The sequence below is a fragment of the Hydrogenophaga sp. IBVHS2 genome, from assembly GCF_002127215.1.
Lineage (GTDB): Bacteria > Pseudomonadota > Gammaproteobacteria > Burkholderiales > Burkholderiaceae_C > Hydrogenophaga.
Genome location: NZ_NFUT01000001.1, coordinates 110,074 through 222,796 on the forward strand (window position 1 = coordinate 110,074; position 112,723 = coordinate 222,796).

At 66.2% G+C, this 112,723-nt stretch carries 104 protein-coding genes and 3 pseudogenes (2 of these 107 running past the window's edge); 63 read left to right on the forward strand and 44 right to left on the reverse strand.

Annotation, left to right across the window (positions count from 1 at the left end; all coding sequences use genetic code 11):
• On the reverse strand, positions 1–796 hold the 5' portion of the coding sequence (locus tag CAP38_RS00565) for an enoyl-CoA hydratase/isomerase family protein (protein ID WP_086119691.1). 35 nt of this gene lie to the left of the window's left edge; 796 of the gene's 831 nt are visible here — the first part of the coding sequence; the start codon lies at positions 794–796; the stop codon falls past the left edge of the window.
• A gap of 116 nt (positions 797–912) precedes the next feature.
• Between CAP38_RS00565 and CAP38_RS00570 the strand changes: the two genes are divergently transcribed.
• Together CAP38_RS00570 and CAP38_RS00575 are read left to right on the forward strand one after the other, a co-directional pair.
• Positions 913–1,278: a TraR/DksA family transcriptional regulator gene (locus CAP38_RS00570; protein ID WP_086118955.1), complete on the forward strand. Its 366-nt coding sequence runs from the start codon at positions 913–915 to the stop codon at positions 1,276–1,278.
• Positions 1,279–1,310: 32 nt separating this feature from the next.
• On the forward strand, positions 1,311–1,781 hold the full coding sequence (locus tag CAP38_RS00575; protein WP_086118956.1) for a VOC family protein: 471 nt from the start codon (positions 1,311–1,313) through the stop codon (positions 1,779–1,781).
• Positions 1,782–1,787: 6 nt separating this feature from the next.
• Here the strand turns inward: CAP38_RS00575 and CAP38_RS00580 are convergent, their stop codons facing one another.
• Entirely contained in the window at positions 1,788–2,795 is a 1,008-nt protein-coding gene (locus CAP38_RS00580; RefSeq protein ID WP_086118957.1) for a fumarylacetoacetate hydrolase family protein, read from the reverse strand.
• Between the two features lie 61 nt (positions 2,796–2,856).
• Between CAP38_RS00580 and CAP38_RS00585 the strand changes: the two genes are divergently transcribed.
• The 4 genes from CAP38_RS00585 (at position 2,857) to CAP38_RS00600 (ending at position 6,180) form a co-directional block, all read left to right on the forward strand.
• Positions 2,857–3,762, forward strand: coding sequence for an IclR family transcriptional regulator (locus tag CAP38_RS00585; RefSeq protein ID WP_086118958.1), 906 nt, complete (start codon positions 2,857–2,859; stop codon positions 3,760–3,762).
• Entirely contained in the window at positions 3,759–4,838 is a 1,080-nt protein-coding gene (locus tag CAP38_RS00590; RefSeq protein WP_086118959.1) for a DUF3108 domain-containing protein, read from the forward strand. Before CAP38_RS00585 ends, CAP38_RS00590 begins: the two co-directional genes overlap by 4 nt.
• A gap of 153 nt (positions 4,839–4,991) precedes the next feature.
• The gene (locus tag CAP38_RS00595) at positions 4,992–5,276 is read left to right on the forward strand and encodes a DUF3567 domain-containing protein (protein ID WP_086118960.1); all 285 of its coding nucleotides are present in this window, start codon (positions 4,992–4,994) and stop codon (positions 5,274–5,276) included.
• Between the two features lie 94 nt (positions 5,277–5,370).
• Positions 5,371–6,180, forward strand: coding sequence for a ChaN family lipoprotein (locus CAP38_RS00600; protein WP_086118961.1), 810 nt, complete (start codon positions 5,371–5,373; stop codon positions 6,178–6,180).
• A 12-nt stretch (positions 6,181–6,192) separates the two neighbouring features.
• Here CAP38_RS00600 and CAP38_RS00605 read toward each other — a convergent pair whose 3' ends face one another.
• Complete coding sequence (locus CAP38_RS00605; RefSeq protein WP_086118962.1) at positions 6,193–7,536, reverse strand: aminotransferase class III-fold pyridoxal phosphate-dependent enzyme; 1,344 nt, start codon at positions 7,534–7,536, stop codon at positions 6,193–6,195.
• Between the two features lie 133 nt (positions 7,537–7,669).
• Between CAP38_RS00605 and purU the strand changes: the two genes are divergently transcribed.
• The 5 genes from purU (at position 7,670) to CAP38_RS00630 (ending at position 14,621) form a co-directional block, all read left to right on the forward strand.
• Positions 7,670–8,518 carry a formyltetrahydrofolate deformylase gene (gene purU, locus CAP38_RS00610; RefSeq protein WP_086118963.1) on the forward strand — a complete coding sequence of 283 codons (849 nt, stop codon included), beginning with the start codon at positions 7,670–7,672 and terminating at the stop codon, positions 8,516–8,518.
• A 1-nt stretch (position 8,519) separates the two neighbouring features.
• Entirely contained in the window at positions 8,520–9,389 is an 870-nt protein-coding gene (locus tag CAP38_RS00615) for a LysR substrate-binding domain-containing protein (protein WP_086118964.1), read from the forward strand.
• 110 nt (positions 9,390–9,499) lie between these two features.
• Positions 9,500–11,002 carry an FAD-linked oxidase C-terminal domain-containing protein gene (locus CAP38_RS00620; protein ID WP_086118965.1) on the forward strand — a complete coding sequence of 501 codons (1,503 nt, stop codon included), beginning with the start codon at positions 9,500–9,502 and terminating at the stop codon, positions 11,000–11,002.
• Between the two features lie 47 nt (positions 11,003–11,049).
• Positions 11,050–14,139: a PAS domain S-box protein gene (locus tag CAP38_RS00625; RefSeq protein ID WP_086118966.1), complete on the forward strand. Its 3,090-nt coding sequence runs from the start codon at positions 11,050–11,052 to the stop codon at positions 14,137–14,139.
• Complete coding sequence (locus tag CAP38_RS00630; protein WP_086118967.1) at positions 14,136–14,621, forward strand: response regulator; 486 nt, start codon at positions 14,136–14,138, stop codon at positions 14,619–14,621. Before CAP38_RS00625 ends, CAP38_RS00630 begins: the two co-directional genes overlap by 4 nt.
• Positions 14,622–14,624: 3 nt before the next feature.
• On the opposite strand, the gene CAP38_RS00635 is transcribed toward CAP38_RS00630, so the two are convergent.
• Entirely contained in the window at positions 14,625–14,936 is a 312-nt protein-coding gene (locus tag CAP38_RS00635) for a hypothetical protein (protein WP_086118968.1), read from the reverse strand.
• Between the two features lie 94 nt (positions 14,937–15,030).
• Positions 15,031–18,033 (reverse strand): L-glutamate gamma-semialdehyde dehydrogenase, encoded by a 3,003-nt coding sequence (locus tag CAP38_RS00640; protein ID WP_086118969.1) that lies wholly within the window; start codon positions 18,031–18,033, stop codon positions 15,031–15,033.
• Positions 18,034–18,119: 86 nt separating this feature from the next.
• On the opposite strand from CAP38_RS00640, the gene CAP38_RS00645 reads away from it, so the two are divergent.
• Complete coding sequence (locus CAP38_RS00645) at positions 18,120–18,587, forward strand: Lrp/AsnC ligand binding domain-containing protein (RefSeq protein ID WP_086118970.1); 468 nt, start codon at positions 18,120–18,122, stop codon at positions 18,585–18,587.
• Here the strand turns inward: CAP38_RS00645 and CAP38_RS00650 are convergent.
• Entirely contained in the window at positions 18,568–19,305 is a 738-nt protein-coding gene (locus tag CAP38_RS00650) for a YggS family pyridoxal phosphate-dependent enzyme (protein ID WP_086118971.1), read from the reverse strand. The genes CAP38_RS00645 and CAP38_RS00650 overlap by 20 nt on opposite strands.
• A 37-nt stretch (positions 19,306–19,342) precedes the next feature.
• Here CAP38_RS00650 and CAP38_RS00655 point away from each other — a divergent pair, with 37 nt between their 5' ends.
• From CAP38_RS00655 to CAP38_RS00665, 3 genes are read left to right on the forward strand one after another with little or no spacing between them, the layout of a single operon-like run.
• Positions 19,343–20,386, forward strand: a complete 1,044-nt coding sequence (locus CAP38_RS00655; RefSeq protein WP_086118972.1) for a type IV pilus twitching motility protein PilT — start codon at positions 19,343–19,345, stop codon at positions 20,384–20,386.
• 5 nt (positions 20,387–20,391) lie between these two features.
• Positions 20,392–21,528, forward strand: coding sequence for a PilT/PilU family type 4a pilus ATPase (locus tag CAP38_RS00660; protein ID WP_086118973.1), 1,137 nt, complete (start codon positions 20,392–20,394; stop codon positions 21,526–21,528).
• Positions 21,529–21,583: 55 nt separating this feature from the next.
• The gene (locus tag CAP38_RS00665) at positions 21,584–22,483 is read left to right on the forward strand and encodes an NAD(P)-dependent oxidoreductase (RefSeq protein ID WP_086118974.1); all 900 of its coding nucleotides are present in this window, start codon (positions 21,584–21,586) and stop codon (positions 22,481–22,483) included.
• Between the two features lie 59 nt (positions 22,484–22,542).
• Here CAP38_RS00665 and CAP38_RS00670 read toward each other — a convergent pair whose 3' ends face one another.
• The 3 genes from CAP38_RS00670 to CAP38_RS00680 are packed head-to-tail and all read right to left on the reverse strand — an operon-like array spanning position 22,543 to position 24,269.
• Positions 22,543–23,214 (reverse strand): BON domain-containing protein, encoded by a 672-nt coding sequence (locus CAP38_RS00670; RefSeq protein WP_086118975.1) that lies wholly within the window; start codon positions 23,212–23,214, stop codon positions 22,543–22,545.
• Entirely contained in the window at positions 23,211–23,831 is a 621-nt protein-coding gene (locus tag CAP38_RS00675; protein ID WP_086118976.1) for an SIS domain-containing protein, read from the reverse strand. Before CAP38_RS00675 ends, CAP38_RS00670 begins: the two co-directional genes overlap by 4 nt.
• A gap of 39 nt (positions 23,832–23,870) precedes the next feature.
• Positions 23,871–24,269, reverse strand: coding sequence for a YraN family protein (locus tag CAP38_RS00680; RefSeq protein WP_086118977.1), 399 nt, complete (start codon positions 24,267–24,269; stop codon positions 23,871–23,873).
• Between CAP38_RS00680 and rsmI the strand changes: the two genes are divergently transcribed.
• Complete coding sequence (gene rsmI, locus CAP38_RS00685) at positions 24,270–25,205, forward strand: 16S rRNA (cytidine(1402)-2'-O)-methyltransferase (protein ID WP_256924161.1); 936 nt, start codon at positions 24,270–24,272, stop codon at positions 25,203–25,205. It abuts the gene before it with no gap.
• Here the strand turns inward: rsmI and CAP38_RS00690 are convergent.
• Positions 25,195–25,530, reverse strand: a complete 336-nt coding sequence (locus CAP38_RS00690; RefSeq protein WP_086118978.1) for a hypothetical protein — start codon at positions 25,528–25,530, stop codon at positions 25,195–25,197. The two genes, rsmI and CAP38_RS00690, sit on opposite strands and share 11 nt — an antisense overlap.
• Positions 25,531–25,655: 125 nt before the next feature.
• On the opposite strand from CAP38_RS00690, the gene CAP38_RS00695 reads away from it, so the two are divergent.
• The 3 genes from CAP38_RS00695 (at position 25,656) to CAP38_RS00705 (ending at position 28,009) form a co-directional block, all read left to right on the forward strand.
• A complete protein-coding gene (locus CAP38_RS00695) occupies positions 25,656–26,246 on the forward strand; it encodes a DUF502 domain-containing protein (RefSeq protein ID WP_086119693.1) in 591 nt (196 codons plus the stop codon).
• Positions 26,247–26,313: 67 nt separating this feature from the next.
• The gene (locus CAP38_RS00700; RefSeq protein WP_086118979.1) at positions 26,314–26,958 is read left to right on the forward strand and encodes a protocatechuate 3,4-dioxygenase; all 645 of its coding nucleotides are present in this window, start codon (positions 26,314–26,316) and stop codon (positions 26,956–26,958) included.
• 7 nt (positions 26,959–26,965) lie between these two features.
• Positions 26,966–28,009, forward strand: coding sequence for a metal-dependent hydrolase (locus CAP38_RS00705; RefSeq protein WP_086118980.1), 1,044 nt, complete (start codon positions 26,966–26,968; stop codon positions 28,007–28,009).
• Here the strand turns inward: CAP38_RS00705 and gloA are convergent.
• From gloA to CAP38_RS00740, 7 genes are all read right to left on the reverse strand, one after another.
• Positions 27,990–28,523, reverse strand: coding sequence for a lactoylglutathione lyase (gloA, locus tag CAP38_RS00710; RefSeq protein ID WP_086118981.1), 534 nt, complete (start codon positions 28,521–28,523; stop codon positions 27,990–27,992). The two genes, CAP38_RS00705 and gloA, sit on opposite strands and share 20 nt — an antisense overlap.
• 34 nt (positions 28,524–28,557) lie before the next feature.
• Positions 28,558–28,935, reverse strand: coding sequence for a ribbon-helix-helix domain-containing protein (locus tag CAP38_RS00715; RefSeq protein ID WP_086118982.1), 378 nt, complete (start codon positions 28,933–28,935; stop codon positions 28,558–28,560).
• Between the two features lie 26 nt (positions 28,936–28,961).
• Positions 28,962–30,530, reverse strand: a complete 1,569-nt coding sequence (locus CAP38_RS00720; RefSeq protein ID WP_086118983.1) for a GMC family oxidoreductase — start codon at positions 30,528–30,530, stop codon at positions 28,962–28,964.
• A 35-nt stretch (positions 30,531–30,565) separates the two neighbouring features.
• Positions 30,566–31,198, reverse strand: coding sequence for a twin-arginine translocation signal domain-containing protein (locus CAP38_RS00725; RefSeq protein ID WP_143435723.1), 633 nt, complete (start codon positions 31,196–31,198; stop codon positions 30,566–30,568).
• Between the two features lie 156 nt (positions 31,199–31,354).
• Positions 31,355–31,825, reverse strand: a complete 471-nt coding sequence (locus tag CAP38_RS00730) for a CopD family protein (protein WP_086118984.1) — start codon at positions 31,823–31,825, stop codon at positions 31,355–31,357.
• Positions 31,826–31,906: 81 nt separating this feature from the next.
• Positions 31,907–34,141, reverse strand: coding sequence for an ATP-dependent DNA helicase DinG (gene dinG, locus CAP38_RS00735; protein WP_086118985.1), 2,235 nt, complete (start codon positions 34,139–34,141; stop codon positions 31,907–31,909).
• 25 nt (positions 34,142–34,166) lie between these two features.
• Positions 34,167–35,693 (reverse strand): BCCT family transporter, encoded by a 1,527-nt coding sequence (locus CAP38_RS00740; RefSeq protein WP_086118986.1) that lies wholly within the window; start codon positions 35,691–35,693, stop codon positions 34,167–34,169.
• Between the two features lie 384 nt (positions 35,694–36,077).
• Here CAP38_RS00740 and CAP38_RS00745 point away from each other — a divergent pair, with 384 nt between their 5' ends.
• A complete protein-coding gene (locus CAP38_RS00745) occupies positions 36,078–37,151 on the forward strand; it encodes a calcium/sodium antiporter (protein WP_086118987.1) in 1,074 nt (357 codons plus the stop codon).
• On the forward strand, positions 37,148–38,830 hold the full coding sequence (locus CAP38_RS00750; RefSeq protein ID WP_086118988.1) for a SulP family inorganic anion transporter: 1,683 nt from the start codon (positions 37,148–37,150) through the stop codon (positions 38,828–38,830). The genes CAP38_RS00745 and CAP38_RS00750 overlap by 4 nt, the downstream gene beginning before the upstream one ends.
• Before the next feature lie 8 nt (positions 38,831–38,838).
• On the opposite strand, the gene CAP38_RS00755 is transcribed toward CAP38_RS00750, so the two are convergent.
• Together CAP38_RS00755 and CAP38_RS00760 are read right to left on the reverse strand one after the other, a co-directional pair.
• Positions 38,839–39,657 carry a CmcJ/NvfI family oxidoreductase gene (locus tag CAP38_RS00755; RefSeq protein ID WP_218776541.1) on the reverse strand — a complete coding sequence of 273 codons (819 nt, stop codon included), beginning with the start codon at positions 39,655–39,657 and terminating at the stop codon, positions 38,839–38,841.
• Positions 39,658–39,692: 35 nt separating this feature from the next.
• Positions 39,693–40,349, reverse strand: coding sequence for a glutathione S-transferase family protein (locus CAP38_RS00760; RefSeq protein ID WP_086118989.1), 657 nt, complete (start codon positions 40,347–40,349; stop codon positions 39,693–39,695).
• A 139-nt stretch (positions 40,350–40,488) separates the two neighbouring features.
• On the opposite strand from CAP38_RS00760, the gene CAP38_RS00765 reads away from it, so the two are divergent.
• A complete protein-coding gene (locus CAP38_RS00765; protein ID WP_179188411.1) occupies positions 40,489–41,436 on the forward strand; it encodes a LysR family transcriptional regulator in 948 nt (315 codons plus the stop codon).
• Here the strand turns inward: CAP38_RS00765 and CAP38_RS00770 are convergent.
• The 3 genes and pseudogenes from CAP38_RS00770 to CAP38_RS00780 all read right to left on the reverse strand — a co-directional run bounded on the left by CAP38_RS00770 (position 41,400) and on the right by CAP38_RS00780 (position 44,609).
• Positions 41,400–43,352 (reverse strand): alkaline phosphatase D family protein, encoded by a 1,953-nt coding sequence (locus CAP38_RS00770; protein ID WP_086119696.1) that lies wholly within the window; start codon positions 43,350–43,352, stop codon positions 41,400–41,402. The two genes, CAP38_RS00765 and CAP38_RS00770, sit on opposite strands and share 37 nt — an antisense overlap.
• A gap of 81 nt (positions 43,353–43,433) precedes the next feature.
• Positions 43,434–43,835, reverse strand: a pseudogene (locus tag CAP38_RS00775) (EscN/YscN/HrcN family type III secretion system ATPase); the annotation flags it as partial.
• Positions 43,836–43,910: 75 nt separating this feature from the next.
• Complete coding sequence (locus CAP38_RS00780; protein ID WP_179188412.1) at positions 43,911–44,609, reverse strand: response regulator transcription factor; 699 nt, start codon at positions 44,607–44,609, stop codon at positions 43,911–43,913.
• A 224-nt stretch (positions 44,610–44,833) separates the two neighbouring features.
• Here CAP38_RS00780 and CAP38_RS00785 point away from each other — a divergent pair, with 224 nt between their 5' ends.
• Positions 44,834–46,747 carry a HAMP domain-containing sensor histidine kinase gene (locus tag CAP38_RS00785; protein ID WP_179188413.1) on the forward strand — a complete coding sequence of 638 codons (1,914 nt, stop codon included), beginning with the start codon at positions 44,834–44,836 and terminating at the stop codon, positions 46,745–46,747.
• Here the strand turns inward: CAP38_RS00785 and CAP38_RS00790 are convergent.
• The 4 genes from CAP38_RS00790 to CAP38_RS00805 all read right to left on the reverse strand — a co-directional run bounded on the left by CAP38_RS00790 (position 46,729) and on the right by CAP38_RS00805 (position 50,177).
• On the reverse strand, positions 46,729–47,430 hold the full coding sequence (locus CAP38_RS00790) for a response regulator (RefSeq protein WP_086118993.1): 702 nt from the start codon (positions 47,428–47,430) through the stop codon (positions 46,729–46,731). The genes CAP38_RS00785 and CAP38_RS00790 overlap by 19 nt on opposite strands.
• A gap of 138 nt (positions 47,431–47,568) precedes the next feature.
• On the reverse strand, positions 47,569–48,771 hold the full coding sequence (gene pcaF / locus CAP38_RS00795; RefSeq protein ID WP_086118994.1) for a 3-oxoadipyl-CoA thiolase: 1,203 nt from the start codon (positions 48,769–48,771) through the stop codon (positions 47,569–47,571).
• Positions 48,772–48,813: 42 nt separating this feature from the next.
• Complete coding sequence (locus tag CAP38_RS00800) at positions 48,814–49,464, reverse strand: 3-oxoacid CoA-transferase subunit B (protein ID WP_086118995.1); 651 nt, start codon at positions 49,462–49,464, stop codon at positions 48,814–48,816.
• Positions 49,461–50,177, reverse strand: coding sequence for a 3-oxoacid CoA-transferase subunit A (locus tag CAP38_RS00805; protein WP_086118996.1), 717 nt, complete (start codon positions 50,175–50,177; stop codon positions 49,461–49,463). Before CAP38_RS00805 ends, CAP38_RS00800 begins: the two co-directional genes overlap by 4 nt.
• A gap of 68 nt (positions 50,178–50,245) precedes the next feature.
• Between CAP38_RS00805 and CAP38_RS00810 the strand changes: the two genes are divergently transcribed.
• From CAP38_RS00810 to CAP38_RS00825, 4 genes are all read left to right on the forward strand, one after another.
• The gene (locus CAP38_RS00810) at positions 50,246–51,064 is read left to right on the forward strand and encodes an IclR family transcriptional regulator C-terminal domain-containing protein (RefSeq protein WP_086118997.1); all 819 of its coding nucleotides are present in this window, start codon (positions 50,246–50,248) and stop codon (positions 51,062–51,064) included.
• Between the two features lie 39 nt (positions 51,065–51,103).
• On the forward strand, positions 51,104–51,304 hold the full coding sequence (locus tag CAP38_RS00815; protein WP_086118998.1) for a hypothetical protein: 201 nt from the start codon (positions 51,104–51,106) through the stop codon (positions 51,302–51,304).
• Between the two features lie 136 nt (positions 51,305–51,440).
• Entirely contained in the window at positions 51,441–52,715 is a 1,275-nt protein-coding gene (locus CAP38_RS00820) for a glycerophosphodiester phosphodiesterase family protein (RefSeq protein WP_086118999.1), read from the forward strand.
• A gap of 61 nt (positions 52,716–52,776) precedes the next feature.
• Positions 52,777–53,598 carry an alpha/beta fold hydrolase gene (locus tag CAP38_RS00825; RefSeq protein ID WP_256924166.1) on the forward strand — a complete coding sequence of 274 codons (822 nt, stop codon included), beginning with the start codon at positions 52,777–52,779 and terminating at the stop codon, positions 53,596–53,598.
• On the opposite strand, the gene CAP38_RS00830 is transcribed toward CAP38_RS00825, so the two are convergent.
• Positions 53,599–54,450: an AraC family transcriptional regulator gene (locus CAP38_RS00830; protein WP_218776542.1), complete on the reverse strand. Its 852-nt coding sequence runs from the start codon at positions 54,448–54,450 to the stop codon at positions 53,599–53,601. It abuts the gene before it with no gap.
• Positions 54,451–54,683: 233 nt separating this feature from the next.
• Between CAP38_RS00830 and CAP38_RS00835 the strand changes: the two genes are divergently transcribed.
• The 6 genes from CAP38_RS00835 to CAP38_RS00860 all read left to right on the forward strand — a co-directional run bounded on the left by CAP38_RS00835 (position 54,684) and on the right by CAP38_RS00860 (position 60,614).
• Positions 54,684–55,154, forward strand: coding sequence for a (2Fe-2S)-binding protein (locus tag CAP38_RS00835; protein ID WP_086119002.1), 471 nt, complete (start codon positions 54,684–54,686; stop codon positions 55,152–55,154).
• Between the two features lie 13 nt (positions 55,155–55,167).
• On the forward strand, positions 55,168–57,414 hold the full coding sequence (locus tag CAP38_RS00840; RefSeq protein ID WP_086119003.1) for a xanthine dehydrogenase family protein molybdopterin-binding subunit: 2,247 nt from the start codon (positions 55,168–55,170) through the stop codon (positions 57,412–57,414).
• 26 nt (positions 57,415–57,440) lie between these two features.
• Positions 57,441–58,781 (forward strand): NAD(P)H-dependent oxidoreductase, encoded by a 1,341-nt coding sequence (locus tag CAP38_RS00845; RefSeq protein WP_086119004.1) that lies wholly within the window; start codon positions 57,441–57,443, stop codon positions 58,779–58,781.
• 73 nt (positions 58,782–58,854) lie between these two features.
• On the forward strand, positions 58,855–59,385 hold the full coding sequence (locus tag CAP38_RS00850; protein ID WP_086119005.1) for a YqhA family protein: 531 nt from the start codon (positions 58,855–58,857) through the stop codon (positions 59,383–59,385).
• Between the two features lie 89 nt (positions 59,386–59,474).
• Positions 59,475–60,029, forward strand: a complete 555-nt coding sequence (locus CAP38_RS00855; RefSeq protein WP_086119006.1) for a phosphatase PAP2 family protein — start codon at positions 59,475–59,477, stop codon at positions 60,027–60,029.
• Positions 60,030–60,614 (forward strand): NUDIX hydrolase, encoded by a 585-nt coding sequence (locus CAP38_RS00860; RefSeq protein ID WP_086119007.1) that lies wholly within the window; start codon positions 60,030–60,032, stop codon positions 60,612–60,614. It begins immediately after the preceding gene.
• Between the two features lie 72 nt (positions 60,615–60,686).
• On the opposite strand, the gene CAP38_RS00865 is transcribed toward CAP38_RS00860, so the two are convergent.
• Positions 60,687–60,944: a DUF4148 domain-containing protein gene (locus CAP38_RS00865; RefSeq protein WP_179188414.1), complete on the reverse strand. Its 258-nt coding sequence runs from the start codon at positions 60,942–60,944 to the stop codon at positions 60,687–60,689.
• Positions 60,945–61,115: 171 nt separating this feature from the next.
• Here CAP38_RS00865 and CAP38_RS00870 point away from each other — a divergent pair, with 171 nt between their 5' ends.
• From CAP38_RS00870 to CAP38_RS15110, 5 genes are all read left to right on the forward strand, one after another.
• The gene (locus CAP38_RS00870) at positions 61,116–61,796 is read left to right on the forward strand and encodes a heavy metal response regulator transcription factor (protein WP_086119009.1); all 681 of its coding nucleotides are present in this window, start codon (positions 61,116–61,118) and stop codon (positions 61,794–61,796) included.
• Positions 61,793–63,160 carry a heavy metal sensor histidine kinase gene (locus CAP38_RS00875; RefSeq protein ID WP_086119010.1) on the forward strand — a complete coding sequence of 456 codons (1,368 nt, stop codon included), beginning with the start codon at positions 61,793–61,795 and terminating at the stop codon, positions 63,158–63,160. The genes CAP38_RS00870 and CAP38_RS00875 overlap by 4 nt, the downstream gene beginning before the upstream one ends.
• Positions 63,160–64,254: an MBL fold metallo-hydrolase gene (locus CAP38_RS00880; protein WP_086119011.1), complete on the forward strand. Its 1,095-nt coding sequence runs from the start codon at positions 63,160–63,162 to the stop codon at positions 64,252–64,254. Before CAP38_RS00875 ends, CAP38_RS00880 begins: the two co-directional genes overlap by 1 nt.
• Entirely contained in the window at positions 64,251–64,622 is a 372-nt protein-coding gene (locus tag CAP38_RS00885; RefSeq protein ID WP_086119012.1) for a DUF5329 family protein, read from the forward strand. Before CAP38_RS00880 ends, CAP38_RS00885 begins: the two co-directional genes overlap by 4 nt.
• A gap of 247 nt (positions 64,623–64,869) precedes the next feature.
• A complete protein-coding gene (locus tag CAP38_RS15110; protein ID WP_143435725.1) occupies positions 64,870–70,380 on the forward strand; it encodes a site-specific integrase in 5,511 nt (1,836 codons plus the stop codon).
• 13 nt (positions 70,381–70,393) lie between these two features.
• Here CAP38_RS15110 and CAP38_RS00895 read toward each other — a convergent pair whose 3' ends face one another.
• Positions 70,394–71,701 (reverse strand): hypothetical protein, encoded by a 1,308-nt coding sequence (locus CAP38_RS00895; RefSeq protein WP_179188415.1) that lies wholly within the window; start codon positions 71,699–71,701, stop codon positions 70,394–70,396.
• A gap of 435 nt (positions 71,702–72,136) precedes the next feature.
• On the opposite strand from CAP38_RS00895, the pseudogene CAP38_RS00900 reads away from it, so the two are divergent.
• Positions 72,137–73,056: pseudogene (locus tag CAP38_RS00900) on the forward strand (IS3 family transposase); the annotation flags it as partial.
• Positions 73,057–73,181: 125 nt separating this feature from the next.
• On the opposite strand, the gene CAP38_RS00905 reads toward CAP38_RS00900, so the two are convergent.
• Both CAP38_RS00905 and CAP38_RS00910 read right to left on the reverse strand, forming a co-directional pair.
• Positions 73,182–76,103 carry a PAS domain-containing protein gene (locus CAP38_RS00905; protein WP_179188416.1) on the reverse strand — a complete coding sequence of 974 codons (2,922 nt, stop codon included), beginning with the start codon at positions 76,101–76,103 and terminating at the stop codon, positions 73,182–73,184.
• A 57-nt stretch (positions 76,104–76,160) separates the two neighbouring features.
• Positions 76,161–77,315: an ABC transporter substrate-binding protein gene (locus CAP38_RS00910; RefSeq protein ID WP_218776543.1), complete on the reverse strand. Its 1,155-nt coding sequence runs from the start codon at positions 77,313–77,315 to the stop codon at positions 76,161–76,163.
• Positions 77,316–77,899: 584 nt separating this feature from the next.
• On the opposite strand from CAP38_RS00910, the gene CAP38_RS00915 reads away from it, so the two are divergent.
• The 11 genes from CAP38_RS00915 (at position 77,900) to CAP38_RS00945 (ending at position 84,997) form a co-directional block, all read left to right on the forward strand.
• Positions 77,900–79,648: a methyl-accepting chemotaxis protein gene (locus CAP38_RS00915; protein ID WP_086119016.1), complete on the forward strand. Its 1,749-nt coding sequence runs from the start codon at positions 77,900–77,902 to the stop codon at positions 79,646–79,648.
• Between the two features lie 15 nt (positions 79,649–79,663).
• Positions 79,664–80,194, forward strand: a complete 531-nt coding sequence (locus tag CAP38_RS00920; protein ID WP_086119017.1) for a chemotaxis protein CheW — start codon at positions 79,664–79,666, stop codon at positions 80,192–80,194.
• Positions 80,195–80,376: 182 nt separating this feature from the next.
• Positions 80,377–80,919: a GAF domain-containing protein gene (locus CAP38_RS00925; RefSeq protein ID WP_179188417.1), complete on the forward strand. Its 543-nt coding sequence runs from the start codon at positions 80,377–80,379 to the stop codon at positions 80,917–80,919.
• Positions 80,920–81,768: 849 nt separating this feature from the next.
• On the forward strand, positions 81,769–82,440 hold the full coding sequence (locus CAP38_RS00930) for a hypothetical protein (RefSeq protein ID WP_086119019.1): 672 nt from the start codon (positions 81,769–81,771) through the stop codon (positions 82,438–82,440).
• A gap of 472 nt (positions 82,441–82,912) precedes the next feature.
• Positions 82,913–83,206: a transposase gene (locus CAP38_RS15590; RefSeq protein ID WP_373271376.1), complete on the forward strand. Its 294-nt coding sequence runs from the start codon at positions 82,913–82,915 to the stop codon at positions 83,204–83,206.
• 80 nt (positions 83,207–83,286) lie between these two features.
• A complete protein-coding gene (locus CAP38_RS15595) occupies positions 83,287–83,430 on the forward strand; it encodes a hypothetical protein (protein ID WP_373271377.1) in 144 nt (47 codons plus the stop codon).
• A 101-nt stretch (positions 83,431–83,531) separates the two neighbouring features.
• Positions 83,532–83,657: a hypothetical protein gene (locus CAP38_RS15600; RefSeq protein WP_373271378.1), complete on the forward strand. Its 126-nt coding sequence runs from the start codon at positions 83,532–83,534 to the stop codon at positions 83,655–83,657.
• A 36-nt stretch (positions 83,658–83,693) separates the two neighbouring features.
• On the forward strand, positions 83,694–83,906 hold the full coding sequence (locus tag CAP38_RS15605; protein WP_373271379.1) for a hypothetical protein: 213 nt from the start codon (positions 83,694–83,696) through the stop codon (positions 83,904–83,906).
• A 54-nt stretch (positions 83,907–83,960) separates the two neighbouring features.
• A complete protein-coding gene (locus CAP38_RS15610) occupies positions 83,961–84,059 on the forward strand; it encodes an IS3 family transposase (protein WP_373271380.1) in 99 nt (32 codons plus the stop codon).
• Positions 84,060–84,150: 91 nt separating this feature from the next.
• Positions 84,151–84,381 (forward strand): hypothetical protein, encoded by a 231-nt coding sequence (locus CAP38_RS15295; protein ID WP_179188418.1) that lies wholly within the window; start codon positions 84,151–84,153, stop codon positions 84,379–84,381.
• A 124-nt stretch (positions 84,382–84,505) separates the two neighbouring features.
• The gene (locus CAP38_RS00945; protein ID WP_086119021.1) at positions 84,506–84,997 is read left to right on the forward strand and encodes a GAF domain-containing protein; all 492 of its coding nucleotides are present in this window, start codon (positions 84,506–84,508) and stop codon (positions 84,995–84,997) included.
• Between the two features lie 741 nt (positions 84,998–85,738).
• Here the strand turns inward: CAP38_RS00945 and CAP38_RS00950 are convergent.
• The 5 genes from CAP38_RS00950 to CAP38_RS00970 all read right to left on the reverse strand — a co-directional run bounded on the left by CAP38_RS00950 (position 85,739) and on the right by CAP38_RS00970 (position 92,146).
• Positions 85,739–86,239, reverse strand: coding sequence for an integrase core domain-containing protein (locus CAP38_RS00950; RefSeq protein ID WP_086119022.1), 501 nt, complete (start codon positions 86,237–86,239; stop codon positions 85,739–85,741).
• A 175-nt stretch (positions 86,240–86,414) separates the two neighbouring features.
• Positions 86,415–87,965: an AAA family ATPase gene (locus CAP38_RS00955; RefSeq protein ID WP_179188419.1), complete on the reverse strand. Its 1,551-nt coding sequence runs from the start codon at positions 87,963–87,965 to the stop codon at positions 86,415–86,417.
• A gap of 16 nt (positions 87,966–87,981) precedes the next feature.
• Positions 87,982–90,153 (reverse strand): hypothetical protein, encoded by a 2,172-nt coding sequence (locus CAP38_RS00960; protein ID WP_143435728.1) that lies wholly within the window; start codon positions 90,151–90,153, stop codon positions 87,982–87,984.
• 222 nt (positions 90,154–90,375) lie between these two features.
• Positions 90,376–91,914, reverse strand: coding sequence for an Arm DNA-binding domain-containing protein (locus CAP38_RS00965; RefSeq protein WP_086119025.1), 1,539 nt, complete (start codon positions 91,912–91,914; stop codon positions 90,376–90,378).
• The gene (locus tag CAP38_RS00970; protein WP_035624045.1) at positions 91,907–92,146 is read right to left on the reverse strand and encodes a hypothetical protein; all 240 of its coding nucleotides are present in this window, start codon (positions 92,144–92,146) and stop codon (positions 91,907–91,909) included. The genes CAP38_RS00965 and CAP38_RS00970 overlap by 8 nt, the downstream gene beginning before the upstream one ends.
• A 150-nt stretch (positions 92,147–92,296) precedes the next feature.
• Between CAP38_RS00970 and CAP38_RS00975 the strand changes: the two genes are divergently transcribed.
• Complete coding sequence (locus CAP38_RS00975) at positions 92,297–92,506, forward strand: helix-turn-helix transcriptional regulator (RefSeq protein WP_086119026.1); 210 nt, start codon at positions 92,297–92,299, stop codon at positions 92,504–92,506.
• Positions 92,507–92,924: 418 nt separating this feature from the next.
• Positions 92,925–94,016, forward strand: coding sequence for an IS630 family transposase (locus tag CAP38_RS00980; RefSeq protein WP_086119027.1), 1,092 nt, complete (start codon positions 92,925–92,927; stop codon positions 94,014–94,016).
• Here CAP38_RS00980 and CAP38_RS15120 read toward each other — a convergent pair.
• Positions 93,990–96,344 (reverse strand): NACHT domain-containing NTPase, encoded by a 2,355-nt coding sequence (locus tag CAP38_RS15120; RefSeq protein ID WP_143435729.1) that lies wholly within the window; start codon positions 96,342–96,344, stop codon positions 93,990–93,992. The two genes, CAP38_RS00980 and CAP38_RS15120, sit on opposite strands and share 27 nt — an antisense overlap.
• Before the next feature lie 325 nt (positions 96,345–96,669).
• The gene (locus CAP38_RS00990) at positions 96,670–97,983 is read right to left on the reverse strand and encodes a replication-associated recombination protein A (RefSeq protein WP_086119029.1); all 1,314 of its coding nucleotides are present in this window, start codon (positions 97,981–97,983) and stop codon (positions 96,670–96,672) included.
• Between the two features lie 141 nt (positions 97,984–98,124).
• Between CAP38_RS00990 and CAP38_RS00995 the strand changes: the two are divergent.
• The 6 genes and pseudogenes from CAP38_RS00995 to lysS all read left to right on the forward strand — a co-directional run.
• Positions 98,125–98,688 (forward strand): annotated as a pseudogene (locus CAP38_RS00995) (recombination factor protein RarA); the annotation flags it as partial.
• Positions 98,689–98,908: 220 nt separating this feature from the next.
• Positions 98,909–99,838: a branched-chain amino acid ABC transporter permease gene (locus CAP38_RS01000; RefSeq protein WP_086119030.1), complete on the forward strand. Its 930-nt coding sequence runs from the start codon at positions 98,909–98,911 to the stop codon at positions 99,836–99,838.
• A gap of 16 nt (positions 99,839–99,854) precedes the next feature.
• Positions 99,855–100,952, forward strand: coding sequence for an ABC transporter ATP-binding protein (locus CAP38_RS01005; protein ID WP_373271381.1), 1,098 nt, complete (start codon positions 99,855–99,857; stop codon positions 100,950–100,952).
• Positions 100,953–100,965: 13 nt separating this feature from the next.
• Positions 100,966–101,736 carry an ABC transporter ATP-binding protein gene (locus CAP38_RS01010; protein ID WP_086119031.1) on the forward strand — a complete coding sequence of 257 codons (771 nt, stop codon included), beginning with the start codon at positions 100,966–100,968 and terminating at the stop codon, positions 101,734–101,736.
• Positions 101,737–101,753: 17 nt separating this feature from the next.
• Positions 101,754–102,470, forward strand: a complete 717-nt coding sequence (locus CAP38_RS01015) for an ABC transporter ATP-binding protein (RefSeq protein ID WP_086119700.1) — start codon at positions 101,754–101,756, stop codon at positions 102,468–102,470.
• A gap of 144 nt (positions 102,471–102,614) precedes the next feature.
• A complete protein-coding gene (lysS, locus tag CAP38_RS01020; RefSeq protein WP_086119032.1) occupies positions 102,615–104,180 on the forward strand; it encodes a lysine--tRNA ligase in 1,566 nt (521 codons plus the stop codon).
• A 99-nt stretch (positions 104,181–104,279) separates the two neighbouring features.
• On the opposite strand, the gene rpoH is transcribed toward lysS, so the two are convergent.
• The gene (gene rpoH / locus CAP38_RS01025) at positions 104,280–105,230 is read right to left on the reverse strand and encodes an RNA polymerase sigma factor RpoH (RefSeq protein ID WP_086119033.1); all 951 of its coding nucleotides are present in this window, start codon (positions 105,228–105,230) and stop codon (positions 104,280–104,282) included.
• Positions 105,231–105,302: 72 nt separating this feature from the next.
• Complete coding sequence (locus tag CAP38_RS01030; RefSeq protein ID WP_086119034.1) at positions 105,303–105,845, reverse strand: dihydrofolate reductase family protein; 543 nt, start codon at positions 105,843–105,845, stop codon at positions 105,303–105,305.
• 40 nt (positions 105,846–105,885) lie between these two features.
• On the opposite strand from CAP38_RS01030, the gene CAP38_RS01035 reads away from it, so the two are divergent.
• A complete protein-coding gene (locus CAP38_RS01035; RefSeq protein ID WP_179188420.1) occupies positions 105,886–106,500 on the forward strand; it encodes a TetR/AcrR family transcriptional regulator in 615 nt (204 codons plus the stop codon).
• A 4-nt stretch (positions 106,501–106,504) separates the two neighbouring features.
• Positions 106,505–107,305 (forward strand): SDR family oxidoreductase, encoded by an 801-nt coding sequence (locus CAP38_RS01040; protein WP_086119036.1) that lies wholly within the window; start codon positions 106,505–106,507, stop codon positions 107,303–107,305.
• Here CAP38_RS01040 and CAP38_RS01045 read toward each other — a convergent pair.
• Positions 107,238–107,936, reverse strand: coding sequence for a cation transporter (locus CAP38_RS01045; protein ID WP_086119037.1), 699 nt, complete (start codon positions 107,934–107,936; stop codon positions 107,238–107,240). The genes CAP38_RS01040 and CAP38_RS01045 overlap by 68 nt on opposite strands.
• 79 nt (positions 107,937–108,015) lie before the next feature.
• On the opposite strand from CAP38_RS01045, the gene cadR reads away from it, so the two are divergent.
• The 3 genes from cadR to egtD all read left to right on the forward strand — a co-directional run bounded on the left by cadR (position 108,016) and on the right by egtD (position 110,536).
• Positions 108,016–108,456, forward strand: coding sequence for a Cd(II)/Pb(II)-responsive transcriptional regulator (gene cadR, locus CAP38_RS01050; RefSeq protein WP_086119038.1), 441 nt, complete (start codon positions 108,016–108,018; stop codon positions 108,454–108,456).
• Between the two features lie 82 nt (positions 108,457–108,538).
• Entirely contained in the window at positions 108,539–109,516 is a 978-nt protein-coding gene (locus CAP38_RS01055; RefSeq protein WP_086119039.1) for an MBL fold metallo-hydrolase, read from the forward strand.
• Positions 109,517–109,522: 6 nt separating this feature from the next.
• On the forward strand, positions 109,523–110,536 hold the full coding sequence (gene egtD, locus CAP38_RS01060) for an L-histidine N(alpha)-methyltransferase (protein WP_086119040.1): 1,014 nt from the start codon (positions 109,523–109,525) through the stop codon (positions 110,534–110,536).
• A 9-nt stretch (positions 110,537–110,545) separates the two neighbouring features.
• Here the strand turns inward: egtD and senA are convergent, their stop codons facing one another.
• The 3 genes in view from senA to CAP38_RS01075 are tightly spaced (at most 24 nt apart) and all read right to left on the reverse strand, a layout consistent with a single transcriptional unit that may run on beyond the window.
• The gene (gene senA, locus CAP38_RS01065; RefSeq protein WP_086119041.1) at positions 110,546–111,766 is read right to left on the reverse strand and encodes a selenoneine synthase SenA; all 1,221 of its coding nucleotides are present in this window, start codon (positions 111,764–111,766) and stop codon (positions 110,546–110,548) included.
• A 16-nt stretch (positions 111,767–111,782) separates the two neighbouring features.
• Complete coding sequence (locus CAP38_RS01070) at positions 111,783–112,361, reverse strand: molybdopterin-dependent oxidoreductase (protein ID WP_086119042.1); 579 nt, start codon at positions 112,359–112,361, stop codon at positions 111,783–111,785.
• Between the two features lie 24 nt (positions 112,362–112,385).
• A protein-coding gene (locus CAP38_RS01075) for a Dps family protein (protein WP_086119043.1) crosses the window boundary here: on the reverse strand, positions 112,386–112,723 show its 3' portion. The gene runs 157 nt beyond the window's last position; the window shows 338 of its 495 coding nt (coding positions 158–495); its start codon lies off the right edge, out of view — the gene reads right to left on this strand; its stop codon occupies positions 112,386–112,388.

Genomic DNA, 112,723 nt, shown 5'->3' on the forward strand with positions numbered 1-112,723 from the left:
CGCGCAAGGATGCCACACCTTCCCGCACGTCGGGACCGGCAAAGCCCATGAATTCCAGGGCCAGGGAGGTGTCGAAGCTCGGCCCGGCCTGGCGCAGCCAGTTGTTGAGCGAATACTTGGTCCAGCGGATGGCGCTGGTGCTGCCGCTGGCCAGCCGGTCCGCCACCTCGTAGGCCTTGGGCAGCAGCTGGTCGTCATCCACCGCCAGCGACACCAGGCCGATGCGTTCGGCCTCCTCGCCGCTCACCGGCTCGCACAGCATGAGGTAGTACTTGGCCTTGGCCATGCCGCACAGCAGCGGCCAGACGATGGCCGCGTGGTCGCCCGCGGCCACGCCCAGCCGGGTGTGGCCATCGACGATCTTTGCGCTGCGGGCCGCGATCGAGATGTCGGCCAGCAGGCCGGCCACCAGACCGGCGCCCACGGCCGGGCCGTGCATGGCGCTCACGATGGGCTTGTCGCAGTTGATCACGTTGTAGACCAGGTCGCGGGCTTCCTTCCACACCCGGGAGCGCACCTCGAAGTCGCTGGCCATGTCCTGTACCAGGGCCAGATCGCCACCGCCCGAGAACCCCAGGCCGTCGCCGCGCAGCACCGCGGCGCGCACCGAGTCGTCCCGGCCGACGTCGCGCCAGATCTCGCTGAGTTCCCAGTGGCCTTCATGCCCGGCGGTGGGCAGCTTGCCGTTGCCCCCTGGGCCGTCGGCCCGCATGCGGATGTCCAGCACGCTGGGCACGCCGTTGACCGGCGGGCCGCGGCGGGTGATGTGCAGGGTCTGGTAACGGCTGTAGTCGATGGCTTGCATGGGTTGTCTCCGGGGGCAGGTGTCGGCAGGAATGCGGGGGATTGTGCTTGACCTGCATCAAGCCCTGCCCGCCTCCGACGCTACATCATGCGGTCTCAGGAGGACCCATGAACACACCGATTTCCGACACCTTTGCCCGCCAGCTCAAGGACCAGCGCGGCGCCCTGCTCGCCCGCGTTCGGGCCCGGCGAGGCGGCGCCATCGGGCGCGCCGATGCAGCCGCTCAAGCCCGCGAACAGGCCAGCGACGACGGGGCCAAGGCCAGCGAGGAGCGGGATCTGCTGATCGGGCTGGAGGAACGCGAGTCGGCCGAACTGGTGGCCATCGACGCCGCCCTGCAGCGCATCGCGGATGGCAGCTACGGCCTGTGCCTGCAATGCGGGGCATCGATACCGGCAGCCCGACTGCATGCCCGGCCCACGGCGGATCACTGCGTGGGCTGCCAGGAAGCGGCGGAAAGGCACAGTCGCTGAGTCGGCCGGATGCGGCCCGCTATGCTGCCAGGATGAGCACGACCGAAGCCCGCACGACCGAAGCCCTCACCACCGACGCCCCGCTGCAGACCCGCAGCCTGTTCCACTTTGCCTTCAACGTCACCGACCTGAACGAAGCCCGGCGGTTCTACGGCGGCGTGCTGGGCTGCCGCGAGGGCCGCAGCACCGACACCTGGGTCGACTTCGATTTCTTCAGCCACCAGATCTCGCTGCACCTGGGCCAGCCTCTGGTCACCAGCCGCACCGGCCGCGTGGGTGACCATCTGGTGCCCATGCCGCATTTCGGCCTGGTGATGCTGCTGCCGCAGTGGCGCAATCTGGCCGACCGGCTGACCGCGGCCGGCATCGACTTCGTGATGCCGCCGCAGGTGCGGTTCGCCGGTCAGCCCGGCGAGCAATGGACGATGTTCTTCTGCGACCCGTTCGGCAACCCGATCGAGGTCAAGGGCTTCGCCTCGCTCGATCAGGTGTACGCCGTCTGAGCCCGCTCAGTCCGGCGCGGCGATCTTCTGGTCGATGGCGCCGAAGATGCTCTGGCCGTCACGGCCCTTCATCTCGATGCGGATGGTGTCGCCGAACTGCATGAAGGCGGTGGACGGCTGGCCGTCGAGGATGGTCTCGATGGCGCGCTTCTCGGCAATGCAGCTGTAGCCCTTGGGCCATTCCTTGCGGCCGTCCACCTCGATGGCCTTGTTGCTCACCGTGCCGCTGCCCACGATGGAGCCGGCCCGCACGTTGCGGGTCTTGCAGATGTGGGCAATCAGCTGGCCGAAGTGGAAGGTCATCTCGGGGCCCGCCTCGCACATGCCGACCTTGCGGCCGTTCCAGGTGCTCTGCAGCGTCAGGTGCACCCGACCACCCTGCCAGGCATCGCCCAGCTCGTCGGGGGTGACGGCGACCGGGCTGAACGCGGTGGCCGGCTTGCTCTGGAAGAAGCCGAAGCCTTTGGCCAACTCGGCCGGGATCAGGTTGCGCAGCGACACATCGTTGGCCAGCATCAGCAGACGGATGCCGTCCAGGGCCTGATCGGGCGTGGCCTGCATCGGCACGTCGCCGGTGATGACCGCGATCTCGGCCTCGAAATCGATGCCGAAGTCCTCGCTGGGCACCACCACGTCGTCGGTCGGGCCGATGAAGTCGTCGCTGCCACCCTGGTACATGAGCGGGTCGGTGTAGAACGAGGCCGGCACCTCGCTGTTGCGCGCCGCCCGCACCAGCTCGACGTGGTTGATGTAGGCCGAGCCGTCGGCCCACTGGTAGGCCCGGGGCAGCGGCGCCATGCACATGGCCGGATCGAACGGAAAGGCGTGGCGGGCCTTGCCCTGGTTGAGGGTCACATACAGATCGTGCAGCTGGGGACTGATGAAGTTCCAGTCGTCCAGGGCCTGCTGCAGGCGGTGCGCGATGCCGGTCGCATAATGGGCCGTCGACAGGTCCCGCGAGACCACCACGAGCTGTCCGTCGCGCGATCCGTCCTTGTACGTGGCGAGTTTCATGCCGTCCTCCAGTTGCGTGCGTGCCGAGCAGGCGATTACGGATAGTAAAATCCATTCACCCATGCGTAAGCGCGAGATTCTAGACCAAAGCGGCGAGCCGCACACGCCCGATCCCGTGGAGACCGGACCCGACGGGGCGGACGACAGCCCCCAGCGCGCCGGCATCCAGTCGGTCGAAGTCGGCTTCGAACTGCTCGATGCCCTGTCGCAGACCGATGGCGCCCTCATGCTGCGCGACCTGGCCGCCGCTGCCGGCATGAGTGCCGCCAAGGCCCACCGCTACCTGGTGAGTTTCCAGCGCCTGGGCCTGGTGGTGCAGGACCCGGTCAGCACGCGGTACGACCTGGGTCCGGCTGCCCTGCGGCTGGGCCTGGCCAGCCTGGCCCGGCTGGACGGGGTGAAGCTGGCGCGCCAGCGCATCGACGCCCTCCTGACGACAACCGGTCACACCCTGGCGATCGCGGTCTGGGGCAACCAGGGCCCGACCATGGTGCACTGGACCGAGGCCCCCCAGACCGTGCCGGTGACGCTGCGCCTGGGCGATGTGATGCCGCTGCTGACCTCGGCCACCGGCCGCTGCTTTGCCGCCTTCATGGGCGAGTCCACGCAGGACGCGCGGCAGCTGGAGCCGATGCTGCGGGCCGAGCTGGCGCGGCTGAAGAAGCTGCCGGACAACGGCCTTCCCCTGTCCGATGTGCCGCGCACATGGGCCGACGTCCAGACCCTGCTGGCCGAAACGCGCCGCCGCGGCATGGCCCGGGTGGTGCACAGCCTGCTGCCGGGCGTGGGCGGCTTCTGCGCGCCGGTGTTCGACGCCCAGGGCCGGCTGGTCCTCGGGCTGGTGGTGCTGGGCTCGGTGGTGACGCTGGACACCGACTGGTCGTCGCCCGCGGCGCAGGCCCTGCTGCGCACCGCCCGCCAGCTCAGCACCGACCTCGGGCACCGGGTGGCCGGCCATCCGGCATGAAACCGGCGAACGGCAGGGGCCGCTTGGGCCTGCTGGCCGTCGTGGCGCTGGTGGCCCTGGCGCACGGTCTGGCACTGGACCGGCTGGCCGCCGCCCTGTCCTCCGGCGCTGAGCCCGCCGCCGCGCTGCCGCCCGAGCCCAGCCAGGTCCGGCTGGTGCAGCTGGTGCCACCGCCCCCGGCGGCACCGGTACCCGCGCAGGCCCGCCCCTCGCCCCCGTCACCACCCCCCGCACCCTCCCCGCGCCCGGCCCCGCCACCCCGGGCTGCCACCGCGCCTGCGCCGGTGACGGACCCGCCGGCGGCGGCGGACCCGCAGCCGCCAGAGCCGGTGATCGCACCGACCCCGCAGGACGACGACAGCCTGGCTTCCTCGTCGCGCCTGCAGCTGCAGCCCGACCCGCCATCCGCCGCCGGGATGCCGCTCCACCCGACCGACACGCTGCCGCCCGTGGCGCTGCCGCCCGACGCCGACCTGGCCTACCAGGTGCAGGGACAGGCGCGGGGCCTGCGCTACACCGCCAGTGGCGAGCTGCGCTGGCGACAGGCCGGGGGCCAGTACGAGCTGTCGATGCGGCTCTCGGCCTTTCTGATGGGCAGTCGCAGCCAGTCCAGCGTGGGCCAGGTCGACGCGATCGGCCTGCTGCCCGACCGCTTCAGCGACCGGACCCGATCCGAGCGGGCGGCCCACTTCGACCGCAGCACCGGCCGCATCCGCTTCAGCAACAACGCCCCGGACGCTCCCCTGTTGCCAGGCGCACAGGACCGGCTGAGCATCTTCATCCAGCTGGCCGGCCTGCTGCAGGCCGGCGCCTTCCAGACGGGCGACACCATCGAGCTGCCGGTGGCCGGCGTGGGCGGTTCACAGGCCTGGCGCTTCACGGTGGGCGACCCGGAAACGCTGCTCCTGCCGGCGGGCAGCATCGCCGCCCGCAAGCTGGTGCGGGAGCCTGCCGACACCCACGACAGCCGGGTCGAGGTGTGGCTGGCGCCCGAACTCGGCCACCTGCCGGTGCGGCTGCGCATCACCCAGACCCAGGGTGACGTGGCCGACCAGCAGCTCAGCCGGCGGCCCTGAGGGGTCGAAAGTGCCCATCCGCGTGCGAAGAAAGTGTTCGCCTATTGAAAAAATCCACCTTCCGACCCAGATAAAGGTCCGTTGTTGAAGTCCGGGCCGCGTTTGCCGATATAAAGGACGCAGGCCCTCTGGTTGATCACAAGGACATAGCCCATGAACATGCTGTACGACTCGGAAGCCTTTGCGGTGGTGCACATCCTGGCCGACGCCCCGGCCGAGGGCGAGCTGCAGGTGGCCGATGGCCCGCAGATCGCCCGCCACGGGTTCGAGATCGTGGACAAACGCTCCGGCAAGGAGGTCTACCTCGACGGCTCCTGGGCCGAGATGTTCCAGCAGCAGATCTCGGCCTGGCAGCGCACCATGCCCTCGCAGGAAGAGGTGGAGACCACGCTGGAAGGCTACGCCGGCCTGGCCCAGATGCCGGTGGTCATGCACTGACAGCCCTGCCCGCCCGCCGACGAAACCAGCCCGGCCCGTCCGGGCTTTTTCATGCCCGGACGGGCGGAAACCCGACGCTGCGTAGCATCTGCCCATGACCTACATGCCCGCCACCGGCCGCCTGGCCTGCCTGCTCCTGAGCGCCAGCCTGGCCGCCTGCGCCGCACCCCCACCGGCCACCCCTGCGGCCGTGGTGGACCGGCTGCTGCCGACCCAGGCCCTTCTGATGGGCGAACAGCACGACGCGGCGGAGCACCAGGCGCTGCAGAGGGCGGCGGTGGAGCATCTGGCGGGGCAGGGCCGGCTCGCCGCCGTGGTGATGGAGATGGCCGATCAGGGCCGGCAGACCGACGGGCTGGCGCGGGACGCCACCGAAGCCCAGGTGCGCGATGCCCTGGGCTGGAACGACGAGACCGGATGGCCCTGGCCCGCCTACGGTCCGGTGGTGATGGCGGCCGTACGGGCCGGCGTGCCGGTGGCCGGCGGCAACCTGCCCCGCAGCGCCATGCGCGGTGCCATGCAGGACACCGCGCTGGACGGGGTGCTGGATGCCCCCGGTCTGGAACGACAGAAGACCGGCATCCGGGAAGGCCACTGCGGCCTGCTGCCGGAGAGCCAGATCGCGCCCATGACCCGCATCCAGCTGGCGCGCGACCGGGCCATGGCCGCCACGGTGCAGCAACGCGCCCGGCCCGGCATGACGGTGCTGATGATCGCCGGCAACGGCCATGTGCGGCAGGACATCGGTGTGCCGCGCCACCTGCCCGCCGGCTTCGACCATCGGGTGCTGGTGGCCCGGGCCGGCGATGCCGGCGCCGGACTGCCGGCCGATGCGGTGTGGACCACACCGGCTCTGCCGCCGCAGGACCACTGTGCCGAACTGCGCCAGCGCTTCGGTCGCTGACGCCGGGGAGCCTCAGGCCGGCAGGCGGCGGATGGCGTCGGCCAGGGTCGAGACCATGGTCTCGATGTGTTCGCGCTCCACGATGTAGGGCGGGGCAAACACCAGATTCTCGCCGGCGTTGCGCACCAGCACGCCCTTGTGGAAGCAGTCCATGAAGACGTCGAAGGCGCGCTTGCCCGGCATGCCCGGCTGCGGCGCCAGCTCGACCGCGCAGGCCAGGCCCAGGCTGCGGATGCTCACCACATGGGGCAGGCCCTTGATGGCCGAACGCATGGCGTCGCCCAGCACCTGCCCCATCTGGCCGGCGCGCTCGAACAGGTTTTCCTGCTTGTACAGCTCCAGCGTGGCCAGGGCGGCCGCACAGGCCACCGGGTGGCCCGAGTAGGTGTAGCCGTGGAAGAACTCGATGGCGTGGTCGGGCGCGCTGCCATGGGCACCCATCATGGCGTTGTAGATGCGGTCGGTGCAGATCACGCCACCCATGGGCATGACGCCGTTGGTGACGCACTTGGCGAAGTTCAGCATGTCGGGCTGCACGCCGTAGAAGTCAGCGCCGAAGCCGGTGCCCAGACGGCCGAAGCCGGTGATGACCTCGTCGAAGATCAGCAGGATGCCGTGCTTGTCGCAGATCTCGCGCAGGCGCTTGAGGTAGCCCTGCGGCGGGATGTACCAGCCCGCACTGCCGGCCACCGGCTCGACGATGACCGCGGCCACGTTGCTGGGATCGTGCAGCGGCAGGATGCGGTTCTCCAGCTCCAGCAGGATGTCTTCCTGCCACACCGGCTCCTGATGGTGGATGTAGGCATGGTTGACCGGGTCGTGGATGAAGCGCATGTGGTCCACGCGCGGCAGCAGCGCCGTGCCGTACACCTTGCGGTTGGCCGGAATGCCGCCGACCGACATGCCGCCGAAGCCCACGCCGTGGTAGCCGCGCTCGCGGCCGATGAAGATGTTGCGGTGGCCTTCGCCGCGCGCCCTGTGGTAGGCCAGCGCCACCTTGAGCGAGGTGTCGGCCGCCTCGGAGCCGGAGTTGCAGAACAGCACCTTGTTGAGGTCACCGGGGGCCATGGCGGCGATCGCCTCGGCGGCCAGGAAGGCCTTGTCGTTGCTCACGCTGAAGGCGGTGCTGTAGTCGAGCGTGTCGAGCTGCTGCTTGATGGCCTCGTTGATGGGCTTGCGGTTGTGGCCCGCGCCCACGCACCACAGGCTGGAGATGCCGTCGATGACCTGGCGGCCGTCGTGGGTGGTGAAGTGCATGCCGTCGGCCGCCACGAACACGCGCGGGTCCTTCTGGAAGCTGCGGTTGGGCGTGAAGGGCAACCACTGGTTGTCCATGCGGAAGTCGTTGTAGGCCATGGTGGCATCTCCTGGAAAGGCAGCAATCCACCGATTCTGGCACCGGCCGGGGTGGGGGCATGGCACCACTGCGACGGGCCGGCGAAGGCCCACCCGGGCGGGCCCGGGCCCGGGCTGCGACAATCGCCCAGCCATGGAAAACACCTACGTCCTCAACCTCTCCTGCCCCGACCGCCCGGGCATCGTGCACGCCGTCTCCGGCTTCCTGTTCGAGAACGGCGGCAACATCGAAGAGGCCGCCCAGTACAACGACCACGACACCGGCCTGTTCTTCATGCGGGTGCAGTTTGCCTGCGCCGGCCTGAGCGAGACCGAGCTGCGGCAGCGGCTGGACGGGCTGGCCGCCCCGCTGTCCATGACCTGGAGCCTGCACCCGCTGGCCCAGCCGGTGAAGACGGTGCTGTTCGTCAGCCGCGAGGGCCACTGCCTCAACGACCTGCTGTTCCGCTGGAAGAGCGGCCTGCTGCCGCTGGACATCCGGGCCATCATCAGCAACCACCGCGACTTCTACCAGCTCGCCGCCAGCTACAACGTGCCGTTCCACCACATCCCGGTCACGGCCGCCACCAAGGCCCAGGCCGAGGCGAAGCAGCTGGAGATCATCCGCAGCGAAGGCGCCGAGCTGGTGGTGCTGGCGCGCTACATGCAGATCCTCTCCGACAGCCTGTGCACCGAGCTCTCGGGCAAGGCCATCAACATCCACCACAGCTTCCTGCCCAGCTTCAAGGGCGCCAAGCCCTATTACCAGGCGCACGACCGCGGCGTGAAGCTGATCGGCGCCACCGCCCACTATGTGACGGCCGACCTGGACGAAGGGCCCATCATCGAGCAGGACGTGGCCCGGGTCGACCACACCGACACGGTGGACGACCTCACCGCCCTGGGCCGCGACACCGAAAGCCAGGTGCTGGCGCGCGCGGTGAAATGGCACAGCGAGCACCGGGTGCTGCTCAACGGGCACAAGACCGTCGTCTTCAAATGACATGACCCTTCGCATCCCGCCCATCCAGTGCCTGCTGACCTTCGAGGCGCTGGCGCGCCTGCGCAGCGTCACCCAGGCCAGCGAGGAGCTCTGCGTCACGCCGAGCGCGGTGAGCCACCGCATCCGGCAGCTGGAGCAGATCCTGGGCACCAAGCTGTTCGGGCGGGCCGATTTCTCCCTCACCACCGAGGGCAGCGAGTACCTGGCCCATGTGCGCGACGGCCTGGCCACGCTGCAGAAGTTTCCCAGCCAGGTGGCCTCGCCGGGGCGGCGCAAGCTGCGGGTGGCGGTCACGCCGACCTTTGCCCGGTCGGTGCTGCTGCCGCGCCTCAAGCAGTTCAGCGAGGCCTACCCCGAGGTCGACCTGACCCTGCAGGTGAGCATCCCGCTGCTCGATGTGGTGGCCGAGGACGCCGACCTGACCGTGCGATTCGGCACCGGGCGCTATGCCGACGTGGAGCATGTCTGCCTGAGCAAGGACGAGGTCTCGCCCATGGCCTCGCCGGCCTTCATCCGCGAGTACGGACCGTTCGACGCGCCCGAGGACCTCGCGGGCGTGCCGCTGCTGCGCAGCCCGCTGGAGCCCTGGCGCACCTGGTTCGCAGCCCATCATCTGGACTGGCCCGAGCCGGTGGAAGGCTCGCAGTTCAACGACATCGGCCTGCTCTGCGATGCCGCCGCCGTGGGCATGGGCGTGGGCCTGCTGCGCTACAAGCTGGCCGCCCCCTGGCTGGAGCAGGGCACGCTGCTGCCGCTCTACGAAAAGCGCGTGCCCAGCCCGCATGCCCACTACCTGTGCTGGCGCACCGGCACCATGGAACGCTGGGAGTGCGCCGCCTTTGCCGACTGGATCCGCAAGGCGGTGGGCTGAGCCGGCCGGGCGCCCGATCGCCCGGCTCACAAGGGCTTGCAAGGAAATTCACGTCGTGCGCCGGGGCTTGTCCTAAACTGACCCGTCACCGTATCCCAGCCCTGCGCCCCATGAACGCTCCCGCCACCACCGCCCAGATCACCCAGCTGCAACGTGCCGCCCGACAGGCCGAGGTGGTGAACGCCCTGCAGAAGGTCGTGCCGTCCCACGCCCTGCTGTGGCAGCCCGAGGACACCGTGCCCTACGAGTGCGACGGCCTGACCGCCTACCGCGAGCGCCCGCTGGTGGTGGTGCTGCCCGAAACCGAAGACCAGGTGGCCGGCGTGCTCAAGGCCTGCCACGCGCTGCAGGTGCCGGTGGTGGCCCGGGGCGCCGGCACCGGCCTGTCCGGCGGCGCCATGCCCAACGCCATGGGCGTGACGCTGTCGCTGGCCAAGTTCAACCGCATCCTGCGCATCGATCCGCGCTCGCGCACGGCGGTGGTGCAGGCCGGCGTGCGCAACCTGGCCATCAGCGAGGCCGCTGCCCCCCACGGCCTGTACTACGCCCCGGACCCCAGCAGCCAGATCGCCTGCACCATCGGCGGCAACGTGGCCGAGAACTCCGGCGGCGTGCACTGCCTCAAGTACGGCCTGACGGTGCACAACGTGCTGCAGGTGCGGGGCTTCACGGTGCAGGGCGAGCCGGTCACCTTCGGCAGCACCGCGCTGGACAGCCCCGGCATCGACCTGCTGCCCCTGATCATCGGCAGCGAAGGCATGCTGGCCGTCACCACCGAGGTCACGGTCAAGCTGGTGCCCAAGCCGCAGCTGGCGCGCTGCATCATGGCCAGCTTCGACGACGTGCGCAAAGCCGGTGACGCCGTGGCGGCCGTGATCGCCGCCGGCATCATCCCGGCCGGTCTGGAAATGATGGACAAGCCCATGACCGCCGCCGTGGAAGACTTCGTCCACGCCGGCTACGACCTCGACGCCGCCGCCATCCTATTGTGCGAGAGCGACGGAACGCCGGAGGAGGTGGAGGAAGAAATCGGCCGCATGAGCGACGTGCTGCGCTCGGCCGGCGCCACCGCCATCACGGTCAGCCGGGACGAGGCCCAGCGGCTGCGTTTCTGGAGCGGCCGCAAGAATGCCTTCCCGGCGTCCGGGCGCATCAGCCCGGACTACATGTGCATGGACTCGACCATTCCGCGCAAGCGTCTGGCCGACATCCTCCAGGCCATCGCCGACATGGAAGTGAAGTACGGCCTGCGCTGCCTCAACGTGTTCCATGCGGGTGACGGCAACCTGCACCCGCTGATCCTGTTCGATGCCAACGACGCCGACCAGCTGCACCGCTGCGAGCAGTTCGGCGCCGACATCCTGGAAACCAGCGTGGCCATGGGCGGCACCGTGACCGGCGAGCACGGCGTGGGCGTGGAGAAGCTCAACAGCATGTGCGTGCAGTTCTCGCCGGAAGAGAACGAGCAGATGTTCGCGGTCAAGCGGGCCTTCGACGCCCACGGCCTGCTCAATCCGGGCAAGGTCATCCCGACGCTGCAGCGCTGTGCCGAGTACGGCCGGATGCTGGTGCGCGGAGGCCGGCTGGCGCATCCGGATCTCCCACGGTTCTGACAGGTCTGACAGGCCGGGTGTAACCCCCCTGGGGTACATTGACAGGCATGAGCAGCGTTTCCTCTCCCCACGGGTCTTCGCCGGTCGCTCCGGACGGTGATCCGGCGGCCGGGGCGCGCGAAAGGGCGCTGCTGCTGCAGATCGAGACGCTCAAGGCCGAGAACGCCCACCTCCGCCTTGAATACGCGCGCCAGCTCGCCAGCGCCGGTCTGGCGCGCAGTGGCGAGGGCCATGTCCAGCTCGACGCGGACCTGCCGCTGGCCCTGAGCACCGCGCTCCTGCCAGGCCAGAGCGGACAGGTGCCGGCGGGCCAGCTGGAGTACCGGGAACTGTTCGCCGCTCTGGCCAGCGTGTTCCCGATGGGCGTGTTCCGCACCGATCACACCGGTGTGCTCACGCATGTGGACGAGCAGCTCGAACGCATCTTCGGCCTGTCCCGCCAGGATTTCCCCAACTTCGGCTGGCTGGACCGGGTCCATCCCGACGATCTGGAGCGGGTGCGGCAGACCTGGATACAGGCGATCTCGCGCGGCGAGGGGCTCAGCGTCGAGTTCCGCATCGTCCGCCCGGGTGCCGACACCACCCACGTGATGGTGCGCAACGCACCGCTGCGCGATGCCAATGGCATGGTGACCTCGCAGCTGGGCTTCGTGCAGGACATCACCGCCCTGCGCATGCTGGAAGCCGAGGCACGCATCAAGGACGAACTGAACCGCCAGATCATCGCCACCAGCCCGGACTGCACCATGGTGCTGGACCTGGACGGGCGCGTCATCCAGATGACCGCCCAGGGTTGCCGCCTGATGGAGCTGGAGCGGTTCGAGCCGGACGCATTGCAGCCCTGGACCGAGTGGTGGCCCGGCGAGGGGGCACCGCTGGCCGCGGATGCACTGGGTCAGGCACGCGACGGCCGCAGCGCCCGCTTCGTGGCCGAGTGCCCCACCTTCCGGGGTGCTCGCAAATGGTGGGACACCATGATCTCCCCGATCCGCAGCGCCGAGGGGCGGGCGATGATGCTGCTGGTGGTCTCCCGCGACATCACCGACCTGCACCGGCAGCAGGCGGCCATCGTGGAATTCAACACCGAGCTGGAAAACCGGGTGCGGCAGCGCACCGACGAGCTGGCCGAAGCCAAGGACCGCATCACCCAGGCCCTGCGCGAGGCCCAGGTGCTCTACAACGAGGCCCCCTGCGGCTACCACTCGGTCGATGCCGACGGCACCTTCGTGCTCATGAACCGCACCGAGCTGGAGTGGCTGGGCTACGAGCGCGACGAGGTCATCGGCCGGCTGCACTTCCGCGACATCATCCTGCCGGAGCAGATCCCCCTGGCGCGGCAGCGCCTGGCCCGGGTGATCGCCGGCGAAAAGCTGGAGCCGGCCGAGTTCACCATCGTGCGGCGCAACGGGCAGCGGTTCCATGGCCTGCTCAACACCACAGCCGTCTTCGATGACGCAGGCCGCTTCTTGCGGACCAACAACACGCTGGTCGACATCACCGAACGCAAGGCCGCCGAGGAGGCGCTGCAGGAGCACCAGCGGTTCCTGCGCGACATCACCGACCATGTGCCGGTGCTCATCGCCTATGTGGACCGGCGCGGCATCTACCGGTTTGCCAACGCCGGCCACCGCGTGATGTACGGCGTCGAGCCGGAGGCCCTGGTGGGCAGGCACATGAGCGAGGTGCTGCCCCAGCCGATCTGGGAGGACGTCGAGCCCCTGCTCAAGGCCGCCCTCAACGGGGAGACGCGCCAGCTCGAGGCGTGGCGCCGCGATGCAGCCGGTCGGGCCATCTTCATCCAGGCCCATTACCGGCCCGACACGGTGCGCGGCATCACACGCGGCGTCTTCCTGCAGATGGTCGACATCACCGAGCGCAAGCGCACCGAGGAACGCATCCACGACATGAACGAGGAGCTGGAGACCCGGATCCGCGTGCGCTCGGCGGAGCTCATGGCCAGCGAGCAGCGTTTCCGCCTGATGGTGGACAACCTGCGGGACTATTCCATCTTCTTCATGGACACCGCCGGCCGCATCACCGACTGGACCGACAGCGCCCAGCGCATGAACGGCTACAACCCGGTGCAGATGATGGGTCGGCATTTCGGCCTGCTGCTCAAGCCGGGCGACCCGGACGAAGGCATCGAGGAAGCCCGCCGCATGCTGCGGCTGGCGGCCTCCAGGGGCCAGCACGACATGCAGGGCTGGCAGGAGCGGCGTGACGGCAGCCGGTACTGGTCGCACTCGGTGCTGATCGCCCTGCGCGACAACCAGGGCGAACTGCTCGGCTATGCCAACGTCAACCGCGACATGACCGATGCCAAACGGCTCGACGACATGATGCGCAACATCAACGACGAGCTGGAGCAGCGCGTGGTCGAGCGCACCGAACAGCTGGTGGCGGCCAACCGCGACCTGGAGTCGTTCTCGTACTCGGTGTCGCACGATCTGCGCGCACCGCTGCGCCACATCTCGAGTTTCGTGAGCCTGCTGCACGAGCACCTGGGCGATCGCATCGACGAGGTCGGCCTGCGCTACCTCAACACCATCGGGAACTCGGCGCGTCACATGAGCCAGCTCATCGACGGCTTGCTGGCCTTCTCCCGCCTGGGACGCGCGGCGCTGAACCCGGCGCCGGTCGACACGAACGCCCTGGTGGCCACGGTGGTCAGCCAGATTGCCCACGACACCGACGGCCGCATCGTCGACTGGCTGATCGATCCGGATCTGCCGGTGGTCCAGGGCGATGCGCTGCTGCTGCGCGAGGTCTGGACCAACCTGCTGGGCAACGCCTTCAAGTACACCCGTCCCCGGGAGCGCGCCGTGATCGAGGTGAGCTGGCAGATCGATCCGTTGCTGGGTTACACCTTCGCGGTGCGTGACAACGGCGTGGGGTTTGATTCAAAATATTCGCAGAAGCTGTTTGGTGTTTTCCAGCGTCTGCACCGTGCCACCGAGTTCGAAGGAACAGGCATCGGACTGGCACTGACCCGGCGCATCGTGGAGCGGCATGGCGGCACCATCTGGGCGGAGAGTCGCCTGGGTGAGGGCAGCGTGTTCCATTTCTCGCTGCCCATCGAAGGACTCAACCCCAACGAGGCGAATCCGCTCTCCATGCCGGTACCCCTGGACCCATGAACCATCTCCACGAATCCATCCTGCTCGTCGAGGACAACCCGGACGACGCCGAACTGACCAAGCTGGCACTCTCGCGCCATGGGCTGGATGGGCGGGTGACCCACGTGTCCGACGGCATGCAGGCGCTGGATTACCTCTACTGCCGCAACGAGTTCCACCACCGCAGCGGCGCCAACCCGTCGCTGGTGCTCCTGGATCTGAAGATGCCGCTGCTCGACGGCATCGGTGTGCTGCGCGAGATCAAGGGATCGGAAGCCCTGCACAACATTCCGGTGGTGATCCTCACCTCATCCACCGAACCCAGCGACCTGTTGAGGGCCTACGACGCCGGCACCAACGCCTACATCGCGAAGCCGACCGAGTTCTCCCAGTTCCTCAGTGCCATGAAGCATGTGTGCGAGTTCTGGGTGAACATCAACCAGACCGCTCCGTCGCGGCCGGGCGCCGGTGTGCGCAACACCGACTTCGGTGAGCTGCACTGAACCTCAGGTGCGGTAGATGTCGGAATCGGCCCAGGCCGGGGTGTCGTCGTCCTGGTCGGCCGTTTCGGGTTCCCCCAGGCGGATGACGAACACCACCTCCCCGCCGTAACGGCCCACCCCCAGCGTCTTCATGAGCTGCTGCTCCTGCTCGGGACGGTCCATGCGCAGGAAACACACGGCCTGACGGACCCCCTGCTGGGTGGCCGCCAGAACATCCAGCCGGGTGATCCGGCCGAATTCGCTGCACAGCTGGTGCAGCGCCGACTTGAGGCTGGCCACGTCGGCATGCTGTTGAAGTCTGGCCAGTGTGCTCATGAAGGCCCCCCAGAACCTGGCGGTGGATGCTGCCGGTTGCAGCGGGTGTCGTGGGCACATGCTAATCCAAAAGCAACAGTTTGCAAGCGTTTTGTTACATGTCGGCCACCCCGGCGGTCGCCCCTGCGAACAACTGCACGTTGCCGCCGGCCGCCGTGGTGTTGATCGTCACGGTCTGTTCGCTGCAGAACCGGGGCAGGTAGTTCGGTCCGCCGGCCTTGGGTCCGGTGCCGCTCAGGCCTTCGCCGCCGAAGGGCTGCACACCGACCACGGCGCCGATCATGTTGCGGTTGACGTACACATTGCCCACCCGCGCCTGGGCGGCCAGCGCCAGCGCACGGCTGTCGATGCGGGTCTGCAGGCCCAGCGTGAGGCCGAAGCCCAGGGCGTTGATGGACGCCACGACCTGGGCCGGGTCGCCGCTCCAGCGCACCACCTGCAGCACAGGACCGAAGATTTCGTGGGTGATGGTGGACAGGCCGGGCACCTCGACCAGATGGGGCGGGATGAAGCGCCCGTCGCTGTGACCACCCAGACGCACCCGGCCCTGCTGACCCAGGCGCTGCAGATGCCGGCGGATGCCCTGCGCGGCCTCGTCGTCGATCACCGGGCCGACATCGGTGGACAGCCGCGAGGGGTCGCCCAGCACCAGTTCGCGGGCAGCGCCTTCGACCATGTCGATCACCGCATCGGCCACTGCCTCGTGCACACACAGCACCCGCAGTGCCGAGCAGCGCTGACCCGCACTGCGGAAGGCGCTCTGCACCACGGCATCGGCCACCTGCTCGGGCAGCGCCGTGCTGTCGACCAGCATGGCATTGATGCCGCCGGTCTCGGCGATGAGGGGCACGATGGGGCCGTCCTTGTCAGCGAGGGCCCGCTGGATGAGCTTGGCCACCGGGGTGGAACCGGTGAACACCACCCCGGCCACGGACGGCTGCGCCACCAGGGCAGCGCCGATGGTCTCGCCGGGTCCGTGCAGCAGCTGCAGCACATCGGCCGGAACACCGGCGGCCTGCAGCAGGTCCACCGCCACCCGGGCGATGCCCGGGGTCTGCTCGGCCGGCTTGGCCAGCACCGTGTTGCCGGTGACCAGCGCAGCCGCCACCTGGCCCACGAAGATGGCCAGCGGGAAGTTCCAGGGGCTGATGCACACCCAGGCGCCCCGCCCATGCAGCTGCAGCACATTGCTCTCGCCGGTGGGACCCTCCAGGTGGCGGGGGGCCATCAGGGCCTCGGCCTCGGTGGCGTAGTAGCGCAGGAAATCGATCGCCTCCCGCACCTCGGCCACGCCATCGCCCCAGGTCTTGCCGGCCTCTCGAACCAGCAGGGCGCACAGATCGGGCATCTGCTGCTGCATGGCGTCGGCGGCCCGGCGCAGGATCTGCGCCCGCTCCGCCACCGGGCGCCGGTTCCACGCAGGAAAGGCGGCGACCGCACGCTCCACCGCCAGCGGCGCGGCGTCGGCGGATGCCTCCGGCACGACCGGCACCTGGCAGCGACGCCACGCCTGCGACAGACCCGCGCGCACGCGGCCCACCGACAGGTCGAGCCCCGCGCTGTTGGCACGGGCCGCTCCATACAGGTGGGCCGGCAGGGGCAAGGCAGGGGCCTGGGACACACTGGCCGCCGCGGCCACCAGCGGCGAGTCCAGCAACTCATCGACGGACACCTGCGCATCGGCCAGCTGGTGCACGAAGGACGAGTTGGCGCCGTTCTCCAGCAGGCGCCGCACCAGATAGGCCAGCAGGTCCCGGTGGGCGCCCACCGGGGCGTAGACGCGGCAGGTGATGGCCGGATCGCGCAGCACTTCGCGGTACACCCCCTCGCCCATGCCATGCAGCCGCTGCAGCTCGAAGGCCGCACCCCGGGCGCGCGCCATCTGGATGATGGCGGCGATGGTGCCCGCGTTGTGGGTGGCGAACTGGGGATGGATCACGTCGGCAGCGTCCAGCAGGGCGCGGGCGCAGGCCAGGTAGCTCACGTCGGTGTGGTGCTTGCGGGTGAACACCGGATAGCCCGCCAGCCCCTGTTCCTGGGCCCGTTTGATTTCGGCATCCCAGTAGGCCCCCTTGACCAGCCGGCACATGAAGCGCAGCCCATGGCGGCGCGCGATGGCGGCCACCTCGCCGATCAGGTCCACCGACCGCGTCTGGTACGCCTGCAGGGCCAGCCCCAGACCGCCCCAGCGGGGGCAATGCCGGGCCACCTGCGTGGCCAGGGCCTCGAACACCGACAGCGACAGCTCCAGCCGGTCCACTTCTTCCGCATCGATGGTCAGGTTCAGACCGGCCGCTGCCGCCTGCTCGCACAGGGTCCAGACCCGGGGCACCAGCTCGGCCATGACCCGCTCGTGCTGGGCGTGTTCATAACGCGGGTGCAGGGCGCTGAGCTTGATGGAGATGCCGTCCTGCGCCGCCGGGCCCGCCGCCGGATCGGCCCGGCGGGCGATGGCGCCCAGCGCGTCGGCATAGGCCTGCAGGTAACGCAGGGCATCGGCATCGGTGCGGGCACCTTCACCCAGCATGTCGTAGCTGAACCGCAGCCCGGCCTGCCGCCGGCGCTGTCCGGCCGCCGTGTCCAGCGCCTCGCCGATCGTCTGGCCCAGCACGAACTGCCGGCCCAGCAGCTGCACCGCCCGCACCGTGGCACCGACCACCGTCCGGGCGCCCAGGCGGGCCATCAGCCCGGCCTCCTGCCCCGCATCGGGCAGAAAGCGCTTGCTCATGGCGATGGCGGTGGACGACAGGCGCGCCAGGGTGGCGTCGGTCGATCCGTAGAAATCGGCCCGGCCCAGCTGGTCGGCGGTGAGCGCGATGGCGGTCTCGGCATCGGGGACCCGCAACAGGGCTTCGGCCAGCCGCATGAGCGCCAGCCCTTCGGCGCTGCTGATCGGGTACTCCTTGAGCAGGCTTTCCATGGCCCAGAACGGTGGCGGGTTGTCGCGCACCGCCTGCACCCAGGGCGCGGCCATGCGGCCGACCTCGGCCCAGTCCAGGGCACCCTGCAGCGCCTCCAGGTGGCGCTCGAGCACCTCGGCCTCAGGGCGGCAGGGCGGGGGAAGTCGGTCGTCGGGGGCGGTGCAGATGGCGTTCATGGCGGCTCCAGGTCTGGTGAATGCCGCTACTTTGCCGATGCTTTCAATGAATAATTCACCAAAATATTGGCACTTCAAGAAACATCATGCAGAACGAGGACCTGGACCGCATCGACCTTCGCATCCTGCAGGTGCTGCAGGCCGACGGGCGCATCAGCAACCTGAAGCTGGCCGAGGCCATCGGCCTGTCGCCCACCGCCGTGCTGGCCCGCACCCAGCGGCTGCATCGCGACGGCTACATCCTGGGCTACGAGGCGCGACTCGACCCGTTCAAGCTCGGGCGCGGAATGATGGTGTTCGTGGAAGTGCTGCTCGACCGCACCACACCCCATGTGTTCGATGCCTTCAAGGCCGCCGTGCAGGTGCACGACGAGATCATGGAGTGCCACATGGTGGCCGGCGGCTTCGATTACCTGCTCAAGACCCGCATGGCCGACATGGCGGCCTACCGGGCCTTTGCCGGCCAGGTGCTGTGGCAGCTGCCGGGCGTGCGGGAGACCCGCACCTACGCGGTGATGGAGGAGGTGAAGAACCTCACCCGGCTGCCGCTGTGACGGCGTCGGCCGGACCGGGCTTGCGTTCCCGGTGCCCGAAGATGGCGCGCCCCACCCGCACCAGGGTGGAGCCGGCCGACACCGCCGCCTCCAGGTCATCGCTCATGCCCATGGACAGGGTGTCCAGATCCAGGCCACGGGCACGCAGGTCGTCGAACAGGGCACGGGCCTGCAGGAACACGGTCCGCTGCGCCTCGAAATCGGGGGCCGGCTCGGGAATGCACATCAGCCCCCGCAGGCGCAGACCCGGCAACCCCGCCACCGCCTCGGCCAGCGCGGGGAGTTCGGCCGCCTCGACGCCCGACTTGTTGGCACCGCCATCCACATTGACCTGCAGGCACACCTGCAGCGGAGGCAGATGAGGCGGTCGCTGGGACGACAGCCGCTCGGCGATCTTGAGCCGGTCCACGCTGTGCACCCAGTCGAAATGCTCGGCCACGGCGCGGGTCTTGTTGCTCTGCAGCGGTCCGATGCAATGCCACTCCAGTCCCGGGCAGTCGCCGGCGGCACGCAGGGTCTCGATCTTGGCCACGCCTTCCTGCACATAGTTCTCGCCGAAGGCCCGCTGCCCGGCCTGCCACGCCTGGCGCACCGCATCGGCATCGAAGGTCTTGGAGACCGCCAGCAGGCGGACGCCGGACGCCGCGCGGCCTGCACGTTCGCACGCCTGTTGCAGGCGTGTGGAAACGCTATACAGGTTGTCGCCAATCGTCGTCATAATCGGTCAGAACATTCACTTACTGCACGGATCCCGGATGGATATCACCCAGCTGCTGGCCTTCAGCGTCAAGAACAAAGCATCCGACCTTCACCTCTCCGCCGGTCTGCCACCCATGATACGGGTGCACGGCGACGTGCGACGCATCAACGTCGAGCCGCTGGACCACAAGGCTGTCCACGCCATGGTGTACGACATCATGAACGACAGCCAGCGCAAGCACTACGAAGAGTTCCTGGAGGTCGACTTCTCGTTCGAGATCGAGGGCCTGTCGCGCTTCCGGGTGAACGCCTTCAACCAGAACCGCGGCGCGGGCGCGGTGTTCCGGACCATCCCGAGCAAGATCCTCACGCTGGAGCAGCTCAACGCGCCCAAGATCTTCGGCGATCTGGCCCTCAAGCCCCGCGGTCTGGTGCTGGTGACCGGCCCCACCGGTTCGGGCAAGTCGACCACGCTGGCCGGCATGATCAACCACCTCAATGAATCCGAGTACGGCCACATCCTGACCATCGAGGACCCGGTGGAGTTCGTGCACGAATCCAAGAAGTGCCTGGTCAACCAGCGCGAGGTCGGCCCCCACACCCTGAGCTTCGCCAACGCCCTGCGTTCGGCCCTGCGGGAGGACCCGGACGCGATCCTGGTGGGCGAGATGCGCGACCTCGAGACCATCCGCCTGGCCATGACGGCTGCCGAGACCGGCCACCTGGTGTTCGGCACCCTGCACACCAGCAGCGCCGCCAAGACCATCGACCGCATCATCGACGTGTTCCCCGCCGAGGAAAAGGACATGGTCCGCGCGATGCTGTCGGAATCGCTGGTGGCCGTCATCTCGCAGACGCTGTGCAAGCTCAAGGACGGCAGCGGCCGGGTGGCGGCGCACGAGATCATGCTGGGCACCAGTGCCATCCGCAACCTGATCCGCGAAGCCAAGGTGGCGCAGATGTATTCCGCCATCCAGACCGGCAACAACGTCGGCATGCAGACCCTCGACCAGAACCTCGCCGAACTGGTCAAGCGCAATGTGATCAGCGCCGCCGAGGCCCGCAGCAAGGCGAAGATCCCCGAGAACTTCCCCGGATAAACACCATGGAACGCGACCAGGCATCCAAGTTCATCAACGACCTGCTCAAGCTGATGCTGAGCCGGGGCGGCAGCGACCTGTTCATCACGGCCGACTTCCCGCCCGCGATCAAGGTCGATGGCTCGGTCGTCAAGGTCTCGCCGCAGCCGCTGACCGGCAACCACACGCTGGCCCTGGCCCGGGCCATCATGAACGACAAGCAGGCCGCCGAATTCGAACGCACCAAGGAGTGCAACTTCGCCATCTCGCCGCCCTCCATCGGGCGCTTCCGGGTCAGCGCCTTCGTGCAGCAGGGCAAGGTCGGCATGGTGATGCGGACCATCCCGATGAACCTGCCCAGCATCGACAAGATGGGGCTGCCGCAGGTGCTCAAGGACGTGGCCCTGAGCAAGCGCGGCCTGTGCATCCTGGTGGGCGCCACCGGTTCGGGCAAATCCACCTCGCTGGCGGCCATGGTCGACTGGCGCAACGAGAACACCCAGGGCCACATCATCACCATCGAGGACCCGATCGAGTTCGTGCACCCGCACAAGAACTGCGTGGTGACACAGCGCGAAGTGGGCCTGGACACCGACAGCTGGGAAGCCGCGCTGAAGAACACGCTGCGCCAGGCACCGGACGTGATCCTGATGGGCGAGATCCGTGACCGCGAGACCATGGAGCACGCCATCCAGTTCGCCGAGACGGGCCACCTCTGCCTGGCCACGCTGCACGCCAACAGCGCCAACCAGGCCCTGGACCGGATCATCAACTTCTTCCCGGAAGAACGCCGTGCCCAGCTGCTGATGGACTTGTCCCTCAACCTGCGCGCGCTGGTGTCCCAGCGCCTGATCCCGCGCCAGGACAACAAGGGCCGCCACGCGGTGGTGGAGATCATGCTGAACTCCCCGCTCATCTCCGACCTGATCTTCAAGGGCGAAGTGGCCGAGATCAAGGAGATCATGAAGAAGAGCACCAACATCGGCATGCAGACCTTCGACCAGGCGCTGTTCAACGCCTTCGAGGCCAACCTGATCACGCTGGAAGACGCGCTGCGCAACGCCGATTCGCTCAACGACCTGCGCCTGCAGATCAAGCTCAACAGCCAGCGGGCCAAAACCCAGGATCTGGCTGCCGGTACCGAGCACCTGACCATCATCTGATGGGGGATTGATTTACAGTCCCGGGCTTCACAACAACCCGAGACAAGGCTCCCGCATGACCGCCGCTCCCCGCACCTACGACGCCATCGAACCCCGCCAGGTCGCCTTCATCGGCCTGGGCGTCATGGGTTCCCCCATGGCCGGCCACCTGGCCCGCGCCGGCCACCGTGTCACCGTCTACAACCGCACCGCCGCCAAGGCGCAAGCCTGGGCCGGGACGTATGGCGGCAGCTTCAAGACAACCCCGCGCGAGGCGGCCCAGGGCGCCGACATCGTGTTCGCCTGCGTCGGCAACGACGACGACCTGCGTTCGGTGGTGCTGGGGGCCGACGGTGCATTCGCCGGCATGAAGCCCGGCGCCGTCTTCGTGGACCACACCACCGCTTCGGCCGACGTGGCGCGCGAGCTGTCGGCCGCTGCCCGCACCCTGGGCCTGCAGTTCATCGACGCCCCGGTGTCGGGCGGCCAGGCCGGCGCCGAGAACGGCGCACTCACCGTCATGTGCGGCGGCGATCAGGCCGCCTTCGACGCGGTGCGCCCGGTGGGCATGGCCTTCTCCAAGGCCTTCACCCTGATGGGCGCCAGCGGCGCCGGCCAGCTGACCAAGATGGTCAACCAGATCGCGATTGCCGGCCTGGTGCAGGGCCTGTCCGAAGCCATCGCATTCGGTCAGAAGGCCGGTCTGGACATGAATCTGGTGCTCGACGTCATCGGCAAGGGCGCCGCCCAGAGCTGGCAGATGGACAACCGGGGCAAGACCATGGTGGCCGACCAGTTCAACTTCGGCTTTGCGGTGGACTGGATGCGCAAAGACCTGGGCCTGGTGCTGGACGAGGCCAAGCGCAACGGTGCCCGCCTGCCGGTGACCGCCCTGGTGGACCAGTTCTATGCCGACGTCCAGGCCATGGGCGGCCAGCGCATGGACACCTCCAGCCTGATCAAGCGCCTGCGCTGAACCGGCGCATCCGCAACGACAAGGGGCCCCGCGGGGCCCCTTTTTCATGGCGTGGCCGATCAGTTCGGCTGCGGTGCGGGCCGGCTGGCCGGCGACTCGGTCGGGCCCTGGGTGCCGATTCGGGCCAGCTCCTCTTCGGTGAGGATCTCGAACACCCGCACCACGCGGGTCACGCCCGAGGTGTTGCGGGCGATCTCGGTGGCGCGGTTGGCCTCGCGCTGGGTCACGCGGCCCATCATGTAGACGGTGCCCCGGGTCGTGACGACCTTGAAGGCCACGGCCGACAGGTCCTTGGCATCCACCATGCCGGCCTTGACCTTGCCGGTGATCAGCGTGTCGGACGAGCGCTGGCTGAAGGTGGGGGAATTCACCACCGCCAGTTCGTTGACGATGCTGCGCACGTTGTCGACGCCCGCCACCACACGCTCCACCTCGGCCTTGACCGCCTCGCTGGCGGCCTCGCCGGTCAGCAAGACCTGGCGGTTGTAGCTGGTGACCGACACGTTGGCCCGCTCGCCGAACTGCTCCTTGATGCGGTTGCTGGCGCGCAGTTCGATGCCCTGGTCATCCAGCTGGGCGCCGGAGGTGCGGCGATCGACCGCCACCAGGGCAGTGCCCACAGCTGCACCACCCACCACCAGCGGGGCGCAGGCGCTCATCACACCGGAAAGGGCCAGGCCCGCGATCAGCAGGCCGGCGCGGCGACGGGAAGGAACGGACAGTGGGCTCATGCAAGGTTCTCCGGATCGGGAAGGGATTCTTCGGGCAGTCCCAGCAGCTGGGCGTCCACCCCGTCGCACAGGCAGTGCAGCACGAGCTGATGGACTTCCAGGATGCGGGGGGGATGGTCGTGCGGGACGCAGATGTGGACGTCGGTGTCGCGCAGCACGGCGGTCAGACGGCCGCCGCGTGCGCCGGTCAGGGCCACCACCGTCATGTCACGCTCGTGGGCAGCCTCCACGGCCGCCAGCAGGTTGCCGGCCTGGCCGACACCGCCCACCACCAGCAGCACGTCGCCGGTCTGGCCCAGGGCACGCACCTGGCGGGCGTACACCCAGCCCGGGTCGAAGTCCTGGGCCACCGCCGTGATGACCGCCGAGTCGGCCGAGAGGGCCAGCGCGGCCAGTTCGGGACGTTCGCGCTCGAACCGTCCCATGAAGCTGGCCGCGAAGATCTGCGCCGCGGCGGCCGACGGGCCATTGCCGCAGGCCAGGACCTTGCCGCCACCGGTGACGCAGGCCAGAACCGCGTGGATGGCCGACTCCACCATCGGCGCCAGGGCCGGTGCGCACTGGTACTTGAGGTCGGCACTGTCGATGAACTGTTGCTGGATGCGCTGCGAAAGCATGGGGCGATGATAGCGGCGGGCAAAGTGTCAGCAGTCGTGTCAAAAGGCGTCATGGGCGTCGAAGGCGGCACGCAGCCATTGCAGGCTGCCTTGCGGACCCTCGATCAGCACGGCATCGAAGCGGCACGCGGGGTGTGATCGGCACCGCATCAGAAAGTGCCGTGCGGCCAGCACGATGCGCCGGCGCTTGGTCGCGGTGATGCTGGCACCGGCGCCGCCCCGGTCGGTGCGGCTGCGCTGGCGCACCTCGACGAAGACCAGCGTGCCGTCACGCTCCCGCATAATCAGATCGATTTCCCCGCCACCCCGCCCCGGGGTCCTGAAGTTCCTGGCCACCAGCGCCAGTCCGTGCCGCTGCAGATGCGCCAGCGCCAGGTCTTCGGCGGCATTGCCCCGCTCCCGTGTGGTGACCGGGCGCCCCCTTCGTTCGAGGTCCATGTGTCTGTTCCTTCCCCGTCCTTGCTGACCGCCGCTGCCGACGCCGCACGGCACCAGGACCACCCGACGGGCACCCTGTACATGGTGGCCACGCCGATCGGCAACCTGGCCGACATCGGCCTGCGGGCCTTATACGTGCTGTCGCTGGCCGATACGGTGGCCTGCGAGGACACGCGCCATACCGGCGCGCTGCTGGGCGGTTACGGGCTGCACAAGCCGCTGCTGGCGGTGCATGAACACAACGAGGCAGAAGCCGCCCAGGCAGTGGTGCAGCGGCTGCAGCGCGGCGAACGGGTGGCCTATGTCAGCGATGCCGGCACACCGGGCGTGAGCGACCCCGGTGCGCGGCTGGTGGCCGCCGTGCAGGCGGCCGGGCTGCGTTGCGTTCCCCTGCCCGGCCCGAGCGCCCTCACGGCATTGCTGAGCGTGGCCGGCGAAGCGGGCTGGGACGGGCGCTTCGTGTTCCAGGGCTTCCTCTCGTCCCGCAAGGCCGAGCGGCAACGGCAGGTGCAGGACCTGGCGGCCGACGCTCGCGCGCACCTGCTGCTGGAGGCGCCACACCGCATCGAGGCCCTGGCCCAGGATCTGGCGGCGCTGGGGGATCGCGAGATCAGCCTGGGCAGAGAGCTGACCAAACAGTTCGAAGAGGTGGTGCGCCTGCCGGCGAAGGACCTGCCGGGCTGGCTGGCGGGCGGGCCGCACCGGGCGCGGGGTGAATTCGCCCTCATGGTGCACCCGGCAGCGGCGGCCGAGGACGAAGGGCTGGACGCCAGCACCCTGCGCACACTGGACGTGCTGATGGCCGAGCTGCCCCTGAAGACGGCGGTGAAGCTGTGCGCCGACATCACCGGGCAGCCGCGCAACGCGGTCTACCAGGCGGCCCTGGCGCGACGCCAGCACGGCGCCGACGAACCGGACGACGCCGTCAGCGGCTGAGCCGGCCCATCGGGCCGTCGGCGGGTGCGGGGGCGGGAGCACCCGGTTCGCGCACCTCGGTGGCCTGCACGTCCACCACGTCGGCCGACGCTGCACCGGCGCGGAACATGCCATGGGCATAGCGCTCGCGGGCCTGGCGGAACTGCTGGAACAGCACCACCGGCGCCGGCTTGCGACCGGTCAGCAGCGACCAGATCGACACCGCCAGCACCACCACCAGCGAAGCCAGCATGAGGCTGACCAGAAACACGGTGGCGGCCAGGGCAAAGACCATCCGCAGCACGAAGCGCAGCAGGCGGGAGAGCGGGTCGGTGGGAGTGTTCATGCAGGGTCTGAGTGGCGTCGGGGGGCGGAGTTCCGGCGAAGTTCCGTGGCCGTTGCGGGCAGATGCGGCCATTGTGCCGAACTGCAAGGGGCGCTGCTATGCTGGCCGGCTGCATTGCCCACGCCATGAAACGCCTCTACTCCTACTTTTTTCGCGGTCTGATCACCTTCCTGCCGGTGGCCCTGACCGTCTACCTGCTCTATGTGTTCGTGATCTGGGTCGAATCCCTGGCCATGCGGCTGGTGCGCCCCATCACCGGCGACTTCTACCTGCCCGGTCTGGGCATCGCGCTGGGCGCGCTGCTGATCCTGGCACTGGGCGTGCTGGTCTCCCAGCGCTATGTGGCCCGGGCGCTGTCCTGGGTGGAGCTGCCGTTCACCAACCTGCCGGTGATCAAGAGCATCTACTCGTCGCTGAAGAACTTTGCCGACTACTTTGCGCCCCACGAGAAGGACAGCCAGCAGGTGGTGCTGCTGCGCAAGCCGGGCGACGACCTGTCCATCGTCGGGCTGGTCACGCGCCAGAACTTCGACGGCCTGCCCGGCGCGCTGGGCCAGCTCGACCAGGTGGCGGTCTACCTGCCCATGGGCTACATGATCGGCGGCTACACCGTGTTCGTGCCACGCAGCTGGATCACACCGATCGAGATGTCGGTCGAAGAGGCCATGCGCTCCTCGCTCATTGCGTGGATGGCATCGAGCCGGAAGCCGGAGTGAGCGCAGGCTGACCCGCCTGCCTGCGGACCCGCCGGAACTCTCCCCGCCCGCGCGGCTCCCACGCCCCATGACCTTGTCCCGACGCCCCTGGCTGCTGGGCGCCGCTGCGGCGGTGGCCTCGGTGGCCGCGCCCGCCTGGCTCACCCCGGCGCTCGCCCAGCCCCCCTCTGCCGGCCCGACCCCTCGGCGCCCCACACCGGGCCAGGTGGAAGGCCCGTTCTATCCGGTCCGCCTGCCCGACGACCACGACGGCGACCTGCTGCGCACCGGCAACCGCCGGTACGACCGGGGCCAGGCGGTCTGGCTGGACGGCGTGGTGACCGATCTGGATGGCCGACCGGTGCAGGACGCCGTGGTGGAGATCTGGCAGTGCGACCACGCCGGCCACTACCACCATCCGGGTGACGGCAACCGGGCAGACCCGGCTTTTCAGGGATTCGGCCGGGTGAGCGTGGGTCGCGACGGCCGCTACCGTTTCCGCACCCTGCGCCCGGCGCCCTACGGCGGGCGCACGCCCCACATCCATGTGAAGGTCCGGCTGGACCGCATGGAACTGCTGACCACCCAGCTGTATGTGGCCGGCGACCCCGGCAACGAGCGCGACTTCCTGTGGCGCCGGCTCGACGACGCCGGCCGCGCTGCGCTGACCGTGCCCTTCACCCCCGGGGTGGATGGCCTGCGGGCGCAGTTCCCCATCACCGTCCAGATCTGAGGCCGCCATGGATTCGTTGACGCAGATCGCGTTGGGCTCGGCCGTGACCGTGGCCGTCATGGGGCGGCGCACCGCCGTCTGGAAATCGGCCCTGTGGGGTGCGGTGGCCGGCACCCTGCCCGACCTCGACGCCTTCATCGACCACGGCGATGCGGTGCTCAACATGGTGCTGCACCGGGCCGAGTCGCATGCCCTGCTGTTCCTGACCCTCGGCGCGCCGGTGCTGGCCTGGATCGTCGCCCGGCTGCACGGCGAAGGCGCGATCTGGCGGCGCTGGTGGCTGGCCCTGTGGCTGGCGCTGGTGACGCACCCCCTGCTCGACACCATGACGGTCTACGGCACCCAGCTGCTGCAGCCGTTCAGCGACCATCCCTTCGGCGTGGGCAGCCTGTTCATCATCGACCCGGCCTACACCCTGCCGCTGCTGGCGGGGGTGATCGCCGTGCTGTGCGGCGCCCGGCTGCGCTGGAACCAGGCGGGCCTGGCGCTGAGCACGCTCTACATCGGCTGGAGCGTGCTGGCCCAGCAGCACGCCACCGAGGTGGCGCGGGCCGACCTCCAGGCGCGCGGCGTGGACGTGCAGCAGCTGCTGGTCACGCCGGCCCCGCTCAACACGGTGCTGTGGCGGATGGTGGCCATGACGCCCACCCACTACCTGGAAGGCCACTACGGCCTGCTGGACGACGACCGCCAGATCACCTGGACGGTGCACGACCGGGGCGCCGACCTCGAATCCGCCGTGGCCGGCCATGCCGGCGCACAACGCATCCGGGCGTTCAGCCATGGCTTCTACAGCCTGTCACAGGCCGACGGCCGCTACTTCATCACCGACCTGCGCATGGGCCAGGAGCCGAGCTATGTGTTCCGTTTCGATCTGGCCGACGGCAGCGGCAGCACCCCCACGGTGGGGCGTGGCGGGCGCAACGATATGGACAGCGGCCTGAAATGGCTGGCCGCCCGGGTGCGGGGCATCGAGGTGCCCTCCCCCGGCGCGCAGGCCCCCGGCGTGAAGCTGCTGGGGGCCGCCGACCTCAGCGGCCCAGTGCGGTGAGCTTGCCGGGCTGGACGATCTCGATCCAGTAGCCGTCCGGGTCCTTGATGAAGGCCACGTCCTTCATCTTGCCCTGGTCGGGCCGCTTCACGTAGGTGACGTTGTTCCGGTCGAACCAGGCCACGGCGGCGTCCAGGTCGGGCACCGAGAAGCAGATGTGACCGAAGCCCTGCGGCTGGGCGTTGCCGTCGTGGTACCTGAAATCGGCCTGCGATTCCGTGCCCCAGTTGTGGGTGAGTTCGAGCACGCCGCGCTGGCTGAAGGTCCAGGCGGTGCGCTCGCCCACATCCTCGGGCGCCTGACCGTCTTCCGGCCGGGCCAGGAAGAACAGCGAGAACGACATCTCGGGAAAGTCGAGCTTGCGCAGCAGGCGCATGCCCATGACACGGGTGTAGAAGTCCAGGGACACCTTCGGGTCCTTGACCCGCATCATGGTGTGGTTGAAGACGAATCCGCGCGTGGCGGCATCGGCCTGGGCGTGGACGCCCGGCTGCTGTTCGGTGTGAAAGCTCATGCGGTGGGTGAAATGGTGAAAAACGGGAAACGCGTCAGCGCGGACGCAGCGGCGCCACCGTGCCGCTTGCGGCAGGAAGGCTTCTGCCATGCGTGCCGGTGGCCTGGACCGGCAGGTCCGGGGTGTCGGCACGCAGGCGCTCCATCTCCATCATGCGGCGGCGCAGGTAGCGCATGCAGGTGACCCTCAGGAACGAGGCAAAGTTCGGCACTTCACCCCGGTGCGCCAGCACTTCGTCGTGGAACTGGGCGATGAGGGCATTGGTGGTGCAGCCCTCGTCCTCGGCCATCTCGGCCAGGATGTCCCAGACCATGTTCTCCAGCCGGATGCTGGTCAGCACGCCGTGCATGCGCACGGTGCGCGAGCGCTGCTCGTACTGGATCGGATCGGCCTTGACGAAGAATTCGCACATGGGGGTCTCCTGCAGCGCGTGGGGGCTCAGATCGCCCGGGCTTTCATCTGCTTCGCAATGTAGTCGGCCTGACGGATCGCCAGTGTCACGATGGTGAGCGTGGGGTTTTCCGCGCCACCGGTGGTGAACTGGCTGCCGTCGCTGATGAACAGGTTCGGGATGTCGTGCGTCTGGCCCCACTTGTTGCACACGCCGTCCTGACGGCGGGCGCTCATGCGGCAGGTGCCCAGGTTGTGGGTGCTGGGGTACGGCGGGGTGCGGAAGGTCCGAACAGCACCGGCGGCCTGGTAGATGCGCTCGCCCTGCTGGAACGCGTGTTCGCGCATGGCGATGTCGTTGTCGTGGTCGTCGAAGTGCACGTTGGGCACATAGTTGCCCCACTGGTCCTTGACGTTGGTGTTGAGGGTGATGCGGTTGGTCTCGCGCGGCATGTCCTCGCCCACCAGCCACATGCCGGCCAGGTTGGTGTAGTGGTCCATCCACCAGGCGAAGTCGGAGCCCCAGCCGCCCGGGTTCAGGAAGGCGGCCATGAAGGGAACGCCCAGCGACAGGGTCTCGAGCTCGTAACCGCCGGCAAAGCCGCGCTTGGGGTTGTGGATGGCCTCGTCGCGCACGATGCCGGCCATGGTGGTGCCTCGGTACATGTGCACCGGGTCCTTGAAGGCGGCATACACCGAGCCGGTCATGTGGCGCATGTAGTTGCGGCCCACCTGGCCCGAGCTGTTGGCCAGGCCGTCCTTGAACATGTTGGAGGCCGACAGCAGCAGCAGGCGCGGCGTCTCGATGGCGTTGCCGGCCACGCACACGATGCGGGCCTTCTGGCGCTGCTCCTTCTTGTCCTTGTCGTAGTACACGACGCCGGTCACCAGGCCCTTGTCGTTGTGCTCGATGCGGGTCACGTGGCACTCGCTGCGCAGCTCGAAATTGCCGGTGGCCTCGGCGCGCGGGATCTCGGTGTACAGCGTGCTCCACTTGGCGCCGCTCTTGCAGCCCTGGAAGCAGAAGCCCAGCTGCAGGCAGCGGCCCCGGCCGTCACGCGGCTGGCTGTTGATGGCCATGTTGCCGGTGTGCACTTCCTTGTAGCCCAGCTTCTTGGCGCCGGCGTGCATCACCTTGAAGTTGTTGTTGCCCGGCAGACCCGGAATGCCGTTGGTGCGGGTCACGCCCATCTTGTTCTCGGCGCGGGCGTAGTAAGGGGCCAGCTCCTTGAGCGTGACCGGCCAGTCCAGCAGGTTGGCGCCCTGGATGGTGCCGTAGACGGTCTTGGTGCGGAACTCGTGCTCCTGGAAGCGCAGCGAGGCACCGGCCCAGTGGGTGGTGGTGCCGCCCACGGTCTTGCAGATCCAGGCCGGCAGGCCGGAAAAGTCCTTGGCCACGCGCCAGCTGCCCGAGGTGGTGCGGGTGTCCAGCCAGGCCAGCTGGCTGAACGACTTCCACTCGTCGTTGATGAAGCTGGCACTGGACTGCTGGGCGCCGGCCTCCAGACAGACCACCTTGATGCCCTTCTGGGCCAGTTCGTTGGCCAGGGTGCCGCCGCCGGCACCCGAGCCGATGATGACGACCACGCTGTCGTCGTTGGTTGCAAATTTCGCCATGTTGCTTGTCTCCTGTTCGGTACGGGGTTCGCGGATCAGAGGTCAGCCTTGGGGCTGGCTGCCTTGCCGGGCTCCGGAAGCCACTTGAGGTCCTGGAAGCCGCGGGTGATGTACCCGCCCTTCTCCCAGGCCGAACCGGGATAGCCGAACGTGGCGTACGCCATGTCGTTGTCGTAGAGCGAGGTGATGCACTGGCCGCGCACCGTGGCGAAGAAGGGCTGGCCTTCCATGGCCTTGACGATGGCCAGCTTGCGTGCGGCATCGGCCTTGGTGAAGTCGCCCCCGGCGGCCTGGTTCAGTGCCGCCACGCCATCCTTGAGGGTCTTGGCGGCGGCGGCATCGCCGGCGGCCTTGCCGTCCAGGTCCTTGGCCAGCAGCGCGTACACCGCATCGGGCAGTTTCTCGTGCGGATAGAGCACACGACCCATGGCCATGATGGCCTCGCCCTCGGCCTTGCTGAGCGTCTTGAGTTCGACCGCCCACACGGTGGAGGGCGCCAGCCCCGCGAGCAGCGAACCGGTGGCCAGCGTGCCCATCAGCACCCCGCTGCCCTTGAGGAACTCCCGCCGCGCCAGCGGCAGGTGGTTCATGCGGGGCACTTCGCCCGAGTCTTCGTTGCAGTCGCTAAATCCGGCCGCGACCGGGGCCTGGATGGGGATGATGCGCATGTTGTCTCCTGCATGGGGTCGTCGCCCGCTCGAAACGGCGGGCGTGCAGGCAGTATTCCACCCCCCCAGTCCGGTCGGGTGATACAGCGCTGTTTACAGGGAAAACCCGCCTGCCCGGGCGGGCGGCGGGTCAGGGCGGCGTCCGCCCGGCCGGATTCAGACCAGCAGGACGGTGGCGGCCACGACGAGCACGCCCAGCACCAGGTTGATGGCCACCCAGGTCCGGATGGACGCCAGCGCCGCCGCGCCGGCCGTGCCCTCGCCGGCGGTCACGGCCCGGGACAGGCGCTTGAACAGGGCAAACCGGATGTGGCCGAAGATGGCCATCATCAGCACGCCCAGCACCACCATCACGGTCCAGCCCAGCGGCATGTTGAACGGCAGCCCGGCCTGCACCGTTTCCTTGGCCACGCGGCCGATCATCCAGACCCCGCTGGCCAGGGTCACCAGCACCGCCACCGACACCAGCCGGAAGAAACGCTGCAGCGTGTCGTGCATCAGGCGCAGGCGCAGCGGGGCATCGAGCGCCTGCGCCGCCGGACGCAGGCAAAGATGGGCAAAGGCCATGCCGCCGATCCAGACGATGATGGACAGGACGTGCAGCAGCTTGAGGGTGGCGTAGAGCATGGGGAACAGGCCGTGGGTTGAGGATGCGGGGATGGAGGCGGGCGCTGCGCATTGGTTCCGCGCCGCCCCGACCGGGGTGACTCAGACGTCGGTGGTGACCCCGCCGCTGCGGCGCTGCAGCCGGTAGGGCGGCAGGCCCTGCAGCATGCGCCGGCCGTAGCTCTGGCGCAACAGCCGGGCATCGTAGCAAACGACCACCGCCTCGTCGGTCTCGCTGCGCAAGGCCCTGCCGGTCCACTGCAGCAGCCGGGCGCCGGTGGCCGGCACCACCAGCTCGCTGAACGGGTCGCGGCCCTGGCTGCGCAGCCAGTCGGCCCGGGCCTGCCCCACCGGATCGGCCGGCGAGGCGAACGGCAGCTTGGTGATGAACACCCACTCGCACAGCTCGCCGGGCAGGTCCAGGCCCTCGCCGAAGGACTGCAGGCCGAACAGGATGGAGGCCTCGCCGTCGGCCACCCGCTGCGCATGGCGGCGCAGCAGGGCGGTGCGCGAGGCATCCCCCTGCACCAGCACCGCGTCACGCAGGTCGCGGTGCTCGCCGCGCTCCAGCAGCAGCCGGGCCTGGGCCATCTGGGCCCGCGAGGTGAACAGCACCAGCGCACCCCGGCGCACCTGCTGCAGGTCGGTCATCAGGGCTTCGAGCATCTCGCGGGTGTAGGCGTCCACGTCCTTGGGATCGGCACGGGTCTGCACCACCACCAGCCGGCCCTGGCGGGCATGGTCGAACGGGCTCTGCACCTGGCAGGTGGCCACCGCGTCGTCCCAGGCCAGGCCGGACTCGTGCAGGAAATGCTCGAAGCCGCCGCAGGTGGTGAGCGAGGCCGAGGTCACCACCGCACCGCGCACATGGCGCCACAGGTGACTGCGCAGCAGATGGCCCGGCTGCAGCGGGCAGGCATGGGCGGTGAGCGTGACCAGCCCGTGCTGCACCCCGGCTTCCAGCCACTTGGCCAAGGGGGGCTGACCGTCGGCGGCGGTCTGCAGCCACAGGTCGGCGGTTTCCTGCGCATGCTGCAGGCGCGGGGCAAAGCCCCCGATGCGGCTGTAGAGCTGGGCGCAGCGGGAGGCCTCGGACGGCTCCTCGCGCGCCAGGGCCTTGAGCTGGGTGGCCAGCGATTCCGCCACCTTCAGCAAGGCGGTGGCGTGCGCGGCGATGGTGCCCACCACTTCGTCCCAGCCTTCGGGCAGCACGCCGCCCTCGAACCGGTCGACCGCCGCTGGCGCATCGGGACGGCGCTCGCCCCAGCCCGGCATGCCGCCCACCCGGACCATGGCCAGCCGGGCCAGTTCGCCCATGGCGGCCTTGAGCTCACGGGCGCGCACCGCCACGTCGTCGGCGGGGTGGTGCGAGATGGCGCTGGCCACTTCGTCGAAGGCGCGGGGCAGGCGGTCGAGCCAGCTGGTGCGCATGAGGTCGACCTGGGCCGTGAACTGGCCCTGCGCGATCGACCCCAGGTGGTGCGCTTCGTCGAGCACCAGGTAGCAGTCCTGCGGGGCCGGCAGGGCGTGCAGCCCCAGGGTGGAGAGCAGCAGGTCGTGGTTGACCACGATCACCTGGGCCTGGGCCAGCCGCTGGCGCGCCTGGTAGTAGCTGCAGCTGTTGTAGGCCGGGCAGTGGCGGGCGGTGCAGGTGTGGCGCTCCGCCGCCACCGGGCCCCACAGGCCGGGTTCGGGCGGGTCGTCCAGCCGGTCGCGGTCGCCGTCCCAGTCGCCCTGGTCGAGCGCCTGGCTCCACTGCTGGTACTGGCGACCCCGCTCCTGCCAGGTGTCGGCGGTGGCCTGCGACAGGCCGTCTTCGGTGCCGAACAGGTCGGCATGGGCCGGGTCGCCCCCACCGAGCTGGTCGAGCTTGAGTCGGCACACATAACGACCCCGGCCCTTGGCCAGCGCAAAGGCGAACGGCTGCGGCAGCAGACCGGCCAGGGCCGGCAGGTCCTTGTGGATGAGCTGCTCCTGCAGCGCCACGGTGGCGGTGGAGATCACCACCCGACGCCCCTGGGCCAGGGCCAGCGGGATGACGGTGGCGGCATAGGCGGCCGACTTGCCCACGCCAGTCCCGGCCTGCACCACGGCGATGCCCCGGTCGGGCAGGGCCGCGTCACCGCTGATGGACTCGTCCCCCAGCCGCACGCCCGAGAGCGTGCTGGCGATGAAGGCCGCCATCTGCCGCTGACCATCCCGCGGCCGAAAGCCGCTGGCACGCGAGACCACATGGTCGAAGGCGGCCAGCGCCAGGGCTTCGCGGGCCAGCGGGCCTTCCACGGAAACGGCGGGAGCGTCGGACGCGGCGGATCGGGTGGAAGGGTGGTCGGTCATGCAGGCCGGATTGTCCCAGACCGCCTCAGGCGGCCGGCCGGTCCAGCTGCTCGCGCAGGCGCCTTCGCAGGATCTGCTCGCGGCGCGCCTCGGCGGCGCCGTCCTCCTGCACGGCGCGCCACAGCGCGACCGCCATCAGCACCACCACACCGGCAAATGGCAGGGCGAACACGATGGTGGCGGTCTGCACGGCCTTCACGCCGCCGGTCAGCAGCAGCGCCACCGCGATGCCCGCCACCAGCAGACCCCAGACCACCTTGACCCGCGCCGACGGATCGGCCTGGCCGCCCGTGCTCATGGTGCCCAGCACCAGCACCGCCGAGTCGCCGGAGGTCACGAAGAACACCAGCACCAGCACGGTCGCCACAGCGGCCATCAGCGTGCCGGCCGGCAAGGCATCGAACAGGGCGAACAGGGCACCGGCCACATCGGCCTGCACCGCCTCGGCCATGGGGACGCCCTGCAGGATCTCCAGGTGCAGGGCCGTGCCGCCGAACACCGAGAACCACACGAAGGCCGCCAGCGTGGGCACCAGCACCGTGCCCAGCACGAACTCGCGGATGGTGCGGCCGCGCGAGATGCGGGCGATGAACAGGCCCACGAACGGCGACCAGCTCAGCCACCAGGCCCAGTAGAAGACGGTCCAGCCGCCCACCCAGCCGCTGTCGCGGAACGGCGTCATGCGCAGGCTCATGCGCACCAGTTCGCTGGCATAGCTGCCCAGCGTGGTGGTGAAGGTGTCGATGATGGCCACGGTGGGCCCGAGCACGAACACCGCCAGTGCCAGCAGGCCCGCCATGACCAGATTGGCGCTGGAGAGCCACTTGATGCCGCGCCCCAGCCCGGACAGCGCGGACGCCAGGAACAGCGCCGTGGTCACCGCAACGATGACCACCTGCGCCGTGGTGCTCACCGGCACGCCGGCCACCGCCGCCAGACCGCTGTTGATCTGCAGGGCGCCCATGCCCAGCGAGGCCGAGACGCCGAAGGCGGTGGCGATCACCGCCAGCACGTTGGCCGCCGGCGCCAGCCGCCGCAGCGGCGCCCAGGGCAGGGAGGCCACGGCGGTGCTGACCAGCGCTGCCCCGCCCCGGCGGAACTGGAAGAAGGCCATCGCCAGTGCGACCACGCTGTACACCGCCCACGGGTGCAGCCCCCAGTGGAAGAAGCTGTAGCGCATGGCGGCGTTGGCCGCCTCGGGCGTGCCGGCGGTGAGGCCCGGCGGGGGGGCCAGGTAGTGCGAGACCGGCTCCGCCACCCCCCAGAACACCAGGCCGATGCCCATGCCGGCGGCAAACAGCATGGCGAACCAGGCACCCACCGAGAACTCGGGCTCGTCGTCGTCCTGCCCGAGCCTGAGGTGTCCGTAGCGGCCGAAGGCCAGTGCCAGCGCCACCACCACCAGGCCCAGCACCACCCACAGATAGAGCCAGCCGAAGTCGCGGGTGATGTGGGCCAGGGCGGTGTCGAACACCGCCCCCAGCGAGGCCGGGGCCAGGACGCCCCACAGGACGATGGCCAGGATCAGACCGGCCGAAATGAAGAGTTGCATGCAGACCTCCCGTGGCGCCGGACGGACCATGGGCCCCGACCACGCAGCGGCTCGGCGGCGTGGCGGGCCCGGCACAGGCCGGCGTTGGTTGTGGACGTGGCGGGTCGGGTGGCCCGATGTGCAGCATGGGGGCCCTGCGTTCCGCGCGGGTCGGGGCAGGGGCTGTCAGCAAGGGCCGGCATCGCGGTGCGCCAGGGCACCGGCCGGATGACCGCCGGGAAAGGGTTCAAGGGAACAAGCCATTGTCGGCCCGATCCATGCCGATGCCGGGGCCAATCCCGGCCCGGGCCAGGGGCCCAAATCCCTGCCCTGGCCGGGCTGCCGGTCGGTCCGCGCGACTATGCTGTCACCTGCGCCACCCAGGCGTGTCAATCTTCATCGGACATGAACATCCTGCTGTTTCTTGCTGGTCTCGTCGGTCTCATCGCCGGGGCCGAACTGCTGGTGCGCGGTGCCTCCAGGCTGGCGCTGTCGTTCGGCATCTCGCCGCTGGTGGTGGGTCTGACCATCGTGGCCTTCGGCACCAGTTCGCCCGAGGTGGCGGTGTCGGTGGGTGCCGCACTGGATGGCCAGACCGATCTGGCGCTGGGCAACGTGGTGGGCAGCAACATCTTCAACGTGCTGTTCATCCTTGGCGTTTCCGCACTGATCACGCCGCTGGTGGTGAACATCCAGCTCATCCGCCAGGAGGTGCCGATCATGATCGGGGCCTCGATCATCCTGCTGCTGGTCTGCCTCGATGGGCGCATCGGTTTCATGGACGGGCTGCTGCTGTGCGGCCTGATGGTGGCTTACACCGCCTTCCTGATCGTGCAGTCGCGGCGCGAGAGCCAGGCCGCCCGGGACGAATACGCGGCCGAGGTGCAGCCCGCCGCCAGCGGTGCCTGGGACGCCAGGCTGCCGGTGCAGCTGCTGCTGATCGCCGTGGGCCTGGGCCTGCTGGTGCTGGGTTCGGAAGCCCTGGTGACCGCCTCGATCGCCTTTGCCAAGGCCCTGGGCGTGAGCGACCTGGTGATCGGCCTGACCATCGTGGCGGCCGGCACCTCCATGCCCGAGGTGGCCACCTCCATCATGGCGGCCATCAAGGGCGAGCGCGACATCGCGGTGGGCAATGTGGTGGGCAGCAACACCTTCAACATCCTGGGCTGCCTGGGCATCGCGTCGGTGGTCAGCCCTGCCGGGCTGGGCGTTCCGTCGTCCCTGCTGGCGCTGGACATGTGGGTCATGCTGGCCACCGCGCTGGCCTGCCTGCCGGTGTTCCTGACCGGACGCGAGATCGCCCGCTGGGAAGGCGCGGTGTTCCTCGCCTATTACGCGGCCTACGTGGCCTGGCTGATCCTGGCCGCGCAGCAGCATGCCGCGCTGGGCGCCTTCTCGGCCGTGCTCATGGGCTTCGTCGCGCCCCTGACGGTGGTCACGCTGGTGGCGGTGATGATCCGCCGAGGGCAGGCGCGGTGAGCTCCACCGGACGCTGGCGCCGGGCCCTGCCCTTCCTGAACTGGCCACGTCCTGACCGCGCGCTGCTGCGGGGCGAACTGCTGGCTGGCCTCACGGTGGGTCTGATGATCGTGCCGCAGGGCGTGGCCTATGCCGCCCTGGCCGGCATGCCGCTGGTGGCCGGGATCTATGCCTCGCTGCTGCCGGCCCTGGCGGCGGTGCTGTTCGGCGCATCGCCCCGGCTGTCGGTGGGGCCGACCGCCCTGACCAGCCTGCTGGTGGCGGCTTCGCTGGCCCCGCTGGCATCGGCCGGCAGTGCGCAGTGGGTGATGCTGGCGGCGTGGCTGGCCCTGCTGTGCGGCGCGCTGCAGGTGGTGCTGGGCCTGGTGCGGTTCGGCTGGCTGCTCAATCTGGTGAACTCGCCGGTGCTCATGGCGTTCACCCAGGCGGCGGCGCTGCTGATCGTGGCCTCCCAGGTGCCGCCGCTGCTGGGGTGGTCGTCCTGGCATGGCCTGCTGGCCGACCTTCAGGCCACGCGATGGCATGCGCCCTCGGTGGCCTTCGGCCTGGGCAGCGTGGCATTGCTGTGGCTGGCCCGGCGCTGGCGCCCGACCTTTCCGGTGGTGCTGCTGGTGGTGGTGGCCAGCGCCGGCATCAGCCGGTTCACCGGCTTCGAGGCCTCCGGCGGGGCGGTGGTGGGCAGCCTGCCCGAGGGCCTGCCGGCGCTGGTGTGGCCGGGCTGGCCGGGCTGGTCGGCGCTGGGGCAGCTGGTGCTGCCGGTGCTGGTGATCACGCTGGTGAGCTTTCTGGAGACCGCCTCCAGTGCCCAGGTGGACAGCGCCGGTCGCAACACCCGCTGGGACCAGGACCAGGACCTGATCGGCCAGGGTCTGGCCAAGCTGGTGGCGGGTTTCAGCGGCGCCTTTCCCACCAGCTCCTCCTTCTCGCGCTCGGCACTCAACCTGTACGCCGGTGCCCGCACCGGCTGGGCCACGGTGGTGTCGGTGGCGGTGGTGGGGCTGGCCCTGCTGCTGTTCACGCCGGTGCTGCACCATGTGCCGCGCCCGGTGCTGGCCGCCATCGTGCTGGTGGCCATCGTGGGTCTGATCCGGCCGGTGTCCTTCGTGCGGCTGTGGCGGCTGTCGCGGGTCGAGGCGCTGATTGCCGGCACCACGCTGCTGGTCACGCTGGCGGCAGCTCCGGCCCTGTACTGGGGCGTGCTGGCGGGCGTGCTGATGTCGCTCAGCCACTTCCTGTACCTGCGGCTGCATCCGCGCATCATCGAAGTCGGCCTGCACCCGGACGGCAGCCTGCGCGACCGCCACCTGTGGCAGCTGCCGGCCCTGGCGCCGCACCTGTATGCCCTGCGCATGGATGCCGCGCTCGACTTCGCCACCGCCGCGGGCTTCGAGCGCACCGTGGCCGAGCACCTGGAGGCGCATCCCGACACCCGCCATGTGATGTGGATCGCCCACCCGGTGAACTGGACCGACGTGACCGGTGCCGAGGCCTTCGGCCGGTTGCGGCACGCGCTGGCGCAACGCGGCATCACGCTGCATCTGGTGGGCATCAAGCTGCCGGTGGAACAGCTGCTGCGCGCCGCCGGCCACCTGGACGACGGACAGGGCCTGCGCACCTACCGCACCGAGGCGGAGGCGCTGCAGGCCCTGCCGGGTCTGGACGGGCCGAAGCCCGACTGAGGCGAACCTCAGAAGAAGGCCATGGTGCGCACCTCGATGCTCTCGCGCTTGGGTGCACCGGGGGGCGTGGTGGGATCCTCGAACGCGGTGTGCCCCATGAAGCGGGCGCGGCCGTCGGTCTCGGAGTCGTAGGTCTTGAGCAGCAGCGCCTGGTGGGCCTCCATGCGCGGGAAATAGAGCCAGCGGTGCCGCGGCGAATGCCGCATCACGTAGATCTCGCCGGTGCGTTCGCGGTACTTGAGGTCCATGCGCAGCATGTCGGCGTCATCGTGGGTGCGGGCGTCGCACATGGCCAGCGGCAGTTCCTCGACCCGCTCGCGCAGCGGCTTCCACACATTGAAGAAGGCCACCCGGCGCTGCAGCAGGGCGTCGGCCTCATCGGGCAGGATGTCCCGCACCCGCTGCGGGCCGCTGTGGACGGTGTAGTCGCTGTGCACCAGCAGCACGGCCGGGCGCTGCACCGTGGTCTGGGCCTTCAGGTCCGCCGGCAGCCGCTTGCGGATGGTGTGATCGAACACCACCACGCGGCGCGCGCCGGTGTGGCGCTTCACGAAGTCGATGACCTGGTCATAGAAGCGGGACTTGATGGCAGCGTCGTCGTCGAACTGCTGGAACTCGGCGCCGAAGTCGTGCAGCTCGAAGCCTTCGCGGTCGGCGGAGAGCTGGTGGACCTCGGGCCAGCCGTCATGGATGTCCACCTCCTTCAGGTCGGTCCCGGGCGGATTGAGCTCCACACCGGGATCGGGCTCGTAGAAGTAGTAATCGGGCGGCCGGCCGTTGTCGACCGTGTAGTTGAGCGTGGCGCGGACGGAACGTGTGGGGGTCATGGGCATCAAGGCACGGCGGTCGGTGCGGTCGGGGATCAGGCGGCCTGCTTCTGGACGCGCTGGGTGGTGAAGCCTTCGCCGACCCAGGTCTTGTCCCAGCTCGGCAGGCGCTCGACGCTCTCGAACAGCCAGCGGCGCAGGTGCGGGTGCGGGTCCAGCGGCAGACGCTGCCAGCCATGCAGGTGCATGGGCGAGGCCAGCGCGATGTCGGCGATGGTGGGCTTGTCGGTGACGATCCACTGGCGGCCGTTCAGGCGGGCATCGAGGATGCCGGCGAGCTTGTGGAACTGGGCGTCCTGGGCCGCCAGCACGGCCGGGTCGGCAGCACCGCCAAGCAGCGGCTTCACACAGTTCTCGACCAGGTACACATAGCAGCTCGGGAACCAGCTGGACGATTCCCACAGCAGCCAGCGGTTGATGTCGGCACGGGTCTTGAGGTCGGTCGGGTAGGCCGAGCTGACACCGTTCTTGTCGGCGGCGTATTGCAGGATGGCGTTGGACTCCCACAGCACCAGATCGCCGTCGACCATGGCGGGAATGGACTGGTTGGGGTTGATGGCGGTGTACGCGTCGCTCTTCTGTTCGCCCTTGAAATAGTCCACAAGGTGGAGCTCGTAGGGCGCCCCCATCAGGTCCAGGCCTGCGAGCACCTTGCGACAATTGACCGTGATCGGGTCGGCGTAGATCTTCATGCTGTTGGTCTCCGTAGGTTGGTCGGCTGTCCGGGCGGTCTGTGCCGCCGATGGGGGAGTCTAGGGATGGACACCCCGGGGAGCATCTGCTCGAATGCGAACGTTTTGTGTCCGATCCGGAAACAATCTCCGCCGCCCCATGACCATCTCCCGCGACATGCTGGCCACCTTCCTGCAGGTGGTCGACGGCCTGAGCGTCAGCCATGCCGCCGATGAACTCGGCGTGGGCAAGAGCGTGGTGAGCAAACGGGTGGCCCAGCTCGAGGAGGCCCTGGGCGCCACGCTGTTCGCCCGCAGCACGCGGCGCATCGTGCTGACCCCGGCCGGCGAGGTGTACGCCGCGCATGCGCGCCGCGCCCTGGCCGAACTGCAGGCCGGCGAAGAAGAGGTGCGGGCCCTCCGTTCGGAGATGAGCGGGCGCATCCGCCTGACCGCGCCGGTGTCGTGGGGCCAGCGGGTGCTGGCCAAGCGCCTGCCCTGCTTCCTCAAGGAATACCCGGGCGTCGAGATCGACCTGCAGCTCGCCGATCGCATCATGGACCTGGCCTTCGAGCGCATCGACATCGCATTGCGCTGGTCGACCGCACCGGCGCCGGAGTTCGTCTGCACCCCGGTGGCCCGCATCGACTGGGTGCTGGCAGCCACCCCCGGTTACCTGGCCGACGCCGGCCTGCCGACCACGCCGCAGGAGCTGCGCCAGCACACCTGTCTGGCCTACTGGCGCGAATCGTCCGACGAGGCCTGGATGCTGGCCCGCGCCGGTGACCCGTCGCCACCGGTGCAGGTGCGGGTGAGCAGCCGTTACCACGTGGACAACCCGGAGGCGGTGGTGGACGCCGCGCTGGCCGGCCTGGGCATTGCGCTGATGCCCAGCTACCTGTGCCAGGACGCCCTGGACGATGGCCGTCTGCGCCCGGTGCTGACCGACTGGGTGCCGCACACCAAGTTCGGCACGCTGATCACCGCACTCACCACGCCGGACCGTCTGCGTGTGGGCCGCAACCGCGCCCTGCTGGGCTATCTGCGACAGGACCTCGAGCGAGGTACAGCTCAGTCCCAGCGCGCCTCGGCCTCCCGGGGCACATAGGCCACGTCACGCCCGTCGGTCAGCAGGCTGCGGATGCGCCAGGGCCGGCCGTCGACGTCGAGCTCCACCAGACCGATGCCGCTGGCATCGAGCAGCCGCCGTCCGCTGGGCAGGCCCTCGGGCTTGCGCGGCACCACCCGCAGGTGACGGCGGCGGGTGAACCAGTTCAGCGGCGAGCGCGGCGAATACAGCCAGCGGTTGCCATGGTCCAGCACCGCCAGCAGACCGGCCGGGAAGGTGTTGCGCAGGCCGCTGCTGCAGATCTGCCAGATGTCCGGGCTGCGCGCCCCGGTGCGCAGCCGGGTGCGGCGGCGCAGCTTGACGTCGTACACGAACGAGTAATGCACATCGCCCGAGAGCACCACGAAGTGCTGCGGCGTGCGCGGGTGGCGGAAGATGTTGAGGATGGCGCTGGCCGCCCCGGGGTGGCCCATCCAGTTCTCGGCGTCCACCACCAGCGGGCGGCCGACCCAGCTGAACAGGTGCTGGATGGTCTCGATCAGCTTGACGCCGAAGATCGGCGCCGAGGACACCAGCAGCACCGCCTCGCGATCCAGCAGGGTCTGCTGCAGGTCGGTGAGCGACTCCCAGTCCAGCAGCCCCGAGGGCTGGCGCGAGGACAGGTCGGAACGCCAGCGGTGGGTGCGGCTGTCGAGCACCACCAGGGCCGGCTCGGTGGGCCACACGTAATGCCACTGATGGAAATGCAGCAGGTGGGTGATGGCGGCATCGTGCGCCTCCGATCCCGGCTGCTGCAACGCCGCGGCCAGCTGCGGCAGCGCGTCCCGGAACGCCTCGGGCCGGTTGCCCCAGCCCTGGTGCAGCAGGTAGCCCAGCAGCGCGTTGCCGATGACACGGCGCGAGAACGGGTGGCCATAGGCCAGGGTCTCCCACTCGGCACTCAGGTTCCAGTCGTCGGTGATGTCGTGGTCGTCGAAGATCATGGCCACCGGCAGGTGGGCCATGGCGCGGCGCACGGCCGGCAGGCCCTGCACGAAATCGGCCAGGGCCTGCGCCTCGCGTTCGTAGCGCTGCGTCTGCCGGGGTGTCAGGCCGGGTGGCGGCGACAGGTCCAGACCCTGCCAGGGCACCGGCGACCACACCAGCAGGTACATGCACAGCACCTCGGCCAGCGAGATCAGGTGGTTGTGGGCGTTGTCGGTGGTGAACACCGGCTTGGCCACGCCGCCGAACAGGATGTCCTTCAGGCCCGACTTGATGGCCTGCCGGGGCAGCAGCTGTTCGCGCCGGTAGTAGCCCATGGGATGGTCCACCAGGGCATGGGCCGTGGCCGGGCCCTCGGGGCCGACGCCCGGCAGCGCCTCGTCCGGCAGACCCAGCTGCTGCGCGAGCTGGTGGATGGCGCGCAGCATGGGACCGGCCACGTCGTCGGCATAGATCTGGTCGCCGCTCAGCACCAGGGCACTGGGCCAGGCGGTGGTGGCATCGTCCGCCAGCAGACGGTCGGCTTCGGCCAGGCCGTCGCCCGCAGGATCACCCTGCGCGGTCCGGTGGTGCGGCTTGCGGCAGGAACCGTGCAGCAGCGAGGCCACGCGGGGTTCCCAGCGCAGTCCGGGGCTGGTGTGACCGGGGTAGCACAACGCCGGATCGGCGGCCAGCAGATCGCGCCAGCCTTCGGGGGCGGCGGCGTCTTCCACCTCCAGCGTGTAGGGCGTCCACGCGCCAGGTGTCAGCGGCTCGGACAGCTGGGCATCGATCAGGTGATGGAACAGATGGGCGCCGGCCTGCAGGACCTGCACGGAGCCACCCGGCACCACGCACCCCCCCAGCCGCAGCCGCACGCGGACCGGATCGCGGGTGGCCAGCCACATCACCAGCCGGTGCGACTGCACGCGCCGCAGCACCGGGCCTGCCAGCAGCAGCGGACGCTCGTTCGAGAGACCTGCAACATCCATATTGCGTTGCAGCATACCCAGACCTCGCTGACCGGTATGGCCCAGGGCCAATTCGGCTCAGGAACGCGGGGGTCTTCGGCCTCAGTCGGCCAGGTCCATCAGCGCCTGCACCGTCTCGTCGAAGTCGCTGATCTCGTCCATGTCCTGCCGCAGGAACTGCAGGATGGCTTCGCGGCGGTCGATGGCCAGATCGGTGGTCGGATCGCTGCCGCGCTGGTATTCGCCCACCTTGAGCAGCAGCTCCACATCGCGGTAGCGGGCCAGCAGTTCGCGCACCCGCCCGGCGGCGAGCCGGTGCCCGCGCGGCACCAGGGCATGCATCACGCGCGAGGCGGAGGCGAGCACGTCGATGGCCGGGTAGTGGTTGGCCTCCCCCAGCGCCCGCGAGAGGATGATGTGCCCGTCCAGGATGGACCGGGTCTCGTCGGCCACCGGCTCGGTCATGTCGTCACCCTCCACCAGGACCGTGTACACAAGCCTGATGAAGGCCCTGCTGCAGAAGATGAGCTGAACCTGCGCGCGGCGCACCAACCTGCGCGCCGCACACCGAGGGTCCCGTCACATGACCTGCTGCAGCCGGGTGCGCCAGCCCATGCGCTCCGCGGCTGCAATCGCTTCCGTCCTGCTGCTGACCCGCAACGCCGCAAAGATGCTGGCCAGGTGGCTCTTCACGGTGCCCATGGCCATGTTGAGGTCGCGGCAGATCTGCTTGTTGCTCTTGCCCTCCAGCAACTCCCGCAGCACATCCATCTGGCGCTGCGTCAGTGCCGGCACGTCCGAGCGGGAGAAGTACCCGGTGAACACCGGCGGCTCCGGCCGGGTCGCCAGTCCGGTGGACAGGGCCTCCAGCGGCACATAGATGCCCCCCTCCAGCACGAACCGCAGCGCCTGCACCAGGGATCGGGTGTCGGTGAGCTTCGGAATGAAGCCCAGCGCGCCCTTGCGCAAGGTGGCTTGAACGGTATGGCTGTCGCAGGTCGCCGAAATGACCACCACACGGGACGACGGGCACGCCCCGACAAAGGCATCCATCGTCTGTCCTGAATAACTGCCCGGCATGCACAGGTCCAGCAGGACCAGGTCGATGTCGTCATGGCAGCGGAACACATCCACCGCCCGGGGCAGCGATTCGGCCTCCAGCACGATGGCCAGCGGATCCAGCCGGGCCAGCGTCAGCTTCAGGCCTTCACGGATGAGCTGGTGATCGTCGATCACGAGGACCTTGAGCGGCTGACCCTCGATCAGGCGCTCAGGCATGGCGGCGTTGACCGAGGCTGCCGCTGCCTCTTGTCCGCTGCACGCGTCATCCGTCTTGCGATCAGACATTCTCACGAAATATTACCTTTGGATTATTTTTTCATCGAATGCCAATGTAAATTGTAGATTATTGAATTATTTCATCACCGCTGATGGCTGGATGACTTCAACCGACCAGCAGACGGAACGCATTCATGCAAGACCCATTGCCGCGACTGAAGTCCATGCCGAAGCAAGGTGTCGATCGCGCTCAACCCGAGGTGCTGCTGGTGAGCAGCACCCGCCAGCGCATGCAGGCCCTGGAAGAACGGCTCCCCCACCACACATGGCGATCCAGGGCGGCCTACAGCCTGGACCAGGCACTGGACCTGATGAAGGAACAGACGCCCTGGGTGGTGCTGATCGACCGCAGCCACCTCCCGAGCGGGCTCGGGGGCCTTCGTGACTGGCTGGAGGGCGTCTCCGCGATCCTGCCCGTCATCCTGCTGGTTCAGGAATGCGACAGCGATCACGACGCCTGTCTGGTGGGCATCGGTGTGTTCAGGACGGTCCGGATGTCCGATCTGCAAGGGTCGGGACTGCTTCGCCTGCTCGACTCGGCCGTCGAATGGGCCGACCGCACCGGTCGCCGAAGACCCCCGAGCCAGCTCTCACCGCTGCTGATGACGTGGCTGCCGGACGGCGCGGTGCTGGAGGTCTCGCCGGCGCTGGCCGATGCACTGGGCTGGCCCGCTTCCGCGCTGTCCGGACGGCATCTGGATGATCTGGTCGCGCCGGCGTCGATGAACCTGCGCAGCCGCTGGTCAGAAGCAGGCAGCCAGCGTCTGCAGCTCATCCGGCGGGACGGATCCTGCTGGCCTGTGAGTGTGGTGCGTCAACCCATGCTGGGTGCGTCCGGGCAGCCCGAGCGGATGATCGGTGTGTTCGGGGATCTCGACCGGAACCATCGGCTGGACCATTGGGCCCAGCGGCGTGCGCAGCTGGTGACCCAGAAACTCAAGGCCGAGCGGGCCAATCAGTCCAAGGCGAGGTTCATGGCGGCCATCAGCCACGACCTGCGGCAGCCGATGCACGCCCTGGGACTGTTCGTGCAGGAGCTGCGACGGCAGACCGACCCGGCCCGGATCGCCGCCCTGCTGGAGCCGATGGCGCAGTCGCTGGCATCGATGGAGTCGCTGCTCGATTCGGTGCTGGCCCTGTCGCGGCTGGAGTCGCCCCAGATGACGCCCAATCTGCAGGCATTCGGTCTCGAACCGGTCCTGGTTCGGCTGCGGCTGACCCACCGCGCCACGGCGCGGATGAAAGGGTTGCGGTACAGCGTGGCGTCGACGGAGGCGGTGGTGATGAGCGATCCGGCCTTGCTGGAGCGGATGCTCTCCAACCTGGTGGTCAACGCGTTGCAGTACACGCACCAGGGCGGCGTGCTGCTGACCTGCCGCCCCAGGGGCCGCTGGCTGCGCCTGCAGGTGTGGGACACCGGCATCGGCATTCCTCCGGAGCAACACGACGCGGTGTTCCGGGAGTTCTACCGGATCGAGCCGGACAACGACAGCCGCAACGGGGTCGGCCTGGGTCTGGCCATCGTGCGCAGCTGCGCCCGCATGCTGGGACTGAAGGTGACGCTGCGCTCGACCGTGGGGCGCGGCTCCTGTTTCAGCATCGACGTGCCACTGGCCCTCGACATCCATGGCCCGGAGCCCGCACCGGCCCCGCAGCCACCGGCCGTGGCGGGCGAGGTGCAGCCTGCGTTCCGCCTGTCGGCATTGCCCTGCCGGGTGCTGGTGAAGGCCGAGGCCACGCAATGGGAATGGCTGGGTCCCCTTCTGGAGGGCTGGGGCTGCACGGTGATACGGTCCGCGGCCTGGCCTCGGCCGGACGCAGGACCGGATGTGGTCATCCTGACGGCACTGCCCGTGCCGACCGATGCCACCCGGGACTTCATGGAATCGGTTCGCCGGGCCACGCGGCCCGATCTGCCGGTCATCCTGATCACGGCCGACACCTCGTTGCCCACCGCCCGCGAGGCCCGATGGCAGCAGGTGCAGGTGCTCAATCCGCCGGTCCCGGCGGTCCGGCTCCACCACCTGCTGGCCTCTGTCGATCCGGTCACCGGCTGGGGTCAGCCGGCGCGGTCCTGATGGTCGTTGAGCTGGATGATGAGCCGGGTCATTTCGCCGCAGGCGTCCTCGATGTGTGCGAGCGACGCCGCCAGGCGCTGCGGATCGGGCTGGGCAGGTCCGGCCCGCAGGGCATCGATGTCTTCCAGGATGCTGGCGACCCGGTCGAGCAGCATGGACGCCACACCGCTGGACGCCACACCGCTGGGCGCTGCGGACCGCTCGGCAGTGCCGGTGCCGGGCGGCGATGCCGGCGCGGAGGCGGCGGTCTGGGCCGGCGTCTGCAAGGGCGGTGCCGGCTCGGGGACCACCGGCGCGACCCCCAGCAGGCGCTGCACGGTGGCCTTGAGCAGGTCCCGGTCGATCGGCTTGACCATGAACTCGGACACCCCGAGCTCCTGCGCGTGTTCGCGGATCTGGGGCGCGGAATGCCCGGTGATCATGATCACCGGGGTGCGGGCCATGCGCGGGTCCTGGCGCATGCGCTCGATGATCTCGAAGCCGGAGATGTCCGGCATGTCGGCGTCGGTCAGCACCAGGTCCTGGGGGTCTTCCGACAGCACGCGAAGGGCGTCCTCGCCGCGCACCGCAAAGCGCAGCATCCCCATCCCGAGCAACGTGCGGGCCAGCACGTGCACGATGCTGGGCTCGTCGTCGATGATGAGGATCTTGAAGGGCGGGCGGTTCGGGTCGGCTGGATTCATGGCGGGCGTTCTGCGGACAGCAAAGCATAAAGCTACCCGGGCGGGTATGCATGCCCACCACAAGATCCCGCCGCACGGCCGTGAGAAAGTGCGTACCGAAGTCCTACCGGCGTGGCGCCGGCCCGACGCCGGCCCGCTTCAGACCCGCTCGACGACCAGCGCAATGCCCTGTCCCACGCCGATGCACATGGTGCACAGGGCGTAACGGCCGCCGGTGGCATGCAGGCGGTTGACCGCCGTGGTGACCAGGCGTGCGCCGCTGGCGCCCAGGGGATGACCCAGGGCAATCGCGCCGCCCCAGGCGTTCACGCGCTCGTCGTCGTCTGCCAGGCCCAGCATCCTCAGCACCGCCAGGCCCTGGGCCGCGAAGGCCTCGTTGAGTTCGATCACGTCCATCTGCGCCAGGCTCAGACCGGTCTGGGCCATGAGCTTCTGGGTGGCCGGTGCCGGGCCGATGCCCATCACGCGCGGGGCCACCCCGGCCGTGGCCATGCCGACCACCCGTGCCCGGGGGGTCAGACCGTTCTTCGCGGCGCTGGCCTCGTCGGCGAGCAGCAGGGCGCAGGCGCCATCGTTCACACCGCTGGCGTTGCCGGCGGTCACGGTGCCGTCGGGCCGCACCACGCCCTTGAGTCGGGCCAGCGCCTCCAGGCTGGTTTCGCGCGGGTGCTCGTCGGCGCTCACCAGCAGCGGATCGCCCTTCTTCTGCGGGATGCTCACCGGCACGATCTCGCGCGCCAGGTGGCCGGCCTTCTGGGCCGCCACCGCCTTCATCTGGCTGGCCAGGGCCATGCGGTCCTGGGCCTCCCGTTCGATGCCATGGTCGGTGGCCACGTTCTCGGCGGTTTCCGGCATGGAGTCCACGCCGTATTTCTCCTTCATCAGCTTGTTGACGAAGCGCCAGCCGATGGTGGTGTCGTAGACCGCGTTGCTGCGGCTGAAGGCGGACTCGGCCTTGGGCATGACGAAGGGCGCGCGGCTCATGCTCTCCACGCCGCCGGCGATCATCAGCCCGGCCTCACCGGCACGGATGGCCCGGGCCGCCGTGCCCACGGCGTCCAGACCCGAGCCGCACAGGCGGTTGATGGTGGCGCCCGGCACGTCGATGGGCAGTCCGGCCAGCAGGCTGGCCATGTGGGCCACGTTGCGGTTGTCCTCGCCGGCCTGGTTGGCGCAGCCATAGAGCACATCGGTCACGGCAGCCCAGTCGACGCCGGGGTTGCGCTCCATCAGTGCACGGATGGGGATGGCGCCCAGGTCGTCGGTGCGCACGCTGGACAGCGCGCCGCCGTAGCGGCCGAAAGGGGTGCGGATGGCGTCGCAGATGAAGGCTTGGGTCATGGGGTCTCCGTGGTGGGGTTCAGGTCGGGTCGGGTGGGAGGGTCAGCCGATGATCGGCAGACCGACGAGCTGTTCGAGTTCCGCGCGGGACAGGCCTTCGACGGTGTCGATCAGCCGCAGGCCCTCGGGCGTGCAGGCCAGCGTGGCCAGGTCGGTGTAGATGCGCTTGACGCAGGCGATGCCGGTGAGCGGGTAGGTGCAGGTCGCCACGACCTTGCTCTGGCCCTGGCGGGTGAGCAGGTCCATCATGACCCAGGTCTGGCGGGCGCCGGTGGCCAGGTCCATGGCACCGCCCACGGCGGGAATGCTGCCGGGCTCGCCGGTGCTCCAGTTGGCCAGATCGCCGGTGGCCGACACCTGGAAGGCACCCAGCACACAGATGTCCAGATGGCCGCCGCGCATCATGGCGAAGCTGTCGGCATGGTGAAAGAACGCGCCGCCGGGCAGCAGTGTCACCGGCTGTTTGCCGGCGTTGATCAGGTCGTAGTCCTCGGCGCCGGTCGCCGGTGCCGGACCGACACCCAGGATGCCGTTCTCGCTGTGCAGCACCACCTCGCGGCCGGCCGGGATGTGGTTGGCCACCAGCGTGGGCTGGCCGATGCCGAGGTTGACATAAGCGCCGTCGGGAATGTCCTGCGCGACGCGGCGGGCCAGTTCGTCCTTGCTGCGGCGCGGGTATCGGGGTTCGCTCATGCGGCCTCCTTCAGGCCACCGGCGCGGGTGGCGGTGCGGGGCACCTGCACCACCGCACTCACATGGATGCCCGGGGTGATGACCGCCTCCGGGTCGAGTGCGCCCAGGTCGACCACCTCGAACACGCTGGCCACGGTGCGGCGCGCGGCGGTGGCCATGACCGGCCCGAAGTTGCGCGCGGCCTTGCGGTAGGTCAGGTTGCCCCAGCGGTCGCCGCGCTCGGCCTTGATCAGGGCCAGGTCGCCATGGATCGGGTACTCCAGCACATGGGGCCGGCCGTTGATGACCCGGGTTTCCTTTGGCGTGCCATCGGGGTTGCGCGCCAGCTCGGTGCCATAACCGGTGGGCGTGAAGAAGGCGCCGATGCCGGCACCGGCTGCGCGCAGCCGCTCGGCCAGGTTGCCCTGGGGCACCAGTTCGAGTTCGATCTGGCCGCTGCGGTAGAGACCGTCGAACACGTGGCTGTCGGCCTGGCGCGGGAAGCTGCAGATCACCTTGCGCACGCGGCCGGTGGCGAGCAGCGCAGCCAGGCCATGGTCGCCGTTGCCGGCGTTGTTGTTGACCACGGTGAGGTCGCGCGCACCCTGGGCGATCAGGCCGTCGATGAGTTCGTCCGGTATGCCGGCGGTGCCGAAGCCACCGATGAGCACGGTGGCGCCGTCGGGCGTGCCGGCCAGGGCGGCCTCGACGGACGGGGCGATCTTGTTGATCAAGGGCTGTCTCCGTTTGTTCTAATATCGAACAAATGTTCGTCATTTGAATTTTACGCCGGAGTCTTCCCATGGCCCAGACCGCCACCCGATCGGCCGACGCCCCTGTGCCGGGCGACGGCTATGTGCAGTCCTTCGCACGCGGGCTGGGCGTCATCCGCTCGTTCAATGCCGAGGCCCCGGAACAGACGCTCAGCAGCGTGGCCGAACGCAGCGGACTCACCCGCGCCGGCGCACGCCGCATCCTGCTCACGCTGCAGACGCTGGGCTACGTGGAGAGCGACGGCAAGCTGTTCCGCCTGACGCCACGCATCCTCGAACTGGGCATGGCCTACCTGTCTTCCATGCCGCTGTGGCACCTGGCCGGTCCGGTGATGGAGCGGCTGTCGGAGCAGCTCGGCGAATCGTGCTCGGCCGCCGTGCTGGACGGCACCGACATCGTCTACGTGATGCGGGTGCACACGCACCAGATCCTGTCGGTGAACCTGGGTGTGGGCTCACGCCTGCCGGCGTTCTGCACGTCCATGGGCCGGGTGTTGCTCGCCGGTCTGGACGAAGTCGCCGTGCGCCAGCGCCTGCAGATCAGCGAGAGGACGCCGCGCACCCGCCACACCGTGACCGGGGTGGGGGCCCTGCTGGCCGAAGTGCGCAAGGCGCGCGATCAGGGATGGGCGCTGGTGGACCAGGAGCTCGAAGACGGCCTGATCTCCATGGCCGTGGCGGTGCGCGACGGCAGCGGGCGCCCCGTGGCCGCGCTCAACGTGTCGGGCCATGCGAGCCGCCACAGCGCCACCCAGATGCGCCGGCTCATGCTGCCGGCCCTGCAGGCGGCCGCGCTGGACATCTCGCGGCTGCTGCAGGGTCAAGTCCGGCGGGGAGACGGCCGATAGTGCAGGCATGTCACGTTCATGCCCACACAGGAGCGACTCATGATCTGGGGTCAGACCAACGAACCGCCGGCACACGGCCTGCATGCCCGGCCGCCCTGCCCGGCCCGCAATCCGCTGCTGCTGTTCGAACCCCGGCCCGCCGGCCCCTGGGCTTTCGAGGTGAAGGAACTGGCGCCCCACTGGGCGCGACACATCGAGCGGCTGCAGCAGGGTGATGCCGGCCAGCGGGCCATGAACTGAACCACCGGCGCCGACACGTCCGACTGCCACGGAACTGCCACGGAGCTGCCACAGCACTTCCACACGCCCCCACCAGCATGGATGCGCAGGTCCCGCCTGCGCCACACCCCTACAGCCCTTTGCTCACGAGGTCTCCATGCGTTCACTTCTTGCTGCCCTTGCCCTGCTGACGCTCGGCACCAGCGCCATGGCCGATGGCCCGCGCAACCACCACCGCCACGACCGCGACCTGCGCGGCATCGAGCGCCCGAACCGGGTCGATCTGGGCCCGCGCCCATTCTTCCTGGCCGACGACATGGCCGAAAGCCCGCTCAAGCAGCAACTGCAGCAATGCGCCCGCAACGGCCGCTTCAAGCCCAGCGACTTCTCCATCGGCCACCGCGGCGCACCGCTGCAGTTCCCCGAGCACACGGTGGAGTCGTATGTGGCAGCCGCCCGCATGGGCGCCGGCATCCTGGAGTGCGACGTGGCCTTCACGCAGGACCAGGAGCTGGTCTGCCGCCACGCGCAGAACGACCTGCACACCACCACCAACATCCTGGCCACGCCGCTGGCCGCCAAGTGCACCACGCCCTTCACCCCGGCCACCTTCGGGCCGGACGGCCAGCTGACCCGGGCCGCCAGCGCCGAATGCCGCACCAGCGACATCACCCTGGCCGAGTTCAAGACCCTGCGCGGCAAGATGGATGCCTTCAACCCGCGCGCCCGCAACGTGCAGGAGTACCTGGGCGGCACCGCCAACTGGCGCACCGACCTGTACGCCGGCCCCACCAGCGGCACCCTGCTGACCCACAAGGAAAGCATCGAGCTGTTCAAGAAACTGGGCGTGAAGATGACGCCCGAGCTCAAGAGCCCGGTGGTGCCCATGCCGTTCAACGGCTTCACCCAGGAGGCCTACGCCCAGAAGCTGATCGACGAGTACCGGCAGGCCGGCGTGCATCCGAGCCATGTGTGGCCGCAGTCGTTCGACCAGCGCGACGTGCTGTACTGGGTGCGCAACACGCCCGACTTCGGCCGTCAGGCCGTGTTCCTGGACGACGCCAACACGGTGGCCGATCTGCCCACCGCCCAGCAGCTGCGCGAGTACAAGGCCCAGGGCATCCGCATCGTGGCGCCGCCCACCTTCGCCCTGCTCAGCACCGACGGCAACGGCCGCATCGTGCCGTCGGCCTATGCCCGCCACGCACGCGCCGCCGGCCTGGACATCATCACCTGGACCCTGGAGCGCTCGGGCGTGCTGGCCGACGGCAACAACGGCTTCTACTTCCAGACCTTCGACAGCGCCATCCGGCGCGAAGGCGATGTGTACCGGGTGCTCGACGTGCTGGCCAAGGAGATCGGCGTGATCGGCGTGTTCTCCGACTGGCCGGCCACCACCACCTTCTACGCCAACTGCGCCAACGTGCGCTGACGCGGCCGGCGGCGTCGCCATAATGGTCCGACCGGCCGCAGATGCCGGCGAGGAGACCACCATGCGACGCCGCCAGTTCCATGCCTTCCTGCATGCGCTCACGGGCTCCGCCCTGGGCGCATTCGCTTTTCCGGGCCTGGCCCAGCCGACGACTCCGAAGATCGGCGTGCTGCTGCTGCACGGCAAGAACCCGGGCAGCAACCAGGACCCCGGCATGGGGGGGCTGAAGACCGCCTTCGAGGCGGCCGGCTGGAAGGTGCTGTTCCCCGACATGCCGTGGTCGCGCACCCGCTACCTCGAAGGCGACTGGGACGGCGCCATGCAGGAGATCGGCACCCATGTCAGAACCCTGCAGGACCAGGGGGCCGAGCGCATCGTGCTGGCCGGCCACAGCATGGGCGTGCCGGCCTCGATGGGTTTCGCGGCGCGCGGCGGCACGGTGCACGCACTGGTGCTGCTGGCACCGGGCCATGTGCCGCGCGGCTACTACACGGTGCCGGCCCTCAAGGCGGTGCGCGACAGCGTGGACGAAGCGCGTGCGCTGGTGGCCGCCGGCAAGGGCGACAGCGTGGAACGCTTTGCCGACATCAACCAGGGGCGGCGCATGCCGGTGGTGACCACCGCGCGCAGGTACCTGACCTGGTTCGACCCGGAGTCGGACGCCGACATGGGCGTGACCGCGCCCCGGGTGCCGGCCAGCGTGCCGGTGTTCACCGCCATCGGCGAGTCCGACCCGCTGTTCAAGGGCATCCGGGCCTACTTCGTGGACAAGCTGCCGAGCCATCCGCGCTCGCAGTATGTGGAGGTGGGCGGCGGCCACCTGGACACACCGGCCAACGTGCGCGACCGCCTGCTGAGCTGGATCCCCGCTGCGGTGGCCTGATCAGGCCGCCAGCGGTTCGGCCGCCGAGCGCAGCCCCGCCACGTCGCGCGAGGGTGGCACGCCGAACAGGCGGCGGTACTCGCGGCTGAACTGGGACGGGCTCTCGTACCCCACGCGGAATGCGGCGGTGGACGCATCGAGCCGCTGCGACAGCATGAGCCGGCGCGCTTCGTTCAGGCGCAGCTGCTTCTGGTACTGCAGCGGCGTCATGGCGGTGAGCTGCTTGAAGTGGTGGTGGAAGGTGGACTGGCCCATGCCGGCCTCGCGGGCCAGTTCTTCGATCCGCAACGGCTGATGGAACTGCGCATTGAGGCGGGCAATGGCCCGCGCCACCTGGTGGCTCTGGGTGTCCACCGTGGCGATCTGCCGCAGCCGGGCCCCGGCCTCGCCGGTGAGCAGGCGGTAGTGGATCTCGCGCAGGATCAAGGGCGCCAGGGCCGGAATGTCGTCGGGGTGATCGAGCAGGTCCAGCAGACGGTCGAAGGCCTGCAGCAGCGACGCCGACAGGGCACCGGTCGTCATGGCCCGGCTGTCGGGCGGCACCGCCTTACGCCCCGGCGGCGGCGCGGGCACCTCCAGCATGAGCGAAGCCAGCTCCCGCCAGTCCAGCCGCAGGGCCAGGCCGAGGTAGGGGCGGTCGGGACTGGCCTCCAGCACGGCGGTGCGCACCGGCAGGTCCATGGAAGCAATCAGGTAACGGTCTTCCCCGTAGTCGAGCGTCTCGTCGCCCAGCAGCACCCGCTTGCGGCCCTGCACGATGAGGGCCACGCAGGGTTCGTACACCGCGCAGTTGTCCAGCAGCGCCTGGTCCTGGCGGATCAGCATCAGGCCGGGCAGGGTCGGCGGACGCAAGAGCTGGCCAGGTTCGGCGCGGTGAAGGATCCGCCGGGCCAGGGAGGATCGGGCATCCCGCAGGGGGTCGGTCGGGTCGGGCATGGTCGGGCGCTTGAGGGGATGACGCGGATGCTAACGACGCTGACCCGATCCTGCAGTATGGTCACAGGATTGGGCAAACATCGCGCAGGTTCAGGCTACCGCCGACCACCCCGGGCACCCGACACTGCCGACCTCTTCCAGGAGCAAGCATGACCACTCTGAATGTCAACGGCCGCACCCAGCAGGTCGACATCGATCCCTCCACCCCGGTGCTCTGGGCCCTGCGCGACACGCTGGGCCTGACCGGCACCAAGTTCGGCTGCGGTGCAGCCCTGTGCGGCGCCTGCACGGTGCACGTGGACGGCCAGGCCATCCGCTCGTGCGTCACGCCGATTGCCAGCGTCGAGGGCCGGAACATCACCACCATCGAATCCGTGACCAGCGACGATCCGGTCGGCCGCGCGGTGCGCGACGCCTGGATCAAGCACGACGTGGCCCAGTGCGGCTATTGCCAGAGCGGCCAGATCATGAGCGCCACCGCGTTCCTGAAATCGCTGCCCAAAGGCCAGCAGCCCAGCGCTGCCGACATCGACTCGGCCATGGCCGGCAATGTGTGCCGTTGCGGCACCTACGCCCGCATCCGGGCGGCCGTGGCCGATGCCGCCAAGGCCCTGACCTGAAGGAGGACCGACCATGCTCACCGCCTCCTTGCACGAACTGCCCCAGGGTCTGCAGCACCTGCTGGCCCGCCAGTCCGACGACACCCGCACGCCGGGGGCCGAACTGCCGCGCCGCGCTTTCCTCAAGATGACCGCGGCCAGCGGCTTTGCCCTTGGCCTGTACCCCATGGCCGCGCACAGCCAGGGCGCGCCTGCGGTAGCCCCCGGCCTCAAGCCGGTGCAGCAGCCCGGCGCCTTCGTGGCCATCGCCCCGGACGGCACCGTCACCATCACCGTCAACCGGCTGGAGTTCGGCCAGGGCATCCAGACCGCCCTGCCCATGATCCTGGCCGATGAACTGGATGCCGACTGGTCGCGCGTGCGCAGCCAGCTGGGCACCAACGACGCGGCCTACGCCGATCCGCTGTGGGGCCTGCACCTCACCGGCGGCTCCAACTCCATCAAGAACAGCTTCACCCAGTACCGTGAACTCGGCGCCCGCACCCGCGCCATGCTGGTGCAGGCTGCCGCAGCCCGCTGGGGTGTGGACGCAGCCCGCCTGCGCACCCAGGCCGGTGTGGTCATCGGCCCCGGTGGCCGCCGCGCCGGTTACGGCGAACTGGCCCAGGCCGCCATGGCCCTGCCGGTGCCGGCCAGCGTCACCCTCAAGGACCCGAAGCAGTTCCGCCTGATCGGCCAGCCCACCGGCCGGCTGGACGCAGCGGCCAAGAGCAGCGGGCGCCAGAGCTTCGGCATCGACATGGCCCGTCCGGGCCAGCTCACCGCCGTGGTGGCCCGCCCCCCGGTGTTCGGCGCACGACTGAAGTCGGTCGACGATGCCGCGGCCCGCGCCGTCAAGGGCGTGAAGGCCGTGCTGCGCGTGCCGCTGGACCGGGGCGCCGAGGGCGTGGCCATCGTGGCCGACGGCTACTGGCCTGCCCGCACTGCACGCGAGGCGCTCAAGCTCGATTGGGACACCAGCCAGGTCGAGAAGGTCGACACCCGGCGCCAGCTGGCCCAGTACCGCGAACTGGCGAAGCAGCCCGGCGCGAAGCATTTCGACGCCGACATGGCGCCGCTGGCCAAGGCCCCGAAGACCATCGAGGCGGAATTCGTGTTCCCCTATCTGGCCCATGCACCCATGGAGCCGCTGAACTGCACGGTGGATTTCGACGGCAAGGCCGCCACGCTGTGGATGGGCTCGCAGATGCCGGGTCTGGACGGCATGGCCGCTGCGGCAGCCCTGGGCCTCAAGCCGGAGCAGGTGAAGGTGCAGGTGCAGTCGGCCGGTGGCGGTTTCGGCCGCCGCGCCATTCCCACCAGCGACTATGTGGTGGAGGCCTGCGGCATCGCCAAGGCGGCCCTGGCCGCCGGGGTGCGCGCGCCCATCCGCACCGTCTGGAGCCGCGAGGACGACATCAAGGGCGGTTACTACCGGCCCATGCACCTGCACACCGCCCGCATCGGCTTTGACGCCAGCGGCCAGGTGCTGGCCTGGGACCATGTGATCGTGGGGCAGTCCATCGTCACCGGCAGCCCGTTCGAATCCGGCATGGTCAAGAACGGCGTGGACGCCACCGCGGTGGAAGGCATGCGGGCGCCCTACCCGCTGCCCATGCGCCTGACGGTGCACCACCCCAAGGTGAACGTGCCGGTGCTGTGGTGGCGCAGCGTGGGCAGCACCCACACCGCCTTCGTGATGGAGACCCTGATCGACCAGATCGCCCGCGAGACGAACCAGGATCCGGTGGCCTACCGCCTCAAGCTGTTCGGCAGCCAGCACCCGCGCCACACCGCCGCCCTGCAGCTGGCGGTGGACAAGAGCGGCTACGGCAAGAAGGCACTCCCCGCCGGACGCGCCTGGGGCGTGGCGGTGCACGAGTCGTTCGAGTCGGTGGTGGCCTTCGTGGTCGAGGCTTCGATGCAGAACGGCCAGCCGGTGCTGCACAAGGTCACGGCCGGCGTGCACTGCAACCTGGTGATCAACCCGCGCACGGTGGAAGCCCAGGTGCAGGGCGGCGCCCTGATGGGCCTGGGCATGTGCCTGCCGGGTGCGGCCATCACGCTCAAGGACGGGGTGGTGGAGCAGCAGAACTTCGGCGATTACGTGGTGCCCCGCATCACCGACATGCCCGAGATCCGCGTGCACACGGTGCCCAGTGCCGACCCGCCCACCGGCATGGGCGAGCCGGGCCTGCCGCCGCTGGCCCCGGCCTTTGCCAACGCGCTGGCCCGCCTCACCGGCAAGCCGCTGCGCGAGCTGCCGTTCCCGAGCGCCTGATCCCCTCCACCACCTGCAGAGAGTCCATGAACCTGTACGCCCGCCTCCAGCAGCGCGCCGCTGCCGGCCAACCCCTTCGCGTCGGCATGATCGGCGCCGGCAAGTTCGGCTCCATGTACCTCTCGCAGGTGCCGCGCACGCCCGGCATCCACCTGGTCGGCATTGCCGACCTGTCGCCGGACCGCGCGCGCGCCGCGCTGCGCAACGTGGGCTGGAAGGACGAGGCCTTCGCAGCCCGCAACCTGGACGAGGCCGCCAGGCTGGGCAACACGGCCATCATCGACGACAACCTGGCGCTGATCGCCTCGCCGCATGTGGACATCGTCATCGACGCCACCGGCAATCCGGCGGTGGGCATCGCCCATGTGCTGGCCTGCTGCGAGCACCGCAAGCACATCGTCATGGTCAATGTGGAGGCCGACGCGCTGGCCGGCCCGCTGCTCAGGCGGCGGGCGGACGAGGCCGGCATCGTGTACTCGCTGGCCTACGGCGACCAGCCGGCGCTCATCTGCGAGATGGTCGACTGGGCGCGTGCCGCCGGCTTCGGCGTGGTGGCGGCCGGCAAGGGCACCAAGTACCTGCCCGCTTACCACGCCAGCACGCCCGAGACGGTGTGGAACCACTACGGCCTGACCGCCGAGGACGCGGCCCGGGGTGGCATGAACGCGCAGATGTTCAACAGCTTCCTGGATGGCACCAAGAGCGCCATCGAGATGGCCGCGGTGGCCAATGCCACCGGCCTGGCCGCGCCCAGCGGCCTGAAGTTTCCGGCCGTGGGCGTGGACGATCTGGCCCGCATCCTCAAGCCGCGCGAGCACGGCGGCATCCTGGACCAGCGGGGGCAGGTGGAGGTGATCTCCAGCGTGGAGCGCGACACCCGCCCGGTGTTCCGCGACCTGCGCTGGGGCGTGTACGTGACCTTTGCCGCCGACAGCGAGTACGTGGCACGCTGCTTCAAGGAATACGGCCTCATCACCGACCCCAGCGGCCAGTACTCGAGCATGTACAAGCCGTTCCACCTGATCGGGCTGGAACTGGGCATCACCGTGGCGTCCATCGGCATCCGGGGCGAATCGACCGGCGCACCCATCGGCTGGAACGGGGACGTGGTGGCCACCGCCAAGCGCGACCTGCAGGCCGGCGAGGTGCTGGATGGCGAAGGCGGCTTCACCGTCTACGGCAAGCTGCTGCCGGCCCGCGAGTCGCTGGCCCTGGGCGGACTGCCGCTGGGGCTGGCGCATGGCGTGAAGCTGTTGCGCCCGGTGGCCGCCGGGCAGACGGTGGGCTGGGACGATGTGGCCTTCGACCCGGACGCCACGGCGGTGCGCTTCCGCCGCGAGATGGAACGCGTCTTCGCCCACGCCTGAGGCACAGGCCCGGCGCCCGCCGGGACATGCCGGCGGTGGTATTCTGGCGCGCCCTCCACCACCGCCCCACCCTATGGAAAAGCTGCTCTCCAGCGTCGGCTCGCTGCTCTACGGCATGCGCTTCACCATGCTGTTCTTCTACGTGGGGCTGGTGACCATCATCCTGGGCATCCTGGGCAAGTTCCTGCTGGAGACCTACAAGCTCATGGCCACGCTGCTGACCGGCGATCTGGCCAAGATCGACCTGATCATCAAGGTGCTGGAACTGGTCGACATGACCATGGTGGCCCAGCTGGTCTGGGTGGTGGCCCTGGCCGGTGTGTCGCTGTTCGTGACCACCGGACACTTCGACAGCAAGGACATGAAGAAGCCCGACTGGCTGGACCATGTCAACACCTACAACCTCAAGCTCAAGCTGGCGTTCGCCATCATTTCCATCTCGGGCGTGCACGCGCTCAAGACCTACCTGAGCGGCGACCTGAGCCTGGAGAACATCCAGATCGTGGCGGTGGTGGCGGTGATCCACTTCACCTTCGTGCTCTCGGCCATCGGCATCTCGTTCGCCGAGCGCCTGACCCGCGACAAGCCGGGCGACGACCACTGAAGCGACACGACGCCCGGCGACCTGGCTGAATCCCGCAGGGCCCGGTCGGGCGTCACGGGTCTGACACGGCAGCACGCGACCCTTGGGTCATGTCTGCCCCCTCTCCCCTCCCGTTCGGTCCTCCGCAGCCGCTGGTGTTCCGCAGTGCCGACTGGGCACTGATGCGCCAGCTGGGAGCCGTTCACGCAGCGCCTGCGTTCCTGCTCCAACCGGCGCTCTGGCTGGCCCGCCACAGCGGCTGGCTGGTGGCCGCTGTCATGGCATATGCGGCGCTGGTGCACGGCCTGGGGCCGGCCATGCTGCTCAGCCTGCTGCTGGCCGGGCTGGTCCAGCTGGGCTGCAAGCGCCTGGCGCGGCACCTGAATGCGCCGCGACCGTTTGCCCTGGGTCTTTGCCCCAACCACCTCGGCCATTCGGCACGCGGCGGCATGCCGAGCACCCACGCCACCGTGCTGGCCTTCCTGGCGGGCTGCACCGGACCGCTGGTGGCGGTCGCGCCCCTGCTGTGGTGGCTGGGGCCGGTGGCGATCGCGACCGGCTGGGCGCGGATTCAGGCGGGCGCGCACTTTCCCTCCGATGTGCTGGTCGGGCTGGGGCTCGGTTATGGTCTGGGTCTGCTGATTCCCGTCACCACGCTGCTCTGAATGTTTCGCCTGCTGCACCGATCATGGCTGGCACCGGCATGGCTGCTGGCCTTCGCCTGGCCAGCCTGGGCTGCCAGCGGCCCGCCTGCCGGCGCAGCCGCCTATGCCTGCCAGGGCGGGCAGGCGCTGTACCTGCTGGCGCTGGACCCGGCGCCGGGTCGCGGCGGCTGGGGCCATCTGGGCGGCCGGGCCGAGCCCGGCGAGACACCGCTGCAGACTGCCCTGCGCGAGCTGCATGAGGAATCCAACTGCAGCATCGCCCCCTTGCCGGCCGCAGCGGAGAAGGCCCGTGGTCCCTCGGTGGCGGCCAGCGGCCGGTTCCACACCTTCGTGGTCGAGGTTCCCTATGTGCCCGTCTCCGTCATTGCACAGCCCCGGCGCTGCAACGACGTGGAACGTGAACACTGGGTCTGGGTGACCCATGCCGATCTGATGGCCGCGCTGGACGCGCCGGGCGACCCGGTGCGGGTGCACGAGGGCTCACGCCCGTCGGTGCCGCTGTGGCAGGCCGCGTGGCGCTCGCTCAGGCAAGCCCGGGACGAGGGGGTTTTGCCGCGCCAGGACCCGTGCGGCACTCCTGGGTAAGCCCACGCGGACACAAAAAAGGCGGTCCGAACGGACCGCCTGCAAGACCAACCTTGGGAGAACCGGACAAGGTCAGCGGAGGGACAACTGGGTCTTGCCCTGGGCGGCCTTCAGGCCGGCCTGGCGGATCTGCTCGGCCTCGACCGCGGTGGCCTGGCGGGGGTAGTTCTCCACCTGGGTGTCCATCAGACCGAGACGGCGGGCTTCCAGCATCTCGGCAACGACCTGGGCGCGGGTCTTGGGCTCGGGTGCGGGAGCCGACTGGGCCATGGCAGCGCCGGCCATGCCGACGAGGACGAGGGATGCGAATGCGCGGGCAGCGAGTTTCATGACAGTTCCTTGTGAGAGTGGAGGGGGGTGCATGCCGTTGTCGCGGCATGGAAGGAACTGTAGGAACCGGTGTTTTCAGTTCCCGCACAGCAGGATTACATGTTTGTAATCCTGCCCGCGACCGATCCTCGGGAGAATCGGGGCTGTTGTTGGTATCGGGCAGCCCCTGTCATGCGCATCCTGGTGGTGGAAGACGAGTCGAAACTGGCGGACTATGTGTCGCGCGGCCTGTCCGAGGCCGGCTACACCGTCGACGTGGCCCGCGACGGCATCGAGGGCCGCTACCTGGCCACGGCCGGCGACTACCAGCTGGTGGTGTTGGACATCATGCTGCCCGGCGTGGACGGCTTCGGTGTGCTGGCCGCCCTGCGCGAGAAGCGCCAGACACCGGTGCTGATGCTCACCGCCCGCGACCGGGTGGAAGACCGGGTGCAGGGGCTGGAGTCCGGCGCCGACGACTACCTGGTCAAGCCGTTTGCCTTTTCCGAACTGCTGGCCCGGGTGGGGGCGCTGCTGCGGCGCGGGCCTCAGCACGCCGAGACGGCGGCCACGCGGCTGGCACTGGCCGACCTGGAGATCGACCTCATCAGCCGCAAGGCCTGGCGCGCAGGCCATCGCCTGGACCTCACCGCCAAGGAGTTCGCGCTGCTGGCGCTGCTGGTGCGGCGCAAGGGGCAGATCCTGTCGCGCACCACGCTGGCCGAGCAGGTGTGGGACATGAACTTCGACTCCGACACCAACGTGGTGGAAGTGGCGGTGCGGCGACTGCGCTCCAAGATGGACGATCCGTTCCGGCCCAAGCTGCTCCACAACGTGCGCGGCATGGGCTACGTGCTGGAGGAACGCACATGAGCGGCAGCACGGCGCGGGCACCCGACGCCTACTCGATCGGGCGGCGGTTGTCCCTGCTGCTGGCGGTGCAGACCATCGTCGGTCTGGGCGTGCTGCTGGCCTGCATCTACGCGGTCAATGTGATGCTGTTCAAGTCCAAGCACGAGGAACAGCTGCAGAACTACGCCAAGGTGCTGGTCGACATCGCACGGGCGGGCGAGGAGCGGGGCGGACTGCCGGAAGCCCTGGCCAAGCTGGCCTGGTCGGCAGAGCGTCGGCCCGGCACCTACATGGAGGTCCAGGACATCACCGGCCAGGTGATGTACCGTGATCCGCCACCGGCCTTCGATGTGGCGGCCCGATCCAGCAAGTCGCTGGCCTTCGACCTGCCCCTGACCGGCACCGACGGCTGGAAGGGCCGGGTCTGGCTGGACTGCTCGCAGGACGCCCGCACCGGGCAGCGCATGGCACTGCTGCTGGTGGCCTTCGTGATCGCCGGCGGCGCGCTCGCCGGCTGGGGCACCTTCTGGCGGGTGCGGTGCAGCCTGCGGCCCCTCATCGATGTGGCCGACCAGACACGGGCCATCGATGTGCGCCGGCTGGACCAGCGCCTGTCGCTGGCCGAGCCGGTGGCCGAACTGCAACCGGTGATCGACCAGTTCAACGGCCTCATGGGCCGGGTGGAGCGGGCCTACCTTCAGCTTGAAGGCTTCAATGCCGATGTGGCCCACGAACTGCGCACGCCGCTGGCCAACCTGATCGGTCAGACCGAACTGGCGCTCAGCCGCGAACGACCGGCGTCCGAGCTGGCCGACACGCTGGCTTCCAACCTGGAGGAGCTCCATCGCATGGCCGGCATGGTCAACGACATGCTGTTCCTGGCCCAGGCCGATCGGGGCGTGAAGGCGCGGCGCGGCGAGCCGGTGGCGCTGTCTGCGCTGGTGCATCAGGTGCTGGAATTCCACGAAGCCCCGCTCGGCGAGGCCGACCTCTCGGTGGAGGTCGCCGGCGAGCAGCTGGCGGCCGTGGATGCGCCCCTGATCAAGCGGGCCCTGTCCAACCTGCTGGGCAATGCCATCCGGCATGCCCGCCCCGGCACGCGGATCACGGTGCAGCTCGACCCGGACGACGGCGAGGGCGTACGGCTGTGGGTCCAGAACCAGGGAGAACCGGTGCCCGAACACCTGCTGCCCCGGTTGTTCGACCGCTTCTTCCGCGTCGACAGCTCGCGCTGCGAACTCGACAAGCCCCACCATGGCCTGGGCCTGTCCATCGTGGCGGCCATCGCCCGCATGCACGATGGCCGACCGCTGGCCGAATCGACGCCAGCCCTCACCCGCATCGGCTTCTCGCTGATGCCCCACGCATCGCCGGAGGCTGCCTGATGCATCGACCCCTGACAGGCGGTCTGTGGCCAACCCTGCTGCTGTCGCTGGTGCTGGCCGGGTGCGCCACCCCCAACACCGCTTACGACCCCACGCGCGCCCACCACCGGCCGGACGGCTTCGTCAACGCCCATGCATCGCCGCACGGCGACGCCCAGGGCAGTTTCTGGCGCTGGCAATGGGAACGCCGGCAGGCGGACCTGCCACCCGACCGGCCCGAGCGGGTGGCCCGGCAAGCCCCTGACCTGCCGCGGCTGCAGCAGCCCGGGCTCGACCTCACCGTCACCTGGCTGGGGCACTCGACGGCCCTGTGGCAGGTGGCCGGGCTCAACATCCTGGTCGATCCGCATTTCGGTCAGCGCGCATCGCCGGTCTCCTTTGCCGGCCCGCGCCGGCTCACGCCCGCACCGATGGAACTGGCGCAGCTGCCCCGCATCGACGCCGTGCTCATCAGCCACAACCACTACGACCACCTCGACGAAGGCACCGTGCGGGCCCTGGCCCGCCAGGCCGGAGGATCACCGCTGTTCCTGGTGCCCCTGGGCGTCGAGGCCTGGATGGCCCGGGCCGGCATCGATCGGGTGCAGCGCATGGACTGGTGGGACCAGCGGGTGCTGGAGGCGCCGGGTGGCCCGGTCACGGTGCATTTCGTGCCCGCGCACCACTGGTCGAGCCGCACGCCGTGGGACCGGCGCGCCACGCTCTGGGGCGGCTTCGTCGTCCAGGCCACCGTGGGCGGAACACCGGCGAGCCTCTACTACGCGGGGGACACCGGCTATGCGCCGGACTTCGCCGAGATCGGACAGCGGTTCGGCGGCTTCGACCTGTCCATGATCCCGGTGGGCTGCTACCTGCCTCGCTGGTTCATGCAGCAGCAGCACGTGAACGAGCAAGAGGCGGTGCGCATCCACCTCGATGTGAAGAGCCGCCTGTCCATCGGCGTGCACTGGGGCACCTTCCGGCTGTGCGATGACCCCATCGATGCGCCGGTGGATGGGCTGCCCGCGGCACGAGCACAACTCGCGGTCCCCGATGACGCCTTCATCCTGCCGGTGCTGGGTCAGACCCTGGTGCTTCGCAAGGGGGCGCCGTGAAGCGCCGCACCTTGCTGCTGGCCACCGCCGGACTGTGGCTGGTGGCGCAACCCGCCGCTGCCAGCCTGGCACCGGGGGAGCGGGAACGCATCGAACGCCTCCTGAAGGCCATGGAGCGGCAGACCGATGTGAACTTCGAGCGCAATGGCCGCCTGGCCAGCGCACGCGACGCGGTCCGTTTCCTGCGGGCCAAGTGGGAACGTCACGGCAGCGATGTTGACAGCGCCGAAGGCTTCATCGACCGCATTGCCAGCCGGTCGTCCACCAGCGGGCGACCGTACCGGGTGTGCCCGAAAGCATCGGCATGCGTGGAGGCCGGCCCCTGGTTGCGCAGCTTGCTGCAGCAGGCGGACGAGGCACGCCCCTGATGCGTCGCGTCGGGGCGTGGGCCTGGACGGCCTGAAAGACGAAAAAGGGGGGGGAGAGTGGAGGTGGCGCGGCTGGCGGGGATCGAAGCTTCGGAGGGTTAGGCCGTAAACAGCTGCCATTGGTAATTATTCATGTGCCAGATAGTCTAAAGATGGCAAAATTTGAGCCTCATCCCTCTGAGACCCACTCCCTCACTGTGCTTATTTATCCGCACACGTTCACGCCCAGCAGGCGCTAGAGGTCAGCATGAGCGCTGACCACAGCCCCCATCTGGGCCACCCGGCAGCGAGATATCCGCATGGGCTGCGCTTTCTCAGCTGGGCTCGCGACCGAGCTCAAACGACTCTTGCCCGCCAGCTGCTAGCGCTGATCGGAGACCTGCAGACCGAGGAGGCACTGGGCTCGGCTCTGGCTTTTTTGACCCACACGGATACGGCGCGCGCACTGCGGCAATGGAGAAGTCACGCCCCCGCGGCACGACTGCACTCCCTCTCCGAGGATCTCGCCAAGTCCTCGAAACTGGCGGAGGCCCTGCCGCCAGGCGACAAACCGACTCGAGTCTTTCGAAAGACTCTTAGTGACTGGTACCTCGCCGCCCAGCTCGCCTGCGGCACCGGCGATTGGCTCCCTGCAGACGAAGCGCAAGCCGTACATCGATTACGCGTCTGGCTGCTCGTCGTGGCCTATGACGCCCTGCTCGCCGGCTTCAAACGCGAAACGGCCCTGCAAATTGTCTGCACGCAACTGCGGATGGGACTTGATGCTCAGGATGTCGAGGGCGGCAACCCCAAGGAAACAGAAAAGAACCTGGCGAAACTGCGCTGGTTTGCCCAAATCGTGCCGCCAGACGAGAACTACGCGCAGTTCACAACCGCACTTCTGGCGGGGTTGGATGCGACAGAAACTGGCAACGACTCTGGTCTCAACTCGGCAAGAACTTCATTAAAGCGACTTGCGAGGTCCGATTTTCGTCATATCAAAACCTCCGAGGATGACAAGGAGCCGGAGGGCCATTGGTTCGCCGCTCATGACTTGATCTCGCGCCCGGCCAATTCGTCGCCAGTCGAGAGCAATTTGGCCGCCGAGGACCTGGATGTCCTGGAGTTACCTGGCGACCCGAATGTGTCCGAGTGCAGTCTGCTGGAAGTCCGAGCGCGCAAGCCAATGCCCGCTGGCGAGTTGCATGCAGTATCGCGGCGCATTGCGTATCAGACCCAGGAAGATCGCCAGTACCTGAACATCAGCTGGACGCGGCTTAGCCCCTGGGAGCAACAGAAATTGCGCGACCTCATTGCCGATGGGCTAGCCGCCGCTGACCACGAAAAACGCCTGCTCGCTGCGCTAACTGTCGTGGCCATCGTCACGAAACTCTCGATGCGCTCGATTGGTCACGTGCACCTGGCCTCCAGCGCTAGCGCACGCGTCAATGGCAAGCCGCCCATATGGACACTTGACATTCCGGCCGGCACGTTGACGCGCAGCGCATCGAGACACATCAATGCAGCGCCAAGAACCGACGATTTCCAGGCGTGGACCCAGCCAATCACAGAGAGATGGGAACTGCACATCAGTACCGCACTGTTGGAACCGCTGACGCAGGCGTTGCAGTCGAAGCCGACAGCGAGCACGCTGAGCGAACTGTTCCCAGGATCCGCCGAGAAGGCATTCAACGACTGGACATCTGCATCGCGCGATCTATGGCGGATCTCCTCGGGATTCCTCACGATCGCTGGCGAGCAGCAAATTTTTGAAGAGTCGAGAGACGCGACCTTTTCTCGCCTGCTGTTCAACTGGCCCTCCTCATCCACTGTGGGTGCTATGGCCTATCCAGGCTGGAATCGGGCAAGCGTGGCCAGCAGCCTTCAGGCTGTGACTCAAGCGAATGTGAGAGCCCTTGCCGACGTGCCGGACCACGACAATGCGATGGGCAGTCGCCTTAGTTTGATCGATTCGATGATCGTTCAAGAAATCGAGCGTGCGAGCAGGCGGCTTGAAGAGATTTCGACCGAGCATTGGGTCGTCTTTCACAACGCGCTCACCGTCTACTGCGTCACCTTGCTGCTGATCGCGACCGGCGCACGACCGACGCGATCTGTCTTTGAGCGGCTCTCCCACTTTGACCTTGCAGGCGGCAGGCTGTTCGTAGACGACAAGGCGTCGCTTGAAACCTCGGGCGACAAGTGCGGTCGCGTTATTCCGCTACCGAGGATCGCAGTACAGCTCATGGCCACTCTGTACATACCATACCTGCACAAACTCCTCGAGAGACTCAAGGTCCAAGGCGCGCCTCTGGCAGCCGAATTGTCCACGATCATTGATCCGAGCGCGGCCCCCCTCCTGCCGCTATTCTTTCTCCTGAAGCCGTCAAATCCGAACAGCTGGGAAGAAGTCACCGAAAGCATGCTGGAAGACCGCCGGCTATTTGACTGGCCTCTTCCGAGCAACGTGTTCCGTCATCGCATGGCCACTGAACTACGGCGCGCAGGGCTAGACCCTGAACTCGTAGACGCACAGTTGGGCCATGCCGAAGCTGGCGCTGAAACGTTCAGTGATCTATCGACGCGTTGCTGGACCGATGAGGAATCGCAGTGGAGAGACTGCATCGAGCGTTGCCTTGCACCGCTAGCCCTGATCCTGCCGACACTACGTTTCCCAGAGATCAATTGCAGCAATCGCGCAAGAGTAACTGCCCACGAACTAGGCCGTCCGTTCGGCTCAGATCTTCGTAGACGCAGGCGAGAAGAGGAGGCCGCTGACGCTCGCAATGACGCGGAGCGGATGCTGGACGCCTCTCTGTCAAAGAAGGGGCATCCCTCTGCCCTCAGCCATGAGGAGTGGGAGAAGCTTCGAGACGCATTGATCTTCGACAGCGAGGGCCGCGCGCGACCAGCGGCGCATGAACGGTACCTGGTGTTCCAGCGCAAGCTGGACCAGCTGCGTCGTGAGCACGGCATCGAAGTGAGCGTCAAGACATGGGTGCTGCCTCAGAGCCCCGGTAGGGCCGCCTTTGGGTCAGATGCACTTCAAGCGTGCGAAAGGATTCAACACGTACGCAACGCCCTCAACGTAGTCTATGAAAAGCTCAAAGGAAAAGTTCCCTCGAGACGAGCGTGCGCCTGGATCTGCATCACCGATCTGGCCGTGAACTCAGGGGTCAGCGATCCCGACGTATTGATGTGCGTAGCAACGGCGGCGCATGAGCGTATGGGCCTGCTCGTTATCGGGGAAGAGGCTCACCTTGAGGTTTGCCGTGAAGGGCGAACGCTTGAAAAGGGTCCCGTCAAGCGCTTCTTGGTTTCAGCGAGATCTCTCCCACTGCTGGACGAGCTTGCGACGCCTTCAAAGGCCAAACTCTACGAGCGCAAGGCAGAAGATCCCTACGTGGCATCGCTCGTTGGCACGTTAGGGCTTCCCAAGGGGGCAAGCATCGAGTCAGGTGTTTCATGGCTTTGTCACTGGTCAGACCACTACAACTGCTTGCATCGCCCAGGTATCCAAGGGGGAGTTCTGTCTGGGCGTATTGCGACTTACTCGCTCAGTCGAACCGACCTCGTTGCGGCCCGATTTGGTGAACGACTCTTGCAAGTCCTGAAACCTGACGACAAGGCCGAGGCATCTGTGGCCGACGCCTCGGAAGGGATTCGTGACCCCAACCGACGCAAGCATCACAAAGACAAAGGGCTGGAAGACGCGCTTGATGCACGGTCATTGCTGTTCGAGCTTCGCCAGGCACTGGATCGATTTCAAGACCGACGGCACTACAAGCGCACGGAAAAGGGCAAGGTCGAGTGCGACAAGCCGGCAGGTAGTCAAGAACGCAAGCAGAAGTCGCGGCACTTCACCAGGGCCAGTGCTTCTGCCGCCATGCGTAGTGCTATTCGCCGAGCAAGCCCATCAGTCCCGAAGAATATTCTGCTTCTGGCCAAGTGGGCCGTTTACCTGCTGGAGAGAGGATCCACAAGGAAGAAGGAGGTCGCCGGCTCAACAGTGAAACGCTACATGGACGCATTGACCTTCGGCTTCAAGGCGTTGTCCCATTGCATTGACATCACGAATGCTGACCCTGAAGAAGTCACTGATTTCTATCAGCACGTCATTGATCCCACTCTTGCCGGGTTCGATCCCGAGGACACCCGGGAACCCAAAGAGGCGCAGCAGTATGTGCTTGATCGTCTGGTCGACTTTCATCACTACGCCGAGCGGTTTGGTGCCGTCTCTCCCTACTGGGACCAGATCTCAGATGGCCTTTCAAACTCCGCGGTGTCGCCTGGCTTTGTGAGCTTTGACGAGTACCTGTTTGCACTTGAGCGACTTTGCCCTGATCCCCGCGATGCCACCCCCACCCATTTGCAACGTGGATTCTTCTTGCTGCTGCTCTACCGCTTTGGTGTACGAGGGAAAGAGGCCATCCATCTTTCTATGAGGAACTGGGTCCAACTCGCGGAGACAGTGGTTCTTATCGTCGATCACCGACACCTCAGGTTGAAGACACCTGGATCCAGGCGCAAGGTTCCTTTGCTTGGGCCGCTCACAGGCTTCGAGCGCGAGGTCGTTGAGGCCTGGTTCGACTTTCGCAAAGGATGCACTGACTTCTCGTCCAAGGCGCGTTTGCTTGTGAACGTCGACGGCGTAACCCCTGTGAGCGACCTCTCGGACTTGAGAGCGCATGTGACCGCCGCGCTGCGTTGGGCAACTAACAACCGATATGTCAAGCCACACCATGCACGCCACTCGCTCGGTAGCGTAGCGGGGCTCTTGACACTAGTTGAACCCCGGGATCTTCATCACGTGTGGCCAAGGTGCACGTCAAAGGAGATCGAGTTCAATTGCCATGTGCGCAAGCTGCTGTTGGGCACAGAAGCCCCCACGCGGCGCGCCATCTGGGCGATCTCCAGACTGCTCGGACATAGTCGGAGCGATACGACATGCACCAGCTACCTGCATTTTCTACTTGACTGGTGCGCACAGACTTCGCGCGGTCTCCATGACTGCCAGTTGTCAGGCAAGGTTAAGCGCAAGCTCGCACGCGTCACGTACCTAGACGACGAAGCTCGTGCACCGAAGCCTCAGTTGGATCCGAAGTCGTCGCTCACGCTGGACTATCGCCCTTTGAGCGCAGCGGTCGCGATGGAATACCTGAGGTCTCGATCCCGAGGCGTTTCTTCGGCGCGGGCAGGCACGGGCACATTTGGTCGCCTCTCGCCATATAGCCAGACGGCTCTGGAGTCTCGAATAGGGGAGGTTGCCCGTCGTGTTTCCGGGAGCATGCCTGCGACTCCACCCGACCCTGTTGCGTACTTGGCCGGTTTGGTGCCTGAAATCCGCTGGCCCGCACTGCTTTCACTGGCGAAGCAGTGTGAAGCCAAGAATTTTCGCCTCCCTGTTGGTGCCCTCGAGCAACTTACAGCCGGCATGCAGATCATCCTCGGCAACAAAGATCACTTCAACCGAGTGAAGGAGCTGAAGACCAGCCTCGGACTCCATCCCACTGACATCGCCATTCGTGTACCAGCCCGCCCTCGCAATGAGATGCAAGTGCTGCTCAAGGGAAAAGGCCTTGAGAATTTTCTCGAAACATCGACCGCCAAAGGCAAGCGACGTCGTATCGATTCGTACACAAGCAATGACGCCGACAACCCCATTACCTATCAACACCGATTCGCGGTAGTGGTCCCTCCACGCTCCGGAAGTGTATTCACCGATGGGCTCGGCCTCCTGATACTGTGGGCGTGTGTTGCTGCGTCAGATATCGCTTGAGCACACGCGTCGATCAGGGCTCTGATTGCTGCGATGTGGTGGCCGCCTCAATTGCGACTACACGGTACCTGGTTCTCCCTCTCGATTCCCTGACCAGTACATGGGCCTCAACCAGGTATGCCCCGGTATTCGTCAAGCTGAACACTTTTTTCAGCATCTCTTTTGGTGAAGCGCTCTCACCTTTCTCATCAACACCGAGTGCGGCCTCGAAACTCTCCGGAATCCAGGTGGCTTCGCTGGCAGCGGACGCATCATCACGCTTCAAGTGAGCAGCTTCGATGAAGCTGACCCGGTAGGCCTTGATGGCGACCACGTCGATTCGGCAACGCACGACGATGGGATGCTCGGGTGTCTCCCTGTTTTGAGGCATTGGCGTCTCGCCGCTGTACCTTACCTCTGCACCCGGCATGACCACAGTCGCGCTCATGCGTCTGCCTGGGTTTGCGCGGACGAAATCGTCGGCAGATGCGTGTGCCGCTGCATGCAGCTTTCCCTCGACGGTGTCCAGCACAGCATGAGCCAAGTTCCGCTCTTGCTTGGAGGCGACATCTTCCGCTTCGGAGATCGAACTCTCATCGCTCCTTTCCGACTCTCGCGCCGCGATATCAAACTGCGCAGATGTTAGCGGGCGTGGCGTCTCTTGCTTCGGTGCGAGACTGCGCTCAGAGAAGGCTTTCACGATGGTATTGACGACCGCCGTGGACAGAGGCATACCCGACTTTCGAACCACTGCAACGGCCCGCATGGCAGTTTTCTGGTCGCCCGTAATTACGAATTTTTCCTTGATCGCGTACTTCACTGGCGGATCAAGATCTTCGTGGGCTTTTTCTAGTGCCCTCTGGATCGCCTTACCGAGCTCGAGAAACTGTTTCGGGATCGGCTTCAACGGATCGGAAAGCATACTTTCGTTTTCAGAATGGAGCCCAACGAACTCGCATTCGAAGGCTGAACCAAATGGAATGTAAACATCTCCGTCGGTCTGCGACTGATTGAAGACGTCGCTGCTGAGTGAGCTGTCTAAACCATCTTCTTCAACCACAGATTCTTCGGATAGCAGTGCGTCAGGCCCTTGGCCTCCACCTTCGCCCGCGCGGAAGCTCAAGGACGTGTGCGTGACTCTGAGCAGATCGGCCGGATTCGATACTGAATGCCCGTGCCGTGATGTTTGAGGTTTGCCCCCCGCGAGACCAACTTCTGGGATTTTGATGTGTGCGTCCACTTCGATACCTTTTTCCTTGCTCAGCAATAGTGCTGAGAAAAAAATATCGAATGGCCAGGTCCGCAACAAGTACCAAGCGTGATGTAGATCACGGAAACGCACTCTGATTCAACGCAGAGCCGCCAAACCAAGGAAAGCGCTTGTTTGCGCAGGCTTTGAGAGCTTCAGCGAAAAGCAGTGCGCCAAACTGCTCGATCATCCCGTTGCTACGGCAGCGCCATTTGAGCTGAAGCCGGTTTCATCTCCAACCTAAACAAGGTGTCCGTGAAACCGGCATCAGCCCAAAGCGCTGCTGCGGGAAGGTGGCCTGAACAGGATACCGGTCCAGAATTGCGCCGTAGTTCTGCTCGCCTTGACTTGGTTGAAGGCAAGATTGAACTGATCACTGCGGCTGGTAACAAGGGGCGTTCCTTGGAATGTCTAGTGTCAGCTTGCTTGTATTGCGACAGAAGACAGCAACTGGTTGTGTCCGTGACCTGCCCGGTTTCTTTGGACCAATAGTTTCTAGGAAGATGGCTCCCAACCTGCGAGGAGCCCATGAGAAAGAGCCGATTCACCGAAGAGCAGATGGTCACGGTGCTGCGTGAGGCAGACAAGACCAGCGTGGCCGAGGCCGCGAAGAAACACAAAGTCAGCGAGCCCACCATCTACGCCTGGCGCAAGCACTTCGGCCAGATGGAAGCTGCCGATGTCAAACGACTGAAGGCGCTGGAGATCGAGAACAGCAGGCTCAAGAAGCTGCTGGCCGAGCGCGATCTGGGCATCGAGGTGCTCAAGGAGATCAACGCAAAAAAGTGGTGAGCCCGCAGGCCCGCCGCGAACAGGTTGCCCTCGCTTGCGAGCGTGGCCTGTCACAGCGCCGGGCCTGTGGGCTCATAGGACTGGCGCGATCGGGCCTGCGCTACGAGTTGCGTCTGCCAGGCAAGGACGCTCCTGTCATTGCAGCCATGAGAACCCTCTCGGCACAGTACCCGCGCTATGGCTACCGCCGTATCCGGATCTTCCTGCGCCGCCAGGGGCTGAAGTTGAGCTGGTCGCGCACCCACCGCATCTGGCGCCAGGCTGGCCTGCTGCTGCCCAAGAAGCGCCCCCGCAGGCGCATTGCCAGCAGTCGGCCGAGGGCATACACGCCCTTCAAGGCCAACGCGGTGTGGGCCTACGACTTCGTCTTCGACACCACGGCAGAAGACCAGCAGATCAAGTGCCTGACGGTGATCGACGAGTACACGCGCGAGCGCCTGGCGATCGACGTGGCCGGCTCCATCCGTTCGCGTCGGGTGGTGGAGGTGCTCTCTCGCCTGGTCAGCATTCACGGCGCGCCGCTGTTCATGCGATCGGACAATGGCCCTGAATTCGTCAGCCATGCGATCCTGGAGTGGATCTCACAGGCGGGCATTGCCACAGCCCTGAGCGACCCAGGCAAGCCCTGGCAGAACGGCGCCGACGAGAGCTTCAACACTTCAAGGCCCAGGCTGCCGGGCTGCCGGGCTGCCGGGCTGCCGGGCTGCCGGGCGATCGGGCTTGGCCAAACCAGTATCCGCCCTAACAAGTTCAACCGATTTTGCGGAGTGGTGCCCCCCGTCTAGCTAGGCTCACCAATCAGTTCCCGGATGACCGAACAGAAATCCTCGACGGCGCTTTCCTTGAAGATAAGCCTGCTGACGCCTGCCTCTCGAGCCGCCTCAGTCAAAGCTTCATCGACAAACCCTGATGCGATAGCTGTTTTCAGTGCAGGGTTGATTGCGAGCATTTCCTGCATCACCTCGATGCCGTTCATGCCAGGCATATTGAAGTCGGTGATAACCAGATCAAAGGCACCACCATCAGCCTTCACAGCTGCGATGGCTTCGGACTGCTCGCTGAATGCAGTGACCTTGAAGCCCTCAAGCTCGAGCAATCGTCGAACCAAAAACACTAACGATTCATCGTCATCCAGGTAGAGAATATGCCGACCGGCGCCAGACTTGGTTGGCATTGGCGCCTTTTCCTTAGGTGCTGCGGCCACTTGCTCCAGCGCATCGGGCATGCCGCTAGCTGCGGGAAGATCGATGGTGAAGGCTGTGCCGATACCGGGCTGGCTCCACACACCGATCAGACCACCATGGGATTTGACAATGCCATGTACCACCGCCAGCCCAAGACCAGTACCTTCGCCAGGCGGTTTGGTGGTGAAAAAGGGCTCGTAGATCCGATCAAGTGTCGCTTGGTCCATGCCGGGGCCGGTGTCACGCACTATGAGTCGCACAGCGGACTGGACGCGGTGACCTGAGTCCACGGGTTCCAGCGGAGGGGAGGACACCAACGTCTCAACAGAGAAGTAAAGTGTGCCGCCGCAGCCGCGCATCGCCTGAATGGCGTTGGTACCGAGGTTCATCAGAACCTGCAGGATCTGCGTCGAGTCTGCATAAATGAGCGGCACACCGTCGCCGACATTGACCTTGATGAGTATCTTTGCGGGCAGATTGGCGCTGAGCATTTGCACCACCTCCCGGACAAGCGACTCCAGCGCAATCGGCTTCATGTCTGTGACCTGCCGACGACTGAACGTCAAAATCTGCCGCACCAGTTCACGCGCGCGGCGCCCCGCTTTGACAATCTCGTCGATGCTCTGCAGCGCAGCCTGTTCACGGTCCATGCAGCGGCGCGCAAGCTCTGCGTTGCCAAGCATGGTCGCAATGATGTTGTTGAAGTCATGCGCAATACCGCCGGCCAGCGTGCCGATGGATTCCATCTTCTGCGCCTCTCGTAGCTGGCGCTCGAGCAGTTCGCGCTCCGACTCAGAACGCTTGCGGTCGGTGATGTCCTGCAGGGCGCCGCGCAGGAGCACCACCTTGCCGCCATCGGTCACGCAAATGCACTGAGTACGGACCCATATGGGACGGCCTTTTGCCGTGATCATGGGCAACTCCATGTCCCAGGGAGTACCGTGAGCAATGGCAGCCTGCACGGCTGCCTTGATAGTCGGCACCGCCTCGGGGGCGAAAAACTCGATGGCTCGGTCCAATGGCGGGGTGGCCGGGGGATCGATTTCATGAATGCGGCACGTCTCGGGCGACCAGTACGGCTGCATGGTGGCAACGTCCAGCTCCCAGCTGCCGATCTTGGCCATGTGGCTGGCTAGTTCGAGCTTCTCCAGCGTGTCGGCGAGATCCTGCTGACTGCGCTTGAGTTGCTGCTCAGCGGCGCGACTGTCCGTGGTGTCTCGCTCAACGGACACCCAGTGCGTGACCCTGTCAGTCTCGTCCTTGACCGGTACGATCTCTATGCTGACCCAGAATGGATTGCCGGATTTCGTGTAATTCTTGACCTCTGCTGTGACGGGCTGCCACTGCCTGAGACGGTCACCGATGTGTCGCAGCACGGTCGGATCTGTATCGGGCCCCTGCAGCAACTTGGGGCCCCGTCCAATCACCTCCTCGCTCGTATAACCTGTCACTCTGGTGAATGCGGCGTTGACGAAGACGATACGGTGACCCTCAGTGTGATCGGGGTCGGATTCGGTAATGATCACTACGTCGTTCAAGTTGGCGATGCAAGTTGCCAGCAACTGCATCCTGGCGCGTGATTCGCTCTCCAGAATCTCTTTCTGCGCCTGAAGTGTGTCTAGCATGTGGTTGACGGATATCGCTAGCCTGACCACTTCAATACTGCCTCTGACCGGCGCACGTTTCATTTGTCCGGAACTACCCGCGACGCCGTCTGCAAACGCGCTCAGACTTGCCAGGTCTTCGGTTAGCCGACGCGCCAGGCGGCTGCCGACCCAGGAAACGGCCGCCACCAGAAGCAGCAGTCCACCCAGCAACGGGCCAATGTACGTCGCGGTACTCAGATGTGGCGACGCACGCACCTGACTATCAAGATGAAGTGATAAGCCGGCCATCGATGGCGGCAAAGCAATGGCAGCCGTAACAATGCTTTGGCGCTCTGGGTCGGACATCTCCCCGATCCGTAGAACATAGCCGTCCGTTCGCAGCAACTGGGTCAACGAAGTCTTCAGCCAGACCGAACCTTCGACAGTTCCAGTTCGCGCGTAGATGACAGGCACGCTCAGCAGTAGCGAGTTACCCGTGTCACCCTTCGTGATCCGGCTAGATATCTCGCCTGAAGCCAACGACGTCATCAAGAATTCTCGTTCCGTGTTGGTGAAACTGAGATCACCATTGCGAGCAACTTCTTTGCCCTCGAAGTCGGTGACCATCAGTTCCACCGGGTCACCATGAATCGCTTGAATGCCAACCAGATAGGGCTGCAAGTAGGCGTCCCTGCCCAGGCTGTCGGTCAACGCCGTGGCAAGAAGGGGGCTGTTGGCGAGCTCACGCGCACGCTCCTCGACTCTACTGAGGGTTTCGGCGACGCGAGTGGCCCGTAGTTCGACTTCTTGCCTTTGAATGACCTTGACAGAGTCGTTCTGAAGACGATCGATCCACCACCATGAAGCAAGGGCGATGAGCAGTACGGAGATGCCCGCCAGCGCAGCGGCGGCCCAAGCAAACTGGCGGGCCAAGCTCTGCGGCGAATCAGACCACCGGAAGGTCATCTTGCGTGCGCCTCGTAGTCACACTTATACCGGTACGAGGACGCCGTCAGCACGGTAGCGTGTCATGAGGAGATCCTGCTCCCCGAGCGCCTCGTGTCGCTCTGGCGTGAACGCGGGCTGGTAAGTCTTGATCAGTCCGCGATAGGTGGGCAAATGCTCCAGAGCATCTCGAACTGCCACACGGTCAGTTGAGCCTGCACGATTGATGGCGATGGCCAGCAGGTGAAGCAGGTCGTACGCATGCGCGGTACCAGTGGGCGCCTCGAGCTGCTGAATTGAGGTGATTCCAGCTGCCTTGGCAGCCAGATTCATGAATCTGTCGCGGCGCTCGGGCTCCGCGCTGAAGAAGCTGAATGTCTGAAGGACGCTGAGATCGACCTCCTGGAGTGCTGGCCCTGCGAGCGCGGCGAACTTCCCGCCGGTGATTCCCTGATGACACAGCAGTGGCAGGCGTTGTGCCACAGGCAGAGTTGCCATCTCGCGAACCAGAAGCGCAACGTCATCGTCATTACCCACAACAATGATCGCTCTTGCTCCCGATTCGCTCAAGGACATGTATCGCGCGAGCAAGGACTTCTCGCCCCAGTTGTGCCAGGCCACGCCAGTGATACGGGGGCGCTGCGCGCGTTCCAGATAGCGTTCGGCCGCCGAGAGGTTGCTTCTGCCCCAGCCTGTGTTGGCAAGCAAGAGGCCCACCTTTTCGAATCCACGGAGCAGCGCCGTTTTGAGCAACTTAGGCATGGCAAGGCTGTCCTGCAAGGCCAGCCGAAAGACAAAGTTTGGATGGCGACCGTGGTTGACGATCGGATCGGCCGAGGACCACACGGCCATCAGCGGCAAACGCAGCTCATGGACTATAGGCACGACATCCATCATCACGGGGCTGAACTTGCCACCGAAAACGGCCACCAAATCCGGCATGGCGGCAAACGCATTGAGGTGCGCGATGGCCCGCGCTGGCATCGATCGGTTATCTCGGATGACGAGCTCTAAAGGGCGACCGCCCAAGACACCGCCCGAAGCATTGACTTCTGATATGGCTATGCGCAATCCGATCTCAATTGCTTGTGCCGAAGTGCTGTTCTTGAGACCGAACTCTGCGTCGACTCCGATCTGGACTGGACTGGAAGAAGCTTTAGCCGCCCCAGCAAAAGACGCCAACGCAGCCAACTGCAGCAAGCGTCTCCTCCCAAGGTCAAGCGGGAGCAATTCGACAGGCTGCGTGACAGGTGGAGGGGTCATGATCATCCGAGTTGCATGAAGTACAGACGTAACCCCGATGAATGCTACTCCACCCAAGCCGAGACTGGGGCGCACCAGATGGCTTTGGACTGACGAGCCTTCGACTTCCCGATGCCTTCAATCGCTCGTTCATTCTTAGGAGCAAGAGATCGTGCGGGATGTGTCTGAGATGCTTTGGCAGATGCCACGGGATACCCGCGTCAATCACCGCCTGCCTTCCATCAGAGACCGTCATCGGATCAGGTAGGAGCGTGAGGTACGGCGAGCTCGTTGATTCCGTTCCCTCAAATACGTCCAAGACAATTACGGCATCTTGAACGCGGATGTCTTGGACAAATTAGATAAGCACAGAAGTCCGGCAAATTAGGCGGCCGCACCACCCCAGTTGGCCCAATTGGGACTTGAAGTTTCTTCAGATCGCGTCGATAGGTTGGAGAACCCCGCGAGGGGTGGCTCGCAGCTCAAGTTGCTGCAGCCAGTGCTCGGTAGACCGGGCCACACAACACCATCCGGAGAACGTGATGTTCCAGAATCTCAAGATCTCAACGCGGCTGATTGCTGCATTCAGTGTGCTGGTATCTCTGCTGCTGATCATCGGCGCACTCAGTGCCACCAGCGCACTCGGCATCCGAGACCGCTTAGTCGACATCACCGAGCGGCGCATGACCATCATTGCTGACCTGAGCGCTCTGCGAGACGAAGGAAACTTCCAGGCTCGTGCGATCCGCAACATTGCCCTGCTGAGTGACCCGGGGCGGATAGCCGAGGAAAAGAAAGCTATCGAAGCCTCCCGCGCCAAGGTCAACGAGCTGACGAAAGCGCTTGAGGAAAATATCGTCTCAGCCAAGGGCCGGGAAACACTGGCTGCCATGGCAACCACTCGGGTGCCGTTTAGAGCCAACGTGGATAAGTTCATGTCGATGATCGCTACAGGCGAGCGCGACGCAGCCGTAGCGCATCTCTTTGGCGAAGTTCGGCCAGCCCAGATGGCCTACTTCAAGACGATTGAAGAGGCTGTAAAACTTCAGACCGGTACTGCCAAGACGGCCAGTGAGGAAGCTCAGGATGCAGTAGACAGCCTGATCACCACCATCGCTGCATCGGTAATAGCGGCTTTGCTGATTGCTGTCGGCATGGCAGTCTGGATCATCCGCTCCATCACCGGGCCGCTCAACCAGGCTGTTGACTTGGCTAGGGCAGTTTCTGCAGGAGACCTCACCAAACAGGTGGAGGTTCGTTCACAGGACGAGGTTGGCGTGCTTATGCTGGCCCTATCCGAAATGCAAAGCGGTCTGGTCAAGGTGGTGAGCCAGGTGCGCACGGGTTCGGAGTCGGTGTCGAGTGCGAGTGTGCAGATCGCCCAGGGCAACCAGGACCTGAGCTCGCGCACCGAGAGCCAGGCCAGCGCGCTGGAGGAAACCGCCGCCTCGATGGAGGAACTGTCGTCCACCGTGCGCCAGAACGCCGACAACGCGGTGCAGGCCAACCAGCTGGCGCGCAGCGCCTCGCAGGTGGCGGAGCAGGGCGGTCAGGTGGTGTCGCAGGTGGTGCAGACCATGAAGGGCATCGAGACCAGTTCGCGCAAGATCGCCGACATCATCAGCGTGATCGACGGCATTGCCTTCCAGACCAACATCCTGGCGCTCAACGCCGCCGTGGAAGCGGCGCGGGCCGGCGAGCAGGGTCGGGGCTTTGCGGTGGTGGCCGGCGAGGTGCGCAACCTGGCGCAACGCAGCGCGAGTGCTGCCAAGGAGATCAAGGACCTGATCACCGAGAGCGTGGAGCGGGTCGCCAGCGGCACCGCCCTGGTGGACCGGGCCGGCAGCACCATGAACGAGGTGGTGGACAGCGTGCGCCGGGTGACCGACATCATGGCCGAGATCAGCGCGGCCAGCAAAGAGCAGAGCGACGGCGTGGGCCAGATCGGCGAGGCCGTGACGCAGATGGACCAGGCCACGCAGCAGAACGCTGCGCTGGTGGAAGAAATGTCGGCGGCGGCCAGCAGCCTGCGCACCCAAGCAGGCGAACTGGTTCAGGCCGTGGCTGTGTTCCGGCTGGCTGGGAAGGCCGATAGCTTCAGCGCCGCACCCGTAGCTATCCGCAGTGCAGCTTTGCCAGCCAGGTCCAAAGCTCCACCGGAAACACTGCGTCCTGCACCGAAGAAATCTGCCTCACCCGTCGTGTCTCAAACCGCACCTCCGGTGAGTGCGCCGTCTCGCCCTGCACAGACTGCCTCGGCCGATGCGGTTGGCGAGTGGGAATCGTTCTGATCAAGAGGTGATGCGATGCGACAAGATGTTTATAACAACGGCGCTGAGGTCCGAAGCCACGCAGGAGAATTTCTGAGTTTTCGGTTAGGCGGCGAAGAGTACGGGATCGATATCCTGAAAGTGCAGGAAATCCGAGGCTATGAGGTACCGACGCGTATCGCCAATGCGCCGCAAGCCGTTTTGGGTGTGCTCAATCTGCGCGGAGTCATCGTACCGGTGATCGACATGCGGCTGAAGTTCCATCTGACCGAGGCGCCCTACAACAGCCAAACAGTCACCATCGTTCTGACAATAGGTGGACGCGTAGTGGGGATGGTGGTGGACTCAGTGTCAGCGGTGATTGCACTGGCTCAAGGGCAGATCCGTCCTGCCCCGACCTTCAGCGCTGCGGTGGCCACCGATCACTTGATCGGTATCGCGAGTCCCGATCCAGAACATCCCGAGCAATTGATCATCCTCATGGACATTGAGCGGCTGATGTGTAGCGCGGATGTGCGCCTTGTCAGTGACCGCGTCACTGAGCAAGAGACCGCTGAAACGGTCTGACCGGCGCCTCCTTAGCATCACTCGAGCGTTTTAGACTGATTTGACTCCTATCTACACGTTTGTTCTGATCACTGCATAGATGCAACTCATGATCTGATTCGAACAACGCAGGCAGTGGTCCATATCACTCGGAAATGCCTTTACCTGCAAAGCCCATCCTCTCCATCACAGCCGTATTCTCTATGTACGACCTTGGCTACGACCCCGATGACATCGTCGTCAAAGTGTCTGAATTGATGGTGGCTACTGCCGACTCCTGCGACGAGCAGATCGACGCTTCCATCAGTGAAGTCCTGCGCCTACTTCGTGACCGGATGGCCATGGATGTTGTCTTCGTCTCTGAATTTGTCGATGGTCAACGCGTCATCCGCAAGGTAGAGCAGAGCGAGGGGACGCACATCCTGAACCCTGGCGACGGTGGCCCTCTTGAGGAGAGCTGGTGCAAGCAGGTAGTCGATGGCCGCATGCCGCAGTTTATGCCGGACGCAAGTTCCGACCCTGTAGCGTCGAGACTGCTGGCTGAGCTTCCCTTCCCGATCGGCACTCACATCAGTACACCTATCGTGCTGGCCAATGGTGAGATATACGGTACTCTTTGCTGCTTCAGCTTTCAGCCCAACGAGGCAGCAACGATCGAGGATCTCGCCAGACTCCAGATGACTGCGAAACTGGCGGCCGTCAGGCTCAAACCGCCCCCCCGCACAAACGCATGTCTATCTCAGTGATGCTCAAAGGGAGCGCCCGGCAACAAGCATAGGGACGCATCAATTCGCCCAGCTCAGCCCGATATTGATCTGACTGGCGTGTCTGGGAGCAGCCCGTATTGAACCGCAATCGCCTTTAGTGACATGGTGAACCAGAGATCTTGGCGCCTTGAACTTGGACTGCTTGTGGCGTTTGCATGCATTGCATCGCCGGATACGTTCGCGCAGACGGACCACGAGGTTCGCTCTGACCAGGTCCTGGAGACGCCAAGCTATTCGCTTCGGATCCAAGTCAGATGCGATGAGGGCGAGGTAACTTGCGACAAGGTATACCTTACAGGCAAGAACAAGAGAACCCAAAAAAAGCTTCATCTCCGAGGGACGACACTACACAGTCGATGCGCAGATGACGCCTCTCCATGTCGGTTCTTGGGCTATGTGTTCGTTGACAAGAATCTTTCGTATTTCGTCAGCGAAGCTGGCAGCATTGAAGTTCGCAGCCGGTCAAAAGTTGTGCTCGTTGAACGAGGTGAATGACATCACCAAGACAGATAAAGAGACATCTGGAAGCGCCACGCACTTGATCGGTGGGGGCTTCGCCAGTTTCCGGACAGTCTGCTTTCATGATGGCCAGAAGCCTGCTTGCGAGTTCGGACATCTGAAGGCGATGTCGTAGAGGTGATTTCGGCTACCCTTGCGGTTAGCATGTTTTCGCGGGCCGCCGAGGTTGAAGCGGCCCGGTCATGAATAGCACCTCTGGTTCAAAGCCTGGAGGCTTGATTCTGCCTCGGTAGACATTGATCACAGAAGCTTTTGATGCTGTCGAGTCTGCACCCCCGTCATTGAACCTTTGCCATTTGGCTGGTGGCCATGGTCGTGCTGTACATCAGCATGTGGCAGTCCTTCTGGACGAGGTCCATGGTGGCCCTCTTCGGCACGATGACCCGAAACCAGTATGCGGCTCTGAATTTCTGTGTGGTCGCAGCAGTCACGGCATTGGCGATGCGACCTGTCTGGAGCCTCAAGCGCTTTGTGTTATGGGTGATTACCACCGCCATCTGGCTGGTGGTCTGCCGGGCCAACTCCATGGGGTCGCTCGCTTACTACAGCGGCGCCATTGCTATCGGCGCGGCCTTGTGGCTCACTGCCTCGCCTCGCTCGGGCTACTGGATGCGCATGGGTGGAGTCGGATCGGCGTTCCTAGAGGTACCCAGGCAGCTGTACCTGTCGCTCTCAGCCCCCGGTCTGCTGTCGGTGCAAAACTTCAAGCCCGAAGGTGGCGCCAGTGCTTCTGCGCAGATTACGCTTGCCTCCGTACAGATTGATCTTCGCGAGGAGCAGGCAATGCAAACTTGGCGGGATGTACGTGCCCATACCGTGACCGGTACTGCTTACAGCAATGACGGGCAGATCATCCCGTTGAGCGGCACCGGCTACACCGACCATGGCTTCAAATCAGCCGTGCTCCCTACCGGCAACATGACGGTGACGCTCACAGGACAGAACCCCAGCGGGCAAACGGAGAAGGTACAGATCTATTGAGTGGCGTCAAAGGCAGCGTATGCGTTGAAGGACCACTTCATCGCCCCGCTCAAGGCACGGACATCCTGAGCTAACGAAGACGATCGCTGGGAGCACGTCGCCTTCAAGCGCAAGCTGCTAGCGACACAATCCGCCCCTCCGATTCCAGTGCGCACAGCATGAGGTGCATTAGGTATCCACATCTGATGATGGCATCGATCAAACATTCATGTCTGAGATGCCAACAGACTTGGGAGCCCATGAGCTGGGAGGGTATCGTGCTAGCGCACCGCACGACCTGGCCGCACCTGCGCTGCTCGGGCTTGCATCTTTTGACTCGAAGCTTGAACGACTTGCCGCCTGTGTCTGCGTTCGGCATGTGGCCAGCACCACCTTCGCAGTCGACCGTGTCGAGGGCAGCGCTATGAGTTTTGGGCTGCTGCCGGTTTCACAGACACCTTGTTAAGGTGGAAGATGAAACCGGAGGTGGTTCATGGAGAGAAGAAGGACATTCAGCCGCGAGTTCAAGCTTGAGGCGGTCAGGCTGGTCACTGAGCGTGGGGTGGCAGTGGCCCAGGCGGCGAAGGACCTGGACGTTCACGAGAACGTGCTGCGCAAGTGGGTGCGTGAGCTGCGAGAGGAGCCCCAGGCGGCGTTCCCTGGCAACGGCAAGCAAAAGGCCCAGGACATCGAGATAGCGCGACTGCGCAAGGAGGTTGCCAAGCTCAAGATGGAGCGCGACATCCTGAAAAAAGCCGCAGCCTACTTCGCAAAGGAGTCGAAGTGAAGTTCGGCTTCGTGGCGAAACACCGAGGGGCTTGGCCGGTCAATCTGATGTGCGAGGTGCCCGGTGTCTCGCGAGGTGGCTTGTATGCATGGCTCACGCGGCCGAGGAGCCGGTGCAGCCTCAGCGACGAGGTGCTGGGCGCGCAGGTGCGCCAGAGCTTCGTGTGCAGCGACTGCACCTACGGCGCACGACTAGGGTGGCACGACGTGCTGGAGCAAGGCTAGACTTGGCGGCTGCACCGCATCGCGCGACTCATGCGCGAGCAGGCGCTGCGAGCCAGACCCCGGCGGCGTGGGCTACCCAAGGACCGGGGGAGCGCAGCGCGGTGGCTGACAATGTGCTGGGCCGCCAGTTCCAAGCCGATGGCTCGAACCAGAAGTGGGTGGCCGACTTCACCTACATTTGGGCCGCCGAGGGGTGGCTGTACGTGGCTCCTGTGCTGGACCTGTAACCGCGGCGTATCGTGGGCTGGTCGGTGCAGGACAGCATGACCTCACATCTCGTGGTGCGACGCCCTTATGATGGCTGTGTGGTGCAGGGGCAGACCCGCGGCGTTCTGCACCGCTCGGACCAGGGCAGCCGGTACAACAGCGAGCACTTCCAGAATCTGCTGGCTGAACAGGGCATCACTTGCAGCATGAGCCGGGCCGGCGAGGTCTGCGACAACTCGGCCATGGAGAGGTTCTTCAGCCCCCTCTAGACCAAGTGCACGGCCAGGAAGGTGTACCGAAGTCGAGGCCAGTCCTGCTTAGACGTGTTCGACCACATAGAGTGCTTCTACAACCTGACGCGCCGGCATTCGACGCTCGGCTATCTCAGTCCCGTACAGTTCGAGCAAGCTCAAGAAGCTTAGGTCGGTGTCAACGGAACCGGCAGCAGCCCACCCTGAGTGGCTCACTGGTTGGATCAATTCAGCTAAGGCTCGCAAACGGATGGGAGGCAGGATGGTCTCGGTTATTTCAGGAAGTTATCAACGCAAATCCGACGGCGAGTACTTCACCTATGTCGCGAAAATCCACTTGGAAGTGGACGCCTTCAGTGCAAAGGTGTTTGACGCGAACGGTGAGCTCGCTGGGACGCCCATGTTGTTTTTTGCCGGTACCTCTGGACTGGTTGAGGCACAGTGCCGCGAGTGGGTGGAGCGATGCATCCGCAACAAGGAAGGGGTCGCGTGATGCAGATGGGTATCTCTTTTGATCACGCAGCTCAGCGCATCTCGCATCTCATCAGTCAGCAGGATGGTCCTCTAAAGGTCCCCTACTGAGGTTGTACCCCTCTCACGCTTATCAAAGGATCTACATGACTGCACCGAAGCCGGCAAACGAAGACCAGCGACTTGCTGCTCTGAGGGATTTGCTCATCCTTGACACAGATCCTGAGGAGCGGTTTGACCGAATCACCCTGTTCGCCAAGAGTGAGTTTGACGTACCAATGGCCATCATCTCGCTTGTGGATGAGGAGAGGCAGTGGTTCAAGTCAAGGGTCGGACTGGGCGTCCAAGAGACTTGTCGTGATGTGGCATTCTGCAGTCATGCCATTCTCGGTGAGGACTGCTTGGTAATACCAGATGCACTGCTCGACCATCGGTTTTCGGATAACCCATTGGTGAGAGGGGATCCATGGATCAGATTTTACGCAGGCGCACCATTGCGCCTGCCCAGCGGTTTCTCCGTCGGCTCGCTATGCATCTTGGACACCCGGCCACGCACCATCGATCACACTGATCTGGCGATCTTGTGCAGCTTGAGGGATCTGGTGGTCGAAGAACTCGTCCGCAGGGAGGTCCCTTGATGGGTATTACCGCGCTGCGGAGGAACGAACTGCCTCACCTGCTCCTTGTTGAGCCCGACACTCTTATCAGAAGCACTGTGTCGGGTGTGTGTAAGCAGCTGAGCTTGGCCCAAGTACACCAAGCGTCCAGTGTCGCAGTCGCGCAGCAGATCCTTGAGGGTCAGCCTATGGACATGATGCTGGTGTCACTGAATGAAGGAGAAGAGGCATTTGGCCTCCTCGACAGACTTCGTGCAGGCGCTTGGGAGACCTCCTCCAGCATTCCTATCGCTGTCACATCTGGTCATGCACATGAGGTGATGGTTAATCGCATTCGGGGAGTCCACGTACGCAGACTGTTGCTACGGCCTTTCAAGATCAGGGACGTGGTCAATACGGTGGAGACACTGCGTGAAGCACTTGAGGAGAGGGCCTGAGGGGCGCTCAAGCTGCAGCCGGTATGAGCGTTGGCAAGTAGCAGTCAATGATGGGGTTTAACCTCGGGAAAGCGCCCTACCAATGCTAATCAGCTACTGGTAGCTGCACAACAAATCAGCAGCTGCCCGGCGGAGGCAATCGAATCTTCAATTGCGCCTTAGAAGTGCGGTTCACTGAGGCTTAGCGCACCCCAAGTTTGTCCCGGATGCACTCCTCGATCCAACGCTTGCAGTTCTCAGGATCGAGGTCAGCCTCTGTAAGGTGAGACAGCTCTGGAGCGCCTGCCTTATCTCCGTTTGAAGTCCCCTCGATTTCCTGAGCCAGTCAGAAGTAGAGGTTGGGGAACAGTTTGACACGGTACTCGACCGGAGGGATTCGGCCGAGAGCTTCATGGGGTCGGTGGTGGTTGTAGCGGTGCAGCCAGTCGGCAGTCATGTCGCGCACTTCCTGCAAGCTGTCGAACACGTAGCAGTCGAGCACCTCGGTGCGGTAGGTCTTGTTGAATCGTTCGACATAGGCGTTCTGCGTGGGCTTGCCAGGTTGGATGTGCTGCAGGGCGATGCCCTTGTTCTGAGCCCACTGGGCCAGGGCGTGCGCGATGAACTCGGGGCCGTTGTCCATGCGCTTGAGCTTGGCGTTCTCGTCCTGCAACTGGCGCAGCTGCGACAGGTGCGAAACGGTCATGCCCGAGAACTGGCTCTTCCACTTGTAGTACGTCGGCTCGCTCACACCGTGCTTCCTGCACGTCTCGCCGACCTTCGCTCCCATCTCGACTTCCTTGAGGATGCCGAATATCTGCGCTTCACTGAATCTGGACTTCTTCATGTAGAGACTCCGTCTGGGGGAATTCTCTACCTCCGAGTGGTTCAGGTTTTCGAGGGGGCTTCAAAGCGGATTTCGGACCTACCGGGTGGAGAACACCATCAAAGTCCAGAAAGATGATGATCAGACTGCAACCGACTGGTTGGTTAAGTTTTGGCGTGAGGGTGATTTGCTTTTCTCAGTGCAGCCATTCCATCTTCGGGTTCCCCGCTTCAACACTCTGTAGCAAGTCAGGAGACAGATCGGTGACCTTGATCCCACCCTCACCTCGACGAACTGCCGCTGCAGTGGCAGCTATCGTCGCTTGATAGATTTCTCGGGCGCTCAGGTGCGCCAGCGCGATGATGAGCTTTCTGTCCACATGCTCAACCTTCATTCCCACACTGGCCAACGCGCTCTTGACCACAGACCTGGCCAACTGGATGGCCTGCTCTGCATTCGGCATATAGATGAAGAACTCTTTAAGGCGTGATCGAAGCGTTGCCGGCACGCGCCATGGGTAGTTAGCTGTAGCAATCCAGGACACCTGACTCGCATCGAGCTCCAGGTTCAGGCTGATGTCGCGCACCCGGGCTGCTGAGACTGGCTCCAGCAAGGAGTGCAGCACAGAGGTCGGGGAAGTGAGCGCCCCTGAAGTGGTAGCCAAGCTATTGGCCTTGTCCAGCTCGTCGAGGATCACCACCGGATTGGCGTAGTCACCCAGCGCCAGCAGCTCAAACACGAGCCCGTAGCGAGAATTCCCCCAGCTCATGTCCGATCCAAGCAATGCTGAAGACGTCTCAGCCTGATCCATGGGGTGCCGACGCACGGGTACACCCAGGACCCCTGCCAATGCTTCGCAGAAGTGGGTTTTCCCGACCCCGGGGGGACCATTCAGGAGCATGGGCGGTAGCCGCGCAGCTGGCTTGCCTGCATTGAGCTCGCGGCTGCGCCGCTGCAGCGCCACATGGTTCGCCACGAAATCAATGACTTCTGCGAAGTGCGGATGATCCTGTTTCAGGTCCAGGATCAGCTTGACCGACAGCGGCAGGCCGATCAGCCGCAGAGGCCCTTTCATGTCTAACGCCTGGCCGATTGACTCATTGCGCTTGTGTAGGTCCGAGTCCACCGACTGTGCACCTGCTGCCATGCGATCAACATCCTCTGGGCGAAACACTTGCAGACGCAGGTTCGGCGACACGTTCTGCATGCTGATGCAAAACCCTTCCGGATCACCCGTGAGTCCGACCCGCTTGATGAGCGCCTCGCGCCTAGCTTGTTGGGCTTGAGCAGTGGTGATGGCGGCTTCTGCCTGTTGAAGCTTGCGCCGCTCCTCATCCTTGGCCTCTTGTTCTGCGTACCGCTGATTACTTGCCCTGCGGCGCTCCTCTTCCCTGGCAAGTTGCTCCAGCTCAAACCGCTCGTCACGGTCCAGCTCGTACTCTTCGGCTCGGTGCTGGGGTAGCAGGAGTGGGCTTTTTCCCCCGTCGTCGCCCACCCATGAGCACGGCACAAAGTGCTTTTCGGTCAACAGGCGACCGCGCCCCGGAGCCGTGGGGTGGGTGAAGTCAGCGGGTTGGCGCTTCGCCGGGGTGGGTCGGTCGCTCTTTTTCTTCAGCTCGCTCTCACCCGCTTGGGCGTCACCCTCAGCTGAACTCGCTGGCGGGAAGCAGCTCGAAGCGGTATCGATTGGCGGCTTGGGTTGATCTGCGTCCTGGCTCGGATCAGCTTGATGGGCTTGTTCGGTCATTTCCATCCTCCCGGGGTTACTTCAACGCGCGCAGCTTGTTGTAGTGACTTATCCGGATCGCCTCGAGCTGGGGAGGCACTCCCCGGGGACCGAACCTGCGGCCGACCTGGCCTTTCTCGATGAAGGACAGCGCGACCTCGGCTTCTGGCCGTTTGCGCACCAAGTAGGCGCGAAGCCGCTGCAGCACCAGAAGCGCCTTAGGGCCGGCGTAGTTCAGCGTGTAGACCTGCCTGTTGTGACCGATGCGGCGCTTGACCTCATGGATTGGTGCGGTGACACCCACACAGGATCGGAAGTGCTGGAGTGTTTGCAGACAGTTCTGGGTAACCTGAACGACCAGACGGTAGTTGGCATTTCGGTTTGGGTAGGTCTGGCGCACGATGGCCACACACCCGTCGCCATCGAGCATGCCAGCGGCCCAAGAGAGACTCAGACGCGGCCAAGGAATCGATCGGTCTTCATAGGCCCGGCGTTCATGATCCGGAATGCGGATTGCCTCTCGATCCACCCCCACAGGCAAGCTTTCAAAAAGCGGGACCTGCTCATCACCGGTGTCCTCGGTGTTACCCATGGTCGCGTCGACCCCGGCCGGGGTATGACCGTCCCAGGGCTCCACAGAGGCCCGTTGGTCGAGCTGAGACGGCGAGATGGCGGCAGCATCTGACGCGCCATCTGCTGGCGCAGCCTCGGTCACCTCATCGTTCGCAGCGCGGGTAGGCTGGATCCAGCTCAGTTCTGAGCTGATCGGGCGTCCACATTCCTGACCCTGAACAGGCAGCAGCACCCATTCTTTGTGATCGTGGCTCAGACGGGCTCTGGCCTCCTGGCGCGCAAGCCCAATCGCATCGGAGAAGGCTCGGGCCAGGGCAGAAAACTCGGGATGGATGGGACTCTTGCTGAGCGGGCCGTGTCGGCTGTCGAGGCGGTACTCCAGGAGCACCGCATCACTCAGGAGCTGCTGCAGCCAAATGCCTTCATTGATGATCTCGCGACCATCCGGAATTAGGTCTACGGACTGGTGATCAGGCAGGTTCGTGAGACGACTGTCTTGCGCAGGCTTCATCGCCTCAATGAATCGAGCCAAGATTCGGCGAAGTTTGAGCAGGGTCATCGGATGAGCCTTGCGTTCGGCGCAGCGCCCACCCCCTATCGCTGACAGATCGGCTGGCTCATTGGAGGCTGCCGGGATGCGAGTTCCCACTCGAGCCACCGGCAGCATCCCCAGGTCCGCGATCAGGCAGGCCAGGCGGACCAAAGAGACCTGGTCCTGACTCAGCCCAGCTGTCGATACCTGCTCAAGAGCGACCTGGCCGACAGCCAGCGGATGCGCGACGGCACCTGCGCGAACCGAAGGCATCACCTCGATCAATGCGCGCTCCATAGCGGGGCTTGAGATGGCTGCCATCGCGAGCGCCTGATGGGCAGGTTTGAGGCTCAGGATTGCGTGCTGCAGATCTGCGGTCACCGATTCGGGGAGTCCAAGGTGGTCGAGCATCCACGGGCCCGTGCCTTTGCCGGATCGGGGCTGATCAATGCCGGTCACCATCAGCGCATCTGGAGGGATGCCAGGGACGTTGCCATCCTGGGGTTTGACCGCCTGGATCCATCGCACGCTAGACGGATGCCTGGACGCGTCACCAGCAGCCCCGGCCTCCTTCTTTTGGCTTGCTGGCAGTACAAGGGACTGGTCTCCGCTGCCGAGTAGCGCAAAGGCAAGGCTGGCCTGGCGTTGCGGACTCACCGCCCCCGACTTGCTCAGATAGGGTCCCACAGGCCCCAGCGGATAGCCCGGACTGAGAAGCGTGTTCATCCGAAAGACCGAGCCAGGTTCAGCCAGCTCACCCAGCAGGTTGGGCATCTCGTCGCCAGGCTTGACCCGGTAGGACTCAAAGCCTCCCTCCTCTGCTGTGCCTCTTCCAGCATCGCGGTGGCTGGCGCCCTTGTCGCTGGCTGTCTGGCCTGGGAGCCCATTGGCGGCTTGATTGCGCAGGCGCGCTGCAAGCTGCTCACAGATCTCCTTGTCGAAGTTGCCGATTTCCTTGGAGAGCTTGGCGAGCAGCTCCATTCCAGGCATCAGGCTCGGGCTGCCATTGCTGCTGATCTCTGAATCATTGCGGCAGCCTCCGCTGTTCATGTTGAAGAGGCTGCGATCTTCATCGGACGGGAGATGGTTGGGGTGCGTGTTCATGGTGTTGGACTTTCGTGGTGATCGATTGAGGCGGTACTGCCCGCCGGGTAGCCAGATCAATCCAAAGCGGCGCTGCGGTGGTTCGGGCAAGGCTCCGCCTCGCCGGTGCAGCGGACGCTTGGGTCCGGCCGGTTCAAACTGACAAATGAGGTTGTGGGTGGCTAGGGTTGAACGGCGATGCGTTCAGTGGTCATCGCCCGTTGCTCCTTGAAACAAGGCTGTTCAGCCGTGCTTCAAGAACGGAGGTGGTGGTGGCGGCTTGAACAAGGCAGTGAACTCGGCATCGTCAATACCTTGCTGGCTTGCTCGACCCGGCGCTACGACAGCTGAAGGCTGCCTGCCTTTCTTTTGAGCGGGCAGGACCTCCATGTCCTTGGGCTTGGAGGTCCCGGCCTGCTCGTTGGCTGTCGTGGATTGTTCAAGCACCCCTGGAGGTGGTTGCTGGCTTCCTTGGTGCACCTGGTTGGCGGCAGCTCGCCCTTGCAGCACAGCATCTTCCTGATGACCTTCGGCTGGAAGCATGGCCACATCCTCCGGGAGTCGGATCACCAGCCCTTGGACGGGTGCCACCGAGATGTGCTGCTTCAAGAGCCGCTCCATCGCAGAGCCATCGCGCCGGGTCAGATTGGGCACGTACCGGCTGTACACCCGAAACAGCATTTCGGTGCTGGTGTGACCCAGCTGGCGCGCGATCCACTCCGGCGCCTCACCAGAGGCCAGCCACAGGGTCGCTGCGGTGTGGCGCATCTGGTAAGCCCGGCGGTGCGGAATATCAAGATGCCGTAGCAACGGCGACCAGACCCGGTTCAGGAAGTTCTGGTTGTCCATCGGCTCGCCCTTGCGATTGCAGAACACGAACTCCGAGATCTTCCCGGTTGCCTTGAGCTGCTCGTGCAGAGCATCGAACACCAGGTCGGTCATCTGGATGTCCCGCACGCTGCCGTCGGTCTTGAGCTCGTCCTCTTCCTTCATCACGATCGACTCGCGAACCAGGATCAGACGGCGCTCAAGGTCGACGTATTTCCACTTCAGCCCGTGAACTTCTCCAGTGCGCATGCCGGTAAAGAAGCGCAAGGTGAAGTAGCTGCGGTAGTCCACCCGAACGGTAGTGAGGATCTTCTGGACCTCCTCCAGCGTGAACGGCATGACGTCACTGCGCTTCATCTTCAGCGGCTTGATGTTGCGAAACGCAGAAGTAAACTCAAAGCGGTCGGCCGCCTCGTTGAGGATCTGCCGCAGCGGCTTCATCACGGAGTTGATGCGACGGTTGGACAGCGTGGAGAGGCTTTTGCGGGCGGGTACTTTGGCGAGTGATGCCCGAAAAGCCAGAACGTCTGCCTTGGTGATGTGGCCGACCTCTTTCTCCCCGAAGTAGGGAATCAGGTACTGGTCCAGCGATCCCCGTTGTGTGACGCGGTAGCTGCGGCGCCAAGACACCTCCGACTCGGAGAACCACATGTCGGCGAAGTCGCTGAACGAGGGAGTACCGCTGCGCGTGGTGGGCTGGAAAGCTTTGGCGTCGTTGCTCGAAGCTTCGGAGTCCGTATGACCAGACTTGGCTGGCTGCGGCTTGCCGAAAGTCTTCTCGTAGTCGAACGTGCCGAGGGCGATTTCGCCTTCGATGCGCTCAAGGGCCTTTTGCAGGCGCTTGCGGTTCATCGGCGTGTCCGCGAGAGCGGTGTACTCGCGCAGACGTTGTCCGGCATATCGGAAGTCAAGGAACAGCGTGCCCTTGCTGTCGAGGCGGCGGATACTACCCATGGAGCATGCCTCCATTGGCCAGCGGAATCGTGGCAGAGCCGCCCGATGACGCCATCGCCATATCGGCCTCGATGTGCTCCCAGATGTAAAGCGTCTTACGACCACCGAAGGGGCGAATGTAGTGACGCCCTTCGATAAGAACGCTGTCTTTGAGCCGATCGCGGATCGTTCGGCTGTCGTACTTGATCCGAGCGGAAAGCTCGTCCGTGGTGAGGTAGGTCGCTGTAGACACTGGTCACTCCTTTCATCCAATGCGACAATTCAGATGTCAAAAACGCTCGATGGATCGTTTTTTGTCATCTTGGACGACATTATGGACGCCTAAATGCCACTGTCAAGTGCTTTTTTGCATCCTGAGTGAAAAAAAGACACGGAGAGTGATGTGATCAAGTGCCACCTGTCCCGCCTTATGGGGGAGCGAAAGCTCAAGATCAGCGATGTCGCGCGGGACACCGGCCTTCACCGGAACACCATTACGCTTCTGTATCAGGAGACTGCAACCAGGATCGATCTCGATGCCGTCAACGCGCTCTGCAAGTACTTCAGCGTCGGCGTAGCTGACATGTTCGAGTACCTGCCTGACGAAGGCTGAGGACTTGCATCATCGACAGCGCTACTAGTTTGCCTAGGTCTTCCGGGCAGGTGCCCAACCAAGTGCGCACGTCGTTCTATGAACTTGCACATAGTGACGTTGCGCAAGACGCTGAAGGGGTAAATATCGCGTTCTGCCTCTCTCTGGTGTGTCCGCGCCTGACTGCCTGAAAGGCGCCTCTGCAGCGAGGGCAGCCTGTCGTCTTCTAACTCTCAATGACCGCAGCTTGCGGTGGATTCAACCGGTCGCCGCAACACTCGAGCTAACGGGCAAGGGCGACGCGAAGCTAGGCCCGCGCGGTGCAACATAGACGCAGGTGCCGAGCAGGATTGGTGACCAATCGCTAGTGTCCTGTCCCGGAAATAACTGGCATTAATCGTGCATGCCAGTGCGGTATCTTGGAACCGGAGATACCGCGATGAGAACAGGCAGGCCGAAGACGGAGTTGCTGCTGTCGGACGAGGAGCGTTCGCAGTTGCAGTCGTTCGCACGCAGCCGCTCGCTGCCGGCCGCGCTGAGCAATCGGGCGCGCATCATCTTGAGCAGCGCCGATGGCGAACTGAATTCCTCCATTGCCGAGCGCTTGAAGTTGACCAAGGCCACTGTGGGCAAGTGGCGCACGCGGTTCATCGAGCGACGCTTGGCTGGGCTGTACGACGATGTTCGCCCCGGCAAGCCCCGCACGATCGACGATGAGCGCGTGGCGCAGTTGATCAAGACCACGCTGCACACCAAGCCCGCCAACGGCTCCACGCACTGGAGCGTGCGCACGGTGGCCGCCGAGACGGGCATCTCCAAGACCAGCGTTCAGCGGTACTTCCAGCTCTTTGGGCTTCAGCCTCATCGCACCGAAGGCTTCAAGTTGTCCAACGACCCGTTTTTCGTCGAGAAACTGCGGGACGTGGTCGGGCTCTATCTGAGTCCCCCAGACAACGCTTTGGTCATCTGCGTGGACGAGAAGAGCCAATGCCAGGCGCTGGAGCGCACTCAGCCGATGCTGCCCATGGGGTTCGGTTACGTCGAGGGCGTCACCCACGACTACAAGCGCCACGGCACCACGACGCTGTTCGCCGCGTTGAACGTCCTGAACGGCGCGGTCCTCGCAACATGCAAGCCGCGCCACCGCCACCAGGAGTTCCTGTCCTTCCTGCGTGAGATCGACAAGGCTGTTCCCGGCGAACTGGACATCCACTGCATCGCGGATAACTACGCCACCCACAGCCATCCAAAGATCAAGGCCTGGCTGGCGGCGCGACCGCGCTGGCACATGCATTTCATTCCGACTTACAGCTCCTGGCTGAACCAGGTGGAACGCTTCTTCTCGCTGATCACCGACAAGGCAATCCGGCGCGGCTCGTTCACTAGCGTCAAGCAGCTCGTGCAGCGCATCGACCACTTCGTCGCGGCGTACAACACGAACTGTCAACCCTTCAAGTGGACCGCCACCGCCGATTCGATCCTTGTGAAGCTGCATCGACTTTGCTCACGTATCAGCGGGACAGGACACTAGTCGCCGGACTTCCGCTATCAGTGCGGGAACTTGCTCAACGTTACCAATAGCAATCACCGAATGAAACGCCTCGCGGTTGCGCTTCGCCACGTCGGACGACGCGAACCAGATCTCAAGAGCGGCGTCCGAAGCCGGAAACTGCCACGCAAGCGTCGCTATGACTCTTGCACGCACCTCAGGGTCGGGGTCGCAGCAGGCAATGTCCTGCAAGAAGGAGAGGTTCTCGCGTTGACTGCCAAGCCCATCGAGAAGGTTGTACTTTTTCTCGGGGGGCCAGGCACTGAACTGAGTCGTGAGTGCCTCGCCAAATGACCTCACGCTCAGGCCCCCGGCTTCATTGATGAGCGCGAAGGCGTCCGAGCGATCCGTGGTTCTAAGCAGTGCTTCAAGCTCGGACGCGAACACGGGGGAACGCGTTAAAGCCATACAGGCCAGCGCATGATTCTTTGCTCTGTTTGACGTCGCTGCGTGAAGCTGCCTAATGCCTTCTATGAGCTGTCCGAATGGACCATCAGGTTCTGCGCCCATTTGGACCTCCCCGGCCAACTTGCTGGCGAGCGACAGATCGGCACGAATTGCCAGCTCCACGAGCTTTACTCGCGGTCCGACAAACTTGTCCGTGACCAATTTCTCCGCTAGCAGGTCCAGAGATTCAGTCCATGCGGGCTGGTTGAATACCTCTAGCACCAGCTCCTGCTGCAGCCCATCAGGTAGGACCTCAGCGGTGAGCTGTTCGTGAACCCAAGTGGCTGCGAAAAATTCTTGGAACCGTTGGTGACAAAACTTCAGGACTTCCGAGTCTCGCTCGCGATGCAGCAGGTGCGTGTTACATAAGGCATCAACGACCTTCGTTGGTTCAACGTCGCGCCCTTGAACTCGGGTCGACTTCTGCAGCTCTGCCAAGGCGCGACCAACGACGCTGCGAGCCTCATCCACATGCATGTCGACCTTGCCAGCATCAGTCAGGTAGCGCGCTAGAGCCTTCAGGTACATCCGATGTTGCCCGTACAGCGGCGCATCATCGATTGCCGTCTGCCGTTGGTCAGGGGCCTCGAGGATAGGCTGTACCGCCTCAAGTAGCTCGTACATCGTGGCGGGAACCTCGTGCCCTCGTTGAGCCAAGAGAATCGCGGTGGAGAGGATCAGTGGATTGCGAGCTGTGTGCCGTAACGGCGTATCAGTTTGCAGCCGTTTCAGCAGACCAGAGCCAGTTCCGTTGGGAAGGGCTTGCGCGATTAACGCGCGCTGCCGGTCCCAGTTGAACTCGAGTACGCTGACCACGACACCTGTAGCGGCAGCGAATGGGCCCTCTGCGCGCCGCGAGGTGCAAACAACCATCACGCCTTGATGATCTGCAAGAAAGTCCTCTGCGCTAGCGATTGCACGCGCCTTGTCTGCTGCCGCAATTTCATTCCAGCCATTGAGGAGCAGAGCAACCTGTCCGTTCATCAGAAGCGAGGACAACCCATTTCTGTCAACCGTCGCGCGTTGTACGGCTCGCATGTTGGCGAGGTAGTCGAGGAGGGACTGCCCCGACCGCAGCCAGTTCGTGGCCGACGCGTACAGCGGAACGGGCATCCCAGGGCTTTGAATGAGCGATTCACCCAGTTCAACGAGGGCGGTCGTCTTGCCGATACCACCTTCACCCTCAATGACAATCAGTCGGCGTTCGTGGAGGAGAGCCGTTAGTGCGGCCACGTCCAATCGCTCTTGCGAGCCGGCGTCGGCGCCACGCGAAAACGCACAAGGAACTCGTTGCTGCAGCAGTTTGGCGGCCTTTGGGGCCTGGTCGAGAAGGCCTTGAGCCTCGGCTCTGAGAGCGTCGAGATTGGGGCTAACAGCTTTCGCCAAACGTGCCTCGCGGCTCTCCGCGGCAATTTCCGCCACCTGAGCAGCAAGGAAACAGGGGTCGTTGGAGACTAGGGTTCCCACGTAGTTCGCGACGATTTCTACATGTCCCAGAGCAAGCTGCCCAACTTCGCCGGTGGCTTCCGAGTAACCTTGTTCCAATGTGGTGAGGGTCTCGCTGACCAACTTGGGGTTGGCGCCTAACCTGGCCACCAAGTATTGCGTCAGTGCCTCTTGGGTCTTCGAACTAGCCAACCATTGCCGTACTGCCTTCGACTTCAACACGCTATTCGGTAGTGCGGGCTCACGGAGCAGTCTTTCGATAGTGACAGTGACTTGTCCTTGTACGGTTAACTCACTCAGTGCATCACCACCCTGTAACGCGGCGCGAGCACTGGCTCGTCTGCCGAGGCTTTCGACCTTGTCCATAACCCACCCGCCAGCTTTGCCCAGCACCGAATCGGCAATCCATTCCAGCATCAAGCGACTCCTCAGTCTTTCCACGCGAACCGGCCGTCTTGCCAGTCCTCCACAAGGACGTCCGGTGGTAACGGTGCCGTGCGGTCTATGGGCGTCAGCAAGGTGACGTCCTCGAAAAGTCCGCGAAGCTCTCGGTTGTTGGTCACCATGACCGTGCCTTCAGTAATCACCAGTGCAACAATGAGGGCCGGGGGGCGTCGAGGCTCGACAGTCCGTGGGCTCGGTCAATGAGCGCTCCAACAAACGTCAACACCTGTGTCTCCATTGTTTCGGCCAGAACTTCGATACGGACTACTACGCCACTGCGACCCGACCTTTCCGTTGGCTAGTTGTCTTCTGGTGAGCTCTGCGCGCTCGCATCTAAGGATCTGAGCCAAGCCAGTTTTCCTCTTATCTTCGCTTCGAGCCCTCGCTCGGATGGCTCGTACCAGTGCTTCGATTCAAGGCCATCCGGGAAGTACGTCTGTCCGGCTGCATACGCGTCCGGCTCGTCGTGCGCGTACCGATATTCATCCCCATACCCCATTTCCCTCATGAGCTTCGCGGGTGCGTTACGAAGATGAATGGGCACTGGTCTCGACCCTGTTTCTTTGACGAATGCTTTGGCTTGGTTCCAAGCGAGATAGGAGGCGTTCGACTTGGCCGCTACTGCCAAGTAGGTGGCGGCCTGGGCGAGTGCCAATTCGCCCTCGGGTGAGCCGAGTCGTTCATATGCCTCCGCAGCGTTCAAGGCAAGCTGCAGTGCTCGCGGGTCAGCGTTCCCAATATCCTCGCTCGCCATCGCGATCATTCGTCGCGAAACTTGCCGGCCGTCGCCGCCTCCGTCAAGAATGCGGGCGAGCCAGTAAAGCGCTGCATCCGGTTGTGAGCCTCTTAGGGACTTGTGAAACGCTGACAATTGCCAATACAGCTCGTCGCCTCCCTTGTCGAATCGACGCAGAGATGGGCTTGTAGATGACGCGGCGAACTCTACAGTTACCGTACTTAGTCTTGCGCTGGCTGCAGCGGTCGTCACTTGTTCAATCAAATTCAGAAAACGACGCCCATCTCCGTCAGCAAAGCCTGCTAGTACGTCAAGGGCATCCGAATCCAGGTTCACGCCTTTGAGATGAGGTACTGCTCGTTGATAAAGCTGCTCCATTTCGTCTGCTGACAACGGTTGAAGCGTGTAGACCTGGGCACGCGACAGCAGAGCGTTGTTTACCTCCATGCCTGGGTGCTCAGTGGTCCCGCCTACCAGCGTGAGAAGGCCCGATTCAACATGAGGCAGCAGCGCGTCTTGCTGAGACTTGTTGAAGCGATGAATCTCATCCACGAAGAGCACCGTTGGTTGTGCAGAAACGGTGAGCTTCGCTTGCGCGTCTTCAATCGCGATCCGGATGTCCTTGACCCCAGCAAGCACGGCAGAGATTGCGATGAAGTGGCTGTCTGTTGCTCTAGCGGAGAGTCTGCCGAGAGTCGTCTTTCCAACCCCCGGAGGGCCCCACAAGATGAATGAGTGGAGCTTCTTAGCCTCAAACGCTAGCCGCAACGGCTTCCCCGGTCCTAGCAGGTGCTGCTGGCCAACAACCTCGTCGAGCGATTGGGGGCGGATTAGCTCCGCGAGGGGTGGCTTCGGTGCGGTGTTGAAAAGGTCCATGGTCCACAAGTATCGACGCCTGGATTAGACGGAAAGAACTGATGTGAGAGGCTCGTCTAAGAATGAAGTCATTTGATGACGAGGAAGACCCACTCCCGCTTAGGATCGGGAATCTCATCTAATATATCGCTCCGTATAATCTACGACACCATCAGCGCCCTGCACAAGAGCGTGCGCGGCTCCGACCCCGATGCCGCCCTGTACTGGCTGGTGCGCATGCTCGATGGCGGGGCCGACCCGCGCTACATGGCGCGGCGCCTCATCCGCATGGCGGCCGAGGACATCGGACTGGCCGATCCGCGCGCGCTGCGGCTCGCGCTGGACGCCGCCGAGGTGTACGAGCGCCTGGGCAGTCCGGAGGGCGAGCTGGCGCTGGCCGAGTGCGTGGTGTACCTGGCGGTGGCGCCCAAATCGAACGCGGTCTACAAGGCCTACAACGCGGCGAAGGCCTTCGTGAAGAAGGATGGCACCCGTCCGGTGCCCCTGCACCTTCGCAATGCACCGACCCGGCTCATGAAGGACCTCGACTACGGCCGTGGATACCGCTATGCGCACGACGAGGAGGGCGGTTTCGCCGCGGGCGAGAACTACCTGCCCGAGGGCATGGCCGCGCCCGGTTTCTACCGCCCGGTGGAGCGGGGCCTGGAGATCCGCATCGCCGATAAGCTGCGAGAACTGCAGCGGCTGAACGATCAGAAAAACTAATCCATCTCCAATCCCTCTTCTGATGCCGGGGAGGGTATAGGGTAAACCCTTGATTCCTCAGGGCAAACCCGCTCAGGTCCCCCAAAAATGGGTCGCTACAATCGCGCACCAACCCGCCCACGGCCTGTATCCAGGACGCTCATGGCGGGTTTTTTGCTAGGTTGAATCAGCGGGCTGCGCATCTCTGCGGCCCGTCCGGTCACAAACACGGAGAACCTTCATGGAAGTTTTGCTTCAGCAGATCATCAATGGTCTGGTGCTGGGCAGCATGTACGCGCTGGTCGCCCTGGGATACACCATGGTGTACGGCATCATCGGCCTCATCAACTTTGCGCACGGTGATGTGCTCATGGTGGGCGCGCTCACCAGCTGGACCATCATCGGCATCATGCGCGACGCCTCCCCGGGCATGCCGGGCTGGATGGTGCTGATCATGGCCACCATCATTGCCATGGTGGTGTGCGCGGCGCTCAACTACACCATCGAGAAGCTGGCCTACCGGCCACTGCGCAGTGCGGCAAGACTCGCACCCCTGATCACCGCCATCGGCATGTCGCTGCTGCTGCAGACCTTCGCGATGATCATCTGGAAGCCCAACCCCAAGTCTTACCCCAACCTGCTGTCCACCGACCCGGTGGCCATCGGCGGGGCCGTGATCTCGGTCACCCAGATCACCATCCTGGCCACCACGGTCATCACCCTGGCCTTCCTGATGTGGCTGGTCAACCGCACCAACCTGGGCCGCGCCATGCGCGCCACCGCCGAGAACCCGCGCGTGGCAGCCCTCATGGGCATCAAGCCGGACACGGTGATCTCGGCCACCTTCATCATCGGTGCCATGCTGGCAGCGATTGCCGGCGTGATGTGGGCCTCCAACTACGGCAGCGTGCAGCACGCCATGGGCTTCATGCCGGGCCTCAAGGCCTTCGTGGCAGCCGTGATGGGCGGCATCGGCAACCTGGCCGGGGCCGTGGTGGGCGGTGTGGCCCTGGGCCTGATCGAGTCGCTGGGCGCCGGCTACCTCGGCAAGCTCACCGGCGGCGTGCTGGGCAGCCAGTACACCGACATCTTTGCCTTCATCGTGCTGGCCATCGTGCTGACCCTGCGCCCCTCGGGCCTGCTGGGCGAGCGTGTGGCCGACCGCGCCTGATCCGGAGGACCTGATCATGATGAACAACCAAACCGGCAAGCTGGTCGTCTTCTTCATTGCAGCCGTCGCGCTGCTGGCGCTGCCCCTGGTGCTGCAGGCCACCGGCAGCAACTCCTGGGTCCGCATCCTGGACATCGCGCTGCTGTATGTGCTGCTGGCCCTGGGTCTGAACATCGTGGTGGGCTACGCCGGCCTGCTCGATCTGGGCTACATCGCCTTCTTCGCGGTGGGCGCCTACCTGTTCGCGCTGCTGGGCTCGCCCCACCTGAGCGACACCTTCCCGGCCATCAAGGCCGCCTTCCCCGACGGCATCCACTACAACATATGGCTGGTGATGCTGGTGGCAGCGGCCGTGGCCGGCGTCGTCGGCATGATCCTGGGCGCGCCCACGCTCAAGCTGCGGGGCGACTACCTGGCCATCATCACCCTGGGCTTCGGCGAGATCATCCGGATCTTCCTGCTCAACATGGACCGTCCGGTGAACATCACCAACGGCCCCAAGGGCATCAGCCAGATCGACACCATCACCGTGTTCGGCGTTGACCTGGGCAAGCGGCTGGAGATCGACCTGTTCGGCTTCAGCTACACCTTCCAGCCGGTCACGCTGTATTACTACCTGTTCCTGTTCTTCGTGGTGCTGGCCATCGTGCTGTCCTACCGCCTGCAGGACTCCCGCATCGGCCGTGCGTGGATGGCCATCCGCGAAGACGAGATCGCCGCCAAGGCCATGGGCCTGAACACCCGCAACCTCAAGCTGCTGGCCTTCGGCATGGGTGCCACCTTCGGCGGCATCTCCGGCGTCCTGTTTGCCTCGTTCCAGCGCTTCGTGTCGCCCGAGTCCTTCTCCCTGATGGAGTCGGTGATGGTGGTGGCCATGGTGGTGCTCGGCGGCATCGGCCATATCCCCGGCGTGGTGCTGGGCGCGCTGCTGCTGGCCGGCCTGCCCGAGCTGCTGCGCCACGTGGCCCATCCGCTGACCGCCATGACCGATGGCCGCCTGGCGCCCGAGATCCTGCGCCAGCTGCTGATCGCGCTGGCCATGGTGGTGGTGATGCTGATCCGCCCGAAGGGCTTGTGGCCGGCCCCTGAGCACGGCAAGTCCCTGAACAAGTGAGCGGAGCACCTTCATGAGCGAGACGATTCTCAAAGTCGCCAACGTGTCCAAGCGCTTCGGCGGCCTTCAGGCCCTGAGCGATGTGGGCATCACCATCGAGCGTGGTCAGGTCTATGGCCTGATCGGCCCCAACGGCGCCGGCAAGACCACCTTCTTCAACGTGCTGACCGGCCTCTACACGCCCGACAGCGGCAGCTTCGAGCTGGCCGGCAAGCCCTACCAGCCGACCGCCGTGCACGAGGTGGCCAAGGCGGGCATTGCCCGCACCTTCCAGAACATCCGGCTGTTCGCCGAGATGACCGCACTGGAGAACGTGATGGTGGGCCGGCATGTGCGCACCTCGTCCGGGCTGATCGGCGCGGTGCTGCGCACCCCGGGTTTCAAGCGCGAGGAAAAGGCCATCACCGACCGCGCGCGCGAGCTGCTGGCTTACGTGGGCATCGAGAAGTTTGCCGACTACAAGTCGCGCACCCTGAGCTACGGCGACCAGCGCCGGCTGGAGATCGCGCGTGCCCTGGCCACCGACCCCCAGCTGATCGCGCTGGACGAGCCGGCTGCCGGCATGAACGCCACCGAGAAGGTGCAGCTGCGCGAGCTGATCGACCGCATCCGCAACGACAACCGCACCATCCTGCTCATCGAGCACGACGTGAAGCTGGTGATGGGCCTGTGCGACCGCGTCACCGTGCTGGATTACGGCAAGCAGCTCTCGTCCGGCACGCCGGCCGAAGTGCAGAAGGACCCGAAAGTCATCGAGGCCTATCTGGGCACCGGCGGCCATTGATCGAGGAAGCAGACAACATGGCAAACACCCTCCTGAAAATCAAGGGTCTGAAGGTCTCGTACGGCGGCATCAAGGCCGTCAAGGGCATCGACATGGAAGTGCGCGAAGGCGAGCTGATCTCCCTGATCGGCTCCAACGGCGCCGGCAAGACCACCACCATGAAGGCGGTCACCGGTTCGCTGGCCTTCGAGGACGGCGACGTGGAATACCTGGGCCAGAGCATCAAGGGCAAGGGCGCCTGGGATCTGGTCAAGCAGGGCCTGGCCATGGTGCCGGAAGGCCGGGGCGTCTTCACCCGCATGACGATCACCGAGAACCTGCAGATGGGCGCCTACATCCGCAAGGACAAGGACGGCATCGCGGCCGACATCGAACGCATGTTCGGCATCTTCCCGCGCCTGCGGGAGCGCAAGGACCAGCTGGCAGGCACCATGTCGGGCGGCGAGCAGCAGATGCTGGCCATGGCCCGGGCCCTGATGAGCCAGCCCAAGGTGCTGCTGCTCGACGAGCCGTCCATGGGCCTGTCGCCCATCATGGTCGACAAGATCTTCGAGGTGGTGCGCGACGTGTCCCAGCAGGGCGTGACCATCGTCCTGGTGGAACAGAACGCCCGCCGCGCCCTGCAGATCGCCGACCGCGGCTACGTGATGGACTCCGGCGAGATCATCATGACCGGCAACGGCCGCGACATGCTGGACGACCCCAAGGTCCGCGCCGCCTATCTGGGAGAGTGACCGCCGTGGTCCAGAGCACCCGCGGAACCGGCTCCGCCGGGCAGTAGGGTGCGCCCCCCTTGAGGGGGCCGCGCGCCAGCGCGGCGGGGGGTCTCCTTACAATGCTGGGTTGTGCACCGCTGGTGCCCAACCCATTTTTCATTCATGAGCCAAGCACCTTCCACCCCCGCCGCCGAGTCCGCCGCCCCTGCGGCGCACGATGAAAACCAGCTGATCGCCGAACGCCGCGAAAAACTGAAGGCCCTGCGGGAAGCGCAGCAGCGCGGGGAGGGTGTGGCATTTCCCAACGACCACAAGCCGGCCGACCGGGCCGAAGACCTGTTTGCGGCCCACGGCGAGACGAGCAAGGAAGAGCTGGAGGCCAACCCGGTGCGGGCCAGCGTGGCTGGCCGCATGATGCTCAAGCGGGTCATGGGCAAGGCCAGCTTCGCCACCCTGCAGGACGCCTCGTTCGGTCCCAGCGGCGGCCGCATCCAGATCTACCTGAACAACGACAGCGTGGGCGAGGCGGTGCACAACGCCTTCAAGCACTGGGACATGGGCGACATCGTGGCGGCCGAGGGCGTGCTGTTCCGCACCCGCACCGGCGAGCTCACCATCCATGCCGACCGCATCCGCCTGATCACCAAGAGCCTGCGTCCGCTGCCCGACAAGTTCCACGGCGTGGCCGACCAGGAGATCAAGTACCGCCAGCGCTATGTCGACCTCATGACCGACGAGAGCGCCCGGGCCCGCTTCGTGGCGCGCAGCAAGGCGATTTCGGCGCTGCGCAACTTCATGGTCGAGCACGGCTTCCTGGAGGTCGAGACGCCCATGCTGCACCCGATCCCCGGGGGGGCCAATGCGCGGCCCTTCAAGACCCACCACAACGCGCTCGACCAGGAGATGTTCCTGCGCATTGCGCCCGAGCTCTACCTCAAGCGGCTGCTGGTGGGCGGTTTCGAGCGGGTGTTCGAGATCAACCGGAACTTCCGCAACGAAGGCATCAGCGTGCGGCACAACCCGGAATTCACCATGATGGAGTTCTACGCGGCCTACTGGAATTACCGCGACCTCATGGATTTCAACGAGCAGCTCATCCGCCACCTGGTGAAGGTGGTGCGCGGTGACGGCGAGCTCACCTACCAGGGCCGTGTGGTGGATGTGGACAGCCCGTTCGAGCGCCTGACCATCCGCGACGCCATCGTCAAGTACACCGAGGCCGGCGCCAGCGTGGACGACCGCGAATGGCTGACCGGCCAGCTGCGCAAGCTGGGCATGAGCGAGGAGAAGCACCAGCTCTCCACCCGCAGCCTGGCCGGTCTGCAGGTGCTGTATTTCGAGGAGAAGGTGGAGTCCCTGCTGTGGAACCCGACCTTCATCATGGACCACCCGACCGAGATCTCGCCGCTGGCCCGCGCCAACGATGCACGCCCCGAGGTGACCGAGCGGTTCGAGCTCTACATCACCGGCCGCGAGTTCGGCAATGCCTTCTCCGAGCTGAACGATGCCGAGGACCAGGCCGCGCGTTTCCATGCACAGGTGGCCGCCAAGGACGGTGGCGACGACGAGGCCATGCACTTCGACGCCGACTACATCCGGGCGCTGGAATACGGCATGCCGCCGGCCGGTGGCTGCGGCATCGGCATCGACCGCCTGATGATGCTGCTGACCGACAGCCCCAGCATCCGCGACGTGATCCTGTTTCCCGCCCTGCGACGGGAACATTGATCACCCCCGCGCCGCCTGCGGCGTCACCCCCTCCAGGGGGCGATGCCAGCGGCCCGGCAAAGCCGGTTCTGCGGCATCCCTTGACGGGTCAGTGCTGCTTCATGCGAATTCGGCCAGCGCCTTGCGCATCTTCTTCATGGCCGCCACCTCGATCTGGCGGATGCGCTCGGCGCTCACGCCGTATTCGGCGGCCAGTTCGTGCAGCGTCATGCCGCCCGATCCGTCGTCGTTCACCTTGAGCCAGCGCTCGGTGACGATGCGGCGGGAACGGTCGTCCAGCTCGCCCATGGCGCGGGCGATGCCTTCGGTGGCCAGCACGTCGCGCTGGGCCGACTCGATCATGGCGGTGGGTTCGTGGTGGGCGTCGGCCAGCCAGGCGATCGGGCTGTAGGTGTCCTCGCCATCGTCGGCGGGCGAGGGGTCGAGCACCACGTCACCACCGGCGAGCCGGGTTTCCATCTCGCGGACTTCTTCCGGCTTGACGTTGAGGTCGCGCGCGACCACCTCGATCTCGCTGTCCGACAGCGCCTCGCGGTGGGTGTCGCCGTCGGCGGCTCCGGCCCGGAAGCCCTGCTTCATGGAGCGCAGGTTGAAGAACAGCTTGCGTTGCGCCTTGGTGGTGGCCAGCTTGACCATGCGCCAGTTCTTCAGGATGTATTCGTGGATCTCGGCCTTGATCCAGTGCATGGCGTAGCTCACCAGGCGCACGCCCTGGTCGGGGTCGAAGCGCTTGACCGCCTTCATCAGGCCCACGTTGCCTTCCTGGATCAGATCGCCGTGGGGCAGACCGTAGCCCAGGTACTGCCGGGCGATCGAGACCACCAGGCGCAGGTGCGACATCACCAGCCGGCCGGCGGCATCCAGGTCGTTGTGGTCGCGCAGGCGGCGTGCGGCGTCCTGCTCCTCGTCCAGCGTGAGCAGGGGCAGGCGGTTGACCGCCGAGATGTAGGCGTCGAGATTCCCCAGCGGCGGCAGCGTGAGCGAGCGGCTCCACGGGCTGGACACGGCCAGGGAGGCGGGGGGTGCCACAGGAACGAGCGTTGCAGACATGGGACCTCCTCAAACAGGATGAAATGTTAGCACTCTCTCCGAGTGAGTGCTAAACCCGGAAGTTCCGCCTGGTCAGCGCCGCTCGTACCGGGCCTGCACCATCCCGCTGGCGAATGTCCGACCCTGGACCAGGCGCCAGTCCGACCGGGGCAATGGACCGCTGAACAGCCGGGTGCCCGATCCCAGCACCACCGGGATCCAGGACAGGGTCAGTTCATCGACCAGCCCGCTGTCCAGTGCCTGTCCGACCACCTCGCCGCCGTCCAGATACACGTGGCGGCTGCCCTCGGCATGCAGGCGGGCCAGCACGTCCGGCAGGCTGCCCCGGCAGGCCTGCGCCCCATGGTCCGAAGGCAGCGGTCGGTGGGTCAGCACCCGGACCCGGTGGTCCTTGAACGGCCAGTCCCCCAGGGCCAGGACCGCATCGTGGGTACGGCGGCCCAGCAGCAGGGTGTCGGTGCGCTGCATCAGCGCTTCGTATCCGGTGTCGGCCGGCGACTCGGCGGCACAGGCCGACAGCCAGGAGAGGTCGCCCTGAGGACCCGCGATGCAGCCGTCCAGGCTGATGCCGAGGAAGACGGCGGTGTGAACACGGGATGCAGCGGGAGTGGTCATGGTCGGTCGGTTTAAATATCTACGGCGTAGAATTCTAGCCATGAATCCTCCTGCATCACCCCGACCGCCCCGAGGCGGCGCCGCACCCCGCCGGGGCCGACCGGGCCCGGACCGCGGCCGTCTGGACCGGTCGACCATCGTCGCGGCGGCGCGGCGGGTCTTCGACAGCCAGGGCCGGGTCGGCATGCGCAGCACCGCCGCCGCCCTGGGTGTGGACCCCATGGCGCTCTACCACTACTTTCCGGGTCGAGCCGCGTTGCTGGACGCGCTGGTCGAGCAGGCCTTTGCGCCGCTGGACCCGCTGGCGGCCCAGCTGGAACGGCTTCCGGATGCGGCATCGCGGCTGCGCAGACTGAGCGAGGTGTATCTGGCCTGTGTGGTCTCGGCGCCGCAGATCACGCACCAGCTGGCACGCCAGGGCGGCGGGGCGCTGTCCCGGCGCTTCGATGCACTGTTCCGGCAGGCCTTGCAGATCCAGGGCCCTGTCGACGCCGATGCCATGGCCGCCCAGGCGGTGCTGGTCGATTACCTGCACGGGGTCGCCCTGGCCGGCAGCCCGGAGGCCCCGCGCGCACTGGAACGCGGCTGGCCGGTGGTGATCTCAGGCCTCGGGACGCAGCTCAAGCTGTGTGTGAAGGTCCAGCAAGGGGAGTGATTCGATGGGACGACTTGATCAGAAGGTGGCGCTGGTCACCGGGGCCGCTCAGGGCATCGGTCTGGCGGTGGCCGGGGCCATGGTGGCCGAAGGGGCCACCGTGGTGCTGACCGACCTGCAGGCCGACCGGGTGGCCTCGGCCGGGGCTGCCCTGGGCATGCCCGCCCGGCCCCTGGACGTGCGGGACGAAGGGCAGTGGCGTGCGGTGGTGGACGAGGTGCTGGGCACCTGGGGTGCGCTGCATGTGGTGGTGAACAACGCCGGCATCACCGGCCTGGAGGGCGGGGCGGTCCACGACCCGGAGCACGCATCGCTGCACGACTGGCGGCAGGTGCACGCCACCAACCTCGATGGCGTGTTCCTGGGCTGCAAGCACGCCCTGCGCGCCATGCGCAGGCTGCCGCCGGGGCACACCGGATCCATCGTCAATGTGTCGTCCCGCTCCGGCATCGTCGGCATCCCGGCGGCAGCGGCATACGCCTCCAGCAAGGCGGCGGTGCGCAACCACACCAAGACGGTGGCGCTGTACTGCGCCGAGCAGCGGCTGCCGGTGCGCTGCAACAGCATCCATCCGGCGGCCATCCTCACGCCGATGTGGGAGCCGATCCTGGGTTCGGGTCCGGACCGCCCGGCGATCATGGCGGCCATGGTGGCCGACACGCCGTTGCGCCGTTTCGGCGAGCCCCGCGAGGTGGCCAGCCTGGCGGTGTTCCTGGCATCCGACGAAGCGGCCTATGTCACCGGTGCGGAGTTCCATGTGGATGGTGGCATCCTGGCGGGTTCGGCGGCGGTGCCGACGGCCTGACGGCCACCTCGTCCTGCCGCAGCTCCCGCCGCGCCTGCCGCATCACCACCCAGCCGCCCTGCAGCGCCAGGCCGGCCATCAGGCTGGCCACCAGCAGGTCGGGCCAGGCCGAACCGGTGCCGAACACGCCGAGCGCGGCCAGCAGCACCGCCAGGTTGCCGATGGCGTCGTTGCGGGAGCACAGCCACACGCTGCGCATGTTGGCGTCGCCTTCGCGGAAGGCATAGAGCATCCAGGCCACCGCCACATTGGCCAGCAGCGCCACCACGGCGACCACGCCCATCGTCAGGGGCTGCGGCACGTCGCCCTGCCACAGCGACCACACCGCAGCACCCAGCACATACACGCCGAAGCCCATCATGCACAGCGCCTTGACCACGGCCGCCCGGGCGCGCCAGGCCAGGGCCGAGGCCAGCACCGCCAGCGAGACGCCGTAGTTGAGGGCATCGCCGGCAAAGTCGACCGCATCCGCCAGCAGCGAGAGCGATCCGGACTGCAGGCCGGCCCCGATCTCCACCAGGAACATGGCGGCATTGATCACCAGGGCGATCCACAGGATGCGGCGGTAGCGCGCCAGATTGACAAGGGTCCCGGGCTGGGGGGTGTCGTGTTCACAGCAATGGGCGGACATGGTCTTTCCTTTCGTTGCCGTATTGAAAACCCTGGAGCCACTACAGTGTCAAGACGATCCTGACCGTCAAGGACACGCCATGCAGATCAAGGAACTGGCCCAGGCCACCGGTGTCGATGCCGAGACCATCCGCTACTACGAGAAGGCCGGCCTGCTGCCCGCGCCGGCCCGGCGCGACAACGGCTACCGGGACTATGGCGAAGGCCACCTGGAGCGCCTGTCCTTTGTGCGCCATTGCCGCGCACTCGACATGCCGCTGGCCGAGGTGGCGCAGCTGCTGCAGTTTCTGGACGCACCGCCGGAGGACTGCAGCGACATCAACCGGCTGGTGGACGACCAGCTGGCCCGGGTGCGGGCACGCCTCAAGAGCATGCGGGCGCTGGAGAAGCAGCTGCTGCAGCTGCGGGCCCGCTGCACCGACGCCCATGCAGGGCACTGCGGCATCCTGGACGAACTGGTGGCCGCGGCCCACGGCGAGGCCTGCGCCTGCCATGCGCCGCGCGACATGCCCAGGAACTGATGGCGCGCCGGCGGGTCTGGTCCGGGGTCAAGCGTCACACACCCACCCGGGCCTGCGCCCCTCACGCTCAAGGAGTCCACCCATGATGCACCGCCGCCACTTCATCCGCGCCAGCCTCGGTGGCCTGGCCGCCACCGCGGCTTCGGCCTGGCTGCCCGCCTGGGCCCAGAACGCCCCCGACCTGGGCACGCCAGCGCTGGCCGAACCCGGATTCCGGCGGGTCCGTCTGGGCGGGATGGAGGTGATCGCGCTGCTCGATGGCGTGACCCGCCGGCCGCTGGGCGAGGAGTTCGTGGCCAACGCCCCCTTGACCGAGGTGAAGGCCCTGCTGGCCTCGCAGGGCCTGTCCACCGACCACATCGACGTGCCCTACACCCCGTTTCTGGTGGTGGCGGGCCACCGCCGCATCCTGATGGACACCGGCCTGGGCGACTGGGGTGGCCCCACCACCGGCCGCCTGCTGGCCAACCTGCGGGCCGCCGGTTTCGGTCCCGACGACATCGACACCGTGCTGGTCAGCCACTACCACGGCGACCACATCAACGGCCTGCGCAACCGGGCCGGCGAGTACGTGTTCCGCAAGGCCAAGGTGATGGCACCGGCCGCCGAACACGCCTGGTGGATGGACGACGCGCGGGCCGCTCAGGCACCCGCTGGCCGCATGAAGGGCCTGTTCGAGAACGCCCGCCGCACCTTCGGCAGCATGCCGGCGGGCATGCTGCAGCTGTTCGAGCCCGGCGCCGAGCTGCTGCCCGGCATCCGCGCGGTGCAGGCCCACGGACATACGCCCGGCATGAGCATGTTCGAGGTCGGCTCGGAAGGGCAGACCTTCATCTTCCTGGCCGACCTGACCAACATCCCTTCGCTGTTCGCCCGCAACCCGGACTGGGCCGTGACCTTCGACATGGACGCCGAAGCCGCACGCCGCACCCGTCGCGCCGCGTTCGAGCGCATCGTGTCCCGTCAGGCCCTGGTGGGAGGTTTCCATTTCCCGTTCCCGGCGGTGGGCCGCATGGCAGCCCTGGGTACGGGTTACCGGTTCGACCCGCTGCCGGTATAAACCGGCATGCCTGCGACACCCTCTGCACCCACCGGGACCCATCAGGATCTCCAGTTCCACCAGGCCGACCCGGCGCAGCAGCAGGCCGAGCTGGCCGCCGGACTGCAGGCCACGCCGGCCAGCGTGTCGCCCAAGTTCTTCTACGACCGGCTGGGCTCGCACCTGTTCGATGCCATCACCGAACTGCCGGAGTACTACCCGACCCGCACCGAGGCCGCGATCTTCGGCCAATGGCTGCCCGACATGGCGGCGCGGCTGCCCGCCCGCGCGGTGTGGATCGACCTGGGCGCCGGCAGCTGCGCCAAGGCGGCCCGCCTGTTCGGCACCGTGCGTCCGGCGGCCTACCTGCCGGTGGACATCTCGGCCGCCTACCTGTCCCAGGCCCTGGAGCCGCTGCGCCGGGAGCATCCCGATCTGCCCATGCTGGGCATCGGGCAGGACTTCTCGGTGCAGTGGGCCTTGCCGGCCCCGGCGGTCCACTGGCTGGAGCGGCTCGGCCTGCGGGGTGCGCCCCGGTGCGTCTTCTACCCCGGCTCCAGCATCGGCAACTTCGGGCCGGACGAGGCCCTGCGGCTGCTGCGCGATGCGCATGCGGTGTGCCGTCAGGGCGGTGCCGGCTCGGGTCTGCTGATCGGGGTGGACCGGGTCAAGGCGCCCGAGGTGCTGGAGCCGGCCTACGACGATGCCCTGGGCGTCACGGCCGCCTTCAACCGCAACCTGCTGCTGCATGTGAACCGGCAACTCGGCAGCGACTTCGATCCGGCGGCCTGGGACCATGTGGCCTTCTACAACCGGATCGAATCGCGCATCGAGATGCACCTCTCGGCCCGCTCGCCCCAGACCGTGAGCTGGCCCGGCGGGTCGCGCCGTTTCGCGGCCGGCGAACGCATCCACACCGAGCATTCCTACAAGTGGGAGCCCGCCGCCTTTGCCGATCTGCTGCAGCGCGCCGGCTTTGCCACGCCGCTGCACTGGACCGATGCCCGGGGCTGGTTCAGCGTGTTCTGGGCACCGGCCTGAGCCTGACCGTCAGGCCGCAGCGCTGCGGAAGCCGGCCAGGATGTCGTTGCGCTCGGGCGTGTAAAAGTTGCGGTAGGCCCGGTGCCGCAGGCGCGGCGAGGTGGCGGCGCTCGCACCCTTGAGCACCGGGCGTCCGTCGAACCAGGGCGCCGAGTAGTCCCGGTAGGGATGGGGCTGAAAACCGGGGAAGGGCTCAAACCGGCTGGCCGTCCATTCCCACACCGTCATGCCCTGCCAGTCGCGGTGGCATGCGGCGGCCATCCATTCGGCCTCGGTGGGCAGGCGGCGCCCGGCCCAGCGGCACCAGGCCTGGGCCTCATGGGCGTTGAGGTGCACCGCCGGCTGCCACGGCTGCAACGCCACCCACTGCCCCTGCTGCTGGCAGGCCCAGCCGTCGCCGTGCGGCCGCAGGAACCGGGGCTGACGGGCCGCGGTGCGGCAGCGCCAGTCCCAGCCGGCCGGCGTCCACCAGAGGGGTTCGTGGTAGCCGCCGGCCGCCACGAAAGGCAGGAAGCGCGCCCAGCTCACCGGGGCCGCATCGATCCGCAACGCCGGCAGGTGCACCGTGTGCGGGCCGAGTTCGTTGTCGAACGCGAAGCCGGGGCCCTGCCATCCCAGGGTCACGGTCGTGGCGTCCAGGGTCAGTTCGGCGCCGTCCCGCCCGCCGCTGGCCGGCTCGGCGGCGGCCTGCGGCGCCCAGGGGCCCAGGCCGATGCCCAGTGTCTGGGCCATGTGGACGGCCGCCTCGGCATGCATGTCCTCGTGGAAGAGCGCCAGCCGGAAGAAGTACAGGCCCGGGTCGGTGTCGTCGGCCTGATCCAGCCAGTGCAGTGTCTCGTCCAGGCTGGCCTGCAGGTCGGCCAGGGTGTGATCGAGATCGGGCAGCGCCAGCTGCCAGCGCCGGGCATGCGGCACCTGGCTGGAGTCGTACAGGGCGTCGGCATCCAGACCGCGCCGTGCCTGCCGCGCCGGCCGCCTCGGAGCCTGCGGATCGGCGGCCGTGCCCCGGTGTCGTTCCGGGTGGCGGGCGATCCACCAGTCCGCGAACCAGCCGATGTGGCCCAGCTCCCACAGCGGCGGGTTGAGCTCGTCGCGCTGGGGCACCGGCATGGCCGGCCCGAGGGCTTGTGCACAGGCGGCGTACAGGCCCAGGGTGCGGGTGCGGGCCTCCTGCAGGGCCGATGCCAGTGCCGTGCGGGTCAGGCAGCGGGCGTCACAGGGTTCCACCATCGCGCCCGCGCCCGGTTCAGCCGACGTGGATGGAGTACACGCCCCAGGGGCACTTCACGAACCGCTCGGGCAGGCTCAGACGGGCCAGATCGGGGAAGCGGTCCGGCTCGTACACCGCCCACATCGGTCCCAGGCCGCCCAGCGCCAGCGGTTGCCCGTCGATGTGGGTGGCCACGATGAAGCCCAGCTGCCGGAGCTCGCCCAGCGTGAGTTCGGCGTTGTAGCCATCCACCGCACGCAGGCCGATGGTGGTGCTGTCGGTGGCCACGGCACCGGCGGCTTCCAGCACCCGTGCCACCGTCGGACCGCGCAGGGTGTGCTTCAGGCCGTCGTACTCCAGCGTGGGCCGGATCTCGGTCGGTGGCAGTGCCGCGATCTCGGCAAAGCCGAATGCAAAGCCCTTGTCGAAGGCCACGCCGTGCTTGGACATCATCTGGTCCAGGGCCTTGTTCAGGGGCGGCCGGTTGGCCTTGCGGATGGCGCCCGAGACGGTCAGCAGCGCAGGCGCGGCCGACCGCGCAGGCGCGGCGGCACCGGCGGCGGCCGGCAGCAGGGTGGCACCGGCGGCAGCCTGCAGGAATCGACGTTTGTCCATGGAGAGGCTCCGGGAAAGGGGTGGTCAGTCTTCGAGCAGGCTGCGCAGCATCCAGGCGGTCTTCTCGTGCACGTCGATGCGCTGGGTCAGCACGTCGGCGGTGGGCTGGTCGTTGGCGGCATCGACCACCGGGAACAGCGAGCGGGCGGTGCGGGCGGTGGCTTCCTGGGCGGCCACCAGATGGCGGACCATGTCGTCGGCCTTGGGCACGCCATCGACCTCCGGGATCGAGGCCAGCTTGACGAACTCCTTGTAGGTGCCCGGGGCCGGGTAGCCCAGCGCGCGGATGCGCTCGGCAATGATGTCCAGCGCGGCCCACTGCTCGGTGTACTGGGCCATGAACATGGCGTGCAGGCTGTTGA

Bases quoted from the DNA above. Each gene is read 5' to 3' on its own strand.
- CAP38_RS00630 (WP_086118967.1), top strand. From the start codon at position 14,136: ATGAACCATCTCCACGAATCCATCCTGCTCGTCGAGGACAACCCGGAC.
- CAP38_RS01045 (WP_086119037.1), bottom strand. From the start codon at position 107,936: ATGTCCGCCCATTGCTGTGAACACGACACCCCCCAGCCCGGGACCCTT.
- CAP38_RS00955 (WP_179188419.1), bottom strand. From the start codon at position 87,965: ATGACCGAACAAGCCCATCAAGCTGATCCGAGCCAGGACGCAGATCAA.
- CAP38_RS00865 (WP_179188414.1), bottom strand. From the start codon at position 60,944: ATGAAACTCGCTGCCCGCGCATTCGCATCCCTCGTCCTCGTCGGCATG.
- CAP38_RS00635 (WP_086118968.1), bottom strand. From the start codon at position 14,936: ATGAGCACACTGGCCAGACTTCAACAGCATGCCGACGTGGCCAGCCTC.
- CAP38_RS00790 (WP_086118993.1), bottom strand. From the start codon at position 47,430: ATGAATCCAGCCGACCCGAACCGCCCGCCCTTCAAGATCCTCATCATC.
- CAP38_RS00815 (WP_086118998.1), top strand. From the start codon at position 51,104: ATGATCTGGGGTCAGACCAACGAACCGCCGGCACACGGCCTGCATGCC.
- dinG (WP_086118985.1), bottom strand. From the start codon at position 34,141: ATGACCGACCACCCTTCCACCCGATCCGCCGCGTCCGACGCTCCCGCC.
- CAP38_RS01055 (WP_086119039.1), top strand. From the start codon at position 108,539: ATGATGCACCGCCGCCACTTCATCCGCGCCAGCCTCGGTGGCCTGGCC.
- CAP38_RS00730 (WP_086118984.1), bottom strand. From the start codon at position 31,825: ATGCTCTACGCCACCCTCAAGCTGCTGCACGTCCTGTCCATCATCGTC.
- CAP38_RS00690 (WP_086118978.1), bottom strand. From the start codon at position 25,530: ATGAACACTCCCACCGACCCGCTCTCCCGCCTGCTGCGCTTCGTGCTG.
- CAP38_RS00840 (WP_086119003.1), top strand. From the start codon at position 55,168: ATGCTCACCGCCTCCTTGCACGAACTGCCCCAGGGTCTGCAGCACCTG.
- CAP38_RS01070 (WP_086119042.1), bottom strand. From the start codon at position 112,361: ATGGACAAACGTCGATTCCTGCAGGCTGCCGCCGGTGCCACCCTGCTG.
- CAP38_RS15295 (WP_179188418.1), top strand. From the start codon at position 84,151: ATGGTCTCGGTTATTTCAGGAAGTTATCAACGCAAATCCGACGGCGAG.
- CAP38_RS00810 (WP_086118997.1), top strand. From the start codon at position 50,246: ATGGCCCAGACCGCCACCCGATCGGCCGACGCCCCTGTGCCGGGCGAC.
- CAP38_RS00870 (WP_086119009.1), top strand. From the start codon at position 61,116: ATGCGCATCCTGGTGGTGGAAGACGAGTCGAAACTGGCGGACTATGTG.
- CAP38_RS00575 (WP_086118956.1), top strand. From the start codon at position 1,311: ATGAGCACGACCGAAGCCCGCACGACCGAAGCCCTCACCACCGACGCC.
- CAP38_RS00605 (WP_086118962.1), bottom strand. From the start codon at position 7,536: ATGGCCTACAACGACTTCCGCATGGACAACCAGTGGTTGCCCTTCACG.
- CAP38_RS00950 (WP_086119022.1), bottom strand. From the start codon at position 86,239: ATGAAGAAGTCCAGATTCAGTGAAGCGCAGATATTCGGCATCCTCAAG.
- CAP38_RS00680 (WP_086118977.1), bottom strand. From the start codon at position 24,269: ATGGACCTCGAACGAAGGGGGCGCCCGGTCACCACACGGGAGCGGGGC.
- CAP38_RS01040 (WP_086119036.1), top strand. From the start codon at position 106,505: ATGGGACGACTTGATCAGAAGGTGGCGCTGGTCACCGGGGCCGCTCAG.
- CAP38_RS00620 (WP_086118965.1), top strand. From the start codon at position 9,500: ATGAACGCTCCCGCCACCACCGCCCAGATCACCCAGCTGCAACGTGCC.
- CAP38_RS15605 (WP_373271379.1), top strand. From the start codon at position 83,694: ATGACCTCACATCTCGTGGTGCGACGCCCTTATGATGGCTGTGTGGTG.
- CAP38_RS00645 (WP_086118970.1), top strand. From the start codon at position 18,120: ATGCAGAACGAGGACCTGGACCGCATCGACCTTCGCATCCTGCAGGTG.
- CAP38_RS00590 (WP_086118959.1), top strand. From the start codon at position 3,759: ATGAAACCGGCGAACGGCAGGGGCCGCTTGGGCCTGCTGGCCGTCGTG.
- CAP38_RS00860 (WP_086119007.1), top strand. From the start codon at position 60,030: ATGTTTCGCCTGCTGCACCGATCATGGCTGGCACCGGCATGGCTGCTG.
- CAP38_RS01015 (WP_086119700.1), top strand. From the start codon at position 101,754: ATGGCAAACACCCTCCTGAAAATCAAGGGTCTGAAGGTCTCGTACGGC.
- CAP38_RS00670 (WP_086118975.1), bottom strand. From the start codon at position 23,214: ATGAGCCCACTGTCCGTTCCTTCCCGTCGCCGCGCCGGCCTGCTGATC.
- gloA (WP_086118981.1), bottom strand. From the start codon at position 28,523: ATGAGCTTTCACACCGAACAGCAGCCGGGCGTCCACGCCCAGGCCGAT.
- CAP38_RS00745 (WP_086118987.1), top strand. From the start codon at position 36,078: ATGAACATCCTGCTGTTTCTTGCTGGTCTCGTCGGTCTCATCGCCGGG.
- CAP38_RS00755 (WP_218776541.1), bottom strand. From the start codon at position 39,657: ATGACCCCCACACGTTCCGTCCGCGCCACGCTCAACTACACGGTCGAC.
- CAP38_RS15590 (WP_373271376.1), top strand. From the start codon at position 82,913: ATGGAGAGAAGAAGGACATTCAGCCGCGAGTTCAAGCTTGAGGCGGTC.
- CAP38_RS00760 (WP_086118989.1), bottom strand. From the start codon at position 40,349: ATGAAGATCTACGCCGACCCGATCACGGTCAATTGTCGCAAGGTGCTC.
- CAP38_RS00715 (WP_086118982.1), bottom strand. From the start codon at position 28,935: ATGTGCGAATTCTTCGTCAAGGCCGATCCGATCCAGTACGAGCAGCGC.
- CAP38_RS00640 (WP_086118969.1), bottom strand. From the start codon at position 18,033: ATGAACGCCATCTGCACCGCCCCCGACGACCGACTTCCCCCGCCCTGC.
- CAP38_RS00850 (WP_086119005.1), top strand. From the start codon at position 58,855: ATGGAAAAGCTGCTCTCCAGCGTCGGCTCGCTGCTCTACGGCATGCGC.
- CAP38_RS00705 (WP_086118980.1), top strand. From the start codon at position 26,966: ATGGATTCGTTGACGCAGATCGCGTTGGGCTCGGCCGTGACCGTGGCC.
- CAP38_RS00655 (WP_086118972.1), top strand. From the start codon at position 19,343: ATGGATATCACCCAGCTGCTGGCCTTCAGCGTCAAGAACAAAGCATCC.
- CAP38_RS00595 (WP_086118960.1), top strand. From the start codon at position 4,992: ATGAACATGCTGTACGACTCGGAAGCCTTTGCGGTGGTGCACATCCTG.
- CAP38_RS01000 (WP_086119030.1), top strand. From the start codon at position 98,909: ATGGAAGTTTTGCTTCAGCAGATCATCAATGGTCTGGTGCTGGGCAGC.
- CAP38_RS00930 (WP_086119019.1), top strand. From the start codon at position 81,769: ATGGTCGTGCTGTACATCAGCATGTGGCAGTCCTTCTGGACGAGGTCC.
- purU (WP_086118963.1), top strand. From the start codon at position 7,670: ATGGAAAACACCTACGTCCTCAACCTCTCCTGCCCCGACCGCCCGGGC.
- CAP38_RS00665 (WP_086118974.1), top strand. From the start codon at position 21,584: ATGACCGCCGCTCCCCGCACCTACGACGCCATCGAACCCCGCCAGGTC.
- CAP38_RS00695 (WP_086119693.1), top strand. From the start codon at position 25,656: ATGAAACGCCTCTACTCCTACTTTTTTCGCGGTCTGATCACCTTCCTG.
- CAP38_RS01010 (WP_086119031.1), top strand. From the start codon at position 100,966: ATGAGCGAGACGATTCTCAAAGTCGCCAACGTGTCCAAGCGCTTCGGC.
- CAP38_RS00765 (WP_179188411.1), top strand. From the start codon at position 40,489: ATGACCATCTCCCGCGACATGCTGGCCACCTTCCTGCAGGTGGTCGAC.
- CAP38_RS00700 (WP_086118979.1), top strand. From the start codon at position 26,314: ATGACCTTGTCCCGACGCCCCTGGCTGCTGGGCGCCGCTGCGGCGGTG.
- CAP38_RS00580 (WP_086118957.1), bottom strand. From the start codon at position 2,795: ATGAAACTCGCCACGTACAAGGACGGATCGCGCGACGGACAGCTCGTG.
- CAP38_RS01005 (WP_373271381.1), top strand. From the start codon at position 99,855: ATGATGAACAACCAAACCGGCAAGCTGGTCGTCTTCTTCATTGCAGCC.
- CAP38_RS00965 (WP_086119025.1), bottom strand. From the start codon at position 91,914: ATGGGTAGTATCCGCCGCCTCGACAGCAAGGGCACGCTGTTCCTTGAC.
- CAP38_RS00835 (WP_086119002.1), top strand. From the start codon at position 54,684: ATGACCACTCTGAATGTCAACGGCCGCACCCAGCAGGTCGACATCGAT.
- CAP38_RS00600 (WP_086118961.1), top strand. From the start codon at position 5,371: ATGACCTACATGCCCGCCACCGGCCGCCTGGCCTGCCTGCTCCTGAGC.
- pcaF (WP_086118994.1), bottom strand. From the start codon at position 48,771: ATGACCCAAGCCTTCATCTGCGACGCCATCCGCACCCCTTTCGGCCGC.
- CAP38_RS00880 (WP_086119011.1), top strand. From the start codon at position 63,160: ATGCATCGACCCCTGACAGGCGGTCTGTGGCCAACCCTGCTGCTGTCG.
- senA (WP_086119041.1), bottom strand. From the start codon at position 111,766: ATGGTGGAACCCTGTGACGCCCGCTGCCTGACCCGCACGGCACTGGCA.
- CAP38_RS00980 (WP_086119027.1), top strand. From the start codon at position 92,925: ATGAGAACAGGCAGGCCGAAGACGGAGTTGCTGCTGTCGGACGAGGAG.
- CAP38_RS15110 (WP_143435725.1), top strand. From the start codon at position 64,870: ATGAGCGCTGACCACAGCCCCCATCTGGGCCACCCGGCAGCGAGATAT.
- CAP38_RS00925 (WP_179188417.1), top strand. From the start codon at position 80,377: ATGTACGACCTTGGCTACGACCCCGATGACATCGTCGTCAAAGTGTCT.
- CAP38_RS00920 (WP_086119017.1), top strand. From the start codon at position 79,664: ATGCGACAAGATGTTTATAACAACGGCGCTGAGGTCCGAAGCCACGCA.
- CAP38_RS00625 (WP_086118966.1), top strand. From the start codon at position 11,050: ATGAGCAGCGTTTCCTCTCCCCACGGGTCTTCGCCGGTCGCTCCGGAC.
- CAP38_RS00960 (WP_143435728.1), bottom strand. From the start codon at position 90,153: ATGAACACGCACCCCAACCATCTCCCGTCCGATGAAGATCGCAGCCTC.
- egtD (WP_086119040.1), top strand. From the start codon at position 109,523: ATGCCTGCGACACCCTCTGCACCCACCGGGACCCATCAGGATCTCCAG.
- CAP38_RS00770 (WP_086119696.1), bottom strand. From the start codon at position 43,352: ATGGATGTTGCAGGTCTCTCGAACGAGCGTCCGCTGCTGCTGGCAGGC.
- CAP38_RS00725 (WP_143435723.1), bottom strand. From the start codon at position 31,198: ATGCGCATCATCCCCATCCAGGCCCCGGTCGCGGCCGGATTTAGCGAC.
- CAP38_RS00945 (WP_086119021.1), top strand. From the start codon at position 84,506: ATGACTGCACCGAAGCCGGCAAACGAAGACCAGCGACTTGCTGCTCTG.
- CAP38_RS00585 (WP_086118958.1), top strand. From the start codon at position 2,857: ATGCGTAAGCGCGAGATTCTAGACCAAAGCGGCGAGCCGCACACGCCC.
- CAP38_RS15120 (WP_143435729.1), bottom strand. From the start codon at position 96,344: ATGCTGGAATGGATTGCCGATTCGGTGCTGGGCAAAGCTGGCGGGTGG.
- CAP38_RS00990 (WP_086119029.1), bottom strand. From the start codon at position 97,983: ATGGACCTTTTCAACACCGCACCGAAGCCACCCCTCGCGGAGCTAATC.
- CAP38_RS00740 (WP_086118986.1), bottom strand. From the start codon at position 35,693: ATGCAACTCTTCATTTCGGCCGGTCTGATCCTGGCCATCGTCCTGTGG.
- CAP38_RS00615 (WP_086118964.1), top strand. From the start codon at position 8,520: ATGACCCTTCGCATCCCGCCCATCCAGTGCCTGCTGACCTTCGAGGCG.
- CAP38_RS00855 (WP_086119006.1), top strand. From the start codon at position 59,475: ATGTCTGCCCCCTCTCCCCTCCCGTTCGGTCCTCCGCAGCCGCTGGTG.
- CAP38_RS00800 (WP_086118995.1), bottom strand. From the start codon at position 49,464: ATGAGCGAACCCCGATACCCGCGCCGCAGCAAGGACGAACTGGCCCGC.
- CAP38_RS01030 (WP_086119034.1), bottom strand. From the start codon at position 105,845: ATGACCACTCCCGCTGCATCCCGTGTTCACACCGCCGTCTTCCTCGGC.
- CAP38_RS01035 (WP_179188420.1), top strand. From the start codon at position 105,886: ATGAATCCTCCTGCATCACCCCGACCGCCCCGAGGCGGCGCCGCACCC.
- CAP38_RS00650 (WP_086118971.1), bottom strand. From the start codon at position 19,305: ATGACGACGATTGGCGACAACCTGTATAGCGTTTCCACACGCCTGCAA.
- CAP38_RS00660 (WP_086118973.1), top strand. From the start codon at position 20,392: ATGGAACGCGACCAGGCATCCAAGTTCATCAACGACCTGCTCAAGCTG.
- CAP38_RS00875 (WP_086119010.1), top strand. From the start codon at position 61,793: ATGAGCGGCAGCACGGCGCGGGCACCCGACGCCTACTCGATCGGGCGG.
- CAP38_RS00675 (WP_086118976.1), bottom strand. From the start codon at position 23,831: ATGCTTTCGCAGCGCATCCAGCAACAGTTCATCGACAGTGCCGACCTC.
- CAP38_RS00570 (WP_086118955.1), top strand. From the start codon at position 913: ATGAACACACCGATTTCCGACACCTTTGCCCGCCAGCTCAAGGACCAG.
- CAP38_RS00820 (WP_086118999.1), top strand. From the start codon at position 51,441: ATGCGTTCACTTCTTGCTGCCCTTGCCCTGCTGACGCTCGGCACCAGC.
- CAP38_RS00845 (WP_086119004.1), top strand. From the start codon at position 57,441: ATGAACCTGTACGCCCGCCTCCAGCAGCGCGCCGCTGCCGGCCAACCC.
- CAP38_RS00720 (WP_086118983.1), bottom strand. From the start codon at position 30,530: ATGGCGAAATTTGCAACCAACGACGACAGCGTGGTCGTCATCATCGGC.
- cadR (WP_086119038.1), top strand. From the start codon at position 108,016: ATGCAGATCAAGGAACTGGCCCAGGCCACCGGTGTCGATGCCGAGACC.
- rpoH (WP_086119033.1), bottom strand. From the start codon at position 105,230: ATGTCTGCAACGCTCGTTCCTGTGGCACCCCCCGCCTCCCTGGCCGTG.
- CAP38_RS00825 (WP_256924166.1), top strand. From the start codon at position 52,777: ATGCGACGCCGCCAGTTCCATGCCTTCCTGCATGCGCTCACGGGCTCC.
- CAP38_RS00915 (WP_086119016.1), top strand. From the start codon at position 77,900: ATGTTCCAGAATCTCAAGATCTCAACGCGGCTGATTGCTGCATTCAGT.
- lysS (WP_086119032.1), top strand. From the start codon at position 102,615: ATGAGCCAAGCACCTTCCACCCCCGCCGCCGAGTCCGCCGCCCCTGCG.
- CAP38_RS00780 (WP_179188412.1), bottom strand. From the start codon at position 44,609: ATGCCTGAGCGCCTGATCGAGGGTCAGCCGCTCAAGGTCCTCGTGATC.
- CAP38_RS00785 (WP_179188413.1), top strand. From the start codon at position 44,834: ATGCCGAAGCAAGGTGTCGATCGCGCTCAACCCGAGGTGCTGCTGGTG.